The organism is Nocardioides sp. LHD-245, assembly GCF_030929495.1.
Taxonomy (GTDB): domain Bacteria; phylum Actinomycetota; class Actinomycetes; order Propionibacteriales; family Nocardioidaceae; genus Nocardioides.
In genome coordinates this window covers 1-104,482 of record NZ_JAVFWN010000020.1, presented here as the reverse complement: position 1 = coordinate 104,482, position 104,482 = coordinate 1, and the positions used below count along the sequence as shown (strand labels likewise).

Below are 104,482 nucleotides of genomic sequence, written 5' to 3'. Positions count from 1 at the left end.
GCACACCAGCTCGAAGAACTGGTCCCACTGCTCCCACGATCGACACGAACCCCGCCCTGACAACGGTCTCATCGCAACGCTCCTCCAAGGTCACGTTGCTTCGACCCCTTGAACCCGCCAGCCGGGTCACGACAAATTCGGTAGTTGAACCGCCACATCGACCCCGAGCGCCGCCAGCGCCATCGACCCCAGCAGCTCCCGCAATGCGGCGTCGGGGATGCCGTGGCCGGCGCGGGGGGTGGAGTTGAGGAGGCCGAAGGCGGCCTGGGCGGCGGCGTGGGCGCGCGCCTTGTCGAGGTCGGGGCGCAGGGCGCGGAGCTGATCGGCCCAGAGGTCGACGTACGCGCGCTGCAGCCGGCGGACCTGGGCGCGGGCGTCCTCGGGCAGCGACTCCCAGTCGCGGTCCTGGACGATGATGAGCGGACGGTGGCCGAGGGCGAACTCGACGTGCCAGTCGACCAGCCCGCGCAGGGCGGCGGTGGGCTCGCCGCCGCCCGCGGCGACGCGCTCGCGACCGACCTCGAGGAGCCGCTCGCTGATCGAGGTCAGCATCTCGGCGAGCATCGCCTGCTTCGACGCGAAGTGCTTGTAGAGCGCGGGTCCGGAGATGCCGCAGGCGGCACCGAGGTCGGCGACCGAGACCCCGTGGAACCCGCGCGCGGCGAACAGCTCGGCGGCGGTGGCCAGGATCTGCTCGCGGCGGGTCGGCTCGGTCACCCCCGAAGGTTAGGCCACGCGATCCGGGACGTCCCCACGATGGGGCATGACGTGCCCGACGCGCCGCTGCTAGGCAGGGTGACGGTGCGATACGCGCCCACGACCCGAGGAGCAGAGCATGGGCAAGGCAGCGATCAGGATCGGTACGGCGGTGGCGGCGCTCGCGCTCGCGGCGACCGGAGCCCCGGCGGTGGCGGGCGACCACGGCGGTCACACGGGCGGCGGACGGGCCGCTCCCAAGACGGTCGCACCCCTCATGGGCCCCCGCGGCGTCGACGCGCTCGGCGACGGCCGGACGCTCGTCACGGAGACCGGCGGCAACGTCAGCCTCGTCGTTGAGCGTGCGCACAAGCCGGCGCGGGTCGTGCCTCTCAGCAATCTCCCCACGGACTTCCCGCCGGCGATCGCGAAGGGCCCGCGCGGCTCGATCTACCTGCTGACCGGCGCCTCCGGCCCGCCGCCGGAGCAGCGCCCGTCGGTGCTGCGCGGCGCGGCGGCGCCGGCGCCCGCGACGACGCTGTTCAAGTGGAAGCGCGGCTGGCCCGCGCCCCGGCCGGTGGTCGACATCGGTGCCTACCAGAAGACCGACCCCGACCCGTGGGACCAGGAGCAGTTCCCGACCGACAGCAACCCGTTCGGCGTGGTCGCGCTCGATGACGGCACGGTGCTGGTCTCCGACGCGGCCGGCAACGACCTGCTCCGGGTCTGGCCACGCACCGGGAAGATCAAGACGGTGGCGCGGCTGATGCCGCGCACCGTGCCGGTCCCGGCGGGGCTGCCCGACGTACCTCCGGAGATGGGCGGCCCGCTGCCGCCCGCCGGCACCCCGATCGTCTCCGAGCCCGTCGCCACGTCGGTGACGGTGGGCGCCGACGGCTACTGGTACGTCGGCGAGCTGCGCGGCTTCCCGGCCACCCCCGGCACGTCGCAGGTGTGGCGCATCAAGCCGGGCTCGAAGAACGCGACCTGCGATCCGGAGCACCCGCGCAAGGGCGCCTGCAAGAGGCACGCCGACGGGTTCACCTCGATCACCGACCTCGCCGCCGGCCCGAAGGGGATCTACGCCCTGGAGCTGTCGAAGAAGAGCTGGTTCGCCTTCGAGATGGGTCTGCCCGGTGCGCAGGAGGGCGGCCTGTTCCTGATCCGCCCCCGCGGCACGAAGCACCGGGTGCGCGAGCTCGCCGCCGGCCGGCTGATGAACCCGGGCGGGGTCGACGTGAGCGACCACGTCTACGTGGCGGGCCCGTTGTTCGGCCCCGGGGCGCTGCTCAGGCTCCGCTGAGACCGGGGATTGCGGGACAGGTTAATGATCATTAACCTGTCCCTGTGTCCGAGACTCCCGAGCCCACCCTCCGCGACCTTGCCGCCGACCTGCGCGAGCGGCTCGCCCGCGTGCGCCAGGGCGGCAGCGAGGCGGCCCGCACCAAGCACACCGACCGGGGCAAGCTGCTCGCGCGCGACCGGGTCGACGGCCTGCTCGACCCCGGCAGCCCGTTCCTGGAGCTGGCGCCGCTGGCGGCGTACGGAATGTACGCCAAGCCGGGCGGTCCCGACCAGGACTACGCCGTCCCGGCGGCCGGCGTCGTCGCCGGCATCGGCCGCGTCGAGGGACGCAACGTCATGGTCGTCGCCAACGACGCGACCGTGAAGGGCGGCACCTACTACCCGATGACGGTCAAGAAGCACCTGCGGGCGCAGACCGTCGCGGCGGAGAACCGGCTCCCGTGCGTCTACCTCGTCGACTCCGGCGGCGCTTTCCTGCCGATGCAGGACGAGGTGTTCCCCGACAAGGAGCACTTCGGCCGGATCTTCTTCAACCAGGCCAACATGTCCGCGCGTGGTATCCCGCAGCTGGCCGCCGTGATGGGCTCGTGCACCGCCGGCGGCGCCTACGTCCCCGCCATGTCCGACGAGACGGTGATCGTCAGGAACCAGGGCACGATCTTCCTCGGCGGCCCTCCGCTGGTGAAGGCCGCGACCGGTGAGGTCGTCAGCGCCGAGGACCTCGGCGGCGGCGACGTCCACGCCCGCAAGTCCGGCGTCGTCGACCACCTCGCCGACGACGATGCCCATGCCCTCCGCATCCTGCGCGGCATCGTCGACACCCTCCCGATTGGGCAGAAACCGCATGCTGGGGGCCCGGAATTGCACGGTTTGGTCCCAAACCGCAACTTTTCTGACGCGCCAGTCGACGATCCCCTAGAGCCGCCCGAGTCGATCTACGACGTCGTGCCGACGAGCACCCGCACGCCGTACGACGTCCGCGACGTGATCCGGCGCCTGGTCGACGGCAGCCGGCTGCAGGAGTTCAAGCAGCTGTACGGCGAGACGCTGGTCTGCGGCTTCGCCCGGATCCACGGCCACCCGGTGGGCATCGTCGCCAACAACGGCATCCTCTTCTCCGAGAGCGCGCTCAAGGGCGCCCACTTCGTGGAGCTGTGCAACCAGCGCGGCATCCCCCTGCTGTTCCTGCAGAACATCTCCGGCTTCATGGTCGGGCGCGAGTACGAGAACCGTGGCATCGCCCGCGACGGCGCCAAGCTGGTCACCGCGGTGGCCTGCTCGGTCGTGCCGAAGCTGACCGTCGTCATCGGCGGCTCCTTCGGCGCGGGCAACTACGGCATGTGCGGGCGTGCCTACGACCCCCGCTTCCTGTGGATGTGGCCCAACGCCCGGATCTCCGTGATGGGCGGCGACCAGGCGGCCGGTGTGCTCGCGACCGTCGCCGGCCGGGAGAACGACCCCGACGTGGAGGAGTTCAAGCGGCCGATCAAGGAGCAGTACGAGACCCAGGGCTCGCCGTACTACGCCTCCGCACGGCTGTGGGACGACGGCGTCATCGATCCCGCCGACACCCGCCGCATCCTCGGCATGGCGCTCGAGGTCACGACGGCCGTGCCGACGCCCGCTCCCAACTACGGCATCTTCAGGATGTGATCACCGTGGAGATCAAGACCCTCCTCGTCGCCAACCGCGGCGAGATCGCCCGCCGCGTCTTCCGCACCTGCAAGGACCTCGGCATCCGCACGGTCGCGGTCCACACCGAGGTCGACGCGACCGCACTGCACGTCCGCGACGCCGACGTCGCGATCCGGGTGCCGAGCTATCTCGACGCCGACGCCGTCCTCGCGGCGGCCAAGGAAGCCGGTGCCGACGCGATCCACCCCGGCTACGGCTTCCTGTCCGAGAACGCCGGGTTCGCCCGCGCGGTCACCGGCGCCGGCATCGCGTGGGTCGGTCCGTCGCCGACGGTCATCGAGCAGATGGGCCGCAAGGACGCCGCCCGCGACCTCGCCGTCGCAGCGGGCGTGCCGGTCGTGCCGTCGTACGAGTTGACGGACGACCCGGCCACGTTCCGGTATCCCGTGCTGGTCAAGGCCGCCGCCGGCGGCGGCGGCAAGGGCATGCGCGTCGTCCGCTCCGCCGACGAGCTCGAGGCCGCCATCGCCGCGGCGAAGCGCGAGGCCGCCAGCGCGTTCGGGGACGACACCATGCTCATCGAGAAGTACGTCGAGCGCGGTCGCCACATCGAGGTGCAGGTGCTCGGCGACGAGCACGGCCACGTGGTCCACCTCGGCACCCGCGAGTGCTCGGTCCAGCGTCGTCACCAGAAGGTCATCGAGGAGGCGCCCGCGCCGGCCCTGGCCGACGAGCTGCGTGCCCGCATCCATGACTCGGCCGTCGCGCTTTCAGCCGCGGTCTCCTACAGCAACGCCGGGACGATCGAGTTCCTGCTCGACGCCTCGACCGACGACTTCTACTTCCTGGAGATGAACACCCGGCTCCAGGTCGAGCACCCGGTCACCGAGATCCACAGCGGGACCGACCTCGTCGCGCTCCAGATCGCCGTCGCCGCGGGGGAGCCGCTGCCGTTCGACCAGGCCGGGCTGCGGTTCTGCGACCACGCGATCGAGGCGCGGATCTACGCCGAGGACGCCTTCGGGGGCTTCCTTCCGCAGGCCGGTACGGCGACCGTCGTCTCCTGGCCCGAGGCCGCGCGGGTCGACCACGCGCTCGAGTCCGGCCAGGTCGTGAGCACGTCGTACGACCCGATGCTCGGCAAGGTGATCGTCTCCGGGCCGACCCGCGAGGCCGCCCGTCGGGCGCTGGTCGCCGCACTCGACGACACCGTGATCCTCGGGCTGACCACGAACACCGGCTTCCTGCGGGTGCTGGCGGCGGGCGACGAGTTCGCCGTCCCGGGCGGCATCGACACCGCGTGGCTGGACCGCCACGAGGTCCCGGCACCCGACCCGGCGCCCGCCCGCGCCGTGGCCGCCCGGCTCTGGCTCGAGGCCACCTCCGCGGCGAGCGGGCCGTTCGCCGGTGACGGCTTCCGGATGGGCGCCCCCGCGGCGCCGGCGGTCGTGGAGTTCGCCGACGGCACGGTGAAGGTGTCCCCCGCGCAACGTCATTCGTTCCGTGGGCTCAAGCCCACGGAACGTATGACGTCACGTGTCTCGGCCCACCACGTCGAGCTCGCCCACCAGGGCCAGCGCTACGTCTTCCACCGCCTCGACGCCAGTGCCGAGCACGGCGCCGCGGCGGGCGACGGCACCATCGCCGCGCCGATGCCGGGCACCGTCCTCGACGTCCGCGTCGCGGTCGGCGACCGGGTCGCCGAGGGCGACGTGCTGGGCGTCGTGGAGGCGATGAAGATGGAGCTGGCCCTCAAGGCACCGTACGCCGGCACGGTCGCCACGGTCGGCGCGAGCACCGGCCAGCAGGTGGCGCTCGGAGCCACGCTGTTCGTGGTCGAGGCGGAGGAGGAGGGCCGATGAGCGGCTTGCCCATGGTGGTGCCCGAGCCGGGCCTGCCGACCAAGGTCACCATCTACGAGGTCGGCGCGCGCGACGGCCTGCAGAACGAGAAGTCCGTCGTCCCGACCGAGGTCAAGGCGACCTTCGTGAAGCGGCTGCTCGACGCCGGTCTGCCGATCGTCGAGGCGACCAGCTTCGTGCACCCGCGGTGGGTGCCCCAGCTCGCCGACGCGGCCGAGCTGATGACCGGTCTGACCGTCGATCTCGGCGACGCCGCCCGCCGGTTGCCCGTCCTGGTGCCCAACCAGCGCGGCCTCGACCGCGCCGTCGAGCTCGGTCTGCGCCATGTCGCGGTCTTCGCCTCGGCCACCGAGACCTTCGCCGAGAAGAACCTCAACCGCACGCTGGAGTCTCAGTTCGAGATGTTCGAGCCGACCGTCACGGCCGCGCTGGCGGCCGGGATGGACGTACGCGGCTACGTCTCCATGTGTTTCGGCGACCCGTGGGAGGGTGCCGTCCCCGTCGAGCAGGTCGTCGCCGTCGGCAAGCGGCTCCTCGACCTCGGCGTCGGCGAGCTCAGCCTCGGCGACACCATCGGCGTCGCGACCGCCGGCCAGGTGAAGGCGCTCGTGGCGGCCTTCGGTGCCGCCGGCGTCGGTCCGGAGCGGCTGGCGCTCCACTTCCACGACACCTACGGGCAGGCGCTCACCAACGTCCACGCGGGGCTCCAGTCCGGCGTCACGACGTACGACGCCTCCGCGGGCGGCCTCGGCGGCTGCCCGTACGCCAAGAGCGCCACCGGCAACCTCGCCACCGAGGACCTGGTCTGGTTCCTGACCGGCCTCGGCATCGAGCACGGCGTCGACCTCGACGCGGTCGTCGCCACCAGCGTCTGGATGGCCGGCCGGCTCGGCCGCCCCAGCCCGTCCGCGGTCGTGCGGGCGCTGGGGGTCGGTGCGGTGGATTCCTGACGTCCCCTTAACGTTGGGCCATGAGTCGTCGACGCGCCTGGGGCTGGGTGGCCGCGTTGCGGGCCGGATCGACCACACCGTGGCTGGAGTGGCCGGCCGACGGCACCGCCGGCGAGGGCGAGGCGCTGGGCGATGAGCTGCCCGGCGCCCAGCAGCTGGCCCTGCTGCGCCGACTCAACCTGTACGCCGCCGCGGCCGGACGCACCGTCCCCGCTGCCATCGCGGACCGGGTCCTCGGCGCCGGCGTCTCCGGCCGCGGCCGCAGCGAGCTGGCCCTGGTCGGTGTCGACGAGCCCGGGCCGGCCGGGCAGCTCGGAGCGTCCGGACAGTTCGGGCCCCGGCCCGTCGACCCCGACGCCCTGACCGACGACGAGCTGCTGCGCGTCGCCAGCGCCCTGGTCGCCGACGACGTCGCGGTCGCCGCCGCCGTCCCCGATCCGGAGCCGGGCCTCCTCGAGCGGGTCCGTTCCGTCCGCCGGCCGTGGGTCCGCTCGTTCGTCGTCGTCGGCATGCCCTGGCGCGCCGACGCCGTCCGCGCCGACCTCACCGCGCGGGGCCACCGTCCGGGCGGGCGCCGGCCCACGGCGTACCTCCTCGCCGACGACCTCGAGACCGTCCTCGTCCAGGCCTGGGCCGCCCGCTGCTTCGACCAGGGCGGCGCGACGTGGCGCGGCTTCGTGCGCGCCAACGCCGGCGCCGGCAACCTCCCGCCGCGCGCGGACGTCGCGCGGATGGCGCGCTCGGCCGCCTACAAGTACGGCGTCGAGCGGGTCCGGGTCGTGCTCGACGACCAGCTGCTGGCCGAGGAGCTCGGCGTCCCCCGCCTCGGCGCGCCGCCGCGACTCGGGGCCCATGCCGTCGACCTGGTGCGCCGCGTGGGTGAGCCGCTGGGGCTGCTCGTGCCGTCGGAGGACCGGCCGCGGCTGCTCCGTGAGACCCTCGGCGAGCGTCTCGAGGGCCTCGGCGGACCGCCGCCGAGTCTCCCCCCGCGGTGGGACGGATGGCTGCGGACGCAGGCCGAGCGCACCCGGCACGATCTCGCCGCCGCTCGCTACCCTGTGCTCGGCGATCTCGACCAGCTGCTGCCGCGACCGCTCGGCTCCGAGCAGTCGGGCCCGGTGGTGCCGGTCGACGCCGAGGTGCTGGCGTTGGCGCTGGGCCTGCTCCTCGACCCCGTGACCACGCGCGGCAGTGCGAAGCCCAAGGAGGAAGCGTGAACCACCCCACCGAGTTCCGCGCCTCCCCCGCTGCGCTCCTCGACGTCGGTCGCTGCGCTCCCCGCCCGCTGCGCATCCGCCGCACGACGCTGCGAGGACGCCGGTGAGCAGGCGGGTCCTCCTGCACGTCGGCACGCCCAAGACCGGGACGTCGTACCTGCAGGACGTCCTCTACAAGAACCGCGGGCGGCTGCTCAAGCAGGACGTCAGCTATCCGGCCGACCGCTTCGACGCCCACTTCCTCGCCGCGCTCGACCTGATGCGGCTGCGCTGGGGCGGGCTCGAGGCGCAGGCGGTCGGCGCCTGGGACAAGCTGTCCGCCGAGGTCCGCGCCCACGAGGGCACCTCGATCATCAGCCACGAGATCCTCGCCTCCGCCTCGCGCAGCCAGGTCGCGCGTGCCCTCGCCTCACTCGGGCATCGGCCCGGCGGCGACACCAGCGACGGGGGCACCGAGGTCCACCTGTTCCTCTCGGTGCGCGACCTGGTCCGCCAGATCCCGGCCGAGTGGCAGGAGAACGTCAAGCACCGGGCGCGTTTCGGGTACGGCCGCTTCCTCGAGCTGATCCACGACCCGGAGCGGGCGCACCGGGTCGGCGCCTGGTTCTGGGGCGTGCAGGAGATCCCCGACATCCTGGACCGCTGGGGCGCGGATCTGCCGCCGGAGCGGGTCCACCTGGTCACCGTGCCGCCGTCGGGTGGCTCGCCGGACCTGCTGTGGGAGCGGTTCAGCGCGGCGTTCGAGCTCGGCGAGCTCGACCTCAAGCTGACCACCCAGCGCGCCAACCCGAGCCTCGGCGTACCCGAGTCGGCGCTGATCCGCAGGATCAACCGGGTGGCCGCCCGCGACCTGCCCCCGCAGCACTACCGGCCGCTGGTGCGCGAGCTGCTCGCCCACCGCACGCTCTCCAAGCGCACCAAGTCGGCGCGGCTCGGGCTGCCGCCCGACCAGTACCCGTGGGTCAACGAGCTGACCGAGAGCTGGATCGCCGAGCTGTCCCGCCGCGGGTACGACGTCGTCGGTGACCTCGCGGACCTCCGGGGCGCGCCCGCGCCGACCGGGAAGTGGGTCGACCCCGACCACCCGCCGGAGCGACAGGTCGCCGCGGCCGCCGTCGACGCGATCAAGGCGCTGCTGCTCGACAACGCCGAGGCGCATGCCGAGAACGAGCGACTGCGCCGCAAGCTCGAGGTCGCCCGTCGCGAGCTGGTCCGGGCCCGCACCCCCCGGCTGATGAGGTCGATGGAGTGGACCGTGCACAAGCTCGAGCACAGCGGCAAGGGTCGCCAGGCGCTCGAGGTCTACCGCAAGGCGCGCAACCGCACTCCTGGATAGCGGCCGGGGTGGGTGCTCGCGCTGGCTGCGGTTTCATCACGTTATGTAGGCCGGCCGGTGCTTCCCATGCCGAGCTCCGCTACAGAAGCGAGGGTTCGGCTACATAACGTGATGAAACCACGCCCGACGAGAGTCAGACGCCCTGCCGCAACGACCGGAACTCACGGCCGGCGTAGCGCCCGATGCGGTAGGTGCTCCAGCCGTCGGCGACCGCGCCGACGGCGCCGCCGACGAGCGGCACCCGCTTGCCGACGGTGGTGACCATCCGCTTGCCGATGACCCGGCCGATCAGCTCGCCGGCCAACACGGTCGAGACGGTGCGGTCGAGGGTTGGATCGTGCTGCGGCGCCGTCGCGATCGCCATCGGTGGGGCGGGCAGCTGGTGTCGCTTCACCATGGTCCGCACGGTGTCCTCGCCCAGGATGCAGACCAGGATCGCGTTGCGCACCCGCGGGTCGTCGAGGTCGTAGCCGCGGAGGTGGGCGATGCCCGCCACCATCCGGCACTGGATGATCGCGAGCCCGGTGATGCTCGCCGGCGCCACGATCGCAGCGGTGATCAGGCCGCCCAGGTTGGTCGCCAGGCCCTCCACGCCGGCGTACGCGACGTGGTTCTCGATCAGCTCCCGCACCGCCTTGTCGACGTCGCCGTGCTGCTCCTCGAGCTGGGCCCGCGCGGCCTGCGCCGCCGGCGGCAACGGGCCGACGCCCACGAGGGCGCGGTGCAGGGCCTCGCGCACGAACGACTGCGTCAGCCCCGGGGCCAGCTGGGTGACCCTCGGGGCGAGCTGCTGGGCGGTGCGCAGTGCCAGACCCTTCTTGAGCGACGCCATGTCCCGAGCCTAGCCACCGCGCCACGCGCCCCTCCTAGGATCAGCGGGTGCCTGTCGAGCCCGAGCCCAGCCCGTGGGTCTTCCCGAGCCGCGCCGACCTGGCGGCGCTGCCGGTGCTGGACGACCCGGACGACGGTGACGAGGACGGCGACGAGGTCGATGAGGGGGAGGGCACCCACGACGGCAGCGACCTCGTGGCGGTGGGCGCCGACCTGGCGCCGGGCACCCTGCTGGCGGCGTACCGGCACGGACTGTTCCCGATGCCCGAGGGCCGCGGGATCGGCTGGTGGAGCCCGGCGTACCGCGGCGTGCTGCACCTCGACGAGCTCCGCGTCTCCCGCTCGCTGCGCCGCTCGACACGGCGGTTCGAGGTGCGGGTCGACTCCGCCTTCGACGAGGTCGTCGCCGCCTGCGCCGACCCGCGCCGACCGCACGGGTGGATCGACGCCCGGATCGCTCGTGCGTACGGCGACCTGCACCGGCTGGGGTGGGCGCACTCGGTGGAGACCTGGCAGGACGGCCGCCTGGTCGGCGGTCTGTACGGCGTCGCGATCGGCGGGCTGTTCGCCGGCGAGTCGATGTTCCACCACGTCACCGACGCGTCGAAGGTGGCGCTGGCCGGCCTCGTCGAGGGTCTCCGCTCCGACGCCGACGGCGCTGCCGGCAACCGGCTGATCGACGTCCAGTGGGCCACCCGGCACCTGGCGAGCCTCGGCGTGCGCGAGATCACGCGGGCGTCGTACCTCGCGGTGCTGGGCGACCTGCTCGAGGTCCCGACGGCGGCGTTCTGGCAGCGCTGAGGCGCTCCGCGCACCGCGCCGGTCACGGATCGGCAACCTGCCGTTCGCCGTCGCTGTGAATAGTCTGACCCGGTGGGGGCAGGGTGGCCGCGTGGTCGCCCGCTCGGTCGTGCCCTGCTCGCAGGTGCGGCCGGGGCGTCCCGGCTCCCTAGGAAAGGAAACGACATGACCCCGATCAAGCGCCCGCTGGCTGCCGCCGGCGCGGCCGTGCTGCTGGGCCTGACGCTGACCGCCTGCGGTGGCAGCAGCTACCCGACCGACGCGTCGGAGAAGGAGTTCTGCGGCGGCTTCGGTGACGTCATCACCGCCACCAGCGCCGTCGAGGGCGAGGAGCCCACCGAGGACGAGTGGAAGAAGCTCCAGAAGGCCTACGGCGACCTCGGCGACATCGGCACGCCGGAGGACATCGGCGACACCGAGCGCAACGGCTTCGAGGTCATGGTCGACACGATCACCGACCTCGACTACGACGAGGCGAAGAAGTCCTTCGGCGACGAGGACGGCGACGACTCCATCCCCGGCGTCTCCAAGGACGACGAGAAGGACGTCGACAAGTTCTCCGACTACCTCCAGGACACCTGCGCCGACCAGCTCGGCGGCTGAAGCATCCCAGGAAGGGAAACCGATGACTCTCATGAAGCGCCCGCTGGCCACCGCCGGCGCCACCGTCCTGCTCGCCCTCTCACTCGCGGCCTGCGGCGGCGGAGCACCGAGCGACGCGTCCGTCGACGACTTCTGCAACACCGCGGCCGACACCCTCGGCAAGGAGTTCATGGCGGCCTACCAGGACAAGGACTACGACAAGCTCGAGGACATCTTCAAGAAGGCGGCGGAGAAGGCCGCGGACGTCGGCACGCCCGAGGACATCCCGGACGACGCGCGCGAGGGCTTCGAGCTCCAGCTCGACGCATACGAGGACCTCGACGCCGACGACATCAAGAAGGGCCTCGAGGCGAAGGAGGGCGAGGACCCGTTCGCCGACGAGTTCTCCAAGGACGAGATGAAGAAGGTCGAGGCGTTCACGACCTACCAGGCCGAGACCTGCGCCGACGTCAGCGCTCCCGACACCGACGACCTGCCGGAGACCGACCTGCCGGAGACCGACGCGCCGGAGACCGATCTGCCGGACACCGACCTGCCGACCGACGGGTTGCCGAGCGGGTTCCCGTCCGACATGCCGACGACGCCGGAGGAGCTCGAGAGCTACCTGTCGGACATGGGCACCCAGCTCCCGGAGGAGCTGAAGAGCCTCCTGGAGGAGCAGGGCCAGTGACGCCCTGAGCCCGGTACGACGACGCGGCCCCGCCGACCAGGATCTCCTGGACGGCGGGGCCGCGTGGTGCGTCGGGAGAAGGCTGCCGGGCAGCCGTCAGATGACGTACGGCGGCTGCTCGCCGTCGGCGACCATGGCCCGCCCGGCGCGCTCCCAGCCGAGCATGCCGTCGACGAGGTTGACCACGTCGTAGCCCTGCTGGGCGAGATAGGCCACCGCGCGCGCCGAGCGCCCGCCGCCCTTGCACACGACGAGGGTCCGGGGCGCCTCGAGCTCGACGAACTCCCCGAGCCGCGCGGGCAGCTCCATGAGCGGGATGTGCACCGCGCCGTCGATGTGCCCCGCCGCCCACTCGTCGTCCTCGCGGACGTCGAGGACCACGAGGTCCTCGGGCAGCGGGTCCGGCAGGCCGTCGATCTCGGTCGAGGGGATCATGTCCCAACTCTAGGCGTGGCCGCGTGGAGCGCCGCCGCCACCGCCTCGACCGCGGGAGTGCGGGCCCGCCGGGTCAGCAGGAACACCTCGCGGCGCAAGGCGACACCGGCCGGGAGACGTACGGCGATGCCGGTGTCGCGTCCGTCGAGGGCCAGGTCCGGGAGCAGCGCACCGGCACCCGCGGTGCGGGCCATCTCCAGCAGGATCCGGAAGTCGTCGGAGTGGTAGCGCACGTCCGGCTCGAAGCCGCCGTACTGGCGGCACACCCGCAGGTGCATCGCCCGCTGGCCGGTCCCCGGCTGGCACGCCGCCCAGGTCAGCCCCGCGAGCCGGTCGATCGGGACCCGGCGTGAGCGGGCCTCGGGATGACCGGCGGGCAGCACCAGGTGCAGGCGCTCGCGCAGCAGTCGCTCGCGGCGGAGCTCGGCGTGCACCACGCGCGGCTGGTCGTCGTACTCGTCGCCGAGGACGAGGTCGTACTGGTGCAGTCGCAGCCCCGGCGCGGTCACCTCGACCTCGGCCTCGGTGACCTCGACGCGGACGTCGGGGTGGCTGGTCGCGAGCAGCCGCACCGCCGGGGCCACGATCCGCAGGACCGCCGACTGGAACGCCGAGACCCGCACCGGCCCCGCCGCGCGGCCCGCGGCGACCGTCGCGAGGTCGGCCTCGGCCGCCTCGACACCCTCGAGGAGGGCGATCGCGTGCGTGACGAGCACCTCGCCGGCCGAGGTCAGCCGGACGTTGCGGCCGGTCCGCTCGAGCAGTGGCGTGCCCGCCTCGCGTTCGAGGACGGCGAGCTGCTGGGAGACGGCACTGGGGGAGTACCCGAGCGCGGCGGCCGCCGCGTGGACGGTGCCGCGGCCGTGCACCTCGCGGAGCAGGCGGAGGCGGTGCAGGTCCAGCATCTGTTCACCATATCTGAACAATCAGCCACGAGAATCCGCGATAGACATGAACGGTCGACTGGCCGACCCTGGACCGGTGGGTGCCCTCTTCTGCTTGCTCTCCGCCGCCGGCTTCGGCCTGATGGCGGTCTTCGCCAAGTCGGCGTACGACGAGGGCGTCTCGGTCACGGCCCTGCTCCTGGTGCGTTTCGGCCTGGCCGCCGTGGTCCTGCTCGTCCTCGCCGCCGGCGCCGGCGCGCTGCGCGGACTGACCCGGCGCGAGGTGCTGGTCGGACTGGCGATGGGCGTCTTCGGGTACGCCGTGCAGGCGTCGTTCTACTTCGCGGCGCTGCGCCATCTCGACGCCTCCCTGGTCGCGCTCGTCTTCTACGTCTACCCGGTCACGGTGATGGTGGCCGCGATCGCGATCGGGCGGGAGCGTCCCTCCGCTCGCCGGGGGGCGGCCCTGCTGGTCGCCCTCGGCGGCATCGGCCTGGTGCTCGCCGGGGCCGCGAGCGGCCAGTTCGACAGCCTCGGCGTGCTGCTGTCGCTGGGCGCCGCCGCGACGTACACCGGCTACATCGTGATCGGCGACCGGGTGACCGCCGGCACCTCCCCGCTCGCCCTGGCCGCGCTCGTCTGCACCGGCGCGACCGGCGCGCTGCTCGCTGTCGGCACCGTCCGCGGCCTGCCGGAGCTCGGCTTCGGCGCCGCGGGCTGGGGATGGCTGACGGCCCTCGTGCTGATCAGCACGGTCGCCTCGGTGCTGCTCTTCTTCGCCGGTCTCGCCCGGGTCGGGCCGTCGACCGCCGCGATCCTCTCGATCCTGGAGCCGGTCGTGACCGTGCTCAGCGCGGCCGTGGTCTTCGGCGAGGTGCTGAGCGCCCCGCAATGGCTCGGCGGGCTGCTGGTGCTCGCGGCCGTCGTACTGGTGCAGGCGCGGGGACGCCGGCCCGGATCACTTCAGCAGCTTGCTCATCCGCCGGTCGGCGAGGGGCTTGCCGCCGGTCTGGCAGGTGGGGCAGTACTGGAGGCTCGAGTCGGCGAAGGACACCTCGCGCACGATGTCGCCGCAGACCGGGCACGGCTTCCCGGTCTGGCCGTGCACCGCGAGATGTGACTTCTTCTCCTTCTTGAGCTCACTGGCCGCGAGGCCACGGGAGCGCTCGACCGCGTCGCCGAGGGTGTCGCGGACGGCCGCGTACAGCGTCGTCAGCTCCTCCGCCGAGAGGCTGTCGGCCGGTTTGAACGGCGACATCCGCGCGGCGTGCAGGATCTCGTCGGAGTAGGCGTTGCCGATCCCCGCGATCGTGCCCTGGTGACGCAGTACGCCCTTGAGCTGCTTGCGGCCGGCATCGGCCAGGATGCCGGCGAGCCGCTCGGGCGTGAAGTCGTCGGTGAGCGGGTCGGGCCCGAGACTGGCGACACCGGGGATGTCCTGCGGGTCGCGGACGAGGTAGAGGGCGAGGGACTTCTTGGTGCCGGCCTCGGTGATGTCGAGGCCCGGCGCGATGCCGTCCTGCTCGTCGAGCACGATCCGCACCGCCAGCGTCGACTTGGTGCTCGGCCGGGGCGGCAGCGCGGGCACCTCGTCCTTCCACCGCACCCAGCCGGCCCGCGCCAGGTGGAGCACGAGGTGCAGGCCGCTCGCCTCGATGTCGAGGAACTTGCCGTGCCGACGTACGTCGTCGACCAGAGCGCCCTCGATCGCGGAGAGGGGCGGGTCATAGGTCTTGAGCGCGCTGAACGCGGCGATGTGGACGCGGGCGAGGGCACGTCCGGCCAACCGGCCCCGCAGGTCGAGGGCCAGGGCTTCGACCTCGGGCAGCTCGGGCACGGCCCCAGCCTAGAGGGTCGATTCCCAGGGACCGGGCAGGCGAGCGGCGCTCGACGTGCGTGACGGTACCTCGGCAACTCGGGACTTCGTCCTGTTTCCGGCCGCGCGCCATGACCCGGCTCCGGGCCGCCGCGTTGGTCGGTCATCGGCGCTACTCGGGCCCCCTCCACCCTCTCCGCAGAAGGGCTTCTCCCATGCACAGCAGGCACCTGACCCTGGGTTCGCTCGCCCTCGTGGCGGTCCTCGGCACCGGTTCGGGACTCCTCACGCCCGCGGCCGCCGCGGCCGCCGTACCCGCCGCCCCGTCGCCCCTCGGCGACACGCGGGAGTGCGGCCGGCCCGAGATCCCCGCGCAGTGGGGCAGCGTCGAGCACCCCGCCGTCCTGCGGACCGTCGACGCGATCACCCGCCCGGCATGGCGCTGGCAGCGTCCTGTCGGGACGATCGAGCGGGAGTACGCGCGGGAGAGCGTCGCCGCGGTCGTCCTCGTGCACTGGACCCGCACCGTCGTGGCCGTCGAGCGCGAGCATGCCTGGACGGTGGTCGACCGCCCCGCGCGGCCCGGCTCTTCGGAGGAGGGGCACGTCGAGACCCGGGTCGTCGCGCCGGCCGTGGTCGAGGAGCAGTGGGAGTACGTCCAGCAGCAGACCGGACGGACCCGGTGGGAGCACGAGGGCTGGAACGCCGGCGGGGACGGCGAGGGCTGGTCGCCGACCGGCCGCACCCGGAGTGTCGAGACCACGCCGGCGGTCACCGAGGACGTCTGGGTCGTCGACCGGGCCGCCGTCCCGGCCGAGCCGGAGGTGTCCCACGTCGAGACCGCCTGGTTCGCCGACGGTACGACGCCGCACGCCGGCGCGCTGCCGACCGGACACACCCGCGACGTGCCGTCCGGCGTCGAGGAGACCGACCTGCCGGTCGGCGAGCAACCTACCGGCGTGGGCTGGGTCGAGGGCGCCACGGCCGAGATCTCGGCCGCCGAGGAGGAGCGGATCTGGCTGCCCGACGGAGCCGAGCCCGAGCCGGGCCTCGTGGCGACCGGCGCGACCCGGGCCGGGGCCTCGCGACTCGAGAGCACGGACGCCACCTCGGTGGCGCCGCCCGCCGGTGACGGGTGGACCGAGCTGCCCGGCTCGGCCGTCGATGTCGTCGTCGTGGCGGCCGGCGAGGTCGTGGTGGAGCCCGGCTGGGTGGAGGACTTCGTCCTGGTCCCCGGCGAGCCCGCGACGCCGCCCTGCGCCGAGCCGGCTGTGCCCACCGGGCTCCCGGTGGTCGTGCTCCGCACGAGCGTGGTCGTGCCGGACGGCGCTGTCGCCCCCGCCACCGCGACGTCCCCCGCCACCGGTCCGGGGCGTGTTCCCTGGGCGGCCGTCGTTCCCGGAAGTGCCCTGCCGGCCAGCGGCGCCTGACTCGCCGCACGCAGCCGAGCGGCATCAGGGAGCCCGTCTCAGAAAGGCGCCGCCGGGGCGGGCGCACAGGGTGAGGCACCATCGCCCATTTCGATCTTGCCCTTATGTTCGCGAGCCGAAGTCGTCAAGGCTGACCCAGGCGCCTGCCGTCTGGGTGGCAGGTCTCTTCGACGAAGTGAGGCTTTTTTCATGCACGCTCTCTCCAGGGCCCGAGCGAGCCGTCGCGTCGTTGCGCTCTGCAGTGGCTTCGCGGTCGTCGTCAGTGGGCTGACGATGGTCGTGGCCGCTGCGCCCGCACAGGCCGAGCCCGGCGACGGCACGCTCACCGTCGCGGTCGCGCGCGACGTGAGCGGTGACGGCGTCTTCGACCCCATCGTCGATCCACCCCAGGCCGGCATCGAGGTGAAGGTGACCGACGCCGCGGGCCAGGTGGTCAACGGCGTCACGAACGCCTCGGGCGAGGTCGTCATCGCGCCGACCGCCGGCCTGACGGGCGGGCGCTACCGCGTCGAGACGACGGTTCCGGCCGCGCTCGCCCCCCTGGTCCCGGCGCCGGCGTCCGCGACGGGAGCGCCCAACGCGTTCCGGAGCGCGACGACCTTCGTCGACATCGGCGGCGGTACGGACGCGACCGTGCGGGTCGGGGTCTGGAACCCGGCCGACTATGCGCCCCTCAACCCCGACTACGTGCTCGCGATCCAGCCGTCCAGGTCATCGCCGGGCAGCTCGCGCTCCCTGGTGCGCACCAATTGGGTCCACCGGGGCAACGGCAACGGGAACGCCACCACGCCCAACACCCAGAACATCACCACACTGGCGACCAAGGCCCAGACCGGCTCCGTCTTCGGCCTGGCCGCCGAACTCGACGAGCGCCTGTTCAGTGCTGCCTTCGCCAAGGCGTTCGTGCCGTACGGCCCGGGCGGCTCGGGTGCGGTCTACGTCACCGACCTGAACTCCGGCTCGCCGAACGCCAGCCTGTTCGTGACGATCCCCAACGCGGGGTCGACCGCTCACGGCGACATCGCCGGCGGACGCGACGACGACTATTACGCCGCAGCCGGCACCGAGGGGCTCGGCGGCATGGCGATGTCCGAGGACCAGTCCACGCTCTACGTCGTCAACCTGAACGACCGCAGGCTCTACGCGGTCGACGCCACCGGGGCGACCGGCAGCATCACCGGCTCCACGGCCATCGCCGGCCCCGGCTGCGTCGGGGGGCAGTGGCGGCCGGGTACGGTCACCGTGCGCGACGGGGAGGTCTACGTCGGCGGTGTCTGCGACGCGTCGACCTCCGGATCCCGGTCCGACCTTCAGGCTCACGTGCTCCGTCTCGACGGCGGGTCCTTCACCTCGGTGCTCTCGCAGCCGCTCGACTTCTCTCGCGGCGCTGCGGAGAACGGCGGCACGGCCGTGTCGCGCCAGTGGAACCCGTGGCGCTCCACCTGGAGTCGCGCGGGCGTCGACGGGATCACGGGCGGTGGCTCCGACAACATCAAGTACCCGACGCCGTTCCTCACGTCCCTCGAGTTCGACGTCGACGGGTCGCTCTACCTGGGCTTCCGGGACCGTCACGGCGACCAGATCGGTACCGGCGGCTTCGAGCCCGGCGTCACCGTCGACCCCATCCTGCTCAGTGCCATCACCGGTGGCGACGTCAACAAGGCCTGCCGCAATCCCGACGGCAGCTACGCCTGGGAGGGCACCGGGGGATGCCCGGACAACACGACGAGCATCCCCGACGGAGGACAGGCGCCTGCCGTCGTCGAGTTCTTCGCCGGTGACTGGATCTCCCTCAGCGGCAGCACGACGGTCGGCAATCACCAGGAGGTCGGCCAGGGCGGACTCGCCTACGCTCCGCGCAACGGTGAGCTGGGCAGCATCGCCATGGATCCCACCGGCCTGATCGGCACCGGGGGCGTCGGCTTCTTCGACACCGCGACCGGTCAGGGGCCCGGTGGCGCGCCCGCGACCCGCGGCTGGCTGGTGAACACGTACCCCGAGTCGTTCGGCAAGGGCAACGGCCTGGGGGACCTCGACCTGCTCGCCGGCCTCGCGCCGGTCCAGATCGGGAACCGGGTGTGGTTCGACGCCGACAAGGACGGCGTCCAGGACCCCGAAGAGCTGCCGATCCCGGGCGCAACGGTCACCCTGCTCGACGCCACGGGCGCGGTCGTGGCCACCACCACGACCAACGCCGCCGGCGAGTACTACTTCGGCGGCGACGGTGCCTCCTACCAGGTGGTTCCCGGTGCGTCCTACACCGTCCGGTTCGACGTAGGTACCGCCGACACCTCGGGGCTGCCGTCCTCGCCGCCGACCAGCGTGCTGAGCTACACCACCCCCGACAGCGGAGGCGACGACAGCCTCGACTCGGACCCGACGCCGGTGAGCGCCGGCATCGCCGAGGTCGCGATCACCGCGCCGCTGACGCCGGGAAGCGTCGACCACACGATCGATGCCGGTGTGGTCCTCCCGCCCTCGGTGTCGGTCGGTGACTACGTGTGGGTCGACGAGGACCGGGATGGTCGTCAAGACGCCGGTGAGCCGGGGATCCCGGGTGTGGTGTTGGTGGTGACCGGTCCTGACGGTCAGCCGGTGACCGATGTCTTCGGTCAGCCGGTGGGTCCGACCACGACGGACGCGAACGGTGGGTACACCTTCGACAACCTGCCGCCGCTGCCGGCCGGTGAGCACTACACCGTCACGATCGACCGCGACGACCCGTCGACGCAGGCGGCCCTGGAGCCGTATCTGCCGACGCAGGCGGGGCAGGGTGATCGTGAGGGTGACTCGTCGACCTGGTCGGCGGAGTCCTCGGACCTGACGCAGGACGGTGACCGGGACCCGACGCTGGACTTCGGGTTCGTGCGGCAGGAGCCGGTGTCCCAGCCGGGGCAGCCGACGCTGACCACGGCGACGTCGGACGCCCGGGCGCTGGTCGGCGCCGAGCTGCACGACAACGTGACCATCACCGGCTTCACCGCCGGGTCCACCTCGACCGGCTCGGCGACGCTCTACGGGCCGTTCTCCTCTCCCTCGGCAGCCAGCTGCACCGCTGAGACCAGGGTCGGGTCGGTGGCCTTCACGCCCGTCAACGGGACCGTGCGTACGCCGTCGGTCACCGTGAGCCGGCCGGGCTACTACACCTGGGTGGCCTCGATCACGGCCGACCAGTTCAACCACGCGGCCACCCACGCCTGTGGCCTGGCGGTGGAGACCAGCCTGGTGCATCGTCCGGACAACAAGGTGCGGGTCATCGACACCGGCTTCAACGGCGTCGACCTGGGCACCTCCGGCCGTGCCGTGGCCGGCTCGCCGAAGCGGGTCGCGGTTGCGTCGCTCGGGCTGAAGGCACGTGTCGCGCAGATCGGGCTCACCGGCGAGCGGGCCAACGTCCCGAAGAGCCGGAACCTCCTCGGATGGCTGCAGACCTCGGCCCGTCTGGACGACGCGATCGGCACGACGGTCGTCGTCGGACACGTCTCCGACCGGCACGACCGCCCGGGTGCGCTGTACCGGCTGAAGGGGCTCAAGCGCGGGAAGGTGGTGAAGGTCAAGGGCAACGACGGCGTGACGTACCGGTACAAGGTGGTCAAGCAGCAGCGGTTCCGGCGAGCCAAGCCGCTGCCGGAGAGGCTGTTCTCGATGACGGGTGCCCCGCGGCTGCTGCTCGTGACCTGCACGACCAAGGTCACGCGGCCGGACGGCCGGTTCCACTACCGCGACAACCTGGTGGTGACCTTGAAGCCGGTCAAGAAGTAGCGACCGGGCTACGGGCCACCGCCCCGCGCCCGGCTGTGTGATCCTGACGCCCGGAGGAGGCGGACTCCCCCCGGGCGTCAGGATCACCCAGACCTGCGATCCGACACGCTAGGCATGTCTAGGGAACCCCCTAGACAGCCCGATAGCGTCGGATCATGGACCCGATCCGCAACCCGTACGCGCCCGGTGCCGGCCAGCGCCCGCCCGAGCTGGCAGGTCGCGACGAGCAACTGGCCGCCTTCGAGGTCGTTCTCGAGCGGGTCGCCCGCGGCCGCCCGGAGCGCTCCCTCGTGCTCACCGGGCTGCGTGGGGTCGGCAAGACGGTCCTGCTCAACGCGCTGCGCTCGGCGGCGGTCCGCAAGGGCTGGGGGACCGGGAAGCTGGAGGCCCGGCCCGACCAGTCCCTGCGCCGGCCGCTCTCCTCGGCGCTGCACCAGGCCGTGCGCGAGCTCGGTCACCCCGAGCCCGACGAGGCCGATCATGTCCTGGGCGTCATCCGCTCGTTCGCCCAGCGCGAGGCGGGCGCGGACGCCAGGCTGCGCGACCGGTGGTCGCCCGGGATCGCCGCTCCCGCGGTCAGGGGGCGCGCCGATTCGGGAGACGTCGAGATCGACCTGGTCGAGCTGCTCACCGACGTCGGCGGGCTCGCGGCCGACGTCGGCAAGGGCGTCGCGGTGTTCGTCGACGAGATGCAGGACCTCGGCGCCGCCGACGTGTCGGCGCTCTGCGCCGCCTGCCACGAGCTCAGCCAGAACGGCCTGCCCGTCATCGTCGTCGGCGCCGGGCTGCCGCACCTGCCGGCGGTGCTGTCGGCGAGCAAGTCCTACTCCGAGCGGCTCTTCTCCTACCAGCGCATCGACCGTCTCTCCCGCGAGGCCGCCGACCGGGCGCTCGTCGCTCCGGCCGCCGAGGAGGAGGCGGCGTTCACGCCCGAGGCCCTCGCCGCCATGTACGACGCCACCCGCGGCTACCCGTACTTCATCCAGGCCTACGGCCGCTCCGTGTGGGATCTCGCGCCGCGCGCGCCCATCACCGCAGAGGACGTGGCCGTCGCGGGCCCCGAGGCCGAGGCCGAGCTGGCGGTCGGCTTCTTCGGCTCCCGCTACGAGCGCGCGACGCCGGCCGAGCGCGACTACCTGCGGGCGATGGCCGACGCCGCGGTCGCCTCGTCCGACGACGGCGTCGAGGACCCGGTCGGGTCGGTGGCGACCGCCGACGTCGCCGGGGTGCTCGGCAAGAAGCCCCAGTCGCTCTCGCCGGCCCGCGACGCGCTGCTCAAGAAGGGCCTGATCTACTCCGGCGAGCGCGGCCGGATCGCGTTCACGGTGCCCCACTTCGGGCGCTACCTCCGGACCCAGGCCTAGACCGACCGGAAGGGCCCGGGAACGCCCTCAGGGCCGGGCGGTGCCCTCGTCCGGCGCCTGCTCCGACCGGCGGTACACACCCGGGGTGAGCCCGGTCCAGCGCTTGAACGCGCGCACGAAGTTGCTCGGGTCGGCGTACCCGAGGAGCCGGGCGATGTCCTCGACGCCCATGGTCGAGCCGCGCAAGAGCCGCAGTGCCTCGGCGCGCCGGGCCTCGGTCGACAGGTCGTGGAAGGTGGTGCCGGTGGCGTGCAGACGGCGCTTGAGCGTGCGGGTGGAGACGTGCATGGCCGCCGCCACGGCCTCCAGCCCGAACCCGGCGCCGCGGGTGCCGAGCAGCGCCTGCACCCGTGCGACGACGTCGTCGGTCAGTCCGATCCGGTCGCGTTCCCCGGAGAGCTCCTCCTGCGCGAGCCGGGCGGCCACCGCGTTGGCGGTGTCGAGGCGCTCGTCGAGCCGCTCGACGGGGAAGCGCACCTGGTGCACGCCGGTGCCGAACCGGGCGGGTGGCAGCCGGTCGCGGTAGCGCGCGAAGTGGTCCGGCTCGGCGTCCTCGAACCACAGCTCGACGTCGCCCTGCGGGCGCCCGGTCAACGCCGGGGTCATCCGGGCGAGGCCGGTGAGGAAGAGGTCGAACATGCACGGACGCACCTCGCCGAGCGGACGCGTCTCGCGTACGTCGACGGCGGCCTGGTCGCCGTCCAGCACGAGACCGAGCGTCAGCATCGGGAGCCGGACCCCGCTGTACTCCACGCCCAGCTCGATGGCGTCCCGCAAGGTCGCCGAGGTCAACAGCCCGAAGCCCATGATGCCGTGGGAGGTCAGGCTGCTGCGGAGCCCGATCTCGTAGCCCAGTCCGGGCTCCCGGGTGAGGTGCATGCCGTGCAGCAGCAGGTGCCCGGCCTGGAGCGGGGTGAGCCGGCCCTGGGGGTCGGCGAACGCGGTCGAGGACAGGCCGGCGGCGGTGAGGAGCTCCGCCCCGACGCCGAAGGAGGCGGCCACCTCCTCGATGAGCAGCCCGTAGCCGACCGGCACCACGGGCTGGTCGAACCACTCGGTCATGGGGCACTTCCTACCTCCGCTGGCCCCGAATGACAACGACCTTGGCCTCCTCGGCCATGGTCGCGCGTGGTGCTCCACGCGGATATTGGTCCCACCCCGCATGACTCGAGATGACCCGAATCGGAGGACCCGATGGACGCCAACCGGACACTGGATCGACGCCGCCTGCTCAAGCTCGCCGGAGGGGCGGCCGCCGTCGGCGCGATGGCACCCATCGGGCTGCCCGCCCTCGCCGGTCCGGCCAGCGCCGCGGGCAACGGCTTCGGCCTCACCATCACCGACCAGGGCGTGTTCGGTCGGTTGAACTACTTCCGCTTCGCGACCGCCCAGATCGGCTGGCAGCCGGGCGTCAACGTGCTGCTCCCGGACGACTACTACTCGACCAACTGGCGCCGCTACCCGGTGCTCTACCTGCTCCACGGCGGCCTCCAGGACTTCCGCAAGTTCCACATGGAGGACGACATCATCGGGCTCACCGCCGGTCGCAAGCTGATCGTCGTGATGCCCGACGGCGGCGGCGCCGGCTGGTACAGCAACCCGGTCGCCTCCTTCAGCGGTCCCCGCAACTGGGAGACCTTCCACATGAACCAGCTCATCCCGTGGGTGGACGCCAACTTCCGCACCTACGCCGAGTACGACGGCCGGGCGGTCTCCGGGTTCTCGATGGGCGGGTTCGGCGCGCTCAAGTACACCGCGAAGTACTACGGTCACTTCGCCTCGGTCAGCTCCCACTCGGGGCCGGCGAGCCTGCGCCGCGACGCCGGCCTGGTCGTGCACTGGGCGAACACCAGCTCCGCCGCGGTCGAGCTGGCCGGCGGCACGGTCTACGGCGCACCCTTCTGGGACGAGGCGCGCGTCACGGCCGACAACCCGGTGCAGCGGCTCAACAGCTACCTCAACAAGCGGATCTTCCTGGTCTGCGGCCTCGACGAGGACATCAACGAGACGCCGGTCCGCGCCGGCCAGCGTGAGTTCCGCGGCCTGCTCGCCGCACAGGGCATCCCGCACGAGTGGCACGAGCTCCCGGGTGCGCACTTCGTGCGCCGCGACATGCTGCAGCGCGACATCGACGGCGTGATCGCCCGGCTGAAGAAGGCCTGACCGCGTCGTCCCGCGGGCGGCGGTGCGGGCCCTACGCTGGGCGCCATGACCGTCGCTCCGCGGGACGTCCCCAAGCCGCCGTCGCTGGTGGGCAGTGTGCTGCCTCCCGTGCTCTTCCTGCTCGTCGCGGGCGTCGTCGGACCGATCTTCCTCGTGATGGGTCTGGTCTCCGACGGTCCCGAGGCGAGCTGGCTGCTGCCCACCGGCGTCGGCATCACCGCACTCGACGTGGTGATCGGCCTCCTCCTCGGTCGCGGCCGCTACCGCTCGGCCCAGAAGCTCTACCGGCTGCGCACCCGCGGCCGCCCCGCGCGGGCCCGGGTGCTGTCGTTCGAGCAGACCAACGTGCGGATCAACGACCAGCCACTGGTCAAGCTGCGCCTGGAGATCCACGGCGACGACCTCGCGTCCTTCGAGGTCGAGAGCCGCACGGTCGTCCCGGAGATCCGCTTGCCGCTGCTCTATGTCGGCGACCTCCCGGTCCTCGTCGACCCCGAGTCCGGGGAGTGGCAGATCGACTGGGACGCCGCGCCGATCGTCCCGGCGGCGGCCGCGGCCGCGGCACTCACCGAGGAGCGGACGCCCGCCGAGCGCCTCGCCGAGCTCGACGATCTGCTCCGGCGGGACCTGGTCAGCCGCGAGGAGTACGACGCCGCGCGGGCCCGGATCCTCGACGGGATCTGATCCGCCCTCGCCTCCTCACCCGCCCCCGTCGTACCCCGCAACCGGGTCGTCGGACCGGACGCTTCGCGACCCGGATGCCGGGTACGACCGGATCTGGTGCGTCGGCAGCCCCGGCCGGTAAATCGCTCGCGCCCCGACCACCCGGGACGTAGGCTCGTCCCCATCATGCTGATCCTCGCCTGACCCGACTCGCGCCCGCGGCCGTCCGGAGACCCGACGTCTCGACCTGTGCCCGGCGAGTCCGACCCCGTCACCGATCGGATCAGCCATGTCAGCGCCCGCCACCCCGTCACTCGCCCCCCTCGTCGTCCGCGACCTGAGCGTCGCCTTCGGCCGCCGGACGGTCCTCGACGGGATCGACCTGCTCGCCCAGCCGGGACGGCGGATCGGCCTGATCGGCGAGAACGGCGCGGGCAAGTCCACGCTGCTGCGGGCGGTCACCGGTGACCTGCCCGCGACCGCGCAGGTCACCGGCACGATCGAGCGGCCGGCCGACCTGGCGTTCCTCACCCAGGAGCCACCGTTCGCCGACGGGGACACGATCGCCGATGTGCTCGCCACGGCGCTCCGGCCGCTGCGCGAGGCGGTCGCGAAGGTCGAGACCCTCGCCGACCGGCTCGACGACCCCGCCACCGCTGAGGAGTACGCCGCCGCGCTCGAGCTCGCCCTCGCCCACGACGCCTGGGACGCCGACCGGCGCGCGCTGCTGGCGGCCGAGCAGCTCGGGCTCGACCATCTCCCGCAGGACCGGCGGGTCGGCCTCCTGTCCGGCGGCCAGCGCACCCGGCTCGCGCTGGCGACGCTGATGACCCGGCGGCCCCAGTGCCTGCTGCTCGACGAGCCGACGAACCACCTCGACGACGAGGCGGTGGCGCTGCTCGTGGCCTTCCTGCGCGACCTGCCGGGCGTCGTCGTCCTCACCAGCCACGACCGGGTGCTGCTCGACGAGGTCTGCACCGACCTCGTCGACCTCGACCCGGTGGGGATGGGCACCGACGGGCGCGGTGGGCGCAGGTACGGCGGCGGGTGGTCGGCGTACGCCGACGCGCGGGCGGCCGCACGCCGCCGCTGGGAGGAGACCTACGCCCAGCAGCAGGAGGAGCTGGAGCGGCTGCGCGCGGCCGCCCGGATCGACAAGAGCGCGATCGCCCCGGGCCGCGGGCCACGCGACAACGACAAGTTCATCCACGCCTTCAAGGGCGCCAACGTCGACCGCGCGCTGGCCCGGCGCAAGCGCGATGCCGAGCGACGACTCGAGGAGGCCGAGCGCACCCAGGTCCGCAGGCCACCGGCTCCGCTGCGGCTCGCGACCGGACTGACCGCGGGAGCCGCCGGCAGCGGCCGGGTCGTCACCGTCCGCGATCTGACCGTCGCGGGGCGGCTCCGGCTGCCCGTGCTCGACCTCGCAGCCGGCGACCACCTGCTGGTGACCGGCGCCAACGGCTCCGGCAAGTCGACCCTGCTCGGTGTGCTCTCCGGCCGGATCGCGCCGACGGCCGGCATCGTCCAGGTGGCCGCACAGCGGGTCGCCGAGCTCACCCAGGACCCGATGTTCCCCGACCTGACCGCCAGCGCAGACGACGCCTATGCAGCCACGGTGGGCCCCGACCTCGCCGTACGACGCCCGCTGCGGAGCCTCGGCCTGCTCCCAGCGCGCGAGCTCCCGAAGCCCGTCGTACTCCTCTCCGTCGGCCAGCGCAGGAGACTCGCGCTGGCGATCGCCGTCGCCACCGAGCCGGACCTACTGCTGCTCGACGAGCCCACCAACCACCTCTCGCTCGCACTCGTCAGCGAGCTGGAGGAGGCGATCGGCCTCAGCGCCGGCACGATCGTGGTCGCCTCCCACGACCGGTGGCTGCGCCGGCGCTGGGAGGGCGCGTCGCTGGAGCTGGACAGCTGAGGGTGCGTGGTGCGTCACTGACAGAAGGCGACGATCTCCTGCATCGTGGGTTGATCGAGAAGGTCGGTCGGCTTCAGGCCCTGCTCCATGGCCCGATCGACCACGCAGCGGGCCTTCTTCTTCGGCACGCCTCGCGACATCATGACTTCGAGCAGGGCGGTCCGGGCGCGGTCGTCGAAGACGTCGAAGTCGCCCTTCTCCATGGCGGCACGCAACTCCTCCGGGGAAGTCTTCTTCCCACAGGCCGCGCCTGCTCGTGCCGCCGCCTTTCGCTGCTCGGACAGGCTCAGTTCGCTGAGGGCATCGAGGCTCCCCGCTTCGTCGCGCAGTTCGGTGATGATGCAGTCGGCGATCTCGTCACCGAGGCCGAGGTCGTTGACCTGGCTGCGGAGATCCGCCTCCGGGTCGTCGCCGCAGGCGGTCAGGGCGCCTGTCAGCAGCAGGCCGACCAGGATCTTGAGTACGGTCCCCATGGTCGACGGACGCTATCAGCGTCTCGGGGCTCCCGTGGGCGATCAGCCGGTGAAGGAGTAGGCGTCGAGCGGATACCGCTTCGCCGCCCACATCGTCTCCAGCGTGGTCGCCGGCCGGAAGGGCACGTCGCCGTGGGCGTCGAAGTAGTAGCTGTTGGCCAGCCCGCACGACTCCTGGAAGAACACCTGATGGCGCCGGCGCCCCAGCGCGCTCGCGAGATAGGCGGCATTGGCCTCGGGCGTCACCTCGACCCGGGTCGCGCCGACCTGCCGCGCCCGGCGCAGTGCCCGCACGATGTGGGCGCTCTGGGTCTCGATCAGGTTGAAGTACGACGAGCCGTTGTAGCCGTACGGCCCGAGGATCGTGAAGAAGTTGGGGAAGCCCGGCACGCTCACCCCCTGGTAGGCCTGGAAGTGGTTCTCCTCCCACCACTTCTCCAGGTCGAGGCCGTCGGCGCCGCGGACGGCGAACGGCGGCATGTTGCCCTTCTCGAACACCTTGAAGCCGGTCGCCAGGACCAGTACGTCGGCCTCGTGCTCGACGCCGGCGACGGTCCGCACCCCTCCCGTCGTGATGCTCCCGATGCCGCTGGTCTCCAGGGTCACGTTCGCGCGGTTGAAGGTCGGCAGGTAGGCGTTGGAGAAGCTCGGCCGCTTGCAGCCGAGGGCGTACGCCGGCGTCAGCCTCGCCCGGGTCTCGGGGTCGCGGACGGCGCGGCGCAGGTAGGCGTGGCCGATCCGCTCGCCGACGGCGGCCACCGGCACCAGCCCGGCGAAGTGCGCGGCCACCGGGAAGGTCGCCTCGACGAAGGTCTGGCTGGCCAGCCGGCTCGCGCGGCGGGCGCCCGGCACCATCCGCAGCGCCGCCCGCGCCGGCCCGGGCAGGGGTGCGTCGGGCTTGGGCAGGCACCAGATCGGCGTGCGCTGGAAGACGGTGAGGTGATGCGCGGCATCGGCGAGGTGGGGGATCGCCTGGACGGCGGACGCACCCGTGCCGATCACCGCGACGCGCCGGCCGGCGAGATCGACGGTGTGGTCCCACCGGGCGGTGTGCATGACCGTCCCGGCGAAGTCCGCGATCCCGTCGATGTCCGGCAGCTTCGGCTGGGTCAGCACGCCGGTCGCGCCGACGACGTACCGGGCCGTGACGGGGGCGCCGCCCTCGATCTCCAGCCGCCACAGGTGGGCCTCGTCGTCGAAGGCGGCCGCGGTGACCGTGGTGCGCAGCCGGGTGCGCCGGCGCACGTCGTACCTGTCGACGCAGTGCTCGGCGTACGCCTTGAGCTCGCGCCCCGGGGCGTAGACCCGCGACCAGCCGGCGACCTGCTCGAAGGAGAACTGGTAGCTGAAGGAGGGGATGTCGACGGCCACGCCGGGATAGGTGTTCCAGTGCCAGGCGCCGCCGAGCCCGTCGCCGGCCTCGAGCAGCAGGTAGTCGTCGAAGCCCGCCCGGGACAGCAGGATCGCGGCGCCGATGCCGGAGAACCCGCCGCCGACGATGACGACCTCGTGGTTGGGCGTGGTGGTGGTCATGCGCAGAGGTCCTCTCGCCGGGCGGCGCTCTCGCCGAGGACGATGCAGTCGACGTGGTGCTCGACGCCCTCCGCGCTGCGGACGCCGCCCGTCACGAGGGCGTAGACGGGCCAGGAGATCAGCGTGCAGTGCGGCTCCTGCAGGGCGGCGTAGTAGCGCCCGTCGACCCGCGGACGGTGGCGGTTGAACCGGGGGTCGGGGGTGAGCCGGCGCCGGGTCCACGGGTCGCGTACGGCGAGCCGCAGGCCGATCCGCGCCGCCGGGCGGGCGAGCCGGCCGGGCAGCGGGAGCGGCAGGGGCAGCAGCCAGTCCGGCTCCTCCTGGAACACCTTGACTGCGCGGGCGGTGCGGACCAGCTCGGGGACGATCACCGCGGCCTCGCGGCCCGGCGCGATCACGGCCACCGTGAGACCGGTGAAGGCGCGACCGCGCCAGCCGTCGCCGCGGATCAGCTCGCCGGCGTACCCACGCGTCGGCGCCGTCACGAGGCCACCGGCTCGTGGGTCAGCTCGTCCACCCAGGCCTGCGGCCGGCCGAGCACCTTCGCGGGGACGAACGAGGTCAGCTTCACCATCGGGTCCGCGAGCAGCCGGTGGTAGGGGGACGTGCGGTCGACGACCATCGCGGCCTGCGCCTTGAGCACGTGGTAGGCCGGGATCCGGGCGGTGTGGGCGCCGCGGGAGCCGATGGTGGCGAAGCGCTTCACCGCGTTGTAGAGCTTCTGCTCGGGCAGGCCCATCGCGACGATGTTGTCGCGCATCTTGTTGATCAGCGGGGTGAACACGACGATCAGGCCGATGATCACCTGCGGCTGCAGCAGGGCGATCGACTCGATGATCAGCTTGTGGAGCGGGCCGGCGCCGATCAGCTCGAGCACCTGGAAGTCGACGGTGATGTGGCGCGCCTCGTCGGAGTTGATGTGCCGGAACACCTCGTGGCAGACGGGATCGGTGACCTCCTCGAGCAGGAACTTCACCAGCGCGCCGTCGAGTGCGCACTCCAGCAGCGGGATCAGCGTGGCGAGTCCGGTGAGGGGGAGGCTGTCGCCGTAGTCGTCGAGCACCTTGATCGCGAGCTTCACGTTGATGTTCGGCTCGGGGGTGCTGCCGTCCTCGTCGAGCATCCCCCAGCGCTTCATGAGGGCGAGCTCGGCGTTGGCGTGCTTCTGCTCCTCGGCGTGGAAGTACTCGTAGATCCGCTTGATCGTGGGGGTCGGCGCCTTCTTCGCCAGCGACGCGAACCCCCGGGCGCCGATGTGCTCGATCCACACCAGGTCGGCCATGAACGGGCGCATCTTGGCCCGCAGCTCGTCGGTCATCGTCTCGGCGCCGGGGGCGTCCCAGTCGATGTCGGCCAGCGACCACTGCTTGTCCTTGACGGTCTGGAGCATCTGGTCGAAGTCGAAGGTCGTGCGGGTGGGTGCGGGTGTGGTCGTGCCGGTCATCGGTGGGCACCTTCCTCGTCGGGAGCGAACCGGCCGATCAGACCGGCGACGCGGGTGTAGGGGGCGGGAAGCAGGCGCTTGGTGCGCCAGAGCAGCTGCGCGTCGAGCTGGGGGACGACGTACAGGCGGCCCTTGTCGTGGGCGTCGAGCGTCGTGCGGGCGACCCGGTCGGCGGAGAAGCCGGCCAGACGCGCGATGCGGCGGGCCAGGCCGGCGGCGCCGGGGTCGATCAGCTCGCCGTCGAAGATGTTGGTCTTCACGAAGGTGGGGCACAGCACGGTGACCGCCACGCCGGAGCCGGCCAGCTCGGCGGCCAGCGTCTCGGACAGGCTGACGACCCCGGCCTTGCTCACGTTGTAGGCCCCCATCCGCGGAGCGGCGGTGAAGCCTGCGGCGGACGCGACGTTGACGATGCCGCCGCGGCCGGCCTCGCGCAGGGTCGGCACGAAGACGTGGCAGCCGTGGATCACGCCCCACAGGTTGACGCCCAGGGTGCGCTGCCAGTCGGCGAGCGGCGCGTCGCCGACCGTCCGGCCCCCGGCGCCGATGCCGGCGTTGTTGACCACGAGACGCGGTGCTCGGCCGAGCCGGTCGAGCGCGGTGTCGTGGAGCGCCTGCACCTGCGCGATGTCGGACACGTCGCAGGTGACGGCGTGCGCCTCGCCTCCGCCGGACTCGATCGCGGCGACGGTCTGCTTCAGCCCGGCCTCGTCGATGTCGGCGCAGACCACCCGCCCGCCCCGGCGGGCGAGCTCGCGGGCGAAGGCGCGGCCGATGCCGCTGCCCGCCCCGGTGACCACGGCATCGGCGCCCTGGGTACGGCGGTGTCCCATGTCAGGCCTCCTTGGCCGGTCGGACCAGGGTCAGCGCGCCGCGGCGGCGCTGGACCTCGAGCTGGTCGTCGACGAACGCGGCCGCGGCGTCGAGGGCGTGGTCGGCCTCGGGGACGATCCGCGGCAGCGCCTGGAAGACGTGCATCTGGTCGGGCCAGATCTCCAGGCGGCACTCCGCGCCGCTGGACGACAGGCCGCGGGCCAGCTCGATCGCGTCGGCGGCGAGCATCTCGGCGCCTCCTGCCTGCACCAGCGTCGGGGGGAACCGGTCGGCGCCGTCGAAGGTGAAGGCCAGCCGGGCGGCCTTCGGGTCGTGACCGGCGACGTAGAGGTCGAGCATCCTCGCCGCCTTGGCCGCGGAGATCATCGGGTCGGGCCGCATCCGTTCCCGGGCCGCGGCCAGGGACATCGAGAGGTCGAGGACCGGGGAGAACGCGACGAGGGCCGCGGGCGGCGTACGGCCCTCGCGGATCAGCTCCAGGGCCAGGTCGACGGCGAGATGCCCGCCGGCCGAGTCGCCGGCGAGCACGATCCGGGCCGGGTCGTGGCCCTCGCCGAGCAGCCAGTCGTAGGCCGCGCGGACGTCGTCGGCCGCGCTGGGGAAGCGGTGTGAGGGTGCCAGCCGGTAGTCGCAGGCGAAGACCGGCAGGCCGGTGCGGGCCGAGAGCCGGGTGGTGAGGCCGCGGTGGGTGCGGGCCGAGCAGATCGTGAAGGCGCTGCCGTGGATGTAGAGGACGACGGCGTCGTCGCGCTCGGCGCCGGGGGCGCGGACCCACTCGCCGCGGACGGTCGGCCCGCTGGCCGCGGGCCGGGCGACACGCACCACCCGGCTTCCGCGCAGCGGCGGGCCGAACGCGGCGAGGCTGCCGGCGACGAGGTGGCGGGAGAAGCGGATGCCCGCGCGGTTGAGCGGGATCGCTGCCGTCAGAGGACGCAGGGTCCGCGCAGTGACGGCGGCCGCCGCTCGGCTGCGGACGGAGCCGCGCGCCGAGGCCCGCATGGTTCCGGAATTCTGAAGGCGCATGCCCTCACATTGCATTCTGAGGGCGCCTGCCGTCAAGATGTCCGGGTGGAAGCAGCGCGTGTCCCGCGCCGTCGGTACGGCGGCAAGTCGGCCGACGAGCGGCGCGCCGAGCGTCGTACGGCCCTGGTCGCCGCCGCCCTGGAGATCTGGCAGGAGAGCGGCTGGGCCGCGGTCACCATGCGCGGCGTGTGCGCCCGTGCGAGCCTGACCGACAGGTACTTCTACGAGAGCTTCGCCGACCGCGACGCCCTGCTCGCCGCGCTGTGGGACCAGATGCGCGACGAGACCCTGGACATGCTCCTCGCCGCCATCGCCCCGCACGCCCACGACGACCCGCTGGTCCAGCTGCGGGCGGCGCTGTTCGTGGTCGTCCACCACATCGGCGACGAGCCGCAGCGGGCGCAGATCATCTTCGGCGACCACGCCGGCAGCGCCGTCCTCGAGCAGCGCCGTCGCGAGACCATCCAGATGGCGGTCGACCTGCTCATCGGCCTCGCCCGCCCCCACCTGCGCCCCGATGCCGACGAGACCGGCCTGCGGGTCAGTGTGCTGCTGGGCATCGGCGGCTTCGTCGAGACCGTCCTCGCCTGGCGCTCCGGTCTGGTCGAGGTCGACGCCGACGCCCTGGTCGAGCACCTCGCCGCGGTGGGCGCCGCGCTCGCTCCGCGGTTCCTCGTCGGCTGACGCCCGCCCCTGTAACTAAGGGTTACAGCACAAAAACCGGTGCACCAGCGCCCGGGTAGTAGCCACAGCGCCCGGGTAGATGGCTCGGTGCCCATCTGGAGTCGTCACGAATGCGACATCGACCGGGTGCACGAACCGGCCGCGGGACTGCGTCGGCCGGGGCCGCCTGCCGTTCGACTACCTCGGTGCTGTTGCTACTACCCGGGTGCTGTTGCACCACAATTCGTGATGTAACCCTTAGTTACAAGGACCTCCGGCCGGAGACCACGGTCGCCTCGCGCTCCTCGTCGTGATGGACGGTGGCGACCAGGCCGGCGTGGGCGAAAGCGTCGCGTGCCGCGGGCGCCTGGGCGAGCGAGACCTCGGAGAGCACGGTGCCGCCCGGGCGCAGCCAGGCGGGGGCGAGGCCGGCGACGCGGCGGAGCAGGTCGAGGCCGTCGGGGCCGCCGTCGACGGTGCCGCGCGGCTCGTGCTCACGGGACTCGGGCGGCATCAGCGCCACGGCGCCGGTGGGGACGTAGGGGACGTTGGCGACGATCACGGCGACGGTGCCGCGCAGGACGGGCGGCAGTGCCGAGGCCAGGTCGCCGACCACGGCGGTCCCGCCGACCTCCGCGAGGTTGCGGGCCGCGCAGGCGACCGCGGCGGGGTCGACGTCGCCGGCGTGCACGACCAGGCCGGCCACCCGCCGGGCGAGGGCCAGGCCCAGCGCGCCGGTGCCGCAGCACAGGTCGAGGACCGTGTCGCCGCGGGTCAGGAGAGGGGCCGCCAGCTCGACGAGGTACGCCGTGCGCTGGCGGGGGACGAACACACCGGGATCGACCTCGACCCGACCGCCATCGAAGGCGACCCAGCCGACGACGTACTCCAGGGGCTCGCCGGCGACCCGGCGCCGGACCAGCTGCTCGAGGTGTCCGGGCGAGGCCGCGGAGGACCGCAGGACCTCGGCCTCCTCCTCGGCGAACACGCAGCCCGCGGCCCGGAGCCGGGCGACGAGCGCGGGGTCGGGTACGGGGTCGGGCACGGGGTCAGGCACGCCGTCAGGGTAGGGGGCGCTCAGGCGCGCGGCATCAGCCACCAGCCGGCGAGGTAGACCAGGATGCCGGCGCCGCCGGTGAAGACCGTCGCGGCGACCATCAGCAGCCGGACGACGGTGATGTCGATGCCGACGTGCGCGGCCACGCCGGCGCAGACCCCGGCGATCATCTTGTCCTGCTCGCGCCGGGTCAGCCGGCGCGGCGCGGAGGGGCCGTGGGGGGCGGGGTAGCTCTCGTAGTTGCTCATGCTCCCACCCTGCCTCGGCGGCGCGCTCCGGACATCGGGGAACGACCCCGGTCCGACCCGGATCCGACCCTGAGACCGGTCTCGGCGCCACCGGGTCCGCCGGACCTGCCACAATCGGGGCGTGCCCACCGTCCGACCACAGGTGGTCGCCCATCGCGGCGCCAGTCACGAGCTCGCCGAGCACACCCTGGGTGCGTACCTGGAGGCGCTGAACGCCGGCGCCGACGGCCTGGAGTGCGACGTCCGGCTCACCGCCGACGGCCATCTGGTCTGCGTGCACGACCGCGACCTGCGCCGCATCGCCGCCAACAAGGGCATCGTCTCGACGATGGACCTCGCCGACCTCTCCGAGCTCGACTTCGCCGCCTGGAAGAACCCCTGGGCCGACCTCGACGACGAGGCGCCCGACGAGGACGAGAACCTGCGCGGCGTCCTCACCCTGCGCAAGCTGTTGGAGACCGTCGCCGACTACGACCGACGGGTGGAGGTGGCGATCGAGACCAAGCACCCGACGCGGTACGGCGGGCTCGTGGAGAAGCGTCTCGTCGAGATGCTGCGCGACTTCGGCTGGGACCGCGCCGGAGCGCCGGTGCGGGTGATGAGCTTCTCCTTCACCGCGCTGCAGCGGGTCGAGCGGCTCGCGCCTGAGATCCGACTGGTCCAGCTGCTCGACAAGCCGACCTCGTGGCCGATGCTGCGCCGCGTGATCGGCCGCGACTGGATCGTCGGGCCCGGCATCAAGATGCTGCGCGAGCACCCGCGGGTCGGGGAGTCGATCGCCCGCAGCGGGCGGGACGTCCACGTCTGGACGGTCAACGAGGAGGAGGACCTCGAGCGCTGCCTCGGCCTCGGGGTCTCCGCCGTGATCAGCGACCGGCCGCGGTACATGATCGACCTGCTGGAGCAGCGGCTCGGGCCCGACCAGTAGGTTTCCGCGCATGGCGAAGAAGAACCGCACCAAGGCCTCGGCCGTCACCGACACCCCCGCGGGCGAGGTCGGCCCCCGGCAGCCCTGCCCGTGCGGGTCGGGCAAGCGCTACAAGGCCTGCCACGGCGCCCCGGGAGGCGGGCAGGTCTTCGTCAAGCGCCCCTTCGAGGGCCTCGCCTCCGAGTGCGACATCGTCGCGCTGCGTGAGCTGGTGCCGGCCGCGACCGCGACGCTCACCCTCGAGGGCGAGTACGCCGACCGCGTGGTCAAGCTCTGCACGCTGCTGCCGATGGCGGCCCCTGCCCTGGTCCGCGACAGCGGTGAGATCTGGCTCGGGCTGCAGGTCCAGCACAACTTCGGCGACCCGGCGCGCGACCTCGGTGCCGTCCTCGTCGAGGCGTTGGCCGCCGAGCCCGGCGCCGGCATGGTCGGCCTGACCGCTCCGCCGGGACCCGGCCCGCGGCTGCAGGACCTGGTCGCCGACGGTGCCCTGGCGGTCGAGGTGCACGAGGGCTTCGACTACTGGGTCTCCGACATGGAGGCGAACTCGGAGCTCGCGCAGGCGCTCGAGCAGGCGGAGGGGGCCGCGGCGCCCACGGCCCGGCTCACCGAGGTCACGGCGGCGTACTGGACCCGGATGGGCGCCAAGGAGCACCTGCGCTGGGTGCTGCCCGAGCCCGAGGACGCGCTGCTCGACGCGCTGGCCCGGCTGCACGTCTCCGGCGACGACGTGATCGTCCCGGACGCCCGCTTCGTCGGCATGTTCCGCGCCCACGGACTGCTCACCCCGGTCTGGGACCTCCCGGTCGGCACCGGCCCCGAGCCGCTCGAGGAGGCGGCCACGGCGTTCAAGGCGAAGCTCGACGCGGCCCTCGCTGACGGCGCCGACCTCACCACCGAGCAGCGCTCGGCCCGCAACGGGCTGGCCAACCGCCAGGTCACCATCCGCTGACGACGCGAGGGGCGGGACCGGCGTCGTGCCGGTCCCGCCCCTCGTCGTTGGTGGAGCAGGCGTCGATCAGTACGTGTAGTGCTGGATGTCGACGTACTTCTTCATGCCGCCGGACTTCACGAAGACCGTCTTCGAGGCCTTGAGCTTGGGACCCTTGGGGACCTTCACGCCCTTCGGTGCCTTGGTCTTGGTCACCTTGTAGCAGTGCTGCGACTTCTTGTTGGTGCGGAAGGTGTAGCCCTTCTGCCAGCCCTTCTTCTTGGCGACCTTGTAGGAGGTCGTCACGGGCTTGTTCTTGTACGGCGCGGAGAGCGGGCCGACCTCGGCGCAGACCTTCTTCGGGCTCTTCTCGATGTACTTGATGCCGCGCTGCACGTCGACCTTGAACACCGGCGACGTCGCCGCCGTGTAGGTGTTGCCACCGCTGGTGCCGCCGGCGTAGACCGCCTGGTACTCGAACGACTCCGACAGCTGGAAGCCCTCGATGACGTACGCGCTGGTGTTGGCGGCGAGCGGCGTCCAGGTCGTGCCACCGATCGGCCGCGAGTTCACCGTCAGCCCGCCGGTGTACACCTTGGTGTTGGTGCCGGCCTCGTAGACGTAGGCGTAGATGCTGTAGTAGTCGCCGTAGCCGGTGCCGGTCGCCGCGGGCGACTCGAACCGGATCTCGGTGGTCTTGGTGGCCTTGGCCGATGCCGGGCCGGTCGCGCCGGCGAGGCTGGCGACCGCGATCAGCACCGCGGCCACGGCGACGGCGAATGCTCGGGACATGCGCATGAAGCGGGACTCCTTCTCGATGGAACGGGCACGCCCCGTGGCGCGCCGTCCACGACCTTCCCATGTGCTCGCCCTCGGAAACCGGACGGGGGTGGGGCATCAGTGCGGGGCGGTGGCCTGCAGCACCCAGACCTTGAGGCGGGAGTACCCCTTCACCGAGACGCGGCGCAGTCGCCGGAACCGGTACGCCCCGGTGTGGTGGTCGGCGTCGGTGGGATGGTCGGTGTCGTCGGCACGCTCGTCCCTGCGGCCGGTGAGCGCCTCGTAGGCGCCGAGGTCGACGAGGACCGAGCTCGGCCGGGCCACGGAGGTGAGCCGGGCGGCGATGTTGACGACGGGCCCGAACACGTCGCCCAGGCGAGTCACCACCTCGCCGTACGCGATGCCCGCGCGGACGGCGGGGAACGGGTCGTCGGGGTCGGCGCCCCGGCGGGTGAGCTCGAGCGCGATGTCGGCCATCGCCTCGGGGGAGTCGGCGACGATGAGCAGCTCGTCGCCGATGTTCTTGATGATCCGGCCGCCGCGGTCGACGGTGAGGCCGAGCACCGTGGACTCGAAGGACTCCAGCCAGCTCACCAGCTCGCGGTCGGTGAGGGTGCGTGAGCGCGAGGTGTAGCCGACGATGTCGACGAAGCAGACGGCCAGCGTGGCGGCCGGCCCGGAGGTCTGCTCGGCGAGCAGGCGGGAGCCGGCGCTGAGCAGGTGGCGGCGCCAGACGTAGCTCTGCAGCTCCTGGACCCGCGGCAGGGCCTCGTCGGAGATCGCGAGCAGGCCCTCGGTCGGATCGGCGCCGACCTCGGCGGCCACGGACGCGAGGAGCGCGACCTGCCAGTCGGCGAGCCGGGCGAAGCTGCGACCCCAGGTCCGGACCAGACCGTCCTGCCGCTCCTGGCTGAGGATCCCGAGCCGGATCAGGTCGCTGGTCAGCTGTAGCGCCCGGACGTCGGCGGTGGTGAACGCCGCCTCGTCCTCGGGCACGTGGGCGAAGCCCAGCAGGTGCCACAGCTCGTTGGCGGTCGCCAGCGGTACGCCGGCCCGCTCGGCCACCTGCTGCTGGGTGAGCCAGGGTGTCTCGCCGAGCAGATGCTGCTCGAGCGCGCCGACGACTCCGCCGCCGACCCCACCGGCCTGGTGGGCGGCGGGGTCGTCGGGTGCCGTCACGGCCGCGGAGCCCGGATGGGCCGGCTCAGCCCTGGTCGCCGATGCGCGACTGCGCGACCTCGACGAGAGCCTCGTGGAACGCCGGCCACTCGGCGTCGAGCTCGCGCAGGGTGTCGTCGGTCAGGTGGATCGTGTCCAGCGGCGTCAGGGCGACGATGGTGGCGTTGCGCAGCCGCTGGCCGACGATCGCGGCCTCGCCGACGATGTCGCCGGGGCCGAGCTGGGCGATCTCGGCGCCGTCACGGCGCACCGAGACGCTGCCGTCGAGGATGATGTACGCCTTGTCGGCCGGGGTGTCCTCCCAGATCGGCGACCAGCCCTCAGGGAGCTTCACGCGCCGTCCCGTCGCGCTGATCCGCGCGATCTCCTGGGGTGAGAAGTGCTCGAAGAACGTTGCCATGCTGACCCTTTCGCTGTCCGGACAGAAGCCCGCCCGGCTCGCCCGCTCTCCCCGATTGTCATCGCCGACCCTAGTGCGCACCAGGCCGGCGCGGGGGGACAACTGTCACAACGTGTCCGGGGCGGCCGCGTTATCCCGGTACGACCCGCCGGTCGTCGTACCGGGTGGCTCAGCCGCGGAACGGGTCGGCCGGGTAGACCCCGAGCACCTTGATGTCGGTGGTGAAGAAGGTGAGCTCCTCCAGGGCCCGCTTGAGCCCGGGGTCGTCGGGGTGCCCGTCGACCTCGGCGAGGAACTGGGTGGCGGCGAACTGGCCGCCGACCATGTAGCTCTCGAGCTTGGTCATGTTGATGCCGTTGGTGGCGAACCCGCCGAGCGCCTTGTACAGCGCCGAGGGCAGGTTGCGGACGTTGAACACGAAGCTGGTGACGACCGGGCCGTTGCCCTGCGGGGCCATCACGTAGGCGGGGGAGAGCAGCACGAACCGGGTCGTGTTGTGGTCCTCGTCCTCGACGTCCTCGCGCAGGATCTCCAGCCCGTAGATCTCGGCGGCGAGCGGTGGCGCGATCGCGGCCTGGGTGGGATCGGCCGCCTCGGCGATCTCGCGGGCGGCCCCGGCGGTGTCGCCGGAGATGATCGGGGTGAGCCCGAGCTCGCGGATCACCTTGCGGCACTGGCCGAGGGCGTGGACGTGGCTGTGCACGGTCCGCAGCGTCTCGGTCGACGCGCCGGGGACCACCATCAGGTGGAACTGGATGCGCAGGAAGTGCTCGGCGATGATGTGCAGCCCCGAGTCGGGCAGGAAGTGGTGGATGTCGGCCACCCGGCCGGCGATCGAGTTGTCGATCGGGATGAGCGCCAGGTCGCAGTCCCCGCTCGCCACCGCCGCGAAGACGTCCTCGAACGAGGCGCACGCCACGGCCTCCGCCTCCGGGTAGTGCTGCTTGCACACGATGTGTGAGTTGGCACCGGGCTCTCCCTGGTACGCGATGCGGGCCATGGCGTCAGCCTAGTGGCGGCGCGTGGTCGCTGGGCGCGACGTCTCGTTGACTACGGTCGCTGCATGGCCGTCGCGCTCTCGATCCTCGCCCTGCTGCTCGCCGCGGCCGCCCTGGCGGTCGCGCTCCGCAACGGCCGGCCGACCGGTACGCCGAGCGCCGCCGACCTGCCGTCCGACGCGGCCGGCCTGCGCCGAGAGGTCGCCGCGCTGCGGGCCGAGGCGGTCGGCGCGCTGCGGCACCTCGCCGTCGTGCGCTACGACGCCTTCGACGAGATGGGCGGGCGGCTGTCGTGGTCGCTGGCGCTGCTCGACGACTCCGGCGACGGCGTCGTGCTCACCTCGATCCGAGGCCGCAACGAGGCCCGCACCTACGCCAAGTCGGTCGCCGGGTGGAGCAGCGAGCAGGAGCTCTCCCCTGAGGAGGCCGAGGCCGTCGCCCACGCCCGTCTCGCGCGCAGCTGACGGGTCGGCCGGGTGGACGGTTCAACGACCGAATTCGTCCTCGACGGCTCGATCGGGCGACGAATCCGGTCGTTGAACCGTTCGCTCACACCGTCCGCGGCACCCGCACCAGCACCCGGCCGTGGATGCACTCCATCCGCAGCTCCGAGCCCAGGCCGATGGTGTCCCCGTCTAGCTGGCGCGGCACCTCCCCCGACGCGCGTACGACGACCTTGCGGCCGGTCATCCGCGCGACCGACTCGCCGGCGTTGCGCTCGCGCCGGGTGAGCACGCGGAGCACGAGCGGGATCCAGCTGAGGAAGCGCCGCGGGTAGAGCAGCACGACGTCGAGCTGGCCGTCGTCGATGGCGGCGTCGGGGAGCAGGTTCATCCCGCCCTGGAGGCTGCCGACGTTGCCGATCACGCAGGTGCGGGCGCGGTGCTTGGTGAACGGTCCGTCGTCGACCGAGATCTCCAGCTTCATCGCCGGGAACATCAGGCCCTTGAAGGCGGACAGCACGTAGGCGAGCCAGCCGACCTTCTTCTTGAGCTCCTCGTTGACGCCCTCCATGATCGCGGCGTCGAAGCCCATCCCGGCCATCACCATGAAGTGCGAGGGCTCGATGCCGTCGCCGTCGACCTCGACCATGTCGATGGCCCGGTCCTGGCCGGTGAGCGCGATGTCGATCGCGGCCCGGATGAAGAGCGGGATCTCGAGGTTGCGGGCCAGCAGGTTGCCGGTGCCCGCCGGGACGACGCCCACGGGGATGCCGGTGCCGGCGAGCTCGGCGCACACCTCGCGCACGGTGCCGTCGCCGCCGCAGACGATGACGAGGTCGGCGCCGTCGACCGAGGCCTGCTCGGCCTGGCCGGTGCCGGAGTCCTCGACGGTGGTGAGGTACCAGCGCGGCTCGCTCCAGCCGGACTCGCGGGCCAGCTGGGTGACCATGGCCTGGAACTGCTCCACCGACTCGACCTTGATCGGGTTCAGGACGACGCCGAGCTTGCGCGCCGACGGGAACGGCTCGGGCAGCGGCTCGGCCTTGAGCGCGTGGCTGCGGGGGAGCGGGTTGTAGAGCGCCACGCCGAGCAGGAGGACGCCGAGGCCGAGCAGGGTGCCGCCGAGGACGTCACTGGGGAAGTGGCGGCCGAGCAGGATCCGGTCGGCGGCGACGAGCACCCAGACCAGCCCGGCGAGGGTCGAGAGCAGCCGCCGGATGCCGGCCCGCCGGACGAGCATCACGGCGAGCAGGACGACCAGGCCGCTGAACGCGGCCGCCGCGGACGTGTGGCCGGAGGGGAACGCGTTGGAGTGCAGGAAGTACTCGGGGTCCTGCCAGACCGGCCGGCCACGGCCGACCAGCACCTTGGCGCCGTACGTGGCGAGGGCGGTCGCCGCCATCACGGCCGCGACCAGGATCCCGGCCCGCCGGTGGCCCTTCACGAAGAGCGCGACGGCCAACACCGCGGTGATCGCGGTCATGCAGGCGGTGCCGAAGACGATCTCGACGGCGCGCAGCGGGTGCTCGAGCCAGCCCTGGCCGGCCGCCCACTCGCGTGCCGACCGGCCGTGGTCGTCGAGGTCCAGCACCCAGGACCACTCGGCGGCGACGGCGCCGGCCACCGCCGCGAACAGCGCGAGCAGGATCAGCGAGGCCAGCAGCGGGGTCCGGCGGGGTCGGTCGAGCACCCCCGGAGAATAGGTCAACTGCGGCCGGGACCGCGCAGCGGCGGCGCGGTGGGCCTCTGCCCGGATCAGGTGCCGATCGTCCCCGGTGCCGGCTCGAACGGGGTGAAGAACGGGTTGGCCGGAGCCCCCTCGACCGTGAGCACCAGCGCCGGGACGGAGACGCCGTCGAGCTGCTCGCGGATGATGTCGGCGTGGCCGGCGTGGCGCGCGAACTCCTCCACCTGGTGCAGCAGGAAGAAGCGCAGGTGGATCGGCTGCGGCTCGAACCGACCGTGCCACGGCTCGGCCGGTGCGAGCACCTCGGCGCCCGGATCGGCGTCAGCCAGCGCGGCGAGCAGGTCGGCGCGCGCGGCATCCCAGGCGGCGAGTACCTCGAGCGTCGTCTCGTCGTCGGTGAGCCGGAACTGCGCGAGGTAGGCCGCGACGCCCGCCTCACTGGTGTCGTGGGCCGCCGCGTCTCCGCGCAGGCGCCCCACCGCGCCACGCATCCCGTGGAGCGTGTGCTTGAGGAGGCCGCCGATCGACAGCTCGCTGCGACAGGGCGTGGCCCGGGCCTGCTCCTCCGTCAGGCCGTACGCCGCGGCCCGGATCGCGTCGAGCTGCTGGTCGATGTAGCGGGTCAGGCTGGTGATCTCGTCGTCGAGGGTGGGTGCGTACATGAGGCGGCTCCGCTCCGGTGGGGGACGTCGTCAACCTAGAGGCGGACACCGACACCGGACCGCTGCGCGGCCCGGTTACCGTCGAGGACATGACGTCCCCCACCCCTGTGCCCCCCTCCGCCGTGCCCCTCGGCCGCTCCGGCCTCGTCGTCTCCCGCGTCGGCCTCGGCTGCAACAACCTGGGCCGGCCCGGCGCCGCCACCGCGTCGCAGGAGGCCAGCGACCGTGTGGTCGGCGCGGCGATCGACGCGGGGATCACCCTCTTCGACGTCGCCGACACGTACGGCGCCACGCCCGGTCTCGCCGAGGAGCGGCTCGGCCGGGCGCTGGGCGCCCGACGGTCCGAGGTGATCGTCGCCACGAAGTTCGGCATGGACATGGGCGGGGTCAACGGGCCCGACTTCGGCGCCCGGGGCTCGCGCCGCTACCTCCGCACGGCCGTCGAGGCGTCGCTGCGCCGTCTCGGCACGGACTGGATCGACCTCTACCAGTTCCACACCCCCGACCCGCGTACCCCGATCGAGGAGACGATGGCGGCCCTCGACGACCTGGTCCGCGAGGGCAAGGTCCGCTACCTCGGGCACTCGAACCGGTCCGGCTGGCAGATCGCCCAGGCCGAGTACGTCGCGCGCGAGCTCGGCGTCGAGCGCTTCGTGTCCGCGCAGAACCACTACAACCTCACCGACCGGCGCGCGGAGTTGGAGGTGTTGCCCGCCGCGCGGGAGTTCGGGCTCGGCGTGCTGCCCTACTTCCCGCTGGCCAACGGGCTGCTCACCGGCAAGTACGCCTCCGGCACCGCCCCCGAGGGCACCCGGCTGGCCCATACCCGCGCGCACCTGCTCGAGGACGCGGTCTCGCCGACCCTCCGGGCGTACTCGGCGTTCGCCGCCGCCCGGGGGATCTCGGAGGTCACTGTCGCCATCGGCTGGCTGCTCGCCCAGTCGCCCGTCTCGTCGGTCATCGCGGGGGCCACCTCGACCGAGCAGGTCGCCGCCAACGCGTCCGCCGACGCCTGGGTTCCCACGGCCGAGGATCTCGCCGAGCTGGATCTGCTCTTCCCCGCGCCCGCGCCCATCTCGCCGTACTGAGGGGGCGCGCCTTCATCACGTTATGTAGGCGGACCGGCGCATCCCGTGGCGAGCCCCACTACAGAACCGTCGGCTCGCCTACATAACGTGATGAAGCCGCAGCCGCCCCCGCCCCGCCGACCACAGACAAACCGATGCGCGGCGGGTGGGCCCCGACGGCTAGCCTGAGCCGCATGATCGACCCGCGCATCCTCCGCGACGAGCCCGACCGCGTCCGTGCCTCGCAGGCCAAGCGCGGGGCCTCTCCCGACGTGGTCGACCGCGCGCTCGAGGCCGACACCGCACGCCGCGCCGCGATCGCCGCCTTCGAGGAGAAGCGCTCCGCGCAGAAGACCTTCGGCAAGCAGGTCGCCCAGGCGTCCGGCGACGAGAAGCAGGCCCTGCTGGCGCAGGTCAAGCAGCTCTCGGCGGAGGTCAAGGACCTGGAGGCCGCGCAGACCACGGCCGACGAGGCCTGGACGACGGCCCTCAAGGCGATCCCCAACGTGGTCGCCGACGAGACCCCGGCCGGCGGCGAGGACGACTTCGTGGTCCTCGAGGAGATCGGTACGCCGCGCGACTTCGCCGCCGAGGGCTTCGAGCCCCGCGACCACGTCGAGCTCGGCCGGATGCTCGGCGCCATCGACCTCGAGCGCGGGGCCAAGGTCAGCGGAAGCCGCTTCTACTTCCTCACCGGCGTCGGCGCCCAGCTGGAGCTGGCGTTGGTCAACCTGGCCATGGAGCAGGCGCGCGGCGCGGGCTTCACCCAGGTGATCGCGCCGTCGCTGGTGCGCACCGAGGCGATGGCGGGCACCGGCTATCTCGACCAGGGCGGCGGGGAGGACATCTACCGGATCGAGGGCGAGGACCTCTACCTCGTCGGCACGTCCGAGGTGCCGATGGCGGCGTACCACTCGCAGGAGATCCTCGACGGGGCCTCGCTGCCGCGACGATACGCCTCGTTCAGCCCCTGCTTCCGCAAGGAGGCGGGCTCGCACGGCAAGGACACCAAGGGGATCATCCGGGTCCACTGGTTCGACAAGGTCGAGATGTTCGTCTACGCCACGCTCGAGGACGCCGCGGACGAGCACCAGCGGCTGCTCGCGTGGGAGAAGGAGTTCCTCGACAAGCTGGAGCTGGCCTACCGCGTCGTCGACATCGCCGCGGGCGACCTGGGCGGCAGCGCGATCCGCAAGTTCGACTGCGAGGCGTGGATCCCCACCCAGGGCAAGTACCGCGAGCTCACCTCGACCTCCAACTGCACCGACTTCCAGACCCGGCGCCTCGACACCCGCGGCCGGTTCGGCGACAGGACCGGCCCGATCGCGACGCTCAACGGGACGCTCACCGCGATCACCCGCGCGATCGTCGCCGTCCTCGAGACGCACCAGCAGGCCGACGGATCGGTCCGGGTCCCGCAGGCCCTGCGGCCCCACCTGGGCGGCCTCGAGGTGCTGGAGCCCGTGAGCCGATGAGCAGCGACTGGCAGCCCCGCCTCGTCGCGCTCGACATCGACGGCACCCTGCTCAAATGGGTGACCGGGCTCGGGATGAGCCACGAGGAGGTCACCCCGGCGGTGCACGACGCCGTCCAGCGGGTGCTCGATTCGGGTGCCCACATCGTCCTCTCGTCGGGCCGCGCGCCGCACAACATGACCGTCGTCGCCGACAAGCTCGCCCTCCACGGTCACGGCGAGAAGCTGTGGATCGTCGCGGCCAACGGCGCCGTCGTCCTGAGGTACCCGCCCGCCGAGGTGGTCCACGAGGTCACCTTCGACGCCCGTGAGGCGGTCGCGGCCGTTCTCGAACGACACCCCGACGCGCTGGTCGCGGTCGAGGAGCGCGGGGTCGGCTACCGGGTGTCGGGCGCCTTCCCCGACGGTGAGCTCGGCGGCGCGACGATCGTGGCCGCCGTCGAGGACATGGTCGCCGAGCCCGTCAGCCGGGTGATCATCCGCGACCCGAAGGCCACGGCCGAGGACTTCGTCGCGCTCGCGGCCAGCCTCGGCCTGCACGGCACCGACTACATCGTGGGCTGGACCGCCTGGCTGGATCTCGCCCCCGTCGGGGTCTCGAAGGCGTCCGGCCTCGAGTACGTCGCCCAGCAGCTCGGCATCGACCGGGCCGACGTGCTGGCGATCGGCGACGGCCGCAACGACATCGAGATGCTGGGGTGGTCCGGCCGCGGCGTGGCCATGGGCCAGGCCATCGACGAGGTCAAGGAGGTCGCCGACGCGGTGACCGCCTCCGTCGACGACGACGGCGCGGCCGTCGAGATCGGTCGCTGGTTCCCCGTCCCCGGATCTGCTGGGATGGACGGGTGACGTCCCCCCGCCTGCTCCGCGCCGCCCTGCTCGCGGCGACCGTGCCGCTGGTCGTCCTGACGGGCTCCGCCGCGGGCTCGGCAGGCGGGCTGCCCGCCGAGTGCCCGCCGGTCGACCTCACCGACGAGCGAGCGGTCGACCAGCGCGCGGCGGCCTCGGACGACGTCTTCGCCGGCCGGGTCGACGTCGCCACGCCGACCGCCGGCTCGGGCCGGGTCTCCTATGTCGTCTCGGTACGCCGGGCCTGGCGGGGCGATGTCGCGAAGGGCCAGCAGGCCTCGGTGACCGTCGACTGGCCGGTCGGCGCGCAGCCGGGCGTGGCGCAGGGGGCGTCGTACGTCTTCTTCACCCACGACACCGCCGCCGGCATCGTCGCCGACGCCTGCGGCGGCGCGGTGCCCCTGCCCGGCGGGCTGACGCCGAAGATCGCCGCCACGCTCAAGGCGTACCTATCGTCGGTCGAGCCCCCGCCCGTGCCCGAGCCGCAGCCCACCCCGGTGAGCTTCCACCAGCCCGACGAGCCGTTGGGCGACCCACCTCAGATCGGGCGGGTGCTGGCGTCGGGCGGCGCGATCAGCCTGATCGGCCTCCTCGGCCTGCTGCTGGTCTCCCGCCTCGGCCGCCGTCGTCCCTGAGGCCTCGGCGCCCTCGGCTCAGAGGTACATCCCGCCGGAGGACGACGACGGGTCGCCGCCCTGCTGATCCGGCGCTGCCTGCTCCTGCGGGTGGGCGCCGGGCGCGGCCCCGGGACCGCCGGGGCCGAGGCTCATGCCCGGCGGGAGGGCACGGCGGATCTGCTCGAACTGCGCGCGCGCCGCCATCTGCTGGGCGTAGATCGCGGTCTGGATGCCGTGGAAGAGCCCCTCGAGCCAGCCGACGAGCTGGGCCTGGGCGATCCGCAGCTCCGACTCCGAGGGGGTGGCGTTCTCCGAGAACGGCAGGGAGAGCCGCTCCAGCTCCTCGACCAGCTCGGGAGCCAGGCCCTGCTCGAGCTCCGCGATCGACGAGCGGTGGATGGCGGCGAGCCGGCTCCGGCTGGCCTCGTCGAGCGGGGCCGCCTTCACCTCCTCGAGGAGCTGCCGGATCATGCTGCCGATCCGCATCACCTTGGCCGGCTGCTCGACCAGGTCGGTCAGCGCGCGCTCGCCGTCGTCGTCGTCCTGGTCGGCGCCGCCGGCCTGCTCGACGGCGGACGCGGAGACGGTGCCGATCGGCTGGCCGTCGGGTCCGATGACGACGATGTGCTCTTCGCTCCCGGAGGCGTTCTCGCTCATGCCCCCAACCTACCGGCACCCCCGTGCGTCCTTGGCCGCGCCGAGGGATCCCCCCGTTGGGTGATGGCGCGCCCGCCCGGCGGGCGTAGGTTGCGGACGGGGCCCGGCCGGGGCCCGGTACGACCTGCCTCGACCGGTCTCGTGGACCTCACAACGACATCACGACGGACCCATGACCGAGGAGGCAGCACGACATGTTCATCCAGATGATCCAGGGCCCCTGCACCCGGCAGGACGAGGCCCAGGCACTGCTCGAGGAGTGGCGCCGCGACCTGGCGCCCGGCGCGGCCGGCTGGCTGGGCGGCACCTACGGCTTCACCGACGACGACCAGCTGGTGGCGGTCGTCCGCTTCGCGTCGCGGGATGCCGCGATGGCGAACTCCGAACGCTCCGAGCAGGGCGCCTGGGCCGAGCGGTTCGGCGCCCTGATGGACGCTCCGCCGACCTTCCACGACTGCGACGACGTCACCCTGTTCCTCGACGGCGGCTCCGACGAGGCCGGCTTCGTCCAGGTCATCACGGGGCGGGTCGACGACCCCGGGCGTCTCAAGGCGATGCTGGCGGACACGACGACCCTCCACGAGATGCGCCCGGAGATCCTGGGCGGGACGCTCGCGATCGAGCCCGACGGCTCCTTCGTCGAGACCGTCGCCTTCACCTCGGAGGAGGCGGCCCGGGAGGGCGAGCGGGTCGAGCCGCCCGCCGACGTACGCCGGGAGCTGGAGTACGCCATGCGGGACGCGACCTTCCTCGATCTCCACCACCCACGCTTCCTGAGCGCCTGAGGAGGGCCGTCCGATGCTGCTGGAGGGCTGCACCGTCACCGCGAACATCCCGGCCGCGGACCTCGCGCGCGCCCGTCGCTTCTACTCCGACACCCTCGGCCTCGAGCCGGTCGACGAGAACCCGGGCGGGCTGGTCTACCGGACGGGTGGAACGGACTTCTTCCTCTACGAGACGCAGGAGGCGGGGAAGGCCGGGCACACGATCGCCCAGCTCCACGTGCCCGACGTCCGGCCGGTGGTCGAGGAGCTCAAGGCGTCCGGCCTGAGCTTCGAGCACTACGACATGCCCGGTGTGACCTGGGACGGCGACGTGGCGGGGATGGCGGGCATGGGCCACGCCGCCTGGTTCAAGGACAGCGAGGACAACATCCTGTGCCTGGACGACAGCAGGCCGGTCTGACCGCGCCCCGATCGGGCTGTCCGATCAGGGGGTGAGCAGGACCTTGCCGACCGCGTCGCCGGACTCGATCATCCGGTGCGCCTCGGCGACGTCGTCGAGGGGGAGCACGGCCGAGACGACCGGCCGGATCGAGCCGTCGGCGACGTGCGGCCACACGTGCTCGACGACCGACGCGCAGATCCGCGCCTTGCCCTCGACCGGGCGGGTGCGCAGTGCCGTCGCGATCACGGCGCCCCGCTTCGAGAGCAGCTTCCCGAGGTTCAGCTCGGCCTTGGCTCCGCCCTGCAGGCCGATGACGACCAGGCGGCCCTCGTCGGCGAGGACGTCGACGTTGCGGTCGAGGTACTTGGCGCCCATGTTGTCGAGGACGACGTCCGCGCCGGCGCCGTCGGTCGCCTGCCGGACGACGCCGACGAAGTCCTCGTCGCGGTAGTTGATCGCCACCTCGGCGCCGAGCTCGCGGCAGCGGGCGAGCTTCTCCTCGCTGCCCGCGGTCGTGAACACCCGCGCTCCGGACGCCGCGGCCAGCTGGATCGCGAACGTGCCGATCCCGCCCCCGCCGCCGTGCACGAGGAAGGCGTCGCCGGGCCGCAGCCCCGCCACCATGAAGACGTTGGACCACACCGTGCACGCCACCTCGGGCAGGGCCGCGGCGCTCACCAGGTCGATGCCGTCGGGGACGGGCATCACCTGCCCCTCGGGTACGACGACGCGGCTCGCGTAGCCGCCGCCGGCCAGCAGCGCGCACACCTCGTCACCGACGGCCCACGCGGTGACGCCCGTGCCGACCGCGGCGACGGTCCCGCTGCACTCCAGCCCGATCACGTCCGAGGCACCGGGCGGCGGCGGGTAGAAGCCCTGCCGCTGCAGCAGGTCGGCTCGGTTGACGGCGGTCGCGGCCACGTCGAGCAGGACCTCGCCCGGCCCCGGCACCGGGTCGGGGAGCTCGGTGACGACGAGGGTCTCGGGTCCGCCCGGGGCGGCCTGGGTGACAGCGCGCATGCAGGCAGTCTGACAGCCCTCAGACCAAGGAGTCCTCGTCGGAGTAGTCCGCGTCGGCCAGCTCCTCGAAGTCGACGTCCTCGTCCTCCTCGGCGGGCGCGCCCGCCGGCCGGTCCCACGACTCGGCGAGGGCCTGCGCCTTCGCGGCGAGCCCCTCGACCGCGTCGGGGGCGGCGCCCTGCTCGCCGGCGGCGAAGCCGAGCAGGAAGGAGGTCACGAATCCGGCAGCGGGGTGGACGTTCGCGTGGGTGATCCCGGCGAGGTCGACCAGCAGGCCCTCGTCGGCCTCGGCCTCGATGTCCAGGACGTCGCACAGCTCGTCGATCCAGTCATGGAGGTTCACCCGACCAGAGTGATACGACCGCCCGCCCGGTGACAAGGGGTTCGGGCAGTCCGGGGTCAGTCCAGGGACGGCCGCGCGGAGGCGATGTCGCGCAGGTCGCTCCAGGTGTCGATGTCCTGGGCCTCGTCGCCGACCGGCGCCACCGCCACCAGGTCGAGCGGCTCCAGCAGCGCCCGGACGGACAGGCCGTGCTGGCCCTCGTGGTCGGGACGGACCGCGTCCAGGCGGGCGGTCTCCACGACGAACGCCAGCTGGCGGCGACCGTCCGCGTCCGCGAGCACGGCGCCCTCGTGGCCGACCGCCGCCTCGTGCAGCCGCCGGAACGTGCCGGGGTGCAGGCGCGGCATGTCGACCGCGAGCACCGCGATCGTCGGGAAGGTCCGCAGCAGCAGGTCGCGCCCGGTCAGCAGCCCGGCCGCCGGCCCGCCGAACCGCGGCTCCTCGCGCACGAAGGTCACCGGCCGCTCGGTCGGCACCGGGTGCCCCACCACGACCACCTCGCTCGCGTCGACGACGGCGTCGAGCGCGTGCTCCAGCAGCGGCCGGCCGTCCAGCTCGATGGACGCCTTGTCGACCCCGCCCAGGCGGGAGCCCTGGCCGCCGGCCAGGACGATCGCCGCATATCCGGACAGTCCGCGCTCGATCACCACGACCCGAGTCTCCCAGAGTGCCGAGTCCGGGGCGGCCTACGCTGGCGACGTGACCAGTCCCACCCACGCGCAGCTCCGTCTCTCCCTGGTGCAGGCCGCCGCGGCGCTCGACCCCGTGGCCAACCGCGACGCCCTCGCCCGGCTCAGTGCCGAGCACGCCGGGGACACCGACCTCGTCGTGTTCCCGGAGGCCTTCGCCCGCGACTTCGGCGAGGCGGGCTCCGACGTCGGTCCGTACGCCGAGCCGGTCGGCGGTCCGTTCGGCACCGCCCTCGCGGCGGCCGCGGCGGCACAGGACACCACGATCGTGGCCGGGATGTTCGAGCGTGGCCCCGACCCCGAGCGGCCCTACAACACCGTGCTCGTGCGCGGGGCCGCCGCGGCGTCGTACCGGAAGGTGCATCTGTACGACTCCTTCGGCTACCGCGAGTCCGACCGTCTCACCGCCGGCCCGCTCGAGCCGGTCGTCGTCGACGTCCGAGGCTGGCGGGTCGGGCTGATGACCTGCTACGACCTCCGGTTCCCCGAGCTCGCGCGGGCGCTCGTCGACGGCGGCGCGGAGCTGATCGTGGTGCCCGCCGCCTGGGTCGCGGGCCCGCGCAAGGTCCACCACTGGCGCACCCTGCTGAGCGCCCGCGCGATCGAGAACACGGTGTACGTCGCCGCGGTCGGCCAGCCGGCCCCCCGCTACTGCGGGCACTCGCTGGTGCTCGACCCGTTCGGTGAGGTGGTGGTCGAGGCCGGCCCCGGGGCGCCCGAGCAGCCGGAGGTGCTGCGGACCGTGATCGAGCGCACGGTGCTGGAGGAGGCCCGCCGCGTCAATCCCTCGCTCCTCAACCGCCGGCTGCGCTGAAGCACCCGAGCACCGGATAGGCTGCTCCTCCGTGTCCCGCACCTCCTCCCGTGTCCCGCTCGAGCAGCGCATCGGTGAGTTCGGGGCCTCGCGGGCGCCGCTGACGATCTGGTTCCTCCTGGTCGTCGCCGCCACCGGCGCCCTGGTCTGCGCGATGCTCCCGGCCGGGCCCGCGTGGCTCGGGACGGCGGGCGCGGTCGGCGTCGCGACCGCCTTCACCTGGGGCCTGGCGGCCCGGACCGGTGGTCGGGCGCTGGTCTTCGCACCGCTCGCGCTGGCCTGCGCCCTGGCCGCGGTGGCCAGCGACAACGAGCTCCTGCTCACCGGCGCCGCCGTCGGCACCTCGGCGGTCGCCGCCGTCCTCGGCGTCATGATCACCGTGCCTGCCGCGGGCATCGCCACCGCCGCCCGCGAGTGCGTGGTCGGCCTCCTCGTCGCGGGGATCGGCGCCATGGCGACCGTGGGCTTCGAGCCGGCGATCCAGAAGGAGCGGTTCGAGTACGTCGGCCTCGGCCTCGCGTTCGTGGCGGCGATCGTGCTCGTCCATCGCCTCGGTGCGGGCTTCCACGGCCTGGGCCGCCGCGGCCTCGTCATCGTGGCGATCGGCGCGGTCGTGCTCGCCGCGACCCTGCTGTACGCCGAGCTGCTGCGCCGCTACGGCTCGACCGGACTCGTCGACCAGCTCCTGGACTGGGTGGCGTGGAGCCGGGACACGCTCGGTGCCTTCCCGCGCCCGATCGCGAGCGTCCTCGGCGTACCCGCCCTCGCGTACGGCTGCCACATGCGGGCCCGCCGCCGCCAGGGCTGGTGGGTGTGCGCCTTCGGCGTCGCCGCCACCTCCTCCACCGCGACCGCGCTCGCCAACCCCGCCGTCTCGGTGCAGGAGGCGGCCTTGTCGGTCGTCTACGGCCTGGCCGTCGGCCTGGTCCTGGGCTGGCTGCTCATCCGCCTCGACCTCGCCTTCACCGGCAACCGCGGGCGGGGGAGTCGCGTGGCCGAGCAGGCGGCTGCCGTACGCCCGGAGCCGGGACGCTTCGCCCCCCTCCTGTGACCGGCGCCGCGCCTTGTAACTAAGGGTTACCGCACGAAATTCGGCGCAAGAGCGCCCGGGTAGATGCCATAGCGCCCGGGTAGTCGCGCCGCGTCTCAGCAGAGGGAGCGGGATTCGAACCCGCGGTAGGTCTCCCTACGACCGCTTTCAAGGCGGTTCCGATCGGCCACTCCGGCACCCCTCCTGGGTCCGGTACGCCGCGCGCGCCGTGCCGGACACCCGGCCGAGTCTAGTGGGCGCGCCGTCGCTGCTTTGCCCCGTCCCCGCCCGACGTTGAACAATGCCGATCATGAGCAGCACGCAGCCGAACCGGGTCACCGACTACGGTCTCGCCCCGCCGGTGATGGCCCGCTTCGTCGGGGCCTATCTCGTCCTGCTCGCCCTGGCGCTGCTCGTCGTCACGGCCGTCGTGGTGGCGGCCGATCTCAACGCCGACCTGCTGGTCCTCGTGCTCGGCGTGGGCCTCCTCGGCCTGATCGGCCTCGGCTGGTGGCTGCGCTCGCGGCTGGTGGTCGTGCGGCTCACCGACGCCGGCTACCAGGTCCGGATGGTCCGTGCCGCCGGGGCCACCGAGGCCCGCTGGACCGAGGTCGAGGACGCGGTTGCGGCGGCGCCGTCGGGCATCGACTGCCTGGTCCTGCGCCTGCGGGACGGCCGCAGCACGACCATCCCGATGCAGCTCGTCGCTGCCGACAAGGACGACTTCGCGCGCGACGTACGGGCGCATCTGCGGCGCGCCGCCCGCTGACCTCGCCTCCGGCGGAGTCCATGGTCGGGCCCGATTGGTCCGCTCCCCGGCGCTCCTTGTAGCCTTGCCCACGCTGGCCGGTCTGTGACCGGCGCGGTGGAGGAGGCGTCGCCTAGTCTGGTCTATGGCGCCCGCCTGCTAAGCGGGTTTGGGGCTACAACCCCATCGAGGGTTCAAATCCCTCCGCCTCCGCCGCTGACGAGGCCCCCGGTCGACACCCGACCGGGGGCCTCGCTTATTGGCTTGGTTTGGGGAAGGATGTTTGAAAGCGTCCTGTGGGGGTAGGCGCCTGCGGCTCGGGTACCCGGAGGGATGGCACCCGGCCGCCCACCAGTGAGGGGAATGCTCAATGAAGAAGCTCGCTCGCAAGACCGCTTTCACGCTGGCAGCACTGATCACCGCGGCCGGCATCGTCTCCCTTCCCACGGCGGCCGAGGCCGACACGGGCTGGGGCTGGCGGGTCTTTCCCGGCGCGCACCGCTGACGGAGGCGCTCGGATCCTGATCGGTCAGGACGACGTGATGTCGTCGTCCTGACCGGCTATGCCCAGCGTCCCCATCGTGTAGCCGAGCTGGAAGCGCGTCTCCGCGTCGTACTCCTCCTTGAGCTCGGCCACGTAGCCGGCGTACGTCCGCGGACTCACGCCCAGCCGTTTCGCGCTCACCGCGTCGGCGTGGCCCTCGATCAGCATCCGGATCGTCATCGACCGTTGCTCCGAGGCGATCTCCTTCGTCACGCTGTGCCCCGCACTGGCGAAGGGGCGTCCCCGGGCGAAGGCGCGCTCGAAGACGTCGACGAGGTACGCCACGATCGCCGGCTCCCGTACGACGACCGCGGTCGCCAGGCTGTCGGCGGCCGGGATCAGCGCGACCCGGCGGTCGACCACGATCATCCGGTTGAAGAACTCGTCGAGGGTGCGGACCTCCGCACCCTGCTCGGTCACCGTGGCGACGTACTTGTGCGTTGCCGGGTGGCGCCGCGCGCTGTGCTGGTAGAGCGTGCGCATCGTCAGCCCCCGCTTGAGCGCGGCCACGTCGCGCACCGCCGCCTCCGAGACCGTCTTGGCGCTGCGCGTGGCCTGCGGCTGCGCCGTCAGCAGCTCCTCCTGGGCCTCGCTGACCAGCGTGGTGAGGTAGGGATTGATGGCCTCGCCGTGGAGGTAGAGGAACGGGCCGGACTCGCTCGCCGCCGGCGACCGGCGCCAGCTCTGCGTCAGGTGCGAGAAGGCGCTCGCCCACCGCGCCGACTCCTCCAGCAACCGCGCACCCTCGTTGCCCAGCGGCGTCACGACCCGCGACTGCGCGTTGCTCGGCTCCAGCGGCCGCCAGGTCTTCCGCGACGCGTCCAGCTGCAGCAGCCCCAGCTCGACCAGCAGGTCGAACGCCCGCCGGATCGGTGCCCCGTCGACCAGCCTCGGGTCGTCCGCCGCCAGACCGCCCTCCGCCAGCACCTGCTCGTAGAGACCGATCGCCTCCTCCTCGAAGAGGGCCCGGTCCTCGGGCTCGTAGGCGGTCATGGCGTCATGGTTCCACACCGGCCCGGGCATCCATGGCGGCGGTGATTCGGCATCTACCGGGCCCCTCGGCTATTCTCATGCGGTCGCTTCGGTGACGGGCGCCTGTAGCTCAACGGATAGAGCATCTGACTACGGATCAGAAGGTTTGGGGTTCGAATCCCTACAGGCGCGCAGATCGGCCCCTGGTTCCCGCGTGAATCAGGGGCCCCGCTCATTGCAGGGTCCGGGAGGACTCGATGCAACTGCCAAAACTCTCCAAACGCCGAACCAGCGGCACAGGTTGTTGGCCAGCTCGTCCACGCGCGGAATGGGCATCACGTACGTGGGGGCGCGCTGCAGCATCGCGACGTGGGCGGCGTCGGCGGCCATCTCCGGCACCAGCATGACCACAGTGGCGGCGTTGCCGATGACCACGACCTTCTTGCCCGTGAGTCGAGGTCCTCGGGCCAGTGTTGCGGGTGCGCGATCCGTTACCCGATCGACGTGACCGCCGCGCTCAAGGTCCGCCGGCGGCGGGGCAGCAGCTGATCCGCCGCCGGGCGGGGCCGAACGCGCGCTGATGCGACGACGCGGTCGACGGCCCGCCGCGGACGCCTACGATGTGCACCTCGCCACACCGAGAAGGGAGTGCGCCATGCCCGAGGACGAGCTGCAGGCCATCGTGGACGAGCTCGCCGAGCGGCTCGAGCGCTCGGTGGCGATCGACGACCCCGGCATCCGGCTCCTGGCGGCGAGCCGGCACTTCGGCGACGAGGACCCGGTACGGATCAACTCGGTGCTCAACCGGACGGTCCCGGCCGAGGTCGTCGAGCTGATCCTCACCCACGGGGTGTCGCAGTGGACCGAGCCCGGACGACTCGAGCTCGAGGTGCTCGACGCCACGCCGCGGCTGTGCACGCCCGTGCGCTGCCAGGGCCAGCTCCTCGGCTACCTGTGGCTGCTCGACCGTGGCTGCACGCTCAGCGATGCCGACGTGGCACTGGCTGTGGAGGCGGCGGACCGGGCCGGCACCGTGCTGTACCGGCGGCTGCTCGTGCGGCAGCGGTCGCAGGCCCGGCACGAGGCCATCCTGCGCGACCTGGTCTCGCCTGACACGATGATCCGGTCGCAGGCCATCGATGACCTTCGGGCGGAGGAGCTGTTCCCCGACAGCCCGCTCCACCTGACCGTGCTGGCCGTGCAGTGCCTGTCCGACGACGAGACGCACGCCGAGCGAGGGGTCGAGCTCGAGGCGGCCGTCGAGGAGGGCAGCCGTGCAGTGACCGACGACGTCGCACTGCTCGCCACGAACCGATCGCGGGCTTGGCTCCTGCTCGCCCTGCGGCGGCCACCGGCACGCGACCTCGTCGACACGATCACCGACCGGATCACGATCCGGTTCAAGCACCTCACCCGGGGCAGGTCGACGCTCGTCTTCGGCCTGGGGCCCACGGTCGAGCGGCTCGACGAGGTGGCCGACTCGTACCGCAAGGCGGTGCGCGCCGCACGGACGGCGGTCCTCGTTCCCGGCGTCGGCAGCACCGCGCGCTGGGGCGAGCTCGGACCCTACGAGCTGCTGGTCACCCTCGCCCCCGACGACCTGGCCGAGGCCTCCCGGACGCCGGACCTCGTCGCCCTCGAGGACGCCGATGTGCACGGCGTCCTGATCGCCAGCCTCACCGCGTTCTTCGACCACGGCGGCAGCGCCCAGGAGGCCGCCGAGGCCCTGTGCATCCATCGCGCGACGCTCTACCAGCGCCTGCGGCGGATCGAGCAGGTCACCGGTCGCAACCTGCACAACGGTGACGACCGCCTTGCCCTCCACCTCGGCCTCAAGCTGCGCGCCCTCGCGATCGCCTTCCGCCTCAACGCGGACACGCACAGCTGACCGCCCCGCCCGGGCGGCGTACCGGCCCGGGCGCTAGCGACGATTGTCGCCGAAGAGCCCTCTGAACAGCGACAGGCGACGCTATGAGGGGTCGCTCGCGAGCCCAATACTGGCTCGATCGCAGCCGCCCATCTGGGGCGATCTCCAGGACCCGCCGTCATCGGTCCGGATCATCGCGTCGGCACTCGCGTATCCCGTCGCCCGCCCAACCAACGCCGAAACGAGGGCCGCTGATCATGTCCATCCGTGACCAGGCTGTTCGCGTACTGCCCCTTCTCCTCGCTGCCGCCGGCCTCGCCGCGTGCGGTGGCTCTCCCGACCCGGCCGGCTCCGGTGACTACGTCGACGGAAAGACGTTCACCCTGGCCACGCTGGCCGATCCGGGGAACCTCGACCCGCAGGCCTCGTTCGTCGCGACCGAGATCGGCAGCTTCGCGTACGACACCCTCGTGGGCGTCGACCCGCGCGGGACCATCCAGCCCCAGCTCGCCTCGTCGTGGAAGGTCACTGCCGAGGCCGTCACCTTCGAGCTCCGGGACGACGTCACCTGCTCGGACGGCTCGGCGTTCGACGCCCAGACGGTGGTCGACAACATCGAGTACGTCGCCGACGTCGCCAACGCGAGCCCGTTCCACGGCGTGTACGTGCCCGCCGACGCCCGGGCCAGTGCGTCCGGCTCGACCGTCGCCGTCACGCTCACCTCGCCCGCCCCCTTCGTCCTCGAGGGCTTCGCCCACCTGCCCATGGTGTGCCGGTCGGGGATGAAGGACCGCGACAGCCTCAAGGCCGGCACCGCGGGGACCGGACCCTTCACAGTGACCGAGTCCGTGCCGGGCGACCACTACACGCTGGCTGTCCGGAAGGACTACGCCTGGGGCCCGGGCGGCGCGACGACATCCGAGACCGGAACCCCCTCGACCGTCGTGTTCAAGGTGGTCTCCAGCGAGTCCACGGCCACCAACCTGATCCTCAGCGGGCAGGCCAATGCGGCGTCCTTCCTCGGGCGCGACGGCGACCGGCTCGAGAAGCAGGGCATCGACGCCGTGGAGACGCAGAGCGCGTACGCCCACCAGTGGTACAACCAGGCGCCCGGCCGGGTCGGCAGCGATCCGGTGGTCCGCACGGCGCTCACCCAGGCGCTCGACCTGACCGAGCTGCAGCGGGTCATCACGTCCGGCCGGGGCTCGACCCCCACGGCGTTGGCCGTGTACGACACCGGCGTCTGCGACGGCAACACTGTCAAGGGGAACCTGCCGGGCAGCGATCCGGCTGCCGCCGCCGACGCGCTGACCGCGGCCGGCTGGGCCAAGAACGACGACGGTGTGCTCACCAAGGACGGCATGAAGCTGTCGCTCACGTTCGTCTACAGCAGCCAGGGGCCCGGTCAGACCGCGGCCGCGGAGCTGGTGGTTGCGGCCTGGGAGAAGCTGGGTGCCGAGGTCGACGCCCGGGCACTGGACATCACCGAGCACACCGCGGCGCTCTTCCAGACCGGCGACTGGGACGTCACCTGGTCGTCGCCGAAGGCCCCGAACCCCCTGGTGCTCATGCCTTTCGTCTCCGGCCCGTCGCCTGCCCTGGGCGGCAACAACTTCGGTTCCGTCGGCAACGCCGACTATGACTCCCACGCCGAAGCAGCGCTGACCGAGGTCGGTACCGACAGCTGCCCCGAGTGGGAGGCGGCCGAGGCGGCGCTCTTCCAGAGCGCCGACGTCGTCCCGTTCGCCAATGTCACCGTGCTGACCTTCCACAAGGGCGCCGAGCTCGAGCGGGCGGGCAACCTGATGGTACCGACGAGCATCAGGATGCTGAGCTGATCCGGTGACGGCGACGGTGGCGGTGGCTCATGCATCGGCGCGGCGGACGCGCGGGCGCTGGACGAGGTTCGTCCTCCGGAGAGCGCGGCGGTTGCTGATCTCTCTGTGGATCCTGGTGACGGCGTCCTTCCTGATGATCCAGCTCGTGCCCGGCGATCCGGTCCGTGCCGCGCTCGGCACCAGCGCTCCCGCCGAGCTCGTTGCGGCGAGGCGGGAGCAGCTGGGACTCGATGAACCCCTGCTCGACCAGTACCTGACCTACCTCCGGGACCTGTTCACCGGCGACCTGGGGGAGTCGATCCTCACCCAGCTCTCGGTGGCGGAGACCATCGGCCAACGGCTGCTGGCCACGCTCTCGCTGGCACTCCCGGCCTTCGTGGTCACGTTCGCGTTCGCCGTGCCGGCAGGGGTCGCCCTGGCCGTCGCGACGCGGCAGGGGCGGCGACGTCGTACCGAGCTCACGTTCGTCGGGACCAGCATCGTGCTCGCCTCGATCCCCGAATTCGTCGTCTGCGTCGCCTTGGTCGCGGTGTTCGCGGTGAACCTGGGGCTCGTCCCGGCGGCCGGTCGCGACGGCCTCGACTCCTACGTGCTGCCGGTGCTGGCCCTGGCTGTCGGGCCGGCCGCGGTGCTGGCCCGCATCGTCCGGGTCGAGATGCTGGCCGTGCTCGACGCCGACTACGTCCGGACGGCGCGGGCGAAGCGGCTGAGCGCGCTGCGGATCAACCTGCGCCACGCGCTGCCCAACGCCGTCACCGCCACGCTCACGCTGAGTGGCCTCATGCTCGCCACGATGGTCGCCGGCACGGTGCTGGTCGAGAACGTCTTCGCCTGGCCCGGCCTGGGCGGCACCATCGTCTCCTCGATCCAGAGCCGGGACTACCCGCTGGTGCAGGGGGCCGTCCTCGTCTACGGCGCGATCGCGCTCACCGTCAACACCCTCGTCGACGTGGCCATCGCCGCCATCGACCCCCGCTCCATGATCGGAGACTCCTGATGCGTCGCCGCCGGCCCGAGGTGCTGCGCACCCCCCTCGGCATCGTCGGGATCACACTGTTGGTGATCCTCGCCCTGCTCGCCGTCCTCGCGCCCCTGGTCTGGGGTGATCGCGCGACGGCCACCCATACCGACAACATGCTCGCGGGCCCGTCACCCGAGCACTGGGCGGGCACCGACAACCTCGGCCGTGACATCCTCTTCCGGACCCTGGTCGCGACCCGCCTGTCGATCGTCCTGACCCTCGCGGCCACCATCTTCGGCGTCGGGCTCGGCCTCCTGCTCGGCATGGCTCCCCTGCTCCTCCCGCGGCGGCTGGGCCGGCTCGTCGTCGCGTTCGTCAACGTGCTCCTCGGCTTCCCGAGCCTGCTGATGGTCCTCTTCCTCGCGGTCATCCTCGGCGTCAGCACGACGAGCGCCCTGCTCGCCATCGGGATCGCGATCGCACCGCCCTTCGCGCGGCTCGTCTACGCGCTCGGCGCCGGAGTCGCCGAGCGGGACTTCGTCGCCGCGGCACGCATCGCCGGCGTCCACCCGTTGCGCATCATGGTGCGGCACGTCCTGCCCAATATCGCCGAGCCCCTGGTCGTCAACGCGACCGTGACCGCGAGCAGCGTCCTCCTCGCCTTCGGCGGGCTGTCCTTCCTCGGCATCGGCGTGCAGGCGCCGCAGTTCGACTGGGGACGTCTCATGCAGGACGGGCTCGCGATCATCTACGACAACCCGCTCGCCGCTCTCGCTCCCGGCGTCGCCTTCGTCCTCACCGGGTTGGCGCTCAACCTCACCGGCGAGGCGGCCGCCGGCACCTTCGGCGCGAAGTCCCGGATCCGGACGACGAGGTCGTTGACGGAACGCCGGTCGGTTTCCCCGCGGTCGAACACCCGTGACGCCGACACCGACCTCGTGCTCGACGTCCGTGATCTCGAGATCGCCTTCCCCGGGCCGTACGGCCCGGTCTCCCCGGTGCGCGGAGTCTCGATCGCCCTGCGGGCCGGTGAAGCCGTCGGCATCGTGGGGGAGTCGGGCTCCGGGAAGTCGATGACGGCGCTGGCCGTCGCGCAGCTCGTCGAAGAACCCGGCCGCGTCACCGCCGAACGCCTCACCTTCTGCGCGACCGACCTCCGCTCCGGTCGGCGTACCGCCCACGATGCGCTGCTCGGGACGTCCCTCGCGGTCGTCTTCCAGGATCCGATGACGTCGCTCAACCCCGTGATGCGCCTCGGCAGCCAGCTCGGCGAGGCCGCGCGTCGGCACCAGGGACTCACCCGGCGGCAGGCCTCCGCGCGTGCTGCCGACCGGCTCCGCGCCGTGCACCTCTCCGACCCCGAGCGTCGCCTTCGCCAGTACCCGCACGAGTTCTCGGGTGGCATGCGCCAGCGGGCCATGATCGCGATGGGGCTCATGGGCACCCCACGGCTGATCGTCGCCGACGAGCCGACGACCGCGCTCGACATGACCGTGCAGCGGCAGGTGCTCGACCTGCTCCAGGAGATCCGCCGCAAGCACGGCACCGCACTGCTTCTGATCAGCCACGACGTCTCGGTCGTCTCGAGCATCTGCGAGCGCGTGCTCGTCATGTACGCGGGCCGGATCGTCGAGGACCTTCCCGCGGCGGACCTGTACACCCAGGCCCGGCATCCCTACACCCGGGCTCTCATCGGGGCGGTTCCCGAGATGACGACCGACCTCGACGCCCCGCTGGCCACCATCGCGGGCCAACCGGTGGATCCCCGGCACGTACCGGACGGCTGTGCGTTCGCCGCTCGCTGCCCCCGGGTGACCGACCGCTGCCGGCAGGAGGAGCCCACGCTGCAGGCCGGCCCGGCCGGCACCGTGGCGTGCTGGCACGTCGGTGATCCGCTTCCCGCCGAGACCAAGGAGGTGGCTGTCGGATGAGCAGGCTCGACTTCGAGGACGTCACGGTTCGCTACGGGCACCACACCGTCCTCGACGGGGTGAGCCTGACCGTGCCCGAGCACCAGATCATGGGGTTGGTCGGCGAGTCCGGCTCCGGGAAGTCCACGCTCGCCCGGGCAGCGGTCGGGCTGGCACCCCTGTCCCGCGGACGGGTCCTGCTCGACGGGCGGCCGGTCCAGAGCCAGGGACGTCGCCGGCCGATCCAGATGGTCTTCCAGGACCCGTCCTCCTCGCTCGACCCGCGGATGAGCATCGGCCGGAGCATCGCCGAGGCGCTGCCCGAGCGGCTCCGGCGAGCGCCGCAGCGCGCCGAGATCGCCCGCCTCCTCCGACTCGTCCACCTGGACCCCGACCGGGCTGCCGACCCACCAGCGCGCCTCTCTGGTGGACAGCGACAGCGGGTGGCGATCGCCCGGGCGCTGGCCGGACGGCCCACTGTCGTCCTCGCCGACGAGATCACCTCGGCGCTCGACGTCTCCGTCCAGGGCGCCATCTTGAACCTCGTCCGGGAGATGCAGCGCGACTCCGGCCTGACGATGCTCTTCATCTCCCACAACCTCGCCGTGGTGCGCTACGTGGCGACCCACGTCGCCGTGATGGCCGCCGGGCGGATCGTCGAGCAGGGTCCGACCGATCGTGTCTTCGCGGCTCCCGCCACCGCCTACACCCGGAAGCTGCTCGCCTCCATGCCCGGCGGCGGACCGAGGCCTGGCCCCTGATCCCGACAGGCGTCGAGAAACCCCGGCCGAAACCGCGACATTCCTCCATGGCCTGTGTCATCGCGAGAAATCAGGATGAACGAAGGCGGTGAATGAGGACGGATTCGTGATGGTGGCCACCACCGCCCGAGGACCGCAGCCCAGCCCATGACCAGACGAAGGGGACGACCATGCTCCGAAGGGTGATCTCGGCGAACGACGAGAACGGCAATCCGGTCTTTACCGAGGATTCCACGATCGAGGCTCGATCGGCCGAGGCGCTGCCCGGTGTGGCGATGCACCACATCTGGGGCGCCGATGAACGAATCCTGCCGCGGGACGGCTCGCAGCCTTCCTGGCACAGTCATTTTCCGCCCACCGACGGCTGGCGGTTCGTGCTGCTCACGCTGCAACCGGGCCAGGCCGCTGCCCCCATCGAGGATCCGACGGAGAGTCAGCTCGAGGAATTGGAGGAGACCTTCCCTGGTCTCCTGACCACGGTCGAGCCCGGCACCGATGGCATGCACATGTCGGAGACGATCGATCTGGTCGTGGTCGTGTCCGGTCCCATCACCCTGGAGCTCAGCGACTCGCAGGCCAAGGAGCTCCAGACCGGCGACGTGATCGTCCAGGTCGGCAACGTTCACCGGTGGGTCAATCGGGGAACCGAGCCCTGCGTCGTGGCAGCAGTGGTGGTGGGCACCAAGTACGAGCCCCGCGCCACCGCGGGCTCCTGACCAGCGACGTCCTGCAGTGGCCCGCGACATCGGTCAAATGAGCCCAGCTGAGGTCACGACACATGACTACTGCCCTGCCAGGTTGCGTCAGGCGATGCTGGTCTTGACCACGCACCGAGCACATCCGGTGAGACCGGCCACTGCGGGTGGCGTAGCGGAGAGAAGACCTCGTGAATGTTGAGGAGGTAGACGTGCCTCGAGGTGCAGCGAACAGACCCAGCCTGCGCCGTACGGTCGTCGCGGCGTCGATCGGCAACTTCGTCGAGTGGTACGAGTTCGCGGTGTACGGCGTGGTCGCCGCCTTCATCTCGGTCGCGATGTTCCCCGCCGACAACCCGACGGCCGCCATGTTGAACACCTGGGCGGCGTACGGCATCGCCTTCGTGGTGCGGCCCATCGGAGGCGTCGTGCTGGCGCGCATCGGTGATCGCTACGGTCGGCGTCACATCCTCTACGTCACGATCACGCTGATGTCGATCGCCACCTTCTCCATCGCCCTGATCCCGGCGTACGCCGCCATCGGGATCGCCGCGCCGATGCTGCTGATCTGCGCCCGCATCGCGCAGGGCATCGCGGCCGGGGGTGAGTTGGCCGGTGCTGCCGCGTTCCTCTACGAGCACGCGCCGCCGGATCGTCGGGCGCGGATGGTGAGCTTCCTGGGAGTGAGCACCTTCTGTGCCATGGTCCTGGGATCGACCCTGGGGACCGTGCTCACCATCGCGCTGCCGGCCGAGGAGATGCAGTCGTGGGGGTGGCGCGTGGTCTTCGCCACCGCGCTGCCCCTCGGCTTCGTCGGTCTCTACATCAGGCGCTCGCTGAAGGAGACGCCTGAGTTCCAGCAGATTCACGAGCAGCGGGACGCCGCGACGGTCGAGCCGATCCCGGAGGGCTTCTGGCTCGCGATGCGTCAGAACGCCCGCGCCATCCTCCTGTACCTGGGCTTCGGGACGTTCTACTCGATCGCCGTCTACGTCAGTGTCGCGGCCTACCTCGCCTACATGCTGGCCAACGGCTTCTCGAAGGAGGAGGCGCTGACGATCAACACCATCGCCGGCCTCACGATCATCGCGGGAATCCTGCTCTCGGGCGGCCTGGCCGACCGGATAGGCAGGAAGCCGATCCTGGTCGTTGGAGCCAGTGCCATGGCGGTGGGTGTCGTGCCGACCTTCCTGTTGGGCTCGACCGGCATCTTCGCCCTCGGCCTGCTGGGCGCGCTGATCTTCGTCATCCCGCTGTCCGTGTTCATCACTCCGGCCGTCATCAACGTGGTGGAGCTCTTCCCGGCCCAGGTCCGGGTCACGGCCGGCGCCGCGGCGTACAACCTCACGGTCATCATCGGTGGGTTCATGCCCTTCGTCGCCGTGTGGCTCACGGACGCCACCGGCTCCCGCCTGGCCTTCCCCGTCTTCGTCGCCTCGACGGCGGTGCTGGCGCTGGCCGTCGTGCTGGCGTGGTACCGCGAGCCGCAGACTGATCACGTGACGGTGACGACGCAGGTGGCACAGGAGGCTCGACGATGACGCAGATCGTTCTGGAGAACGCCCGGATCTTCGACGGCGTCTCCGAGGAATGCCCCGAGGGGATGGCGGTGCTGATCGAGGACGGCAGGATCCGCGAGGTTTCCGACCAGCCGATCCGAGCGGACGAGGCGCGCAGGATCGACGTCGCCGGGAAGACCCTGATGCCGGGCCTGATTGACATGCACATCCACTCCTACTTCTCCGACCTCGATCCCCGCGTGCTCAACGACCGGGATGCGCCGTACCGGACCGCCTACGCGATCAAGAAGCTCGGTCATGCGCTCGACAGCGGGTTCACCACCGTGCGTGACATCGGCGGTGGCGACTATCCCCTGGCTGCAGCCATCGCGGACGGCCTGATCAGGGCGCCGCGGTTCTTCTATGCGGGCAAGATCCTGTCGATGACCGGCGGCCACGTCGACTACCGCACGCCGAACGAGAGGAACAACACGCACGGCTACTGCTCGTGTGCCTCGATGAACTGGGCGGGCGTGATCGCCGACGGCGTCGACGAGTGCATCAAGGCGGCGCGCGAGGAGCTGCGCCGCGGCGCCCATTGCATCAAGATCGTCGCCTCCGGCGGCGTGATGTCGCCCAGTGACCCGATCTGGATGAACCAGTTCCGCGAAGACGAGATCCGCGCGATCGTCAACGAATGTGCCGAACGGCGCACCTACGTGGCCGCGCACTGCCTGACGAGCGAATCGACACGCCGGTCGGTCGAGTTCGGAGTGCGCTGCGTCGAGCATGCGGCGCTCATCGACGCCGAGACCGCCGCCTTCGTCGCGGAGCGTGGTGCGTACGTCGTACCCACGATGGCCGTCCTCGTCTCGCTCGTCGAGCAGGGCCTGGAGATGGGGTTGCCGGGCGACCGCATGGACGACCTCCGCGCGGTCTACGACGACTCGATGGCCGGTCTGGACGTGATGCGGAGCGCGGGGGTCAAGATCGCCTACGGCACCGACCTGCTGGCCGGCTTCTACACCCAGCAGACCCGGGAGTTCCAGCTCCGCCGCGAGGTCTTCACGCCCGTCGAGATCCTGCGTCAGGCCACCTCGGTCGGCGCGGAGATCCTCATGCAGACCGGGCAGCTGGGGTGCGTCGCGCCGGACGCGCACGCAGACCTGATCGTCGTCGACGGCGACCCGCTACAAGACGTCGGTCTCCTCGCGGGGGAGGGCCGGAACCTGGACCTCATCATGCGCGGCGGAGAGGTCGTCAAGAACCGGCTCGACTAGGAGCCGTCCATGATCAACGTCCCCGCAGCCATGGCGCGAGGCGGGGCCACATGGCTGCCGCCCGCGACGAGTTCCGGGCGAAGAAGCCCGACACAACGACCCGAGGAGGAACACATGACCGAGGAAGCCGCGAACGGCGATCAGCGGGGGAATGCGGCCATCGCCGTGATGTCCGTCGAGCAGGTGTTCGGTGGGACGGAGTACTTCGAGCTGGACTCGGCGTCCGTGGGTGCGCGGTTCGCGATCTGGGTGACCACGTCGCCGACGTACGCCCAAGACGAGCAGGCGTACCCGGTCCTCTACGTGACCGACGGCAACTACAGCGTGGGCCAGACCGCACCGCTGGCCGTGATGCAGGGCGACCAGGCGCTCCCCATCGCTCCCTACCTCCAGGTGACCGTGGGCTATGCCGGTGCAGACGCCCAGGACTGGTCCCGGGTGCGCAACCGTGATCTCGTGCCGCCGGGCGAGCCCGTCCCGCCGGCGATGAAAGGCTCCCTGGACCTCGCGGTCGAGAAGGGGCTCATGACCCAGGAGGCCGCTGACGCCTATCTCGCCGAGCTGGCGAACACCCGGGCCGACGCGTTCCTCGCGTTCATCACCGACGAGCTGCACCCCGAGATCAGCCGCCGCTACCGGGTCTCGGCCGTGGGCCACGGGCTGTTCGGCTACTCCTACGGCGGACTGTTCTCTCTGTACGCCCTGCTCACCGGATGCTCCCTGTTCACCGCCTACGGGGCGGGAAGTCCGGGAGTCGCGTCGCTCGACAGCACGGCACTCGCGCTCGCCGAGACGCCTCTCGACCTGTCCGGCAAGCGCCTTCACCTGACGATCAACGGGCCCGAGATGACGGGAGAGCTGGCGATCTACCGCACGATCGGGCGCGGCTTCACGGCCCTCGTCGACTCGCTGCGCTCGGGGGAGTCGGGGCTCGCCCTGACCACGCACGTGCTCGGTGAGACCCACCTGACCGGCCTCCAGCCGTCGTTCCTCAGCTTCATGCGCACCTGCTGGTCGAGTCCGGCGTGATGCTGGTCGAACGCCTGCGCGAGCGGATCCCCGCTGACCGACTGCAGCTCGATCCCGCGGTGACGGCGAGCTATGCCCACGACGAGGCGGAGTGGGCGCCCCACGGGACGCCGCTCCTGATGGTCCGCCCGCGTACTGCCGAGGAGATCCAGGAGGTCGTGCGCGCATGCATCGAGCACGGCGTGCCCGTCGTCCCCCGAGGTGCGGGTACCGGTCTGTCCGGCGGCGCGAACGCCGTCAACGGGTGCGTCATCCTGTCGACCGAGGCGATGACGGCGATCACGGAGATCGACCCCCTGGAGCGGCTGGCCGTGGTGCAGCCCGGTGTCGTGAACGACCAGCTGCGGAGCGCATGCGCCGAGCAGGGGCTCTGGTATCCACCCGACCCCGCATCGGCACCCTGGTCGACGATCGGCGGCAACGTCGCGACCAATGCGGGGGGCCTGTGCTGCGTGAAGTACGGCGTCACGGCCGACTACGTGCTCGGGCTGCAGGTCGTCACCGGAACCGGCGAGCTGGTCCGGCTCGGCCGCCGCACGGCGAAGGGTGTGGCCGGGTACGACCTCGCCCGGCTGCTCGTCGGCTCTGAGGGGACGCTCGGCGTCATCACCGAGGTGACTCTCCGGGTGCATCCCCAGCGTCCGCCGGAGCGCACCGTCGCTGGCTACTTCTCGTCGATCGTGGACGCCGGGCGCGCCGTTACGGCCGTCGGCGCAGCGGGCATCGTCCCCTCGGCGCTCGAGCTCGTCGACCGGCACTGCCTCGAGGCCGTCGACCAGTGGAAGAAGATGGACCTGGCGGTCGAGGCCGAGGTCATCCTCCTGGCGCGGTGCGACGTCCCCGGCGCGGCTGGCGACGACGAGGCGGACGCGATCCGCGACTGCTTCGAGCAAGCGGGGGCGACCTGGGCGGCCCGTTCGACCGACGAGGACGAGGCGGACGCGCTGTTCGCGGCCCGTCGCCTGGCGTACCCGGCCCTCGAGCGCCTGGGGCCCGTGCTGACGGAAGACGTCTGCGTGCCCAAGGCGGCGGTGCCGGAGATGCTCGCCCGGATCGAGGCGATCGGTCAGCGGCACGACACCCTGATCGCCAACATTGCCCACGCCGGCGACGGCAACCTGCACCCCCTCCTGATCACGCCGCGCGGCGACGATGCGGCCAGGGTGCGTGCCCAGCGCGCCTTCGAGGAGATCATGGTGGAGGCCATCGCACTGGGCGGGACGGTCACCGGGGAGCACGGCATCGGCCTGCTCAAGATGGACGGGCTCGTCCAAGAGCTGCCCGCGGCGGTGCTGGACCTCCACCGCGCGGTGAAGGCGGCCCTCGATCCGCACGGCATCCTCAACCCCGGCAAGGTGATCGCGGCGCGGGCGGACGGAAGCACCCCGGGACCGGCCGACCGAGGCTGACGCTCCGCGCCCGTACCCACGACCCCTCGGCATGCCTGCCCGTCGGGCATGCCTGTCCTCGGCATGCCCATCGGCAGCCGCAACCGAGCAGCACCACCGACTTCGGAGGTAATACATGAGCAGGACCGCGGACGCCATCATCGTCGGGGCAGGCGTGGTGGGCGCCTCCACCGCACTGGAGCTGACCCGAGCCGGCTACTCCGTGCTCGTCGTCGACAAGGCGGGGGGACCCGGCTTCGGCTCCACGAGCGCATCGAGCGCCGTCGTCCGTTTCAACTACTCGACCTGGGACGGCATGGCCGCCGCGTGGGAGTCGAAGTTCCGGTGGGAGGCCTGGGCCGACCATCTCGGCCATGTCGACTCGACCGGGCTGGCGTCGTTCAAACGGTGCGGCCTCGCGTTTCTCGACGTCGACATCATGCCGCGCGACCGGATGGCGACGATGTTCCTCGAGGCCGGCATCCCGTTCGAGGAGTGGGGACCGGCCGAGCTCGCCAGGGCCTTCCCCCACGTCGACGCCGGTCGCTACTTCCCACCGAAGCCGGTCACCTCCGACGAGTTCTTCGAAGCCCCGACGGGCGTCCTCGGTGCCATCTACACCCCTGACGCGGGCTACGTCGACGATCCTCAGCTGGCGGCGGCCAATCTCGCAGCCGCTGCCGCGCACCTCGGAGCGACCTTCCGCTACCGGAAGACCGTCACGGCCGTCGAGCAGCGTGCGCAGTCGTGGGGCGTGACCCTCGATGACGGCGACCTCCTCGAAGCCCCCATCGTCGTCAACGCGGCCGGACCCTGGTCCACCGCGCTGAACCGGCTCGCGGGGATCGGCGCGGACTTCGCGGTCAAGGTGGCCCCCGTGCGCCAGGAGGTGCACCACGTGCCCGCACCGTCGTCGCTGCCCGCCCGGTTCCCGATCATCGCGGACGCCGACCTCGGCATCTACATCCGCGGGGAGTCCGGCGGCAACCTGCTGATCGGCGGTACCGAGCCCGAGTGCGACCCATTGGAGTGGATCGACGACCCCGACGCCGCTAACCCGCATCCCACGACCGAGCGCTTCGAGGCGCAGGTCTTCCGCGGCGCCCGCCGGCTCCCCGACCTCGCCGTCCCCAACCGTCCCCGTGGCATCGCCGGCGTGTACGACGCCAGCGACGACTGGGCGCCCGTCTACGACCGGACCGAGGCCGACGGCTACTACGTCGCGATGGGCACCAGCGGCAACCAGTTCAAGAACGCCCCGCTCATCGGCTCCCTGATGACCGCCCTCATCGATGGCGTCGCCAACGGGGCGGACCACGACGCCCAACCCCTGACCTACACCGCCCCCCACACCGGCCACGTCATCGATCTCGGATCCTTCTCGCGACGACGCCCGCCCAATGCGGCGTCGTCTGGGACCGTGCTCGGCTGAACCACCGGGAGACCCAGCACACAGCAGTTCAAGGCCGTCGTCGCCCGTAGGAAGGACGCCCCCGGTCGAGGCCGTGACGAGTTCCCGTTCCTGCTGGGCAACGAGGCCCCGGGGGTCGTGGAGGCGGTCGGACCGAAAGTCACGTCGGTGGCGGTGGGGACGTCGTGGTGCTGAACTGGCGTGCGTGCGAGCGCGGTCACGCGCAGCACTGCTTCGCCACGCACAACGCAAAGCAGAAGATGACGCTGCCGAGGGTCATGGCGAGGTGTACGGCCCCGGACCGATCGGCAATGCGGTCTTCCTGGTCGGGACTGCGGCGCTGGCGCTCCTCATGCTGGCACCGGAGAGTGCGAGCCGGATGTGAGCGCTCGGAGTTCGGATGAGCTGCGGTCACGGAGGCAGCCTTGGCCGGCTCGGTGTGACCGTCCGACGAGTGAGGTACCTCCCTGACCGGGTCCGAGAGCGGGAGTCGTTGGCTGGGCGACTGATCTCGAATCTACTCAAGTGAATAGTGACTAAAGGTTGCAGTAGCCATAGGTTACGGTTCTTCCATGGAATTCACCGGATCCTCCGCCATCGTCACCGGCGCCGCCTCGGGCATCGGCGCCGCCGCCGCCCGCCAGCTCGCCGCGAAGGGTGCGACCGTCGTGGTCGCCGACCTCCAGGCCGACAAGGGCGAAGCCCTCGCTGCCGAGATCAACGGCGTCTTCGCCCAGGTCGACGTGACCAACACCGAGCAGATCGCGGGCGCGGTCAAGGCCGCCGCCGACATCGCCCCGCTGCGCGCGGTCGTCAACTCGGCCGGCATCGGCTGGGCCCAGCGCACCATCGGCCGTGACGGCCAGCTCGAGTCGGCCCACTCCCTCGAGGCGTTCACCAAGGTCGTCGCGATCAACCTGATCGGCACCTTTGACATGGTCCGCCAGGCCGCGACGGCGATGAGCCTCAACGAGCCCGACGCCGACGGCTGCCGCGGTGCCATCGTCAACCTCGCCAGTGTGGCCGCCTTCGACGGCCAGATCGGCCAGGCGTCGTACTCCGCCTCCAAGGGCGGCGTGGTCGGCATGACTCTCCCGGTCGCCCGCGATCTCGCGGCGTCCGGCATCCGGCTCAACACCGTCGCCCCCGGCCTGATCGACACCCCGATCTACGGCGAGGGCGAGCAGGCGGAGGCCTTCAAGGCCAAGCTCGGTGAGAGCGTGCTCTTCCCGAAGCGCCTCGGCGTCCCGGACGAGCTGGCCAGCATGGTCATCGAGTGCCTCACCAACGCGTACATGAACGGCGAGGTCGTCCGGGTCGACGGCGGCATCCGGATGCCCCCGAAGTAGGGAGGGCGGCTTCGGCGGCAGTGGCCTGGACGGCGTGGCCACTGTTCGTGCTGAATCGGGGATAAAGTTCCTAGATCGCCCGACGGAGGAACTCGCGTGCCGCGGGTGGCGAGCCTGCGGTGTGCTCCCGCTCGTCCCGCCGGGGGTGCCAGCCCGCAGACCGTCGCGGTCCGACGCACCCCCAGCTAAGTCAACTAGTAGTTATCTCGGCGTCCGTCTCCTCGATCGTAGTCCGATGCTGACATTTCAGGAACCTACGGGTGAGAAACTACCCCGCCGTGACCGTTGACACCCATAAGTAAATGATGCTTAAGTCGGCGCCACATTCGAGAGCGGTTCGCCGCGCTCTGGCACAGGGAGGCATCAGTGCGCGTTCAGTGGAGAAGTTGCGGAGTGGTCGCGGTAGCGCTCGCGGCTACCTCGTTGGCGGCCTGCGGCTCGTCGCGGGAGTCGTCCGCGTCGGGCGATTGCGATCCCGGGATCACCGACACGACGATCAGGCTCGGGCAGAGCTCGGCGCAGACCGGGCCCATCGCGAACCTGGACGGCCTGACCGTCGCGCAGCGGCGGTTCGCCGCGATCAATGAGGACGGCGGCGCCGAGTTCGGCGACGGTGCCCGGCGCAAGGTCGAGCTGGTCTCGCTCGATGACGCCTACGACCCTGCCCGTTCGGTGGTCAACGTCAAGCGTCTGGTCGAGCAGGAGCGAGTCTTCAGTCTGTTCGGGAACTCGGGCACGTCCACGATCCTGGGATCGATCGACTACCTCGAGGAGCACAAGGTGCCTCTGGTGCTCTACGGCTCCGGCTCCGTCGAGCTCCAGCAGCGCTACGAACGGGGAGAGATCACGGTGCTGGCGATGGCGATGATCCCGAGCACCGGATTCGAGATCAAGACGATCTTCGACGGCGTCGTCGAGAACGACCCGGCAGCCAAGATCGCCGTTCTCTATCCCAACGACGGCCTTGGCAAGAGCACGGTGGAGCTGTTTCGGAAGTACGCCACTGAGAGTTCCTCCGCACAGATCGTGGCGGAGGAGGCGTACGAGCTCACTGCCCCGTCGGTCGATTCGCAGATGACCGCGTTGCGCGAGTCGGGCGCGAACGCCTTCGTCCATCTGGGGGCCGGCACCTTCGTCAGCGGTGCGCTGAAGAAGATGAACGAGCTCGGATGGCGCCCGCAGAAGTGGGTGATCAGCTCCTCGACCGATGCTCGGTCGGTCATCGCGCCAGCCGGAGAGGGGGCGGGTCAGGACCTGCATGGATTGGCGTGGATGTACGGCGTCGGACCGGGACAGAACGAGGATGTGCCTGCTGTCCAGAAGTGGCGCGAGTGGGCTGAGAGCGAGGACCAGGACTCGACGAGCTGGGCTGGCGCCATCACCTACACCAACATCGACGTGCTGCTGGAGGTGCTCAAGCGCATGAAGGGCTGCACTCGGCAGGATCTCCTCGATGCCGCCAAGGCCACGACCGACGTCACCGGTGGTCTGGCTCTGCCCGGCATCACGTTCGGGATGACCGAGAACGACCCTTCGATGGTGAGCTCGGTCGTCCGGATGACCTACGAGAACGGCTCGTGGGTGTACGGCGCCACGGTCAGTGGGCGCTGAGCGGGGCATGTCTCGATTTACGAGGGCGCGCCTCCCTGGTGCGACCAGTGTGGTCGGGACATCGTGGCCGGGACTGGCGTCCGACGCCGGGTCTAATGGCCCGGCGAGGCTGGTCGTGAAAAAGATCAGCCTCCGCTTCGGCGGGATCGTTGCACTGGACGGCCCGTCCTTCGAGATCGCGCCCGGGGAGATCTGTGGCCTGATCGGACCCAACGGAGCGGGCAAGACCACCCTGTTCAACTGCGTCAGCGGTCTCTACCGCCCCGATGCGGGCAGCATCATGCTGGGCGAGACGGACATCCTCGCGTTGCGCCCCGATCAGGTCGCGGGCGCCGGCATCGCGCGGACGTTCCAGAACCTCGGCCTGCTGCCGACACAGACCGTGTTGGACAACGTGATCGCCGGAGCCTCCCACCGCGCCCGCACCGGCATGATGGCCGCCGCACTCGGATTGCCAAGCGTCGCCAGGGAGGAGAGGCGCGAGCGCGAGCGCGCTCGCGCCGTGCTCGACCGGCTGGGCCTGTCCGGGTACGAGAGCCATCTGGCGTCGGGCCTGCCGTTGGGCACGCTCAAGCGCGTCGAGCTGGCCAGGGCCCTGATGCTGGAGCCGCGCCTGCTCATGCTCGACGAGCCCGCCAACGGCCTCATCCACGAGGAAGTCGAGGAGCTCGGGGCGCTCGTGCGCGAGCTGCGTCGCGAGCTCGGCTTCAGCGTCCTGCTCGTCGAGCACCACATGGGCATGGTCATGTCCGTCTGCGACCACCTCGTGGTCCTGAACCTTGGGGTCAAGATCGCGGACGGTCCGCCGGAGCAGGTCCGGCGAGACGGGGCCGTGGTCGAGGCCTATCTGGGGGGATCCTGATGGCCCTCCTCGAGGTGGCGGGACTCCACGCGGGGTACGGGGCCCTCCAGGTGCTGCACGAGGTCGACCTCACCGTTGACGACGGTGACATCACGGTGATCCTCGGGGCGAACGGCGCCGGGAAGACCACCTTGCTGCGTGCGTTGTCAGGAATGCTCCCCGCGCGGGGGTCGGTGACGTACGACGGCACGGAGCTGCTGGGGCGTCGCCGGAACCCGGCCAGAATGGGTATCGCGCACGTCCCCCAGGGCCGAGGCACGTTCGGGACCCTGACCGTGGAGGAGAACCTGCGCGTCGCCGGCTATCACCGGCCTGCCCGCGAGGTGGAGTCCTCCATCCGACGGTGGCAGGAGTTCTTCCCTCGTCTGGGCGAACGCGCAGATCAGCCGGCTGCCGGCCTCTCGGGTGGTGAGCAGCAGATGCTCGCCATCGCGCGGGCACTGATGTCCGCGCCACGACTGCTGCTGCTCGACGAGCCGTCGCTCGGTCTGGCTCCGAAGACCACGCGTGGCCTCTTCGAAGGACTGAAGCGAATCAACGACGAGACCGGTCTCACCATGCTGCTCGTCGAGCAGAACGCCCGGCTCACCCTCGCGATCGCGGACCACGCGATCGTGATCTCCGCCGGTCGAACGGGGGAGAAGCGTCCTGCGGCGCAGATGTGGCAGGACGAGACGATCCAACGTGCCTACCTCGGCGACTAGGAGACGCGGGCATGACACTCTTCCTCCAGCAGATCGTCGACGGTCTGTCCTCCGGCGCACTGTACGCCGCGACGGCCCTCAGCCTCGTGTTGGTCTATCGGGCATCGGGGTTCCTCAACTTCGCCCAGGCGGAGATGGCGACCTTCGGGACCTTCGTCGTCTGGCAGCTGTGGATCTGGGGCGTCCCGCTCTGGGCTGCGGTGTCATTGTCGCTCGTGCTGTCCTTCTTCGGGGGCGCACTGATGGAGCGCACCCTCATCCGGCCCCTGACGCGCAGCGCCTCCCACCTCACGCTGATCATCGTGACTCTCGGGGTGATGTTGATCTTGCTCAACGGTGCCGGCTGGATCTTCGACTTCGGGGTCAAGGAGTTCCCTTCGGTCCTAGGTGGGCCGGTGGTCGAGCTCGGCCCGGCGGTCATCTCCCGGCAGTCGCTCGTGGTGATCTGCACGGTCTTCCTGCTGGCGGCTGCGCTATGGGTCCTCTTCCAGCACACCAGGATCGGCCTGGTGATGCGCGCGGCGGTCGACAATCCGGAGTCGGCGGATCTGATGGGACTCCCCACCGGCACGGTGCTGACCATCTCCTGGGGCCTGGCGGCCGCGATCGGCACGTTGATGGGCGTCCTGGTGGCTCCGCAGGTGTTCCTGGCGCCCGGCATGCTCCTTCCTACGCTGATCTACTCGTTCACCGCCGCCATACTCGGAGGACTGGACAGCCCCCAGGGCGCCATCGTCGGCGGCTTCATCGTGGGCATCTCCGAGAACCTCGCCGGCTCCTACCTGCCCGGGATCGGCGCCGACTTCAAGCAGGCGGTCGCACTCGCGATCATCATGGCCGTGCTGCTGTTCAAGTCTGAAGGCCTCTTCGGCACGAAGGGGGTCATCCGGGTATGAGCATGCTCGCCGCGCTGCACCGGCACCGACCCAGGCTCGCCGTGTCGAGGTGGAGCAGCTGGCTCCTCGTGATCGTCGTTCTCGGCTACTTGCTGTACACGCCCCTCGTCTCGGTGCCGTTCGCCAACACCCAGAAGTCACTGATCTTCAGCTACGCCCTGGTCGGCCTCGGCCTGAACCTGCTCACGGGACTCACCGGTCAGATCTCGCTGGGCCACGGCGCGTTCTTCGCGCTCGGCGCCTACCTCTGCGCGGTCCTGGTGGGGAACGAGGGATGGTTCTACCTGTCGGCTGTGCCCGTCGCCGGAGTGGTCGGCTTCGCGCTCGGATATCTGTTCGGTCGCCCGGCACTGCGACTGCAGGGCCTCGCGCTCGCGCTGGTCACCCTCGCGCTGGCGCTGGTCACGCCATCCGTGATCAAGCGGCTCGACGGCATCACCCAGGGCCGTGAGGGGATCATCCTCGACATCGCCGAGCCGCCTTCCTTCGTCTCGTTGGATCAGGACCAGTGGATCTACTACGTCAACCTCCTCATCCTGGTCGCCGGCTTCGTCGTGTGCGAGCGGCTGAGCCGAGGGCACATCGGGCGGTCGATGATCGGTGTCCGGGACAACGAGAACGTCGCGATGACGCTCGGGATACGTCCGGCGACGGTGAAGACGAGGGTGTTCGCGTTCAGCGCGGCGATGGCCGCGATCGGTGGAGTCACCTACGCCTACGCGATCCAGTTCGTGGGACCGGAGGCGTTCGGGCTCGATCTCGCCATCGCGTTCATCACGGTGATCGTTGTCGGTGGGCTGACGTCGAATGCCGGCGCGGTCCTGGGCGCGGTGTTCATCGTGTACATGCCGTCGTGGACCCAGGAGATCAACCAGTCCGCCGCGGGGATCGGCTACGGCGTCGCGCTCGTGCTGTGCATGCTGGTCCTGCCCGCGGGACTGATCGGGTTGGTGCGCATTGTCGGCCACCCACTCGTGCGACGGGTGCCTTTCCTGGGACCGAACCGATGAGCGGCACCGTCCTGGAGCAGCCGCTGCCGACGTTCCACCCGTTCCTGGCCACCGACGTCTGGCGCCTGCTCACGAACCAGGCCGAGCGGCGTGCCGACGAGACCTTCATGACCTGGCAGCCCTTCGAGGGCGACAGCGTCACGTGGACGTACGGACAGTTCCACCGACAAGCGCTCGCGACGGCAGCCGGCCTCCAGGAGCGAGGCGTACGCGAGGGGGATCGAGTGCTGATCCACTTGGCGAACCGCCCGGAGTTCCTGCTCGCATGGTTCGCGTGTGCGGCGCTGCACGCGATCGCGGTGACGACCAACGCGCGCTCCTCCTCCGACGAGCTGGCCTACTTCCTCGCCGACAGCGGGGCGACGGTCGCCGTCACCGAGCCGGCGTTCGCCGGGGTGGTCGCCGCCGCGGGTCCCGGACTGCGCTGGATCGCCGTGGCCGGAGCGCCGAGCGAGGCGGCTGACCTGGCCTTCGCCGATCTCATCGCCGACTCCACCAAGGCGGTGCTGCCGGTGCCGGATCCTGCCGCGCCGCTGAGCATCCAGTACACCTCGGGGACCACCTCACGTCCGAAGGGCGTGCTGTGGACCCACGCCAACGGTCTGTGGGCAGCTCGGGTGAGCGCGTCCCACCAGGCTCTGCGAGCGGACGACGTCCATCTGGTCTACATGCCCCTGTTCCACGCGAACGCGCTGGCCTACTCGGTGCTCCCGACCCTATGGGCCGGTGCGGGCTTCGTCTTGATCCCCAAGTGGTCGACCAGCAGGTTCTGGGACATCTCGCTGCGTCATGGCTGTACGTGGCTCTCGACGATGCTGCTCTCCGCGCGCGCGGTCATGGCGCTTCCGTCACCGCCGCGGCACTCGTACCGGGTCATTGCAGGTCCCACCGCTCCGGACTTCGGGCAGAAGCTCGGTGTCGAGACGATCGCATGGTGGGGCATGACCGAGACGGTCAGCCAGGGCATCATGACCGACGGGCAGCGTGTCGACAGGGAGTGCATCGGCCGGGTCGCGCCGGAGTACGAGGTCATGGTGCTCGGACCGGACGGATCGCCCGCGCGCCCCGACCAGACCGGCGAGCTCCTGATCCGGGGCGTCCGTGGGCTCTCCATGTTCGCCCAGTACTGGAACGACCCCGAGGCGACCCGGGAGAGCTTCGACGAGGACGGCTGGTTCGCCACCGGCGACCTGGTCCGGCCCAATCCGGACGGCACCCTCTCCTTCATGGATCGGGTCAAGGACATGCTCCGCGTCGGCGCGGAAAACGTCGCCGCCTCGGAGATCGAGCGCGTGATCCTCGAGGCCACCGGACCGGGCGAGGTGGCGGTGGTGGGCCGTCCGGACGAGAAGCTCGACGAGGTTCCCGTCGCCTTCGTCTGCGTTGAGGACGCGCCCGGCAACCTGGCCGAACGCGTGCTGGCAGCCTGCCGGGCCAAGCTGGCCGACTTCAAGGTTCCCCGTGAGGTCCATGTCGTCGTCGCGATGCCGCATTCGACGATCAGCAAGGTCAGCAAGGTCGAGCTCCGCGAGGTCGCCGCGGCTCCGGAGGGCTTGGCAGCAGCGCAGGAGCGCTGGGTCGCGGCGGCGATGAGCGACCCGTCCGGCGACGCTGAGTAGGCAGGGGCGTTGAGCGAGAAGTTAATCAGGAACAAGATCACGAGAACGTCATGGTTCCCGGCATTACTCGGCATGTGTGAGATATTGTGAACCCGAAGTCAATGTATGGGAGTGCTGGACGCCGAATCGGTGGACTCTGGTCCGACGTCCCGGTTCGACGGTGCCGATGGACCGCGTCACCATCCCGGAAAGGTAGGTCGACGATGACCGCGAGTGTCCCGACGATCGGAGCTCAGCTCCGTGCCGTCGCCGAACGTCAGCACGATGCCGTGGCGATCACGTGTGGCGAGCAGACCATCACCTGGGGTGATCTGGAGCGGTCCAGCAACCGGCTCGCTCGCGAGTACCAGCGTCGCGGCGTGGAGGCGGGGAGCTATGTCTCCATCGCGCTGCCGAACTCGATCGAGATGGTGGTGGCGATGCTGGCGACCTGGAAGGCCGGCGCGGTTCCGCAGCCTCTCTCGACCCGGCTGCCCGAGTCGGAGTTCCAAGAGCTTCTGCGGTTGGTGCCGCGGGCGCTGCTGGTCGGTCGCGAGGACCCCGAAGGCAAGGTCCCGGCGCTGCCCCCCGGATTCGTCCCCGACGCAGGCGTCTCCGACGGGCCGCTTCCAGAGCTCGTCTCGCCGGTCTGGAAGGCGATGCCCTCCGGCGGCAGCACCGGACGGCCCAAGCTGATCGAGGCGACCGTCGACAGCCGGCTCGACCCCGACGCACTGGGCGACCTTCTCGGCATGACGACATGCGACTCCCAGCTCCTGGCGAGTCCGCTCACGCACAACACCCCGTTCGCGGCCGCGACCATGGCGATCCTGCTGGGTCAGCATCTGGTGCTGATGCCCCGGTTCGATGCCCGGGAGTACCTGCGGCTGATCGACCGCCATCACGTTCAGTACCTCAGCACCGTGCCGACGATCATGCAGCGATGCCTGGCCGTCTATCGGGAGGACCCGGACGCCTACGACCTCTCCTCGATCCGTCGTATGTGGCACATGGCCGCACCGTGTCCCGACGCTGTCAAGCGGGCGTGGATCGACATCCTCGGCCCGGACGTGGTCTGTGAGCTGTACGGCGGCACGGAGCTGCAGGCGATGACGCTGCTCGACGGCAACGAGTGGTTGGCGCATCCCGGCTCCGTCGGCCGGGTCCGGATCGGCCAGATCCGGATCCTCGACGAGAACGGCGCCGAATGCCCCTCAGGACAGGTGGGTGAGATCTACATGCGCCCCGCAGAGGGGGACGGCCCGTCCTACCGTTACATCGGCTCGGTCGCCAGCGCACGCGACGGCTGGGAGACCATCGGGGACCTGGGATGGTTCGACGACGATGGCTACCTCTACCTGAGCGACCGCCGCGTGGACATGTTCCAGGTCGGGGGCCGCAACGTCTATCCGGCCGAGGTGGAGAACGCCCTCGGCGAGCATCCCGACGTCCTGTCATGTCTCGTGGTGGGGGTGCCCGACGATGACCTGGGCCAGGTGCCGTACGCCCTTGTCCAGGTGAGCGAGGGCAGCGCGGTGGACGCGGACCAGCTGCGCGCACATCTCAGTGAGCGGATCGCGGGATACAAGCTCCCGCGCGTTCTCGAGTTCCGCGACGTCCCGCTACGAGATGACGCGGGCAAGGCGCGTCGTTCCGCCGTCCGTGCGGAGATCGTGGCAAAGATGCGCGTTCACGGCGCCAACTGAGGAGCCAGGCGGTCCGTGCGGCCGCCACCCCTATGGGCCCGCGTGTGAGCGGATCCGGAGAAGGAGACGTCTTCGTGAGTGTGATGGATCTGTTCCGCCTCGACGGGAGGGTCGCCGTGGTCACTGGTGCGTCCTCGGGTCTCGGCGTCGGCTTCGCCGAGACGCTCGCGGAGGCGGGTGCCGATCTCGTGCTCGTCGCGCGTCGACTCGACCGGTTGGAGGAGGTCGGTGCGCGGGTCGAGGCGCTTGGCCGCCGGCATCTCGCGGTGCAGGCGGATGTTTCCAAAGCGGAGGACTGCCATCGTGTCGTCGCTCGCGCCCTGGAGGAGTTCGGCGAGGTCCACGTTCTGGTCAACAACGCCGGGGTGGGTACGGCGACTCCGGCGCACAAGGAGGATCCCGCCGAGTTCGAACGGATCCTCGCGACCAACCTCAGCGGCGCCTACTACATGGCCCAGGCATTCGGCCGCGCGTGCATCGCCGGCGGTCACGGTGGCTCGGTGGTCAACATCGCCTCGGTCATGGGCATCAGCGGCAGCGACCTCCCCCAGGTCGGCTACTCGGCGTCCAAGGCAGGCATGCTCGGGATGACGCGCGACCTGGCGATGCAGTGGTCGGCACGCCGAGACATCCGGGTCAACGCTCTTGCGCCCGCGTTCTTCAGCTCCGAACTGACAGACCCCCTGTTGGCCGACCCTGTGGGCCTGGAGCGGGTCCTGCGGCGTACGCCGATGGGCCGGGTCGGCCAGCTCCACGAGCTCTCCGGGGCCTTGCTGCTGCTGGCCTCGGAGGCGGGCTCGTACATCACCGGCGTGACGCTGCCGGTCGACGGTGGATGGACCCTGCACTGATGACGGATCTCACCTGGCTGCCCGCGTGGCGTCTGGCCGAGCTGATTGCCGGGGGTCAGGTGACCTCCGTCGAGGTGGTCGAGCACTTCCTGGCTCGCATCGAGGCCATCGATCCGATGCTGTGCTCCTTCGCCGAGGTCGACGCGGATGGTGCGCTGGCTCAAGCGCGTGCTGCGGATGCCACGGTCGGTGAGGGAGGGACGACGATCGGCCCGTTCCACGGCGTGCCGATCGCCGTGATGGACGCCATCAAGGCCGCGGGGATGCGCTCGGAGAAGTGGGAGGTCGACAGGATCCCTCGGGATGGGATCCCGGTCGAGCGGATGCGGGCGGCCGGCGCAGTGATCCTGGGGACTACGGTGACCTACCTGTTCGGACCGGACAACCGTCCACGGAATCCGTGGAACCTCGCGCTGGACCCGGGGAACTCGAGCCGGGGAAGCGCTTCCGCGCTCGCCGCGGGGCTGATCCCGCTGACACTGGGTATGGACGGCGCGGGGTCGACGCGGCTTCCGGCGGCCTGGTGCGGGGTGTTGGGGCTGCATCCGAGTCGCGGGCTGATTCCTCATGTCGACTACGACGCGCCTTCGCTGCTCCTGACGATGACGATCGGCCCGATGGCCCGCGACGCGCGCGATCTGGCCTTGGCGACGCAGGTGCTCGCCGGACCGGATGGCCGCGACTTCGTCTGCAGCCAGCAGCCGGTGCCGGACTACCAGGCGGCCGTGGGCCGTGGGGTGGAGGGCATGCGGCTGGCCTGGACCGACGACTTCGGATGGTCCCGGATCCACGCCGTCGACGAGACCGAGCGTGTCATCCGGCACGGGCGGGATGCGGCGCAGGTCTTCGCGGCGCTGGGGGCGGAGGTCTCCACCACCGCAGAGCGTTGGGAAGACCCGGTTCCCGCGATGGGTGTTCTCGGACGGGTGTTCGCTCCGATGGGCTACGTGCCGCCGACGTCGATGAGAGGACATGCCGAGCGACAGGCGGAGCTGGACCGGGCGCTCGGGCTACCGGAGCAGTCGCGGGCCTGGGCGAGCTTCGTCGACGACGGAGAGCCGACGGCGGCGGAGTACGAGGCGGCGTCGGAGAGTCGTCAGCGCAACTGGGCGGCGACCGTCCGAGTCCTGGAGGACCATGACCTGCTGTTGAGCGTCACTGCTCCCATGCTGCCGCGGACGTTCGCCGAGTGGGGGTTGGCGGGGCGGGACTTCACGATGACCACCTACTCGGCCCACACGGCGCTGTTCAACCTGATCGGCTTCCCGGCGCTGTCCGTGCCGTGTGGGTTCGTCGACGGCCTGCCGATCGGGATGCAGATCGTCGGGCGACCCGGAGGGGAGGACGCGATCTTCCGGGCCGCGGCCGCCTTCCTCGCCGCGCGGCCGATCAACGAGATCCCAGAGATCGCGAGCTGGACGTCGTCTGCCGGGTGAGGCCCGCTCAGGCATCCGCCGAGCGGCCGGGCTCGAGGATCGCACCAGCGATGCGGACGATGTTCTCGGGGAACGACGAACGGGCGACGACGTGGGGGGTACGGGTCAGATCGTTGATGACCTTGATCACGATGAGACAGCGCAAGCGCGCTTCCTTGGGGTCGAGCTCGGGCTGGAGGGTTCGCAGCAGTGCGACCCACTCGGAGAGGTACTCGCGCTGGGCAGCGCGGTTGGCGGTCTCGATGTCGTCCATGCCGGCGAGCGCTCGGCCCTCATGCGGCCAGTCGGTGACGATCCCGACATGGCCGACGACCAGCCGCCGCAACGCCTCCTGGGGTGAGGTCGCCTGCCGCAGTGCGACGTCGACGTGAAGCCACATGGCGTGGGTCGCCCGTTCCTGGACGGCGCGGAAGAGGTCAGCCTTGCTCTCGAAGTAGGCGTAGAGGTTCGGGCCGGTCACGTCGGCTGCCGCGCCGATGCTCGACATGGACGACTCCTGATAGCCGCGTTCGATGAAGTGGTCGAGTGCGGCACGCAGCAGTCGTTCCCGGGTCGAGGCGGGCGTGATGACGGACGCGGCCCGTGGCGTGATCCCCCCGGTGGGGGTCAGGTCGACCCGGGCGAGCGCGAGGGCAGCGTCACGCAGGACCGGGCGACGCACTGCTGTCGAGGCACGCGTCAGGCGGGTGCTGACGAAGGCGAGGACCGACTGCAGGCCCCAGACGACGAGCTCGAGCTGTCCCTCGTCCAGTCCGGGCCGCTCGCGCTCGATCGCCGGCTCGAACGAGTGCGCCCAGGTCCGCATCCCATCGCGGACCCGCTGCTGTGCCTCGCCGTCGAGGTGGCGCGCCTCGTTGGCCCACAGGTCGGCGACGTAGGGGTGGAGGACGACGACGTTGAGAGCAGCGTCGATCGCATCCTCCAGGGCGTCGCTGGGGATCGGTGAGCGCAGGTAGGAGAAGCTGTCCTCGAAGACCTCCTCGAGGAGGACCGCCTTGTTGCTGAAGTGGCGGTACAGCGCTCCGGCGGTGATGTCGAGCTGCTCGGCGATGAGCGCCATCGAGACACGGGGGAACCCACGTTCGACGAACAGGTCGCGTGCCGTCACGATGATCTGCTGCTTGCGGTCCTTGGGCCGTCGTCGGGGGGCCGGGTCCCCTTCCTGAGAGGCTGCCGTCACGGATTCACTCCTAGGTCGGGTAGCGCGAGTCTCATGCCCGGCGCCACCCGCGTGTGCCGGGCGCCGATGGCCAGCTAGCGTACGGTCAGGGCGAGCGCGGTCCGGTATCCGGCCGGGTCGCGCGTCGTCACCGAGGTGACGTCGGCGTCTTCCTGATCATCGCGGGACCATCCGGATCGATGAAGACGCCGTGGCGGGCCAGGCTCGCCGCGTGACCGAGGTTGTGGAGCGAGAGGGCCGACTCGAGGAGCACGCTCTGTCCTTGGGCGTCGAGGGAGCGATTGACGCTCTCCTTGGCGAGCCGCAGACCGAAGGCCGGCCGTGCCGCGATCCGTGTGGCCAGTGTCAGGCAGAAGCTCTCCAGCTCGGCCAGAGGGACGACGTGGTTGACCATGCCCAGTGCCTTCGCGTCCGGTGCGGTGATCGGCTCCCCGGTGAAGAGCATCTCCCGCGCCCTGCGGTGACCGACCTCCCAGACATGGGTGAAGTACTCGACGCCGTTCACACCCAGAGCGGTCACCGGGTCGGCGAACGTCGCATCCTCGGAGGCGACGATGATGTCCATCGGCCACAGGAGCATCAGGCCGCCAGCGATGGAGCGCCCCTGCGCGGCGGCGATGGTCGGCTTGGGGATGTCCCGCCAGCGTCGTGAGAGACCCAGGTAGGCCTCGCACTCGAAGGCGTAGTGACCCTCGGCACCGCCGGCGTCGAGATGCCCGCCCATGGTCGCCACCGGGGGGCCAGGAACCGTGAACACGTCGCCGAGATCGTGGCCGGAGGAGAAGTCCGGCCCGTCGGCGGCCAGGATGATGACCTTCACCTGCGCGTCGTTCGTGGCCTCGCTCAGTGCATCGTCGAGCTGATAGAGCATCGTCGGCGTCTGCGCGTTGCGGCGTTCCGGTCGGGCCAGGACGATGCGGGCGACGCCTTCGGACGGGTTCTCGCGACGGATCAGGGATGGTTCGCTCATGCGCGTGCTCCGTATCACGGGGTTCGATGCCGAGCTGTCCGGTGGTCACGGTTGAGTGAGGCGGGCGTGCCGACGTGTGATTGAATCAGCGTATATATATCTATGACTTACACGGGTGAATCTCGCAGTGCAAGCCGTTGAGAGTATTAGTATCAGTTGACTTCATGTCAACTGCGCGCGGCTCGTGATCGGGCCGGACCGAAGGAGCATCCGCTATGCCGCGTCCCCCGTTCGACCCCGAGCTGTCGGCTGCCCTGGAGCTCGGGCGTGCGTCCAGCCCCCCGCTCGTCCCGCCAGCATCCGTGACTCCGGAAATGCTGCCGGCGATCCGCCGTGCCCGAGCTGCGCTCACCCCGGCCGTGGACGAGTTCGCGGCCGAGGTGGCCGAGTACGGACGGGTGAGTCGTCGCCGGGTCGCCGGGCTCCGTCCGGGCGATCCCGAGGTGGAGCTGACGGTGGTGCGACCGCGCGACGCCGCCGGCCCGCTCCCGTGCGTCTACCACTGTCACGGCGGCGGGATGATCTCCGGGGACAGCTTGACCGGTCTGAGCGCGGTGCTGGAGTGGGGGCGGGGCGTCGGACCCCTTGTCGTCGTCTCGGTCGACTACCGGCTCGCTCCCGAGCACCCTCACCCCGCGCCCGTCGACGACGCCTACGCGGGGCTCCGCTGGACTGCCGAGCATGCGAGCGAGCTCGGGATCGATCCCGAGCTGCTCGTCGTGGCCGGGATGAGTGCCGGCGGTGGCATCGCCGCAGCGCTGGCGCTTCGGGCGCGAGACGAGCTCGGCCCTGCCGTCGCCGGGCAGCTGCTGATGTGCCCGATGCTCGATGATCGAGGGATCACTCCTTCCAGCCAGGAGCTCCGGGGCGAGGGGGTCTGGGATGCGATCTCGAACCGGACCGGGTGGGACGCGCTGCTCGCGGGAGCCGCCGGATCGGCGGGGGTCTCGGCCTACGCCGCCCCGGCCCGCGCCCAGGACCTCTCCGGTCTACCGCCGACCTTCCTCGATGTCGGCTCGGCGGAGACCTTCCGCGACGAGGTCGTGGACTACGCGGTCCGGATCTGGCAGGCGGGAGGGCGCTGCGAGCTCCACGTGTGGCCCGGCGGCTGGCACGGCTTCGACGTCTTCGCACCGCAAGCGCGGCTCGCGGCGCGGGCACGCTCCGCGCGGACGGAGTGGCTCGGCAATCTGCTGAGCTGACTGGCCTCGCGTCACACCTGTCCGCCGTCGACCCTCAGCACATGGCCGCTGACGTAGTCGGAGTCTGGAGAGCAGAGGAAGAAGATGGCGTTGGCGGCCTCGGCCGGGCTGCCGGCGCGGCCGAGTGCCGACACCTGGGCGAGCTCCTCCGGTGGACGTGCACCGGCCCACGGGCGCACCGGCATCGCCGATCCGCCGGTCTCCTCGACCGCGGTTCCGGCGGTGAGGCGCGTCTCGATCAGGCCGAAGGCGACGGCATTGACGTTGATGGCGTGCTTTCCCCATTCCTTGGCGGCGGACTTGGTCATGCCGATGACCCCCGCCTTCGCGGCTCCGTAGTGGATGGCCCCGGCGACCCCGTCGAGCCCGGCGATGGAGGAGACGTTCACAATCTTGCGGTGATGGCCCGGCTGGTCGGCGTCCCCCTCTCGCCGTTGGCGGATGAAGGCCGCGCCCACCTCGCGCAACAGGAGGTAGCTCGCGTCCAGGTTCACCGCGATCATCCGGAGCCATCGGTCCGAGTCGATGTCACGGATCGCAGCGACCTCGACCCACCCGGCGTTGTTGACCAGGACGTCGAGGCGACCGAAGGTGCCGAGGGCGGCGGCGACCATTCGCTGGGGCATGTCCGGGTCGGTCAGGTCACCGGGGACCGCGACGGCACCGATCTCCTCGGCGGTGGATCGGCAGACGTGCTCATCGATGTCGTTGACGAGGACGCGTGCGCCCTCCGCCGCGAGACGGGTAGCGGTGGCCCGTCCGATACCTCGTCCGGCGCCGGTGACGATGGCCACCTGCTGGTCGAGTGCGCTCATGCTGACTCCCTCCACTGCGGCACCGGCTGACATCGGGAGCTCCGGTCTCCTCGACTCGTCAGGCGGAGCCTTTCGATGAATGACGAGATGCGTCTTCGACATGCGCCACGGAGTGCCTCCGCCGAGGGTCCCTGTGGTGTTCAGCGCCAGAGACGCACCCGAAACTGTAGCAGAGAGATCTTAGTCGTCATTCACTTCTAGAAGGATCCGAGACGCTCGCGGAAGCACCGTGCGCCGATGTCCAGCTTGACACGAAGTGAACGTTCAGTCAGCCTGATGCTGATGCAACAGCCAAAGACAGCGCAGTAAGTATATCAATGTTCACGAGTCGGATGGAGTCGAACGGGTGTCAGACGAGGGTGTCTCGGCCTGGAAGGATCAATCTGTCCAGGATCTGATCGAGACTGTCCAACGGTTCATTCGGACCGAGGTCGTCGCCCATCGCGAGACGTGGGAGCGGCAGCGGTACGTCGACCGTTCGGTCTGGCGCAAGGCCGGTGAGCTGGGTCTGCTGTGCTGCTCGATCCCTGAGGAGTACGGCGGCGGCGGAGGCACGATCGCGCACGAGTTCGCCATCTGCGAGGTCCAGGGCACCGCCCTGGACACGTCCTGGGGGAACATGGTGCACAGCGGCATCGTCGCGCACTACATCCTGGCCTATGGCACCGAGGAGCAGAAGAGGGCGTGGCTGCCGGTGATGGCCACGGGCGAGGTGATCGCGGCGATCGCGATGACCGAACCCGGCGCCGGATCCGACCTCCAGGCTGTGCGGACCAAGGCATCGGTCGAAGGCGATGACCTGGTCATCGACGGCTCCAAGACGTTCATCTCCAATGGGCACAACGCCGAGCTGGTACTGGTCGTCGCCAAGACGGACGCGAATGCCGGAGCACGGGGGATCTCGCTCATCCTGCTCGATACCCGGGACGCGCCCGGCTTCTCGCGCGGACGCATCCTGGACAAGATCGGGCAGCATGGAGCCGACACGTCGGAGCTGTCGTTCGAGGGCGTCCGTGTGCCCCGAGCGAGCATCCTCGGTGGCGAGCCGGGAGCGGGCTTCCGGCAGTTGATGACCCAGCTCGCGCAGGAGCGACTGCTGGTGGCCACGACGGCTGTCGGCGCGATGGAGACGGCCCTGCGCGAGACGCTCGAGCACGTGCGGCAGCGCCGGGTGTTCGGCCAGTCGCTCTACAACTTCCAGAACACCCGGTTCGTGCTCGCCGAGACGGCTACGACAGCGCGAATCGCCCGCACGTTCCTCGATTCCTGCATCGAACGCCATCTCGCCGGCAATCTCGACGCCAGCACCGCGGCGATGGCGAAGTGGTGGTTGACCGAACAGCACGTACGCGTCGTCGACGGGTGCCTCCAGCTGCACGGCGGCTACGGCTACATGCGCGAGTATCCGATCGGCCGGATGCACCAGGACGCTCGGGTGCAGAAGATCTACGGCGGCGCGAACGAGATCATGAAGGAACTCGTCGCCCGATCCCTGTGATCCTGCCCGGGGCGGCGGAGTCCGTCGGCCCGGTCTGTGGGAGTGCGGGCACAGTGGTGACGGAACAGAGAGGAGCCGGCATGGGCATCGACACCTCGATGATCGGTAGAACCCGACCAGGCGGCACCTTGCTGGTGACCCGGAGTCGGCTGCGCCACTTCGCCAAGGCTACGGGGCAGACCGACCCGCTCTTCGTGGACGTGGAGACCGCACGGCGGCAGGGGCATCGCGACCTGCCGGTCCCGCCGACCTTCTACTTCGCGGTCGACTTCGAGATGCCTGATCCGTTCGCGTACCTGACCGAGGCGGGTGTCGACCTGCGTGCGGTGCTGCACGCGGAGCAGCGATTCGTGTATCACCGCACCGCGTACGCGGGAGACGAGCTGACGTCGTCCTCGGTAGTGACGGACGTCTTCGAGAAGAAGGGCGGCGAGCTCAGATTCCTGGTCTCCCAGACGCCGGTCGTCGACGTCGTGGGACACACGGTGGTCGTGATGCACCACACCGTGGCAGTGCGGACGCTGCCGGGAGCGGCGGCCTGATGAGCGCGCCGCCGTTGGAGCCAGGCAGCCGCGTCGCGGACCTGGAGATCCCGCCGATCTCGCGTACCATCCTGGCGCTGTTCGCGGGCGCCTCGGGCGATCACAATCCGATCCACATCGATCTCGACGTGGCCCGATCAGCCGGGCTGTCCGACGTGTTCGCCCACGGGATGCTCTCGATGGCCTACTTGGGAAGACTGCTCACGGACAACTTCCCCGTCCAGCAGATCCGCTCCTTCTCCGTGCGCTTCACCGCGATCACGCCTGTCCACGGCGAGCCGACCTGTCGTGGCGTGGTGCGTGCGGTCGACAGGGTCGGAGACGAGAGCACGATCGCGCTGGACCTCGGCGTGGTGCTCGCCGACGGGACGCCGACTGTGAGCGGGGAGGCGGTGATCTCCGTGGAGGCGCCCGAGCCCCGTCGTCAGCGCTGAGCCGTGACCGCAGAAGAGGGGGCTGGCGATACCCGGCCCGTTCATCTGAGGGCGGAGGTCAGACGTGACAGATGTCGACGGTGATCCGCGCCAGCTCCTCCTGGAGGTGCGGCCGGCCGAAGTATCGAGTCGTGCGGGTGAGCTCGTTCACGACGCCGAGGGCTGCGTGCACCAGGAGCCGGCGCGTGGGATCGTCGAGCTCCGGCCGGTTCGACTGGAGAGGGCGGACGATCTCGGCTACGTAGTCCTGCTGGGTCTGCAGTGCGGTCGGTTGGTACTGATCCGGCAGGTACTGGACCTCGTGCACCAGCACGCTCATGTGGTCTGGGTGATCCACGCCGAATCGCGCGTAGGAGTCGAGGATCTCGCGGAGCCGCGCACCCGGCTCACTGTGCAGCTGGACTGCGCGTGCCACGGCCAGCCAGAGCCAGGCGTTGGCGTACTCCTGGGCGGTGGACATCAACGTGGCCTTGTCGGTGAAATGGCTGTAGACGGTGGGAACGGTGACTCCCGCGACCTCGGCGACCTTCTCCATGCTCACGTTGTTGAAGCCGTGCCGCCCGAACAGGTGCGTCGCCACGCTCATGATCGCCTCCCGCCTCGAGGCGCGGTCTCGGAGTGACTCGATCGGCCGGGCCGGCGGCGGCAGGTCAGGGGCCGCCGGCATGACCCATTCAGTGGTCAGAACCGTCGAGATGATCCCGTGGAGCAGCTCGCGCTGCCGCGCAGTGACCCGCCGGGTGGTGCGGGAGTAGGACAGGCTCGCGGCCACGGCGAATGCAGCTCGCGCCACCATCTCGGCGTCGTGCGAACGATATCCCTCATGGCGACGGGCGACGGAGCGTGCGAGCCGCTGGACCAGGGCGTGCCATCGAGCTCGAACCCGGGCGAGCTCGTCCCCGTTGAGCGAGCGCGTGTCACGCTGGATGATCGCGCCGTGGAAGCGGTGATCGGCGGCTAGTTGGGACAGGGCTGCCGCGGCCTCCTTCACCTCCAATGTCTCCGGTCCCTTGCGGGCCTCGAGCTCGTCGAAGGCGGCTTCGACGAGGTCGGCTCCTGCCTCGACGACGGCGGCGAGGAGCTCGTGCTTGCCGGAGAAGTGGCGGTACAGCGCCGGGCCGGTCACCCCGGCGGCGGCTCCGATGGCCGACATGCTTGCCGCGTGGAAGCCCGAGGCGTGGAACACCTCAGTCGCCCCGAGAAGGATACGTCCGCGAGCAGGGGAGCTACTGACCATGGACGTCGACACCAGGCGATTCTAGCCTTCGGCGGGCGATGGCGGTCGCCTCCCCGTCGGACGAGGCCGCCGCCGCGCGACCGTGGTCGAGGCCGTCAACGTCCATGGAAGACGGGGCGACGCTTGTCCACGAACGCTCGGATTCCCTCGACGGCGTCGACACTGCCTCCACTGTCCGCGAGTGCTCGCGCCTCGTGCTCGAGCTGCTCGTCCAAAGAGCTGTCGAAGCTGTCGCCGAGCAGTCGTCTCGTGCGTCCGAGAGCTCTGGTCGGGCCGCCGGCGAGGCGGCGGGCAAGGTCGAGGGCTGCCGACTCCGCCTCCTCGTCGGGTACGACCTGGGTGACGAGTCCCCAGTGTGCCGCCTCCTGAGCATCGAGCCGGTAGCCGGTGAGCGTGAGGAGAGCGGCTCGCCGGGGCCCGACGAGCCGGGGGAGGAACCAGGAGACCCCTGCGTCCGGGCTCAATCCGATGTCCGCGTACGCCGCGACGAACGAGGCTGACCGAGCTGCCACGACCAGGTCCGCTGCGCAGACGAGGCCGAGGCCGGCTCCCGCGGCCGGACCGTGGACGGCGGCTACAACGGGCGGATCCATGCGTCGTAGTGCGCTCACCGCGGCGTGGAGAGGTGCCGTGATCGCTCGCAGGCGACGGGCCAGCTCCGGCTCGCCGTCGAAGGATCTGACGTCACCTCCGGCGCAGAAGAGTCGGCCACGTCCCCGCAGCAGAACGGCACGCACCGAGCCATCGGTGGCGATCGCCAAGGTGGCATCGAGAAGCTGGTGGGCCACCTCGAGGTCGATCGAGTTGGCGGCCCCGGGCCGGTTCAAGGTGACGATCGCGATCGATGTGTCGCGGGTGTCGCGCTCGACAGTGACCCACTGCTGTGTCATGACGATCCTCCTGATGGCGAGGTCGAGTCCCCGATCGGCCGGGGACGGCATTCGCGGACGTCCTGGGTGAGTTCTGACTAAAGGCGAGATCGACATGCGAGGACGCCACCGTCGGACGATATGGGCGTCTTCGATTGACAAAATGTAACCCTTGATCCTTAGATGTGAATCTAGCATAAAGAACGTGAAGGCATCGATTCGATGAGAGCCGTTCGGCGGCCGGGATCGACCACGGCGTCCACCCGGGCGCCTCCCAACAGCGAGGAGACAGACCAGTGCGCGAAGCCGTCATCGTTGATGCGATCCGGACGCCGACCGGCAAGGGCAAGCAGGGCGGGGCACTGTCGGGATGGCACCCGGCGGACCTCCTCGGCGAGGTGCTTGCATCGTTGGTCGGTCGGTCACGCGTCGACCCGAGCCTGGTGGACGACGTCATCGCCGGATGCGTCACCCAGTCGGCCGAGCAGAGCGCCAACATCGCCCGGTACGGCGTGTTGGCGGCCGGCTTCCCGGAGTCGGTTCCGGCGACCACGGTCGACCGCCAGTGCGGTTCGTCCCAACAGGCGTTGCACTTCGCCGCCCAGGGCATCATCGCCGGCGCGTACGACGTGGCGATCGCCGCGGGCGTCGAGTCCATGTCGCGCGTGCCGATGCTCTCCTCGACACTGGGACAGGACCCCGCGGGGCCGCGCGTCGGTGAGCGGTACCGGTCGCGAGGCGGCCTGGTCGGCCAGGGGATCTCGGCGGAGATGATGGCCGCGCGGTGGGGGTTCTCTCGGCGCACTCTCGACGAGTTCGCCACGGAGTCGCATCGACGCGCATCCACCGCGGCCGCCGCCGGATGGCTCGAGCGGGAGCTGCTGCCACTCGCCGTCGACCGCGGGGAGGGGGCGACCGGGGAGATGCTGCGCGCCGACGAAGGGGTGCGACCGGGGACCACGGTCGAGGTCCTGGCGGGCCTGAGGCCTGCATTCCACACCCCGGAGACCGCCGAGGAGCACCCGGACCTGAGCTGGGTCGTCACCGCGGGTGGTGCGTCGCAGATCTCGGACGGCGCTGCCGGTGTCCTGTTGATGGAGGCGCAGACCGCGAAGCGCCTCGGGCTGACGCCTCGGGCGGCGGTTCGCAGCTTCTCGGTGGCGGCTGCTGACCCTGTCTTGATGCTGAGCGCGATCATCCCCGCCACCCAGCGGCTCCTCGAGCGTGCCGGGATGACGATCGCGGACATCGATGCCTTCGAGGTGAACGAGGCCTTCGCGCCCGTGGTCCTTGCCTGGCAGCACGAGACCCAAGCGGATCTCGCGAAGGTGAACGTGCACGGCGGTGCCATCGCCAACGGACATCCGCTCGGCGCTTCCGGTGCCAAGCTGACCACCACGCTGCTGGGAGTTCTCGAGCGGACCGGGGGCCGCTTCGGTCTGCAGACGATGTGTGAGGGCGGCGGCATGGCCAACGCGACCCTGATCGAACGTCTGTGAGCGTCGGTCACGGGCCCGACCCCGATCGCTGCCGGCGACCAAGCGGATCCGAGACCGGGAACGTTGACATGGCGTGAATGGCGACTATAGTTGTCATGTCCAGTGGATGGCGAACCTATGGCGTGATGGTCCCTGTGTGGTGAAGATGAAGTAAGTTCTGGTTTCGCTTGACTCGAACTCGGGAGCCGCCCTCCGCGGGCGTGACTCCGGCCCAGGGGACCTGGCCAGGACCCTCGTTTCCGCGCATGGACGCGGATGTGGAAAGGAAGCGGTGTGAGCGAGGCTGTCGGGCGTATGAGCGACACCGGAGTGAAGGACATCCCGCCGATCGGGACACGGCTGTCCGAACTGGCACAGCGGGCTCCCGGCCTGCCGGCCATCACGTGCGATGGCGTCACGCTCACCCGTGGCGAGTTGGACGCCTCCTCCAACCGGCTGGCTCGTGCCTATCAGGAGCGCGGAGTCGGCGCGGGCGACTATGTGACGATCGCACTGCCGAACTCCGTCGAGTGGCTGCAGGCGGCCGCGGCCGTGTGGAAGCTGGGCGGGATCGTCCAGCCGCTCTCGGCGCGGCTTCCCGAGGTCGAGTTCTCGTCCCTCTTGGAGCTGGCCCCTCGCGCTTTGCTCGTCGGTCGGGCTGATCCCCGTGGCGTCGTGCCCAGCGTGCCCGCGGGATTCTCGCCGCCGGAGACGATCTCGGATGCGCCGGTGCCGGAGGCCGTGTCCCCTTCGTGGAAGGCGATGCCCTCAGGCGGGAGCACGGGGCGATCCAAGCTGATCGAGGTCAACCAGGACAGTCGGATCGATCCGGCCGGTGCGTCCGCGTTGTTCACCCTGCGCGAGAACGGAACCCAGCTGGTCACCGGGCCGCTCAGCCACAACACCGGTCTGTCGATGACGGTCGTGGGCCTCCTGCTCGGACAGCACATCGTCTTGATGTCCAGGTTCGATCCCGAGCAGTGCCTGCGGCTGATCGGTGATCATCGCGTGGAGTTCACGGCCACCGTGCCGACGGTGATGCGTCGGCTGCTGCCCGTCTACCAGGCCGACCCCGGTGCCTACGACCTGTCGTCGCTGGAGTATCTGTGGCACACAGCTGAGCCCTGTCCTCCGGCCGTCAAGCAGGCATGGATCGAGATCCTCGGGCCAGACGCGGTCCATGAGCTCTACAGCGGCACGGAGCTGCAGGCCATCACCGCCATCAGCGGCTCGGACTGGCTCGACCACCGTGGCTCCGTCGGCACCGTGATCATGGGTGAGATCAAGGTGCTGGACGAGCAGGGTCGGGAGTGTCCGCCCGGGACCGTCGGCGAGATCTTCATGCGCTCGGGACCGCAGGCCGACCCCACCTACCGCTATATCGGCAGCGACGCCACGGTCCGTGACGGCTGGGAGACCCTGGGCGACCTCGGATGGTTCGACGAGGACGGATTCCTCTACTTGAGCGACCGGCGGGTCGACATGTTCAACGTGGGCGGACGCAAGGTCTATCCGGCCGAGGTCGAGGTCGCCCTGATCGAGCACCCGGAGGTGCTGTCGTGCCTCGTGGTCGGCATCCCCGACCACGACCTTGGTCAGGTCCCCGGCGCGATCGTCGAGAGGGTGGACGGCTCCACGATGGATGCGGACGCGGTGCGTGCCCACCTCAAGGAGCGCGTCGAGGGGTACAAGGTGCCGCGACACATCGAGTTCACCACAGCGGCACTACGCGACGAGGCAGGCAAGGCCCGGCGCTCGCAGGTGCGCCAGGAACTCCTCCGCCGCCTCGCGATCACGACCGACGAGTCTGTCTGAACGAGCCGGCTCACTGCCGGCGTCCGAGCTCTACCGAAAGGAGCGGCCATGACGAGCGAACGAGGCTTCGCAGCCGCTGACTACACCTCGCCCTGGATCGACGACGAGATGCGCGCGCTCGGGGAGACCGCCGCGCGATTCTGTGCCGAGGAGATGGTGCCGCACCTCGCGGAATGGGAGGCGCAGCAGCACGTCGACCGGGACCTGTGGCACCGGGCCGGCAAGCAGGGCCTGCTCTGCTGCTCGATCCCCGAGACGTACGGAGGTGGTGGCGGCACCTACGCGCACGATCTCGTCGTCTTCCAGGAGCAGGCCCGCAGCGGTCAGTCGGGCTGGGGCAACAGCGTGCACAGCGGAATCGTGGCGCACTACATCCTGGCCTTCGGCACCGAGGAGCAGAAGCAACGCTGGCTCCCGGCCATGGCGAGCGGTGACCTCGTCGCAGCCATCGCGATGAGTGAGCCGGGTGCGGGATCCGACCTGCAGAGCATCGCGACGCGTGCCGTGAAGGACGCCGAGGGCTATCGGATCTCCGGCTCCAAGACCTTCATCTCCAACGGAGCACAAGCCGATCTGGTCATCGTCGTGGTCAAGACGGATCCGACCGCAGGAGCCCGCGGCATCTCCCTGATCGGAGTCGAGGTGGAGAAGTGCTCGGGCTTTCGCCGCGGCCGGATCCTGGAGAAGATCGGTGCCCACTCGGCGGACACCTCCGAGCTGTTCTTCGACGACGCCTGGGTGCCGGAGGCGAACCTGCTCGGCGGCGTGGAGGGTCAGGGTTTCGTCCAGCTGATGGAGCACCTTCCCCAGGAGCGGCTGGTCGTGGCGCTGTCGGCCGTCACCATGGCCGAGATGGCGGTGGAGCAGACCATCGCCTACACCCGGCAACGCCAGGTCTTCGGCAAGCCGCTCTTCGACAAGCAGAACACTCGGTTCGAGCTCGCCGAGTGCGCCACGCTGGCGCATGTCGGGCGAGTCTTCGTCGACTCCTGCATCACTCGCCACCTGCAGGGGGACCTCGACACCTCGACAGCCGCCATGGCCAAGTACTGGCTCACCGACATCCAGGGGCAGGTGATCGACAGGTGCCTGCAGCTCCACGGTGGCTACGGCTACATGCGCGAGTATCCGATCGCGCGAATGTATGAGGACGCTCGGGTGTCGAGGATCGCGGGTGGCAGCAACGAGGTGATGAAGGAGCTCATCGCCCGGACGCTGTAACAGCGCCGCCCCAGCCCTGCTCGCGGATCAACCGCACGTCCTCGAACCAGACCCCAGCACCGAGGCCCGCCGATCGACCCATCCCGCGAGCCGACGACATCGTTCCACCCGACCCATTCCGTGCCCTCGACTGCCGATGTCGAGACGACTACAGGAGCCCCCAGTGACAGGCCCTTCAACGGCGGACGCGCTCGTCCGCTATGACATCCCGCGACCACGAGTCGCCCGGATCACGCTCGCGCGACCGGACGTCCGCAACGCCCAGGACACCCGTCTGCTCTATGCGCTCAACGACGCTTTCGACGTGGCCGCGCGTGACAACGACGTGTCGGTGATCGTCCTGGCCGCGGACGGACCGCACTTCTCCTCCGGGCACGACCTGTTCGAGCTCGATCCTCTGGCCGCGATCCAGGAGCACCGTACCGTCGGGACCTGGTGTGGCTTCGACTGCGACGGGGCCGAGGCGCAGATGGCTCGGGAGAAGGAGATCTATCTCGGATTCTCCGAACGCTGGCGGAACATACCGAAGCCGACCATCGCTGCCGTGCAGGGCAAGGCGATCTCCGGCGGCCTGATGCTGGTGTGGCCCTGCGACCTGATCGTCGCGGCCGACGACGCCCAGTTCATCGACAACACGGTCGCCATGGGCATCTGCGGCGCGGAGTTCTTCCACCACCCCTGGGAGCTGGGCGTGCGCAGGGCGAAGGAGATGCTCTTCACCTCCGATGCCGTGACCGCAGCCGACGCCTATCGGCTGGGAATGGTCAACCAGGTCGTTCCGGGCGACGAGCTCGAGACCCGGACCCTGGAGCTCGCCGAGCGGATCGCGCAGAAGCCCGCGTTCGCGCTCAAGGTGACCAAGGAGGCCGTCAATGCGGCCCAGGACGCCCAGGGCCGGGTGCCGGCCATGCAGACGTCATTCGCCCTGCATCAGCTGTGTCACAGCCACAACCAGCAGGTCCACGGGCAGCCGATCGACCCCGGCTTCGCCCTGCCGGCCAACTCACGTCAGGCCGGAACCGCATGGTGACCGACGCCAGCGCCGTTCTGGTCGAGAGGGAGGACGCGACGGTCTGGATCACCTTGAACCGGCCGGACCGGCTGAACGCCATCACCCCGGCGATGGCCGACGACCTGCTGGCGGTCTTTACCGCTCTGGCCGACGACGAGGCGGCGAGGGTGGTCATCCTCCGGGGCAGCGGTCGGGCCTTCTGTGGCGGGCTGGACATCAAGGAGACCCTGGCATCGATGGGTCAGTGGGACATCGACGCCCAGGACGACTCCGAGCCGTCGGTGCTGGCCCGGATCATCCTGGCTATCCGCCGATGCCCCCAACCGGTCGTGGCGCTCGTCCACGGAGCCGCGTGTGGTGGCGGCTTCGCGTTCGCGCTGGCGGCCGATGTGCGGATCGCCGGGGAGAGCGCGCGGATGAACGACGCCTTCGTCAACCTGGGCGTCTCCGGATGCGAGCTGGGGGTGTCGTACTTCCTTCCCCGCTACATCGGGCTCTCGGCCGCGTCGGAGCTGATGTACACGGGCCGCTTCATCCACGCCGACCGGGCTCACGAGCTCGGCCTGGTCTCGACGGTCGTCCCCGACGAGGAGCTGGAGCAGGCGGGCAGGGACCTCGCTGCGGAGATGCTGCGGGTCGCGCCGCTCGCGCTGCGCAAGACGAAGGAGACGTTGGCCAAGAGCATCGGCATGACCGATCTCGAGAAGGTCCTCGCGCTTGAGGAGGCGACGCAGCTGGAGTGCATGCGCGGCCCCCTCTTCGAGGAGGGCCTCCGCGCGTTCGTCGAGAAGCGCGACCCGCAGTTCACGGCGGATCCCGGGACCTGACCCACTCGCCAGGCAGCAAGTCGTCAACACCAGTCTCGGCCCGGAAAGAACCATCACGAGGAGTGAAGAGATGAAGCGGAACGTCGTCGCCATGGCCGTGACGGGCGCACTCGTCCTGGCAGTGGCAGGTTGTGGGGGAGAGAGTGATCCCTCGGCGCCTCACGAAACCGCCCCAGGCTTTCTAGCCGTCGCTGACCAGTCGGCCACCGCGGAGGGGCCGGTCACCATTCAGATGGGATTCGATGCCTCGGAGGTCGGCGGCTACGACCCGCAGGCCGCCGTCAACGGCCAGTCGTGGGCCCTGTATGGCCTGGTCTACGAGCCTCTGGTCGATGTCGACGAGAACTTCAACGTCGTTCCGCGGCTGGCGAGCTCGTGGGAGCAGCCCGACGACACCACCTACATCTTCACCATCGACACCCGGGCGACCTTCTCGAACGGGCGTGCCCTCACGGTCGACGACGTCGTGGGTAGCCTGAACCGGCTCCGCGAGGGCGGCACCGCCTGGGGAGCGCAGGTCTCCAGCATCGCTTCGGTGACCGCATTGGACGACCAGCGGGTTGAGGTCGAGCTCAGCGAGCCGTACACGCCGTTGCTGGCGGCGCTGGCCAACAATCCGGCCAGTATCTTGCCGATGAAGGAGGTCGAGGCCGGCGAGATCGATCTGGCCACCGAGATGCTCGGGACCGGGCCGTTCGTGGTGAAGAGCCACCGCCAGGACAAGGAGTGGACCTTCAGCCGCAACGCGGAGTACCGCAACGTGAAGGATGTCCACATCACCGAGCTCCAGGTGGAGATCGCGACCAACGAGGCGACCAGGCAGGCCGCGCTGCGCGAGGGAAGCATCGCGATGACCACCTTCTCCGGTGTCGACGCCGTCCGGCTGCTCGCCAACAGCGGTGCCTCCGTCTACAGCCAGCAGCAGACCGACTTCTTCACGCTGTCGATGAACAGCCTGCGGCCGGGGTCGCCTTTGGCGGACCAGGATCTGCGGTTCGCCATCAACGCGGCGGTGGACCGCCAAGCCCTCTCCGACGCGGTCTTCGCGGGGGAGGCCAAGGCCACCGGCATCACGCCGTCGAACCTGCCCGGTGCCTGTGACCCCGCGGACCTGCCCTCGGCCCAGCTGAGCCACCAGGAGATCGTCGATCTGGTGAAGTCCAGCGGATATGCGGGCGAGACACTCGAGTTGGTGATCTACAACTCCGACCCGGTCCTCGCACAGATGGCCCAGGTGGTCCAGCAGCAGCTGGACGCGGTCGGGGTCAAAGTCAAGATCGAGCAACTGGATCTCGCGACCTTCCTGGCCCGGGGGCAGCAGAGTCCTGCGGACCTCGACATGTCACTCGGCGCCTTGGCCGGATACTCCGACGCGGTGATGGTCTCGCAGCTCTGGAACTCGGCCGCCGGACTGACGGCATCGTTCTCGCAGGCACACGCGGATCTCGATGCACTGATCGTCCAGGCAGCCGGCCAGCCGGCGGATGAGACGCGGGCAGGGATCCTCACCGACCTGTGTCGCACGGTGGACGAGTACTCCGACTGGGTGACGCTCGTGCACCGTCCCGTCGTGATCGGCGTCAACGAGGACCTGCTCACGATCGACCTTGCGACCGACGAGGGATACAACAACGTCTTTCGGCACCTGCCGACCGCCCGGCTGACCAAGGCAGCCGACTGACCCCACCTTCGGGTGCCCGGACGTTGTCACGAAGGAGTGATCATGAAGAGAGAGACCCTGACGGTCGCGGCCACGGTGCTGGCCTTGGCGCTGTCGGCCTGTGCCGGTGGTGGAGGCGGCGGTGCGCCCAAGCAGGAGGAGGTCGCGCCGGGCTTCCTCGCGGTCGCCGACGAGTCGGCCACCGCGGAGGGCCCGGTCAGCATCCAACTGGCGTTCGATCAGGCCGAGGCGGGCGGCTACGACCCGCAGATGGCTGCTCTGGGGCAGTCCTGGTCGATCTTCGGCCTGGTCTACGAGCCTCTGGTCGATGTCGACGAGAACTTCAACGTCGTTCCGCGGCTGGCGAGCTCGTGGGAGCAGCCCGACGACACCACCTACATCTTCACCATCGACACCCGGGCGACCTTCTCGAACGGGCGTGCCCTCACGGTCGACGACGTCGTGGGCAGCCTGAACCGGCTCCGCGAGGGCGGCAGCCAGTGGGTCGCGCACGTGGCCAGCATCGCTTCGGTGACCGCATTGGACGACCAGCGGGTTGAGGTCGAGCTCAGCGAGCCGTACACGCCGTTGCTGGCGGCGCTGGCCAACAATCCGGCCAGTATCTTGCCGATGAAGGAGGTCGAGGCCGGCGAGATCGATCTGGCCACCGAGATGCTCGGGACCGGGCCGTTCGTGGTGAAGAGCCACCGCCAGGACAAGGAGTGGGTGTTCGCTCGCAACCCGCACTACCGGGATGTCGACGAGGTCCACATCACCGAGCTCAGGCTGGACTTCGCCAGCAACGATGCGACCAGGCAGGCCGCACTGCGCGAGGGAAGTGTGGCGATGACGACCTTCAAGGGGGTCGACGCTCTCGACCTGATGGCTGATTCGGGCGCATCGATGTACATCCAACAGCAGACCGGCTTCTTCTACTTCGCCATGAACAGCCTGCGGCCGGGGTCGCCCCTGGCGGACCAGGATCTGCGGTTCGCCATCAACGCGGCGGTGGACCGCCAAGCCCTCTCCGACGCGGTCTTCGCGGGGGAGGCCAAGGCCACCGGCATCGCGCCGTCGAACCTGCCCGGTGCCTGCGACCCCGCGGACCTGCCCTCGGCCCAGCTGAGCCACCAGGAGATCGTCGATCTGGTGAAGTCCAGCGGATATGCGGGCGAGACACTCGGCCTGCTCATCTACAACGTCAACCCGGCTCTGAACCAGGTGGCGCAGGTGGTCCAGCAGCAGCTGGACGCGGTCGGGGTCAAGGTCAAGATCGAGCAGGTCGACCTGGCCACTTACCTCCAGCGCGGCCAGCCGACCCCCGCGGAGTACGACCTCACACTGGGCACGCTCGCCGGCTACTCGGACCCCGCGATGGTCGCTCGCTTCTGGCGTTCCGACTCAGACGTGAGCTCCCACTTCTCGGAGAAGCACGATGACCTCGATGAGCTGATCTCGAGGGCGGCCAGCGAGCCGATGGGGCCGTCCCGCACGGAGATCCTGGCGGACCTGTGCCGCACGGTCGATGAGTACTCCGACTGGGTGACCCTGGTCCACCAGCCGATCGTCTACGGCATCAACGAGGAGCAGGTCACCTTGGACCTCGCGGTGGACGAGGGATACGAGAGCATCCTGCGACACCTGTCGAGCGGGCGCCTACCGAAGGTCGTGGACTAGAGCATGAGGTGGGAAGAGATATGAGCGGCGTACTCCGATGGATCCTCACGCGGCTGCTCGTGATGGGCGTGACGCTGCTCGGGGCGTCCCTCGTCATCTTCTTCGCGCTCCGGCTCCTGCCTGGTGGCTATGAGTCGGTGGTGCTCGGTCCGCTCGCCTCGGAGGAGCAGCGGCAGGCGGCGGCTGAGCGGTGGGGACTGGACCAGCCGCTGTGGGTGCAGTACTGGGAGTGGGCCCGCGGCGCGCTCACGGGTGACTTCGGGATCTCGCTGATCAGCCAGGTTCCCGTGCTCGACGAGCTCCAGCTGCGGATGCCGGTGACGGGGACCCTCGCGCTGATGGCCCTTGCCGCGGCGGTTCTGGTGGGGGTGCCGCTCGGCATTCTCACCGGCCTGCGCAGCACCCGCCGCTCGGGTGGTGCGGCCGGCCGGTTGGTTGCGGGGCTCGGCATCAGCATCCCGGAGTTCGTGCTCGGTCCGGCCGTGCTGTACGTCGTCTCGGTCCGGATGAGCGGCTTCGGAGTCGGTAGCCTCTCCAGGCTGACGGAGGATCCGGTCGGGCTGGTCCGGGCGTTGGTCCTGCCGGCTGGAGTGCTTGCCTTCAGCTGCGTGGCCGTCACCGCGCGCACGACGCGAGACGTCGTGATGGGAGTGTTGGTCGAGCCGCACATCACCGCGGCGGTGGCGCGCGGCGAAAGACCGTGGCACATCGTGCGGCACCACGTCTTGCGGAACTCGGCGGTGCCGATCCTCACCCTGCTCGGCACGATCACGGCCTACCTCCTGGGAGGCGCGGTGATCGTGGAGACGGTCTTCAACATCCCGGGCATCGGCTCCTACATGATCACCGGACTCGGCCGGCAGGACTACGCGGTGGTCCAGGCGAGCGTGCTGCTGGCGGCGACTCTCTTCGTCGTCATCAACGCAGCGCTCGAGATCGCGGCGACCTTCGTCGATCCCCGCGTCTCGTCGAAGGGGCGCCGATGATGACGTCGACCAAGCTGTTCGTGCGGCGGCTTCTCAAGGACCCGCTGATGCTTGGTGCGGTCGCCGTGCTCGGTGTGCTGTGCCTGCTGGCGCTCGTGGCCGCTGTCGTCCCGTTCGCGGGGAACCCGACGGAGATCAAGGGAATGCGACTCTCCCCACCAAGTGCGGAGTACCCACTCGGTACCGACTCCATCGGTCGATCGCTACTCCCCCGGCTCCTGGAGGGAATCGGCGTGACCCTGGTGATCTCCGCGGTCGCGGTGCTGATCACGGCCGTGGTGAGCACGGCCGTCGGCGTCGTCGCCGGATACGCCGGCGGCTGGACCCGCGAGATCATTCTGCGGGTGGTCGACGTCTTCTATGCCTTCCCTGCGATCGTGCTGGCAATCCTGGTGGCGGCGGTCGCTGGACCGGGGCGTCCGGCGGCGATCGCGGCGATCGTGCTTGTGACCGCGCCGTTGATGGTCCGGATGATCGCTGTGCAGGCGGCCAATGTGGCGTACCGCGACTTCGTGACCTCGGCGCGGATCTCCGGGGTGCGGCTCCCGGTCATCCTCGTCAGGCACGTGCTGAGCGGAGTCGCAGGCACCCTTGCCGTGCAGGTGACCTACGCGCTGGCCGTCGGCATCCTGGTCGAGGGCGGCTTGAGCTTCCTCGGCTACGGGGCCCAGCTCCCCGAGTCCTCACTGGGCCTGCTCGTGCAGGAGGGGGTGGTGTACATGACGGCTGCACCGTGGATGCTGTTCGCCCCGGTGGCGGCGCTGGTCGCCTCGATCCTGTCGATCACGATCGTTGGAGACACGCTGCGTGACCGCCTCGAGCCCAGGGAAGTGAGGAGCCTGACATGAGTGAGCAGTCTGAGCCCATTGTCGCCGTCGATGGCCTCGTCGCGGAGTACGACGCCCGCGGTGGGGTCGCGGTCGCCCTGGCGGGGGTCGATCTGCGTATCTCCCGCGGAGAGCGTCTCGGCATCGTCGGAGAGTCGGGTTCGGGGAAGACCACCCTCGCCCTGGCGCTCGGTGGGCTGCTTCCGGGCAACTGTCGACTCTCCTCCGGGGTGGTCAGCAGCTGCGGCACCACGGTCCGCGCCGGCGACGGCAGGACGGCACGAGCTGACGAGCTGCGGACCCTGCGACGGGAGAAGATCGCGTTCATCGCCCAGGACCCGGCTGCCTCGCTGGATCCGACGACGCGGATCGGTCGCCAGTTCGCAGTGGCGATGAAGGCACAGGGCAGGCCCATGACGCCGGATGAGATCGACGAGGCGCTGTCGGCCGTGCGTATCGAACGACCGGGCGAGGTGCGCCGTCTTTACCCGCACCAGGTCTCGGGAGGCATGGCCCAGCGGATCGCCATCGCGATGGCGGTTGCCCGGCGGCCACAGCTGCTGATCGCCGACGAGCCGACGGCGGCGCTCGATGTCGAGGTGCGTTCCGAGGTGCTCAGTCTGATCGTCCGGCTCGCCGCCGAGCATGACATCACGTTGATCTGGGTCAGCCACGACATCCCGGCGGTACGACGGTGGTGCACTCGGGCTGTGGTGATGAACGACGGGCGGGTGGTCGAGCAGGGACCGGTGGACAGGGTGCTGGTCGAGCCGGAGCATCCCTATGCACGCGAGTTGGTGAATGCGCTCCGAGCCGGAGCGGGGGCGGGAGAGCAGCGATGAGTGATGTGCTCGACATGCGTGCCGTGGGCATCCATCTCGGCCGGGGCAAGGGCCGCAGGGAGGTATTGCGCGACGTGACGCTACGCATCGCACCGGGCGAGACGCTGGGACTGATCGGGTCGTCCGGCTCCGGCAAGACGACGGCGGGCCGGATCGCCCTCGGCCTGCTGCGGCCCGATTCCGGGACAGCCACCGTCTGCGGGACGCCCTACCGCCGATCCCGGCGGGAGCATGCCGGCAAGGTGCAGGCAGTGCTGCAGAGCCCACAGTGGTCCTTCAATCCGCGTCGGCGTCTCGGTGACTCGATCATCGAGCCGCTGGGTGTCGTGGACCGCGGGCTCGACCGTATGGCGAGGAAGGAGCGCTGTGCGGCCCTTCTCGTTCAGGTGGGTCTTCTGCCCGTGCACGCGGAGCGGTATCCGCACGAGCTGTCCGGGGGGCAGCGGCAGCGGGCGGCGATCGCCCGGGCACTCATCACCGAACCCGAGTTCGTGGTGTTCGACGAGGCGGTCAGCGCGCTCGACGTAGCGGTCCAGCAGAAGGTGCTGCGGCTGATCAGGAAGTTGCAGGACACGCACGGCTTCGGAGCGCTGTTCATCTCCCACGACCTGGCCGCGGTGCGGGTCGCCTCCGACCGGATCGCCGTCATGCTGGCCGGAGAGATCGTCGAGCAGGGTGCCCCGGGCGAGGTGCTCGACCATCCGGAACATGCCTACACCCGGCGACTCATCGAGACCCTGTGAACTGCCGAGCGGTGCCGCGATGGCGCCGCCATTACTGCTGAGAGGAACGTTGAGATGCGAGTGCCGGTCAATGGTGTCCACCTCTACTTCGACGTCGAGGGCGCGGGACTGGTCCCGGACGGCCCGGCGATGCGCGAGCGGGAGACGCTGGTCCTGGTCCACGGTGGCCCCAGCTCGGACCACGCGGTCTTCAAGCCGCACATGTCGACTTTCGCCGAGGACGCGCAGGTCATCTATTACGACCACCGCGGGCATGGTCGAAGCGACATTGGACAGGCCGAGGACTGGACCCTGGCTCAATGGGGGGCCGACCTGGCCGGACTTCTCGATGCGCTGGAGATCGAGAGGCCCTACGTTCTCGGGGCCTCGTTCGGGGGGTTCGTCGCGCAGTCGTTCGCCACGCAGTTCCCCGACCGGGTCGCCAAGCTGGCCCTGGTCAGCACCGCGGCCCGGTCGGACAACACGCTGTCCGCCGAGATGTTCGCCCGCCTCGGCGGGCCCGAGGTCGGTGAGGTGGCCCGGGCTTGGCTTGAGCAGGACGAGGGGGCGGACCAGGAGGAGTTCCTCAGCCGGTGCCTGCCGTACTACACGGTCGAGGAGCTCGACGTTGAGGCCCTCGGCCGCTCGGTCGAGCGGCCCTATCTGCGTGACCACTTCTTCGGCAAGGGCGGCGAATGGCACACCTTCGACCTCACCGGACACCTCCAGCAGCTGACCTGCCCAACCCTCGTCCTGCACGGCGCGCTGGACCCGATCCTTCCGGTGTCGCTGGCCCAGGAGATGCACGCCGCCATCCGCCCTGACCTGGCCCGGCTGCATGTCGTGCAGAACGCGGGACACGGATGGGGCGATCAGCAGGACGAATGGCTCTCGACCCTGCGCGAGTTCTTCTTCGCCGAGCCGAACCGATAGAGCGATCCAGGACGAGAGGGCAGACCGTGCGCGATCTGAAGGCGCAGGCGATAGCGGCCATCGAGGAGAGTGCCGCGGAGTTGGTGGAGGTCTCGCGACGGATACACGCGAACCCCGAGCTCTCCTTCGCCGAGCATGGTGCCGTCGATCTGTTGTGCGGCGTCCTCGAACGGTGCGGTCTCTCGCCGCAGCGCGCGGCATACGGGCTCGACACGAGCTTTCGCTGTGAGATCGGCGATCAGGGTCCGACAGTCGCGATCCTCTCCGAGTACGACGCGCTCCCGGGCCTGGGACATGCCTGTGGGCACAACCTCATTGCCGCGATGGGCCTCGGCGCTGCTGTCGGCCTGAGCCGGACGGTTGGGCTCCCCGGGCGGGTGCGCTACCTCGGGGCGCCCGCGGAGGAGGAGGGAGCCGGCAAGGCCCTGATGGTCGCGCAAGGTGCCTTTGACGGGGTGGAGGCAGCGATGATGGTGCATCCGGCTGGTGCGAACCTGGAGGAGATGCCGTCGCTGGCGGTCACGGGAGTGAGCGCGCGCTTCTCGGGCGTGGCCTCCCATGCCGCCTCGGCACCCGAGGCAGGGGTGAACGCACTCGACGCCTGTGTCAGCGCCTACCAGTCGATCGCGCAGTTGCGCCAGCACCTCACCGCCGACGAGAAGGTGCACGGCATCATCACCCACGGTGGAACGGCACCGAACGTCATCCCCGAGCGGGCTGAGGCGGTCTATCTTCTCCGCGCCCGGGATGTCACGAGATTGACGGGATTGGCCTCGCGAGTCGAGGCATGTCTGTCCGCGGGAGCGCTGTCGGCGGGTGCAACGGTCTCGCTGACCTGGTGGAAGCATCGCTACCACGAGCTGCGGAGCAACGGACCGCTGGCACGGGCGTACCGGCAGAACGCCGAGGCGCTGGGGCGGAGCTTCGTGGAGCTCGCTGAGGTACCGCTCGGCGTGCGAGGCAGCACCGACATGGGCAACGTGAGCCAGGTCGTGCCGTCGATCCACCCGACGATCGATATCGGCTCGGCGAGCACACCACCACACTCGGCAGGATTCGCGGACTGCGCGGCCTCTGCCTCCGCTGAGCAGGCGCTGCTCGACGGGGCGAAGGCGATGGCGATGACGGCGATCGATCTGCTCTGCCAGCAGGAGCTGCGAACGGCGGTCCGTCAGGAGTTCGCCCGAGAAGAGGCTGATGAAGAGGTGTCACCGTGAGACCCGCGTCATCGTGATGCCGGGGCGGCGCACTGCGCCGGTGCCTGACCGCATCTGAACACGACCGCGAGGCGCGCCGCGCCGGCACGCGGGTCCATCGACAACGGAGGTGTATTCCCATGGGTCGTTTCGACGGGCGAGTCGCCGTCATCACCGGAGCCGCGCGCGGGATCGGGTTCGGCACCGCCACCCGCTACGCCGAGGAGGGCGCGTCGGTCGCGATCGTCGACCTCGACGA

General features: G+C 70.8%; 99 protein-coding genes, 3 tRNA genes and 1 pseudogene. 71 read left to right on the top strand and 32 right to left on the bottom strand.

From position 1 onward, the window contains the following. Positions 1-126: 126 nt before the first annotated feature. Positions 127-717, bottom strand: coding sequence for a TetR/AcrR family transcriptional regulator (locus RB608_RS25425; protein WP_308090881.1), 591 nt, complete (start codon positions 715-717; stop codon positions 127-129). 118 nt (positions 718-835) lie between these two features. Here RB608_RS25425 and RB608_RS25420 point away from each other — a divergent pair, with 118 nt between their 5' ends. From RB608_RS25420 to RB608_RS25395, 6 genes are all read left to right on the top strand, one after another. Further along, positions 836-1,999 carry a ScyD/ScyE family protein gene (locus RB608_RS25420; protein ID WP_308090880.1) on the top strand — a complete coding sequence of 388 codons (1,164 nt, stop codon included), beginning with the start codon at positions 836-838 and terminating at the stop codon, positions 1,997-1,999. A 44-nt stretch (positions 2,000-2,043) separates the two neighbouring features. Then, positions 2,044-3,654 carry a carboxyl transferase domain-containing protein gene (locus tag RB608_RS25415; RefSeq protein ID WP_308090879.1) on the top strand — a complete coding sequence of 537 codons (1,611 nt, stop codon included), beginning with the start codon at positions 2,044-2,046 and terminating at the stop codon, positions 3,652-3,654. 5 nt (positions 3,655-3,659) lie between these two features. Further along, positions 3,660-5,498 carry a biotin carboxylase N-terminal domain-containing protein gene (locus tag RB608_RS25410; RefSeq protein ID WP_308090878.1) on the top strand — a complete coding sequence of 613 codons (1,839 nt, stop codon included), beginning with the start codon at positions 3,660-3,662 and terminating at the stop codon, positions 5,496-5,498. Further along, on the top strand, positions 5,495-6,448 hold the full coding sequence (locus RB608_RS25405) for a hydroxymethylglutaryl-CoA lyase (protein WP_308090877.1): 954 nt from the start codon (positions 5,495-5,497) through the stop codon (positions 6,446-6,448). Before RB608_RS25410 ends, RB608_RS25405 begins: the two co-directional genes overlap by 4 nt. A 20-nt stretch (positions 6,449-6,468) precedes the next feature. Continuing rightward, the gene (locus RB608_RS25400; RefSeq protein ID WP_308090876.1) at positions 6,469-7,665 is read left to right on the top strand and encodes a hypothetical protein; all 1,197 of its coding nucleotides are present in this window, start codon (positions 6,469-6,471) and stop codon (positions 7,663-7,665) included. 103 nt (positions 7,666-7,768) lie between these two features. Then, positions 7,769-9,001 carry a hypothetical protein gene (locus RB608_RS25395; RefSeq protein WP_308090875.1) on the top strand — a complete coding sequence of 411 codons (1,233 nt, stop codon included), beginning with the start codon at positions 7,769-7,771 and terminating at the stop codon, positions 8,999-9,001. Positions 9,002-9,134: 133 nt separating this feature from the next. Here the strand turns inward: RB608_RS25395 and RB608_RS25390 are convergent, their stop codons facing one another. Beyond that, positions 9,135-9,833 carry an EcsC family protein gene (locus RB608_RS25390; protein ID WP_308090874.1) on the bottom strand — a complete coding sequence of 233 codons (699 nt, stop codon included), beginning with the start codon at positions 9,831-9,833 and terminating at the stop codon, positions 9,135-9,137. A gap of 47 nt (positions 9,834-9,880) precedes the next feature. Here RB608_RS25390 and aat point away from each other — a divergent pair, with 47 nt between their 5' ends. The 3 genes from aat to RB608_RS25375 all read left to right on the top strand — a co-directional run bounded on the left by aat (position 9,881) and on the right by RB608_RS25375 (position 11,906). Beyond that, positions 9,881-10,633: a leucyl/phenylalanyl-tRNA--protein transferase gene (aat, locus tag RB608_RS25385; protein WP_308090873.1), complete on the top strand. Its 753-nt coding sequence runs from the start codon at positions 9,881-9,883 to the stop codon at positions 10,631-10,633. Between the two features lie 165 nt (positions 10,634-10,798). Next, a complete protein-coding gene (locus tag RB608_RS25380; RefSeq protein ID WP_308090872.1) occupies positions 10,799-11,236 on the top strand; it encodes a hypothetical protein in 438 nt (145 codons plus the stop codon). Between the two features lie 22 nt (positions 11,237-11,258). Continuing rightward, positions 11,259-11,906, top strand: coding sequence for a hypothetical protein (locus tag RB608_RS25375; protein WP_308090871.1), 648 nt, complete (start codon positions 11,259-11,261; stop codon positions 11,904-11,906). A gap of 96 nt (positions 11,907-12,002) precedes the next feature. On the opposite strand, the gene RB608_RS25370 is transcribed toward RB608_RS25375, so the two are convergent. Both RB608_RS25370 and RB608_RS25365 read right to left on the bottom strand, forming a co-directional pair. Next, positions 12,003-12,341, bottom strand: a complete 339-nt coding sequence (locus RB608_RS25370) for a rhodanese-like domain-containing protein (RefSeq protein ID WP_308090870.1) — start codon at positions 12,339-12,341, stop codon at positions 12,003-12,005. Further along, positions 12,338-13,246, bottom strand: coding sequence for a LysR family transcriptional regulator (locus tag RB608_RS25365; RefSeq protein ID WP_308090869.1), 909 nt, complete (start codon positions 13,244-13,246; stop codon positions 12,338-12,340). The genes RB608_RS25370 and RB608_RS25365 overlap by 4 nt, the downstream gene beginning before the upstream one ends. A gap of 46 nt (positions 13,247-13,292) precedes the next feature. On the opposite strand from RB608_RS25365, the pseudogene RB608_RS25360 reads away from it, so the two are divergent. After that, positions 13,293-14,147: pseudogene (locus tag RB608_RS25360) on the top strand (DMT family transporter); the annotation flags it as partial. Positions 14,148-14,183: 36 nt separating this feature from the next. Here the strand turns inward: RB608_RS25360 and RB608_RS25355 are convergent. Then, on the bottom strand, positions 14,184-15,062 hold the full coding sequence (locus RB608_RS25355; RefSeq protein ID WP_308090868.1) for a DNA-formamidopyrimidine glycosylase family protein: 879 nt from the start codon (positions 15,060-15,062) through the stop codon (positions 14,184-14,186). 194 nt (positions 15,063-15,256) lie between these two features. Between RB608_RS25355 and RB608_RS25350 the strand changes: the two genes are divergently transcribed. The 3 genes from RB608_RS25350 (at position 15,257) to RB608_RS25340 (ending at position 21,597) form a co-directional block, all read left to right on the top strand. Continuing rightward, positions 15,257-16,471, top strand: a complete 1,215-nt coding sequence (locus RB608_RS25350; RefSeq protein WP_308090867.1) for a hypothetical protein — start codon at positions 15,257-15,259, stop codon at positions 16,469-16,471. A gap of 189 nt (positions 16,472-16,660) precedes the next feature. Beyond that, positions 16,661-20,233, top strand: a complete 3,573-nt coding sequence (locus RB608_RS25345; RefSeq protein WP_308090866.1) for an SdrD B-like domain-containing protein — start codon at positions 16,661-16,663, stop codon at positions 20,231-20,233. A 155-nt stretch (positions 20,234-20,388) separates the two neighbouring features. Continuing rightward, positions 20,389-21,597 carry an ATP-binding protein gene (locus RB608_RS25340; protein WP_308090865.1) on the top strand — a complete coding sequence of 403 codons (1,209 nt, stop codon included), beginning with the start codon at positions 20,389-20,391 and terminating at the stop codon, positions 21,595-21,597. 27 nt (positions 21,598-21,624) lie between these two features. Here the strand turns inward: RB608_RS25340 and RB608_RS25335 are convergent, their stop codons facing one another. Continuing rightward, the gene (locus tag RB608_RS25335; protein WP_308090864.1) at positions 21,625-22,659 is read right to left on the bottom strand and encodes an AraC family transcriptional regulator ligand-binding domain-containing protein; all 1,035 of its coding nucleotides are present in this window, start codon (positions 22,657-22,659) and stop codon (positions 21,625-21,627) included. A gap of 132 nt (positions 22,660-22,791) precedes the next feature. Between RB608_RS25335 and RB608_RS25330 the strand changes: the two genes are divergently transcribed. The 3 genes from RB608_RS25330 (at position 22,792) to RB608_RS25320 (ending at position 26,344) form a co-directional block, all read left to right on the top strand. Then, positions 22,792-23,760, top strand: coding sequence for an alpha/beta hydrolase-fold protein (locus RB608_RS25330; RefSeq protein ID WP_308090862.1), 969 nt, complete (start codon positions 22,792-22,794; stop codon positions 23,758-23,760). Positions 23,761-23,805: 45 nt separating this feature from the next. Next, on the top strand, positions 23,806-24,444 hold the full coding sequence (locus RB608_RS25325; RefSeq protein WP_308090861.1) for an SHOCT domain-containing protein: 639 nt from the start codon (positions 23,806-23,808) through the stop codon (positions 24,442-24,444). A 268-nt stretch (positions 24,445-24,712) separates the two neighbouring features. Further along, entirely contained in the window at positions 24,713-26,344 is a 1,632-nt protein-coding gene (locus RB608_RS25320; RefSeq protein ID WP_308090860.1) for an ABC-F family ATP-binding cassette domain-containing protein, read from the top strand. A 14-nt stretch (positions 26,345-26,358) separates the two neighbouring features. Here the strand turns inward: RB608_RS25320 and RB608_RS25315 are convergent, their stop codons facing one another. Genes RB608_RS25315 through RB608_RS25290 form a run of 6 tightly spaced genes read right to left on the bottom strand, consistent with a single transcriptional unit; the run spans position 26,359 to position 31,651 of the window. Then, the gene (locus RB608_RS25315; protein ID WP_308090859.1) at positions 26,359-26,817 is read right to left on the bottom strand and encodes a hypothetical protein; all 459 of its coding nucleotides are present in this window, start codon (positions 26,815-26,817) and stop codon (positions 26,359-26,361) included. Positions 26,818-26,859: 42 nt separating this feature from the next. Next, a complete protein-coding gene (locus tag RB608_RS25310) occupies positions 26,860-28,350 on the bottom strand; it encodes an NAD(P)/FAD-dependent oxidoreductase (RefSeq protein WP_308090858.1) in 1,491 nt (496 codons plus the stop codon). Further along, positions 28,347-28,835, bottom strand: a complete 489-nt coding sequence (locus RB608_RS25305) for a hypothetical protein (protein ID WP_308090857.1) — start codon at positions 28,833-28,835, stop codon at positions 28,347-28,349. Before RB608_RS25305 ends, RB608_RS25310 begins: the two co-directional genes overlap by 4 nt. Further along, complete coding sequence (locus tag RB608_RS25300; protein WP_308090856.1) at positions 28,832-29,794, bottom strand: ferritin-like domain-containing protein; 963 nt, start codon at positions 29,792-29,794, stop codon at positions 28,832-28,834. Before RB608_RS25300 ends, RB608_RS25305 begins: the two co-directional genes overlap by 4 nt. Next, a complete protein-coding gene (locus RB608_RS25295; RefSeq protein ID WP_308090855.1) occupies positions 29,791-30,627 on the bottom strand; it encodes an SDR family NAD(P)-dependent oxidoreductase in 837 nt (278 codons plus the stop codon). The genes RB608_RS25300 and RB608_RS25295 overlap by 4 nt, the downstream gene beginning before the upstream one ends. A gap of 1 nt (position 30,628) precedes the next feature. Further along, positions 30,629-31,651 (bottom strand): alpha/beta hydrolase, encoded by a 1,023-nt coding sequence (locus RB608_RS25290; protein ID WP_308090854.1) that lies wholly within the window; start codon positions 31,649-31,651, stop codon positions 30,629-30,631. A 45-nt stretch (positions 31,652-31,696) separates the two neighbouring features. Here RB608_RS25290 and RB608_RS25285 point away from each other — a divergent pair, with 45 nt between their 5' ends. Next, a complete protein-coding gene (locus RB608_RS25285; RefSeq protein ID WP_308090853.1) occupies positions 31,697-32,335 on the top strand; it encodes a TetR/AcrR family transcriptional regulator in 639 nt (212 codons plus the stop codon). 241 nt (positions 32,336-32,576) lie between these two features. Here the strand turns inward: RB608_RS25285 and RB608_RS25280 are convergent, their stop codons facing one another. Beyond that, the gene (locus RB608_RS25280) at positions 32,577-33,371 is read right to left on the bottom strand and encodes a putative protein N(5)-glutamine methyltransferase (RefSeq protein WP_308090852.1); all 795 of its coding nucleotides are present in this window, start codon (positions 33,369-33,371) and stop codon (positions 32,577-32,579) included. Between the two features lie 20 nt (positions 33,372-33,391). After that, positions 33,392-33,619 carry a PspC domain-containing protein gene (locus RB608_RS25275; protein ID WP_308090851.1) on the bottom strand — a complete coding sequence of 76 codons (228 nt, stop codon included), beginning with the start codon at positions 33,617-33,619 and terminating at the stop codon, positions 33,392-33,394. 121 nt (positions 33,620-33,740) lie between these two features. Between RB608_RS25275 and RB608_RS25270 the strand changes: the two genes are divergently transcribed. Next, positions 33,741-34,547, top strand: coding sequence for a glycerophosphodiester phosphodiesterase family protein (locus tag RB608_RS25270; RefSeq protein ID WP_308090850.1), 807 nt, complete (start codon positions 33,741-33,743; stop codon positions 34,545-34,547). A 10-nt stretch (positions 34,548-34,557) separates the two neighbouring features. Further along, complete coding sequence (locus tag RB608_RS25265) at positions 34,558-35,499, top strand: DUF5926 family protein (protein ID WP_308090849.1); 942 nt, start codon at positions 34,558-34,560, stop codon at positions 35,497-35,499. Between the two features lie 66 nt (positions 35,500-35,565). Here RB608_RS25265 and RB608_RS25260 read toward each other — a convergent pair whose 3' ends face one another. The 4 genes from RB608_RS25260 to RB608_RS25245 form a co-directional block, all read right to left on the bottom strand. After that, entirely contained in the window at positions 35,566-36,276 is a 711-nt protein-coding gene (locus RB608_RS25260) for a hypothetical protein (RefSeq protein ID WP_308090848.1), read from the bottom strand. Positions 36,277-36,375: 99 nt separating this feature from the next. Then, positions 36,376-37,437 carry an adenylate/guanylate cyclase domain-containing protein gene (locus RB608_RS25255; RefSeq protein WP_308090847.1) on the bottom strand — a complete coding sequence of 354 codons (1,062 nt, stop codon included), beginning with the start codon at positions 37,435-37,437 and terminating at the stop codon, positions 36,376-36,378. Positions 37,438-37,462: 25 nt separating this feature from the next. Continuing rightward, the gene (locus tag RB608_RS25250) at positions 37,463-37,837 is read right to left on the bottom strand and encodes a cyclic nucleotide-binding domain-containing protein (protein ID WP_308090846.1); all 375 of its coding nucleotides are present in this window, start codon (positions 37,835-37,837) and stop codon (positions 37,463-37,465) included. A 169-nt stretch (positions 37,838-38,006) separates the two neighbouring features. Continuing rightward, positions 38,007-38,837: a prephenate dehydratase gene (locus RB608_RS25245; RefSeq protein WP_308090845.1), complete on the bottom strand. Its 831-nt coding sequence runs from the start codon at positions 38,835-38,837 to the stop codon at positions 38,007-38,009. Between the two features lie 63 nt (positions 38,838-38,900). Between RB608_RS25245 and RB608_RS25240 the strand changes: the two genes are divergently transcribed. Further along, positions 38,901-39,299, top strand: a complete 399-nt coding sequence (locus tag RB608_RS25240) for a DUF4446 family protein (RefSeq protein WP_308090844.1) — start codon at positions 38,901-38,903, stop codon at positions 39,297-39,299. Between the two features lie 85 nt (positions 39,300-39,384). Here the strand turns inward: RB608_RS25240 and RB608_RS25235 are convergent, their stop codons facing one another. Both RB608_RS25235 and RB608_RS25230 read right to left on the bottom strand, forming a co-directional pair. After that, entirely contained in the window at positions 39,385-40,968 is a 1,584-nt protein-coding gene (locus RB608_RS25235) for a diacylglycerol kinase family protein (RefSeq protein WP_308090843.1), read from the bottom strand. A 65-nt stretch (positions 40,969-41,033) separates the two neighbouring features. Beyond that, positions 41,034-41,627, bottom strand: a complete 594-nt coding sequence (locus tag RB608_RS25230) for a DUF664 domain-containing protein (RefSeq protein ID WP_308090842.1) — start codon at positions 41,625-41,627, stop codon at positions 41,034-41,036. A gap of 89 nt (positions 41,628-41,716) precedes the next feature. On the opposite strand from RB608_RS25230, the gene RB608_RS25225 reads away from it, so the two are divergent. The 4 genes from RB608_RS25225 to RB608_RS25210 all read left to right on the top strand — a co-directional run bounded on the left by RB608_RS25225 (position 41,717) and on the right by RB608_RS25210 (position 45,652). Further along, a complete protein-coding gene (locus tag RB608_RS25225) occupies positions 41,717-42,715 on the top strand; it encodes an aldo/keto reductase (protein ID WP_308090841.1) in 999 nt (332 codons plus the stop codon). 173 nt (positions 42,716-42,888) lie between these two features. After that, on the top strand, positions 42,889-44,169 hold the full coding sequence (gene serS, locus RB608_RS25220) for a serine--tRNA ligase (protein WP_308090840.1): 1,281 nt from the start codon (positions 42,889-42,891) through the stop codon (positions 44,167-44,169). Continuing rightward, on the top strand, positions 44,166-45,017 hold the full coding sequence (locus RB608_RS25215) for an HAD family hydrolase (protein WP_308090839.1): 852 nt from the start codon (positions 44,166-44,168) through the stop codon (positions 45,015-45,017). Before serS ends, RB608_RS25215 begins: the two co-directional genes overlap by 4 nt. Further along, positions 45,014-45,652, top strand: a complete 639-nt coding sequence (locus RB608_RS25210) for a hypothetical protein (protein ID WP_308090838.1) — start codon at positions 45,014-45,016, stop codon at positions 45,650-45,652. The genes RB608_RS25215 and RB608_RS25210 overlap by 4 nt, the downstream gene beginning before the upstream one ends. Positions 45,653-45,670: 18 nt before the next feature. Here the strand turns inward: RB608_RS25210 and RB608_RS25205 are convergent, their stop codons facing one another. Further along, on the bottom strand, positions 45,671-46,291 hold the full coding sequence (locus tag RB608_RS25205; protein WP_308090837.1) for a bacterial proteasome activator family protein: 621 nt from the start codon (positions 46,289-46,291) through the stop codon (positions 45,671-45,673). 194 nt (positions 46,292-46,485) lie between these two features. Here RB608_RS25205 and RB608_RS25200 point away from each other — a divergent pair, with 194 nt between their 5' ends. Together RB608_RS25200 and RB608_RS25195 are read left to right on the top strand one after the other, a co-directional pair. After that, entirely contained in the window at positions 46,486-47,076 is a 591-nt protein-coding gene (locus RB608_RS25200; RefSeq protein ID WP_308090836.1) for a hypothetical protein, read from the top strand. 13 nt (positions 47,077-47,089) lie between these two features. Further along, a complete protein-coding gene (locus RB608_RS25195; RefSeq protein ID WP_308090835.1) occupies positions 47,090-47,476 on the top strand; it encodes a VOC family protein in 387 nt (128 codons plus the stop codon). A 24-nt stretch (positions 47,477-47,500) separates the two neighbouring features. Here RB608_RS25195 and RB608_RS25190 read toward each other — a convergent pair whose 3' ends face one another. From RB608_RS25190 to RB608_RS25180, 3 genes are read right to left on the bottom strand one after another with little or no spacing between them, the layout of a single operon-like run. Continuing rightward, entirely contained in the window at positions 47,501-48,478 is a 978-nt protein-coding gene (locus tag RB608_RS25190) for an NAD(P)H-quinone oxidoreductase (protein ID WP_308090834.1), read from the bottom strand. A 19-nt stretch (positions 48,479-48,497) separates the two neighbouring features. Beyond that, a complete protein-coding gene (locus RB608_RS25185) occupies positions 48,498-48,821 on the bottom strand; it encodes a DUF6457 domain-containing protein (RefSeq protein ID WP_308090833.1) in 324 nt (107 codons plus the stop codon). Positions 48,822-48,877: 56 nt separating this feature from the next. Next, positions 48,878-49,471 carry an NTP transferase domain-containing protein gene (locus RB608_RS25180; protein ID WP_308090832.1) on the bottom strand — a complete coding sequence of 198 codons (594 nt, stop codon included), beginning with the start codon at positions 49,469-49,471 and terminating at the stop codon, positions 48,878-48,880. A 49-nt stretch (positions 49,472-49,520) separates the two neighbouring features. Between RB608_RS25180 and RB608_RS25175 the strand changes: the two genes are divergently transcribed. After that, positions 49,521-50,324 (top strand): carbon-nitrogen hydrolase family protein, encoded by an 804-nt coding sequence (locus tag RB608_RS25175; protein WP_308090831.1) that lies wholly within the window; start codon positions 49,521-49,523, stop codon positions 50,322-50,324. Positions 50,325-50,355: 31 nt separating this feature from the next. Continuing rightward, on the top strand, positions 50,356-51,375 hold the full coding sequence (locus RB608_RS25170) for a hypothetical protein (protein ID WP_308090830.1): 1,020 nt from the start codon (positions 50,356-50,358) through the stop codon (positions 51,373-51,375). 99 nt (positions 51,376-51,474) lie between these two features. On the opposite strand, the gene RB608_RS25165 is transcribed toward RB608_RS25170, so the two are convergent. Further along, positions 51,475-51,559 (bottom strand) — tRNA-Ser (locus RB608_RS25165). A 105-nt stretch (positions 51,560-51,664) separates the two neighbouring features. Here RB608_RS25165 and RB608_RS25160 point away from each other — a divergent pair. The 3 genes from RB608_RS25160 to RB608_RS25150 all read left to right on the top strand — a co-directional run bounded on the left by RB608_RS25160 (position 51,665) and on the right by RB608_RS25150 (position 52,607). Continuing rightward, positions 51,665-52,123 carry a hypothetical protein gene (locus RB608_RS25160; protein WP_308090829.1) on the top strand — a complete coding sequence of 153 codons (459 nt, stop codon included), beginning with the start codon at positions 51,665-51,667 and terminating at the stop codon, positions 52,121-52,123. Between the two features lie 101 nt (positions 52,124-52,224). Continuing rightward, positions 52,225-52,315, top strand: a tRNA-Ser gene (locus RB608_RS25155). Between the two features lie 157 nt (positions 52,316-52,472). Further along, the gene (locus RB608_RS25150; RefSeq protein WP_282401660.1) at positions 52,473-52,607 is read left to right on the top strand and encodes a hypothetical protein; all 135 of its coding nucleotides are present in this window, start codon (positions 52,473-52,475) and stop codon (positions 52,605-52,607) included. A 24-nt stretch (positions 52,608-52,631) separates the two neighbouring features. On the opposite strand, the gene RB608_RS25145 is transcribed toward RB608_RS25150, so the two are convergent. Then, complete coding sequence (locus RB608_RS25145) at positions 52,632-53,639, bottom strand: LuxR family transcriptional regulator (RefSeq protein WP_308090828.1); 1,008 nt, start codon at positions 53,637-53,639, stop codon at positions 52,632-52,634. Positions 53,640-53,737: 98 nt separating this feature from the next. Between RB608_RS25145 and RB608_RS25140 the strand changes: the two genes are divergently transcribed. Beyond that, positions 53,738-53,810: transfer RNA gene (locus RB608_RS25140), tRNA-Arg, on the top strand. 27 nt (positions 53,811-53,837) lie between these two features. Here the strand turns inward: RB608_RS25140 and RB608_RS28345 are convergent. Then, on the bottom strand, positions 53,838-54,053 hold the full coding sequence (locus RB608_RS28345) for a hypothetical protein (protein WP_392391060.1): 216 nt from the start codon (positions 54,051-54,053) through the stop codon (positions 53,838-53,840). Positions 54,054-54,273: 220 nt separating this feature from the next. On the opposite strand from RB608_RS28345, the gene RB608_RS25130 reads away from it, so the two are divergent. From RB608_RS25130 to RB608_RS25030, 21 genes are all read left to right on the top strand, one after another. Further along, the gene (locus RB608_RS25130; protein WP_308090827.1) at positions 54,274-55,506 is read left to right on the top strand and encodes a helix-turn-helix domain-containing protein; all 1,233 of its coding nucleotides are present in this window, start codon (positions 54,274-54,276) and stop codon (positions 55,504-55,506) included. A gap of 236 nt (positions 55,507-55,742) precedes the next feature. Then, positions 55,743-57,323 carry an ABC transporter substrate-binding protein gene (locus tag RB608_RS25125; RefSeq protein ID WP_308090826.1) on the top strand — a complete coding sequence of 527 codons (1,581 nt, stop codon included), beginning with the start codon at positions 55,743-55,745 and terminating at the stop codon, positions 57,321-57,323. A gap of 4 nt (positions 57,324-57,327) precedes the next feature. Then, the gene (locus RB608_RS25120) at positions 57,328-58,320 is read left to right on the top strand and encodes an ABC transporter permease (RefSeq protein ID WP_308090825.1); all 993 of its coding nucleotides are present in this window, start codon (positions 57,328-57,330) and stop codon (positions 58,318-58,320) included. Further along, on the top strand, positions 58,320-60,215 hold the full coding sequence (locus tag RB608_RS25115) for a dipeptide/oligopeptide/nickel ABC transporter permease/ATP-binding protein (protein WP_308090824.1): 1,896 nt from the start codon (positions 58,320-58,322) through the stop codon (positions 60,213-60,215). Before RB608_RS25120 ends, RB608_RS25115 begins: the two co-directional genes overlap by 1 nt. Then, a complete protein-coding gene (locus tag RB608_RS25110; RefSeq protein ID WP_308090823.1) occupies positions 60,212-60,955 on the top strand; it encodes an ABC transporter ATP-binding protein in 744 nt (247 codons plus the stop codon). Before RB608_RS25115 ends, RB608_RS25110 begins: the two co-directional genes overlap by 4 nt. Positions 60,956-61,137: 182 nt before the next feature. Next, on the top strand, positions 61,138-61,671 hold the full coding sequence (locus tag RB608_RS25105) for a cupin domain-containing protein (protein WP_308090822.1): 534 nt from the start codon (positions 61,138-61,140) through the stop codon (positions 61,669-61,671). A 191-nt stretch (positions 61,672-61,862) separates the two neighbouring features. Further along, positions 61,863-63,191, top strand: a complete 1,329-nt coding sequence (locus tag RB608_RS25100; protein WP_308090821.1) for an MFS transporter — start codon at positions 61,863-61,865, stop codon at positions 63,189-63,191. Continuing rightward, on the top strand, positions 63,188-64,429 hold the full coding sequence (locus tag RB608_RS25095; RefSeq protein WP_308090820.1) for an amidohydrolase family protein: 1,242 nt from the start codon (positions 63,188-63,190) through the stop codon (positions 64,427-64,429). Before RB608_RS25100 ends, RB608_RS25095 begins: the two co-directional genes overlap by 4 nt. A gap of 114 nt (positions 64,430-64,543) precedes the next feature. Next, complete coding sequence (locus tag RB608_RS25090; RefSeq protein ID WP_308090819.1) at positions 64,544-65,458, top strand: alpha/beta hydrolase-fold protein; 915 nt, start codon at positions 64,544-64,546, stop codon at positions 65,456-65,458. After that, the gene (locus RB608_RS25085; RefSeq protein ID WP_308090818.1) at positions 65,458-66,867 is read left to right on the top strand and encodes an FAD-linked oxidase C-terminal domain-containing protein; all 1,410 of its coding nucleotides are present in this window, start codon (positions 65,458-65,460) and stop codon (positions 66,865-66,867) included. Before RB608_RS25090 ends, RB608_RS25085 begins: the two co-directional genes overlap by 1 nt. Positions 66,868-66,982: 115 nt before the next feature. Further along, positions 66,983-68,278 carry an FAD-dependent oxidoreductase gene (locus tag RB608_RS25080; RefSeq protein ID WP_308090817.1) on the top strand — a complete coding sequence of 432 codons (1,296 nt, stop codon included), beginning with the start codon at positions 66,983-66,985 and terminating at the stop codon, positions 68,276-68,278. A gap of 551 nt (positions 68,279-68,829) precedes the next feature. Then, on the top strand, positions 68,830-69,606 hold the full coding sequence (locus RB608_RS25075; RefSeq protein WP_308090816.1) for an SDR family NAD(P)-dependent oxidoreductase: 777 nt from the start codon (positions 68,830-68,832) through the stop codon (positions 69,604-69,606). 393 nt (positions 69,607-69,999) lie between these two features. Next, positions 70,000-71,217 carry an ABC transporter substrate-binding protein gene (locus RB608_RS25070; RefSeq protein WP_308090815.1) on the top strand — a complete coding sequence of 406 codons (1,218 nt, stop codon included), beginning with the start codon at positions 70,000-70,002 and terminating at the stop codon, positions 71,215-71,217. Between the two features lie 49 nt (positions 71,218-71,266). After that, the gene (locus tag RB608_RS25065; protein ID WP_308090814.1) at positions 71,267-72,079 is read left to right on the top strand and encodes an ABC transporter ATP-binding protein; all 813 of its coding nucleotides are present in this window, start codon (positions 71,267-71,269) and stop codon (positions 72,077-72,079) included. Beyond that, positions 72,079-72,783, top strand: a complete 705-nt coding sequence (locus tag RB608_RS25060) for an ABC transporter ATP-binding protein (RefSeq protein ID WP_308090813.1) — start codon at positions 72,079-72,081, stop codon at positions 72,781-72,783. The genes RB608_RS25065 and RB608_RS25060 overlap by 1 nt, the downstream gene beginning before the upstream one ends. An 11-nt stretch (positions 72,784-72,794) precedes the next feature. Next, positions 72,795-73,679, top strand: coding sequence for a branched-chain amino acid ABC transporter permease (locus RB608_RS25055; RefSeq protein WP_308090812.1), 885 nt, complete (start codon positions 72,795-72,797; stop codon positions 73,677-73,679). Next, on the top strand, positions 73,676-74,689 hold the full coding sequence (locus tag RB608_RS25050; RefSeq protein ID WP_308090811.1) for a branched-chain amino acid ABC transporter permease: 1,014 nt from the start codon (positions 73,676-73,678) through the stop codon (positions 74,687-74,689). The genes RB608_RS25055 and RB608_RS25050 overlap by 4 nt, the downstream gene beginning before the upstream one ends. Next, positions 74,686-76,308, top strand: coding sequence for an AMP-binding protein (locus tag RB608_RS25045; RefSeq protein ID WP_308090810.1), 1,623 nt, complete (start codon positions 74,686-74,688; stop codon positions 76,306-76,308). Before RB608_RS25050 ends, RB608_RS25045 begins: the two co-directional genes overlap by 4 nt. Positions 76,309-76,511: 203 nt before the next feature. Continuing rightward, positions 76,512-77,993, top strand: coding sequence for an AMP-binding protein (locus RB608_RS25040; RefSeq protein WP_308090809.1), 1,482 nt, complete (start codon positions 76,512-76,514; stop codon positions 77,991-77,993). A gap of 83 nt (positions 77,994-78,076) precedes the next feature. Then, on the top strand, positions 78,077-78,844 hold the full coding sequence (locus RB608_RS25035; RefSeq protein WP_308090884.1) for a glucose 1-dehydrogenase: 768 nt from the start codon (positions 78,077-78,079) through the stop codon (positions 78,842-78,844). Continuing rightward, entirely contained in the window at positions 78,844-80,280 is a 1,437-nt protein-coding gene (locus tag RB608_RS25030) for an amidase (RefSeq protein ID WP_308090808.1), read from the top strand. The genes RB608_RS25035 and RB608_RS25030 overlap by 1 nt, the downstream gene beginning before the upstream one ends. A 7-nt stretch (positions 80,281-80,287) precedes the next feature. Here the strand turns inward: RB608_RS25030 and RB608_RS25025 are convergent, their stop codons facing one another. Both RB608_RS25025 and RB608_RS25020 read right to left on the bottom strand, forming a co-directional pair. Continuing rightward, entirely contained in the window at positions 80,288-81,460 is a 1,173-nt protein-coding gene (locus RB608_RS25025; protein WP_308090807.1) for a TetR/AcrR family transcriptional regulator, read from the bottom strand. Positions 81,461-81,587: 127 nt separating this feature from the next. Then, entirely contained in the window at positions 81,588-82,430 is an 843-nt protein-coding gene (locus tag RB608_RS25020; protein WP_308090806.1) for an enoyl-CoA hydratase, read from the bottom strand. Positions 82,431-82,645: 215 nt separating this feature from the next. On the opposite strand from RB608_RS25020, the gene RB608_RS25015 reads away from it, so the two are divergent. After that, on the top strand, positions 82,646-83,632 hold the full coding sequence (locus tag RB608_RS25015; RefSeq protein WP_308090805.1) for an alpha/beta hydrolase: 987 nt from the start codon (positions 82,646-82,648) through the stop codon (positions 83,630-83,632). A gap of 11 nt (positions 83,633-83,643) precedes the next feature. On the opposite strand, the gene RB608_RS25010 is transcribed toward RB608_RS25015, so the two are convergent. Beyond that, entirely contained in the window at positions 83,644-84,447 is an 804-nt protein-coding gene (locus RB608_RS25010) for an SDR family NAD(P)-dependent oxidoreductase (RefSeq protein WP_308090804.1), read from the bottom strand. 346 nt (positions 84,448-84,793) lie between these two features. Here RB608_RS25010 and RB608_RS25005 point away from each other — a divergent pair, with 346 nt between their 5' ends. The 3 genes from RB608_RS25005 (at position 84,794) to RB608_RS24995 (ending at position 86,921) form a co-directional block, all read left to right on the top strand. Then, on the top strand, positions 84,794-85,945 hold the full coding sequence (locus RB608_RS25005) for an acyl-CoA dehydrogenase family protein (RefSeq protein WP_308090803.1): 1,152 nt from the start codon (positions 84,794-84,796) through the stop codon (positions 85,943-85,945). A gap of 80 nt (positions 85,946-86,025) precedes the next feature. Beyond that, a complete protein-coding gene (locus RB608_RS25000; RefSeq protein WP_308090802.1) occupies positions 86,026-86,487 on the top strand; it encodes a MaoC family dehydratase N-terminal domain-containing protein in 462 nt (153 codons plus the stop codon). Beyond that, positions 86,487-86,921: a MaoC/PaaZ C-terminal domain-containing protein gene (locus tag RB608_RS24995; RefSeq protein WP_308090801.1), complete on the top strand. Its 435-nt coding sequence runs from the start codon at positions 86,487-86,489 to the stop codon at positions 86,919-86,921. Before RB608_RS25000 ends, RB608_RS24995 begins: the two co-directional genes overlap by 1 nt. Positions 86,922-86,979: 58 nt before the next feature. On the opposite strand, the gene RB608_RS24990 is transcribed toward RB608_RS24995, so the two are convergent. Further along, complete coding sequence (locus RB608_RS24990; RefSeq protein ID WP_308090883.1) at positions 86,980-88,158, bottom strand: TetR/AcrR family transcriptional regulator; 1,179 nt, start codon at positions 88,156-88,158, stop codon at positions 86,980-86,982. Between the two features lie 95 nt (positions 88,159-88,253). Continuing rightward, positions 88,254-89,048, bottom strand: coding sequence for an enoyl-CoA hydratase-related protein (locus RB608_RS24985; RefSeq protein WP_308090800.1), 795 nt, complete (start codon positions 89,046-89,048; stop codon positions 88,254-88,256). A 275-nt stretch (positions 89,049-89,323) separates the two neighbouring features. Between RB608_RS24985 and RB608_RS24980 the strand changes: the two genes are divergently transcribed. The 14 genes from RB608_RS24980 to RB608_RS24915 all read left to right on the top strand — a co-directional run. Continuing rightward, on the top strand, positions 89,324-90,526 hold the full coding sequence (locus RB608_RS24980) for a thiolase family protein (protein WP_308090799.1): 1,203 nt from the start codon (positions 89,324-89,326) through the stop codon (positions 90,524-90,526). A gap of 294 nt (positions 90,527-90,820) precedes the next feature. Then, positions 90,821-92,320 carry an AMP-binding protein gene (locus RB608_RS24975; RefSeq protein WP_308090797.1) on the top strand — a complete coding sequence of 500 codons (1,500 nt, stop codon included), beginning with the start codon at positions 90,821-90,823 and terminating at the stop codon, positions 92,318-92,320. Between the two features lie 48 nt (positions 92,321-92,368). Then, a complete protein-coding gene (locus RB608_RS24970) occupies positions 92,369-93,541 on the top strand; it encodes an acyl-CoA dehydrogenase family protein (protein ID WP_308090795.1) in 1,173 nt (390 codons plus the stop codon). A 163-nt stretch (positions 93,542-93,704) separates the two neighbouring features. Beyond that, complete coding sequence (locus RB608_RS24965; protein WP_308090794.1) at positions 93,705-94,571, top strand: enoyl-CoA hydratase; 867 nt, start codon at positions 93,705-93,707, stop codon at positions 94,569-94,571. Then, positions 94,565-95,380 (top strand): enoyl-CoA hydratase-related protein, encoded by an 816-nt coding sequence (locus RB608_RS24960; RefSeq protein WP_308090793.1) that lies wholly within the window; start codon positions 94,565-94,567, stop codon positions 95,378-95,380. Before RB608_RS24965 ends, RB608_RS24960 begins: the two co-directional genes overlap by 7 nt. Beyond that, entirely contained in the window at positions 95,271-97,061 is a 1,791-nt protein-coding gene (locus tag RB608_RS24955; protein WP_308090792.1) for an ABC transporter substrate-binding protein, read from the top strand. Before RB608_RS24960 ends, RB608_RS24955 begins: the two co-directional genes overlap by 110 nt. A 42-nt stretch (positions 97,062-97,103) precedes the next feature. After that, on the top strand, positions 97,104-98,717 hold the full coding sequence (locus RB608_RS24950) for an ABC transporter substrate-binding protein (RefSeq protein WP_308090791.1): 1,614 nt from the start codon (positions 97,104-97,106) through the stop codon (positions 98,715-98,717). Positions 98,718-98,737: 20 nt separating this feature from the next. Beyond that, complete coding sequence (locus tag RB608_RS24945; protein WP_308090790.1) at positions 98,738-99,703, top strand: ABC transporter permease; 966 nt, start codon at positions 98,738-98,740, stop codon at positions 99,701-99,703. After that, a complete protein-coding gene (locus tag RB608_RS24940; RefSeq protein WP_308090789.1) occupies positions 99,700-100,551 on the top strand; it encodes an ABC transporter permease in 852 nt (283 codons plus the stop codon). Before RB608_RS24945 ends, RB608_RS24940 begins: the two co-directional genes overlap by 4 nt. Continuing rightward, positions 100,548-101,372 (top strand): ABC transporter ATP-binding protein, encoded by an 825-nt coding sequence (locus RB608_RS24935; RefSeq protein ID WP_308090788.1) that lies wholly within the window; start codon positions 100,548-100,550, stop codon positions 101,370-101,372. The genes RB608_RS24940 and RB608_RS24935 overlap by 4 nt, the downstream gene beginning before the upstream one ends. Further along, a complete protein-coding gene (locus RB608_RS24930; RefSeq protein ID WP_308090787.1) occupies positions 101,369-102,115 on the top strand; it encodes a dipeptide/oligopeptide/nickel ABC transporter ATP-binding protein in 747 nt (248 codons plus the stop codon). Before RB608_RS24935 ends, RB608_RS24930 begins: the two co-directional genes overlap by 4 nt. A gap of 54 nt (positions 102,116-102,169) precedes the next feature. Further along, positions 102,170-103,027, top strand: coding sequence for an alpha/beta hydrolase (locus tag RB608_RS24925; RefSeq protein ID WP_308090786.1), 858 nt, complete (start codon positions 102,170-102,172; stop codon positions 103,025-103,027). 26 nt (positions 103,028-103,053) lie between these two features. After that, positions 103,054-104,244: a M20 family metallopeptidase gene (locus RB608_RS24920; RefSeq protein WP_308090785.1), complete on the top strand. Its 1,191-nt coding sequence runs from the start codon at positions 103,054-103,056 to the stop codon at positions 104,242-104,244. A gap of 119 nt (positions 104,245-104,363) precedes the next feature. Beyond that, the coding region (locus tag RB608_RS24915; protein WP_308090882.1) for an SDR family NAD(P)-dependent oxidoreductase at positions 104,364-104,482 on the top strand (119 nt) is incomplete at its 3' end.

Coding starts and splice junctions, on each gene's coding strand:
- RB608_RS25420 (WP_308090880.1), top strand. CDS start 836: ATGGGCAAGGCAGCGATCAGGATCGGTACGGCGGTGGCGGCGCTCGCG.
- RB608_RS25405 (WP_308090877.1), top strand. CDS start 5,495: ATGAGCGGCTTGCCCATGGTGGTGCCCGAGCCGGGCCTGCCGACCAAG.
- RB608_RS25400 (WP_308090876.1), top strand. CDS start 6,469: ATGAGTCGTCGACGCGCCTGGGGCTGGGTGGCCGCGTTGCGGGCCGGA.
- RB608_RS25390 (WP_308090874.1), bottom strand. CDS start 9,833: ATGGCGTCGCTCAAGAAGGGTCTGGCACTGCGCACCGCCCAGCAGCTC.
- RB608_RS25380 (WP_308090872.1), top strand. CDS start 10,799: ATGACCCCGATCAAGCGCCCGCTGGCTGCCGCCGGCGCGGCCGTGCTG.
- RB608_RS25375 (WP_308090871.1), top strand. CDS start 11,259: ATGACTCTCATGAAGCGCCCGCTGGCCACCGCCGGCGCCACCGTCCTG.
- RB608_RS25370 (WP_308090870.1), bottom strand. CDS start 12,341: ATGATCCCCTCGACCGAGATCGACGGCCTGCCGGACCCGCTGCCCGAG.
- RB608_RS25365 (WP_308090869.1), bottom strand. CDS start 13,246: ATGCTGGACCTGCACCGCCTCCGCCTGCTCCGCGAGGTGCACGGCCGC.
- RB608_RS25350 (WP_308090867.1), top strand. CDS start 15,257: ATGCACAGCAGGCACCTGACCCTGGGTTCGCTCGCCCTCGTGGCGGTC.
- RB608_RS25345 (WP_308090866.1), top strand. CDS start 16,661: ATGCACGCTCTCTCCAGGGCCCGAGCGAGCCGTCGCGTCGTTGCGCTC.
- RB608_RS25340 (WP_308090865.1), top strand. CDS start 20,389: ATGGACCCGATCCGCAACCCGTACGCGCCCGGTGCCGGCCAGCGCCCG.
- RB608_RS25335 (WP_308090864.1), bottom strand. CDS start 22,659: ATGACCGAGTGGTTCGACCAGCCCGTGGTGCCGGTCGGCTACGGGCTG.
- RB608_RS25330 (WP_308090862.1), top strand. CDS start 22,792: ATGGACGCCAACCGGACACTGGATCGACGCCGCCTGCTCAAGCTCGCC.
- RB608_RS25325 (WP_308090861.1), top strand. CDS start 23,806: ATGACCGTCGCTCCGCGGGACGTCCCCAAGCCGCCGTCGCTGGTGGGC.
- RB608_RS25320 (WP_308090860.1), top strand. CDS start 24,713: ATGTCAGCGCCCGCCACCCCGTCACTCGCCCCCCTCGTCGTCCGCGAC.
- RB608_RS25315 (WP_308090859.1), bottom strand. CDS start 26,817: ATGGGGACCGTACTCAAGATCCTGGTCGGCCTGCTGCTGACAGGCGCC.
- RB608_RS25310 (WP_308090858.1), bottom strand. CDS start 28,350: ATGACCACCACCACGCCCAACCACGAGGTCGTCATCGTCGGCGGCGGG.
- RB608_RS25300 (WP_308090856.1), bottom strand. CDS start 29,794: ATGACCGGCACGACCACACCCGCACCCACCCGCACGACCTTCGACTTC.
- RB608_RS25295 (WP_308090855.1), bottom strand. CDS start 30,627: ATGGGACACCGCCGTACCCAGGGCGCCGATGCCGTGGTCACCGGGGCG.
- RB608_RS25290 (WP_308090854.1), bottom strand. CDS start 31,651: ATGCGCCTTCAGAATTCCGGAACCATGCGGGCCTCGGCGCGCGGCTCC.
- RB608_RS25275 (WP_308090851.1), bottom strand. CDS start 33,619: ATGAGCAACTACGAGAGCTACCCCGCCCCCCACGGCCCCTCCGCGCCG.
- RB608_RS25265 (WP_308090849.1), top strand. CDS start 34,558: ATGGCGAAGAAGAACCGCACCAAGGCCTCGGCCGTCACCGACACCCCC.
- RB608_RS25260 (WP_308090848.1), bottom strand. CDS start 36,276: ATGCGCATGTCCCGAGCATTCGCCGTCGCCGTGGCCGCGGTGCTGATC.
- RB608_RS25250 (WP_308090846.1), bottom strand. CDS start 37,837: ATGGCAACGTTCTTCGAGCACTTCTCACCCCAGGAGATCGCGCGGATC.
- RB608_RS25245 (WP_308090845.1), bottom strand. CDS start 38,837: ATGGCCCGCATCGCGTACCAGGGAGAGCCCGGTGCCAACTCACACATC.
- RB608_RS25240 (WP_308090844.1), top strand. CDS start 38,901: ATGGCCGTCGCGCTCTCGATCCTCGCCCTGCTGCTCGCCGCGGCCGCC.
- RB608_RS25230 (WP_308090842.1), bottom strand. CDS start 41,627: ATGTACGCACCCACCCTCGACGACGAGATCACCAGCCTGACCCGCTAC.
- RB608_RS25225 (WP_308090841.1), top strand. CDS start 41,717: ATGACGTCCCCCACCCCTGTGCCCCCCTCCGCCGTGCCCCTCGGCCGC.
- serS (WP_308090840.1), top strand. CDS start 42,889: ATGATCGACCCGCGCATCCTCCGCGACGAGCCCGACCGCGTCCGTGCC.
- RB608_RS25215 (WP_308090839.1), top strand. CDS start 44,166: ATGAGCAGCGACTGGCAGCCCCGCCTCGTCGCGCTCGACATCGACGGC.
- RB608_RS25205 (WP_308090837.1), bottom strand. CDS start 46,291: ATGAGCGAGAACGCCTCCGGGAGCGAAGAGCACATCGTCGTCATCGGA.
- RB608_RS25200 (WP_308090836.1), top strand. CDS start 46,486: ATGTTCATCCAGATGATCCAGGGCCCCTGCACCCGGCAGGACGAGGCC.
- RB608_RS25195 (WP_308090835.1), top strand. CDS start 47,090: ATGCTGCTGGAGGGCTGCACCGTCACCGCGAACATCCCGGCCGCGGAC.
- RB608_RS25190 (WP_308090834.1), bottom strand. CDS start 48,478: ATGCGCGCTGTCACCCAGGCCGCCCCGGGCGGACCCGAGACCCTCGTC.
- RB608_RS25160 (WP_308090829.1), top strand. CDS start 51,665: ATGAGCAGCACGCAGCCGAACCGGGTCACCGACTACGGTCTCGCCCCG.
- RB608_RS25150 (WP_282401660.1), top strand. CDS start 52,473: ATGAAGAAGCTCGCTCGCAAGACCGCTTTCACGCTGGCAGCACTGATC.
- RB608_RS25145 (WP_308090828.1), bottom strand. CDS start 53,639: ATGACCGCCTACGAGCCCGAGGACCGGGCCCTCTTCGAGGAGGAGGCG.
- RB608_RS25130 (WP_308090827.1), top strand. CDS start 54,274: ATGCCCGAGGACGAGCTGCAGGCCATCGTGGACGAGCTCGCCGAGCGG.
- RB608_RS25125 (WP_308090826.1), top strand. CDS start 55,743: ATGTCCATCCGTGACCAGGCTGTTCGCGTACTGCCCCTTCTCCTCGCT.
- RB608_RS25115 (WP_308090824.1), top strand. CDS start 58,320: ATGCGTCGCCGCCGGCCCGAGGTGCTGCGCACCCCCCTCGGCATCGTC.
- RB608_RS25110 (WP_308090823.1), top strand. CDS start 60,212: ATGAGCAGGCTCGACTTCGAGGACGTCACGGTTCGCTACGGGCACCAC.
- RB608_RS25095 (WP_308090820.1), top strand. CDS start 63,188: ATGACGCAGATCGTTCTGGAGAACGCCCGGATCTTCGACGGCGTCTCC.
- RB608_RS25090 (WP_308090819.1), top strand. CDS start 64,544: ATGACCGAGGAAGCCGCGAACGGCGATCAGCGGGGGAATGCGGCCATC.
- RB608_RS25085 (WP_308090818.1), top strand. CDS start 65,458: ATGCTGGTCGAACGCCTGCGCGAGCGGATCCCCGCTGACCGACTGCAG.
- RB608_RS25080 (WP_308090817.1), top strand. CDS start 66,983: ATGAGCAGGACCGCGGACGCCATCATCGTCGGGGCAGGCGTGGTGGGC.
- RB608_RS25075 (WP_308090816.1), top strand. CDS start 68,830: ATGGAATTCACCGGATCCTCCGCCATCGTCACCGGCGCCGCCTCGGGC.
- RB608_RS25060 (WP_308090813.1), top strand. CDS start 72,079: ATGGCCCTCCTCGAGGTGGCGGGACTCCACGCGGGGTACGGGGCCCTC.
- RB608_RS25055 (WP_308090812.1), top strand. CDS start 72,795: ATGACACTCTTCCTCCAGCAGATCGTCGACGGTCTGTCCTCCGGCGCA.
- RB608_RS25050 (WP_308090811.1), top strand. CDS start 73,676: ATGAGCATGCTCGCCGCGCTGCACCGGCACCGACCCAGGCTCGCCGTG.
- RB608_RS25045 (WP_308090810.1), top strand. CDS start 74,686: ATGAGCGGCACCGTCCTGGAGCAGCCGCTGCCGACGTTCCACCCGTTC.
- RB608_RS25040 (WP_308090809.1), top strand. CDS start 76,512: ATGACCGCGAGTGTCCCGACGATCGGAGCTCAGCTCCGTGCCGTCGCC.
- RB608_RS25035 (WP_308090884.1), top strand. CDS start 78,077: ATGGATCTGTTCCGCCTCGACGGGAGGGTCGCCGTGGTCACTGGTGCG.
- RB608_RS25030 (WP_308090808.1), top strand. CDS start 78,844: ATGACGGATCTCACCTGGCTGCCCGCGTGGCGTCTGGCCGAGCTGATT.
- RB608_RS25020 (WP_308090806.1), bottom strand. CDS start 82,430: ATGAGCGAACCATCCCTGATCCGTCGCGAGAACCCGTCCGAAGGCGTC.
- RB608_RS25015 (WP_308090805.1), top strand. CDS start 82,646: ATGCCGCGTCCCCCGTTCGACCCCGAGCTGTCGGCTGCCCTGGAGCTC.
- RB608_RS25010 (WP_308090804.1), bottom strand. CDS start 84,447: ATGAGCGCACTCGACCAGCAGGTGGCCATCGTCACCGGCGCCGGACGA.
- RB608_RS25000 (WP_308090802.1), top strand. CDS start 86,026: ATGGGCATCGACACCTCGATGATCGGTAGAACCCGACCAGGCGGCACC.
- RB608_RS24995 (WP_308090801.1), top strand. CDS start 86,487: ATGAGCGCGCCGCCGTTGGAGCCAGGCAGCCGCGTCGCGGACCTGGAG.
- RB608_RS24990 (WP_308090883.1), bottom strand. CDS start 88,158: ATGGTCAGTAGCTCCCCTGCTCGCGGACGTATCCTTCTCGGGGCGACT.
- RB608_RS24985 (WP_308090800.1), bottom strand. CDS start 89,048: ATGACACAGCAGTGGGTCACTGTCGAGCGCGACACCCGCGACACATCG.
- RB608_RS24975 (WP_308090797.1), top strand. CDS start 90,821: ATGAGCGACACCGGAGTGAAGGACATCCCGCCGATCGGGACACGGCTG.
- RB608_RS24970 (WP_308090795.1), top strand. CDS start 92,369: ATGACGAGCGAACGAGGCTTCGCAGCCGCTGACTACACCTCGCCCTGG.
- RB608_RS24960 (WP_308090793.1), top strand. CDS start 94,565: ATGGTGACCGACGCCAGCGCCGTTCTGGTCGAGAGGGAGGACGCGACG.
- RB608_RS24950 (WP_308090791.1), top strand. CDS start 97,104: ATGAAGAGAGAGACCCTGACGGTCGCGGCCACGGTGCTGGCCTTGGCG.
- RB608_RS24945 (WP_308090790.1), top strand. CDS start 98,738: ATGAGCGGCGTACTCCGATGGATCCTCACGCGGCTGCTCGTGATGGGC.
- RB608_RS24940 (WP_308090789.1), top strand. CDS start 99,700: ATGATGACGTCGACCAAGCTGTTCGTGCGGCGGCTTCTCAAGGACCCG.
- RB608_RS24935 (WP_308090788.1), top strand. CDS start 100,548: ATGAGTGAGCAGTCTGAGCCCATTGTCGCCGTCGATGGCCTCGTCGCG.
- RB608_RS24930 (WP_308090787.1), top strand. CDS start 101,369: ATGAGTGATGTGCTCGACATGCGTGCCGTGGGCATCCATCTCGGCCGG.
- RB608_RS24925 (WP_308090786.1), top strand. CDS start 102,170: ATGCGAGTGCCGGTCAATGGTGTCCACCTCTACTTCGACGTCGAGGGC.